102 protein-coding genes, 3 pseudogenes and 3 riboswitches (2 of these 108 running past the window's edge) are annotated in these 115,343 nt (G+C 72.0%); of the genes and pseudogenes, 72 read left to right on the top strand and 33 right to left on the bottom strand.

Annotation, left to right across the window (positions count from 1 at the left end; all coding sequences use genetic code 11):
• From HUO13_RS30395 to whiG, 24 genes are all read left to right on the top strand, one after another.
• Positions 1-94: the 3' end of a FadR/GntR family transcriptional regulator gene (locus tag HUO13_RS30395; protein ID WP_211898375.1), read on the top strand. The gene continues 629 nt to the left of window position 1, outside the view; only the last 94 of its 723 coding nucleotides appear in the window; its start codon lies beyond the left edge, outside the window; its stop codon occupies positions 92-94.
• Complete coding sequence (locus HUO13_RS30390; RefSeq protein ID WP_211898374.1) at positions 91-1,308, top strand: CynX/NimT family MFS transporter; 1,218 nt, start codon at positions 91-93, stop codon at positions 1,306-1,308. Before HUO13_RS30395 ends, HUO13_RS30390 begins: the two co-directional genes overlap by 4 nt.
• Positions 1,309-1,430: 122 nt before the next feature.
• Entirely contained in the window at positions 1,431-2,768 is a 1,338-nt protein-coding gene (locus tag HUO13_RS30385) for an ammonium transporter (protein ID WP_211898373.1), read from the top strand.
• On the top strand, positions 2,765-3,103 hold the full coding sequence (locus tag HUO13_RS30380) for a P-II family nitrogen regulator (RefSeq protein ID WP_211898372.1): 339 nt from the start codon (positions 2,765-2,767) through the stop codon (positions 3,101-3,103). Before HUO13_RS30385 ends, HUO13_RS30380 begins: the two co-directional genes overlap by 4 nt.
• Positions 3,104-3,458: 355 nt before the next feature.
• On the top strand, positions 3,459-4,409 hold the full coding sequence (locus tag HUO13_RS30375) for a glycoside hydrolase family 6 protein (RefSeq protein ID WP_249124184.1): 951 nt from the start codon (positions 3,459-3,461) through the stop codon (positions 4,407-4,409).
• Positions 4,410-4,734: 325 nt separating this feature from the next.
• A complete protein-coding gene (locus HUO13_RS30370) occupies positions 4,735-5,316 on the top strand; it encodes an AAA family ATPase (RefSeq protein WP_211898371.1) in 582 nt (193 codons plus the stop codon).
• Between the two features lie 294 nt (positions 5,317-5,610).
• A complete protein-coding gene (locus HUO13_RS30365; protein WP_211898370.1) occupies positions 5,611-7,347 on the top strand; it encodes a DEAD/DEAH box helicase in 1,737 nt (578 codons plus the stop codon).
• Positions 7,348-7,528: 181 nt separating this feature from the next.
• Positions 7,529-9,076, top strand: a complete 1,548-nt coding sequence (ffh, locus tag HUO13_RS30360; protein WP_211898369.1) for a signal recognition particle protein — start codon at positions 7,529-7,531, stop codon at positions 9,074-9,076.
• Positions 9,073-10,146 (top strand): metal-dependent hydrolase family protein, encoded by a 1,074-nt coding sequence (locus HUO13_RS30355; protein ID WP_211898368.1) that lies wholly within the window; start codon positions 9,073-9,075, stop codon positions 10,144-10,146. The genes ffh and HUO13_RS30355 overlap by 4 nt, the downstream gene beginning before the upstream one ends.
• A 168-nt stretch (positions 10,147-10,314) precedes the next feature.
• A complete protein-coding gene (locus tag HUO13_RS30350) occupies positions 10,315-11,262 on the top strand; it encodes a CPBP family intramembrane glutamic endopeptidase (RefSeq protein ID WP_211898367.1) in 948 nt (315 codons plus the stop codon).
• A 149-nt stretch (positions 11,263-11,411) separates the two neighbouring features.
• On the top strand, positions 11,412-12,179 hold the full coding sequence (locus HUO13_RS30345) for a CPBP family intramembrane glutamic endopeptidase (RefSeq protein ID WP_211898366.1): 768 nt from the start codon (positions 11,412-11,414) through the stop codon (positions 12,177-12,179).
• 177 nt (positions 12,180-12,356) lie between these two features.
• Entirely contained in the window at positions 12,357-12,803 is a 447-nt protein-coding gene (gene rpsP, locus HUO13_RS30340) for a 30S ribosomal protein S16 (protein ID WP_011874927.1), read from the top strand.
• Positions 12,800-13,039 (top strand): RNA-binding protein, encoded by a 240-nt coding sequence (locus tag HUO13_RS30335; protein WP_009943617.1) that lies wholly within the window; start codon positions 12,800-12,802, stop codon positions 13,037-13,039. The genes rpsP and HUO13_RS30335 overlap by 4 nt, the downstream gene beginning before the upstream one ends.
• Positions 13,040-13,046: 7 nt before the next feature.
• A complete protein-coding gene (gene rimM, locus HUO13_RS30330) occupies positions 13,047-13,589 on the top strand; it encodes a ribosome maturation factor RimM (protein ID WP_211898365.1) in 543 nt (180 codons plus the stop codon).
• A gap of 60 nt (positions 13,590-13,649) precedes the next feature.
• The gene (trmD, locus tag HUO13_RS30325) at positions 13,650-14,438 is read left to right on the top strand and encodes a tRNA (guanosine(37)-N1)-methyltransferase TrmD (RefSeq protein WP_211898364.1); all 789 of its coding nucleotides are present in this window, start codon (positions 13,650-13,652) and stop codon (positions 14,436-14,438) included.
• 192 nt (positions 14,439-14,630) lie between these two features.
• On the top strand, positions 14,631-14,990 hold the full coding sequence (gene rplS, locus HUO13_RS30320) for a 50S ribosomal protein L19 (RefSeq protein WP_009943621.1): 360 nt from the start codon (positions 14,631-14,633) through the stop codon (positions 14,988-14,990).
• Positions 14,991-15,174: 184 nt separating this feature from the next.
• Positions 15,175-16,095: a signal peptidase I gene (gene lepB, locus HUO13_RS30315; RefSeq protein ID WP_211898363.1), complete on the top strand. Its 921-nt coding sequence runs from the start codon at positions 15,175-15,177 to the stop codon at positions 16,093-16,095.
• 2 nt (positions 16,096-16,097) lie between these two features.
• On the top strand, positions 16,098-16,856 hold the full coding sequence (locus HUO13_RS30310) for a ribonuclease HII (RefSeq protein WP_249124183.1): 759 nt from the start codon (positions 16,098-16,100) through the stop codon (positions 16,854-16,856).
• A gap of 33 nt (positions 16,857-16,889) precedes the next feature.
• On the top strand, positions 16,890-17,213 hold the full coding sequence (locus HUO13_RS30305) for a DUF2469 domain-containing protein (protein ID WP_009943624.1): 324 nt from the start codon (positions 16,890-16,892) through the stop codon (positions 17,211-17,213).
• 588 nt (positions 17,214-17,801) lie between these two features.
• Positions 17,802-18,203, top strand: a complete 402-nt coding sequence (locus HUO13_RS30300) for a YraN family protein (RefSeq protein ID WP_211898362.1) — start codon at positions 17,802-17,804, stop codon at positions 18,201-18,203.
• A 1-nt stretch (position 18,204) separates the two neighbouring features.
• Entirely contained in the window at positions 18,205-19,722 is a 1,518-nt protein-coding gene (locus HUO13_RS30295; protein ID WP_211898361.1) for a YifB family Mg chelatase-like AAA ATPase, read from the top strand.
• On the top strand, positions 19,722-20,891 hold the full coding sequence (dprA, locus tag HUO13_RS30290) for a DNA-processing protein DprA (RefSeq protein WP_211898360.1): 1,170 nt from the start codon (positions 19,722-19,724) through the stop codon (positions 20,889-20,891). Before HUO13_RS30295 ends, dprA begins: the two co-directional genes overlap by 1 nt.
• A gap of 1,700 nt (positions 20,892-22,591) precedes the next feature.
• Positions 22,592-23,569: a tyrosine recombinase XerC gene (locus HUO13_RS30285; RefSeq protein ID WP_211903266.1), complete on the top strand. Its 978-nt coding sequence runs from the start codon at positions 22,592-22,594 to the stop codon at positions 23,567-23,569.
• Positions 23,544-24,530 (top strand): RNA polymerase sigma factor WhiG, encoded by a 987-nt coding sequence (gene whiG, locus HUO13_RS30280; protein ID WP_211898359.1) that lies wholly within the window; start codon positions 23,544-23,546, stop codon positions 24,528-24,530. The genes HUO13_RS30285 and whiG overlap by 26 nt, the downstream gene beginning before the upstream one ends.
• Before the next feature lie 807 nt (positions 24,531-25,337).
• On the opposite strand, the gene HUO13_RS30275 is transcribed toward whiG, so the two are convergent.
• On the bottom strand, positions 25,338-25,883 hold the full coding sequence (locus HUO13_RS30275) for a murein hydrolase activator EnvC family protein (protein ID WP_211898358.1): 546 nt from the start codon (positions 25,881-25,883) through the stop codon (positions 25,338-25,340).
• A 620-nt stretch (positions 25,884-26,503) separates the two neighbouring features.
• Between HUO13_RS30275 and rpsB the strand changes: the two genes are divergently transcribed.
• From rpsB to HUO13_RS30245, 6 genes are all read left to right on the top strand, one after another.
• Positions 26,504-27,328 carry a 30S ribosomal protein S2 gene (gene rpsB / locus HUO13_RS30270; RefSeq protein ID WP_211898357.1) on the top strand — a complete coding sequence of 275 codons (825 nt, stop codon included), beginning with the start codon at positions 26,504-26,506 and terminating at the stop codon, positions 27,326-27,328.
• A gap of 194 nt (positions 27,329-27,522) precedes the next feature.
• Complete coding sequence (gene tsf / locus HUO13_RS30265; protein WP_211898356.1) at positions 27,523-28,338, top strand: translation elongation factor Ts; 816 nt, start codon at positions 27,523-27,525, stop codon at positions 28,336-28,338.
• Between the two features lie 201 nt (positions 28,339-28,539).
• On the top strand, positions 28,540-29,289 hold the full coding sequence (pyrH, locus tag HUO13_RS30260) for a UMP kinase (protein ID WP_009943635.1): 750 nt from the start codon (positions 28,540-28,542) through the stop codon (positions 29,287-29,289).
• An 84-nt stretch (positions 29,290-29,373) separates the two neighbouring features.
• Positions 29,374-29,931, top strand: a complete 558-nt coding sequence (gene frr / locus HUO13_RS30255) for a ribosome recycling factor (RefSeq protein WP_211898355.1) — start codon at positions 29,374-29,376, stop codon at positions 29,929-29,931.
• A gap of 36 nt (positions 29,932-29,967) precedes the next feature.
• Entirely contained in the window at positions 29,968-30,813 is an 846-nt protein-coding gene (locus HUO13_RS30250; protein ID WP_211898354.1) for a phosphatidate cytidylyltransferase, read from the top strand.
• Positions 30,813-31,544, top strand: coding sequence for a class I SAM-dependent methyltransferase (locus tag HUO13_RS30245; protein ID WP_211903265.1), 732 nt, complete (start codon positions 30,813-30,815; stop codon positions 31,542-31,544). Before HUO13_RS30250 ends, HUO13_RS30245 begins: the two co-directional genes overlap by 1 nt.
• A gap of 18 nt (positions 31,545-31,562) precedes the next feature.
• On the opposite strand, the gene HUO13_RS30240 is transcribed toward HUO13_RS30245, so the two are convergent.
• A complete protein-coding gene (locus tag HUO13_RS30240; protein ID WP_211898353.1) occupies positions 31,563-32,327 on the bottom strand; it encodes a VOC family protein in 765 nt (254 codons plus the stop codon).
• A gap of 354 nt (positions 32,328-32,681) precedes the next feature.
• Between HUO13_RS30240 and HUO13_RS30235 the strand changes: the two genes are divergently transcribed.
• The gene (locus tag HUO13_RS30235) at positions 32,682-33,152 is read left to right on the top strand and encodes a hypothetical protein (RefSeq protein WP_211898352.1); all 471 of its coding nucleotides are present in this window, start codon (positions 32,682-32,684) and stop codon (positions 33,150-33,152) included.
• A 13-nt stretch (positions 33,153-33,165) separates the two neighbouring features.
• Here the strand turns inward: HUO13_RS30235 and HUO13_RS30230 are convergent, their stop codons facing one another.
• The 4 genes from HUO13_RS30230 to HUO13_RS30215 all read right to left on the bottom strand — a co-directional run bounded on the left by HUO13_RS30230 (position 33,166) and on the right by HUO13_RS30215 (position 36,621).
• A complete protein-coding gene (locus HUO13_RS30230; RefSeq protein ID WP_432757868.1) occupies positions 33,166-33,840 on the bottom strand; it encodes a metal-dependent transcriptional regulator in 675 nt (224 codons plus the stop codon).
• Between the two features lie 114 nt (positions 33,841-33,954).
• Complete coding sequence (locus HUO13_RS30225) at positions 33,955-34,833, bottom strand: metal ABC transporter permease (protein ID WP_282975072.1); 879 nt, start codon at positions 34,831-34,833, stop codon at positions 33,955-33,957.
• A 91-nt stretch (positions 34,834-34,924) separates the two neighbouring features.
• The gene (locus tag HUO13_RS30220) at positions 34,925-35,683 is read right to left on the bottom strand and encodes a metal ABC transporter ATP-binding protein (RefSeq protein ID WP_211898350.1); all 759 of its coding nucleotides are present in this window, start codon (positions 35,681-35,683) and stop codon (positions 34,925-34,927) included.
• Positions 35,680-36,621, bottom strand: coding sequence for a metal ABC transporter substrate-binding protein (locus tag HUO13_RS30215; protein WP_211898349.1), 942 nt, complete (start codon positions 36,619-36,621; stop codon positions 35,680-35,682). Before HUO13_RS30215 ends, HUO13_RS30220 begins: the two co-directional genes overlap by 4 nt.
• A 77-nt stretch (positions 36,622-36,698) precedes the next feature.
• On the opposite strand from HUO13_RS30215, the gene rlmN reads away from it, so the two are divergent.
• Positions 36,699-37,808 (top strand): 23S rRNA (adenine(2503)-C(2))-methyltransferase RlmN, encoded by a 1,110-nt coding sequence (rlmN, locus tag HUO13_RS30210; RefSeq protein WP_211898348.1) that lies wholly within the window; start codon positions 36,699-36,701, stop codon positions 37,806-37,808.
• Positions 37,809-37,833: 25 nt separating this feature from the next.
• Here the strand turns inward: rlmN and HUO13_RS30205 are convergent, their stop codons facing one another.
• Positions 37,834-38,469 (bottom strand): DNA-3-methyladenine glycosylase I, encoded by a 636-nt coding sequence (locus tag HUO13_RS30205; RefSeq protein ID WP_211898347.1) that lies wholly within the window; start codon positions 38,467-38,469, stop codon positions 37,834-37,836.
• Positions 38,469-38,969, bottom strand: coding sequence for a methylated-DNA--[protein]-cysteine S-methyltransferase (locus tag HUO13_RS30200; RefSeq protein ID WP_211898346.1), 501 nt, complete (start codon positions 38,967-38,969; stop codon positions 38,469-38,471). The genes HUO13_RS30205 and HUO13_RS30200 overlap by 1 nt, the downstream gene beginning before the upstream one ends.
• An 83-nt stretch (positions 38,970-39,052) precedes the next feature.
• On the opposite strand from HUO13_RS30200, the pseudogene HUO13_RS30195 reads away from it, so the two are divergent.
• Positions 39,053-39,355, top strand: a pseudogene (locus HUO13_RS30195) (transposase); the annotation flags it as partial.
• 151 nt (positions 39,356-39,506) lie between these two features.
• Positions 39,507-39,863: an ArsC/Spx/MgsR family protein gene (locus tag HUO13_RS30190; protein ID WP_211898345.1), complete on the top strand. Its 357-nt coding sequence runs from the start codon at positions 39,507-39,509 to the stop codon at positions 39,861-39,863.
• Between the two features lie 181 nt (positions 39,864-40,044).
• Here HUO13_RS30190 and gabT read toward each other — a convergent pair whose 3' ends face one another.
• The gene (gene gabT, locus HUO13_RS30185) at positions 40,045-41,367 is read right to left on the bottom strand and encodes a 4-aminobutyrate--2-oxoglutarate transaminase (RefSeq protein ID WP_211903263.1); all 1,323 of its coding nucleotides are present in this window, start codon (positions 41,365-41,367) and stop codon (positions 40,045-40,047) included.
• A gap of 128 nt (positions 41,368-41,495) precedes the next feature.
• On the opposite strand from gabT, the gene HUO13_RS30180 reads away from it, so the two are divergent.
• The 8 genes from HUO13_RS30180 to HUO13_RS30145 all read left to right on the top strand — a co-directional run bounded on the left by HUO13_RS30180 (position 41,496) and on the right by HUO13_RS30145 (position 52,717).
• A complete protein-coding gene (locus HUO13_RS30180) occupies positions 41,496-42,962 on the top strand; it encodes a PucR family transcriptional regulator (RefSeq protein ID WP_211898344.1) in 1,467 nt (488 codons plus the stop codon).
• Between the two features lie 16 nt (positions 42,963-42,978).
• Positions 42,979-44,382: a PucR family transcriptional regulator gene (locus HUO13_RS30175; RefSeq protein ID WP_211898343.1), complete on the top strand. Its 1,404-nt coding sequence runs from the start codon at positions 42,979-42,981 to the stop codon at positions 44,380-44,382.
• A 266-nt stretch (positions 44,383-44,648) separates the two neighbouring features.
• On the top strand, positions 44,649-46,133 hold the full coding sequence (locus tag HUO13_RS30170; RefSeq protein WP_211898342.1) for a purine-cytosine permease family protein: 1,485 nt from the start codon (positions 44,649-44,651) through the stop codon (positions 46,131-46,133).
• 39 nt (positions 46,134-46,172) lie between these two features.
• Positions 46,173-47,462 carry a flavin monoamine oxidase family protein gene (locus tag HUO13_RS30165; RefSeq protein WP_211898341.1) on the top strand — a complete coding sequence of 430 codons (1,290 nt, stop codon included), beginning with the start codon at positions 46,173-46,175 and terminating at the stop codon, positions 47,460-47,462.
• 93 nt (positions 47,463-47,555) lie between these two features.
• Positions 47,556-48,497, top strand: coding sequence for an agmatinase (gene speB / locus HUO13_RS30160; protein ID WP_211898340.1), 942 nt, complete (start codon positions 47,556-47,558; stop codon positions 48,495-48,497).
• Positions 48,497-49,921, top strand: a complete 1,425-nt coding sequence (locus HUO13_RS30155) for a gamma-aminobutyraldehyde dehydrogenase (protein WP_211898339.1) — start codon at positions 48,497-48,499, stop codon at positions 49,919-49,921. The genes speB (HUO13_RS30160) and HUO13_RS30155 overlap by 1 nt, the downstream gene beginning before the upstream one ends.
• A gap of 217 nt (positions 49,922-50,138) precedes the next feature.
• Entirely contained in the window at positions 50,139-51,140 is a 1,002-nt protein-coding gene (gene speB / locus HUO13_RS30150) for an agmatinase (protein WP_211898338.1), read from the top strand.
• 149 nt (positions 51,141-51,289) lie between these two features.
• Positions 51,290-52,717 carry an aldehyde dehydrogenase family protein gene (locus HUO13_RS30145; protein ID WP_211898337.1) on the top strand — a complete coding sequence of 476 codons (1,428 nt, stop codon included), beginning with the start codon at positions 51,290-51,292 and terminating at the stop codon, positions 52,715-52,717.
• Positions 52,718-52,774: 57 nt separating this feature from the next.
• On the opposite strand, the gene HUO13_RS30140 is transcribed toward HUO13_RS30145, so the two are convergent.
• The 3 genes from HUO13_RS30140 to HUO13_RS30130 all read right to left on the bottom strand — a co-directional run bounded on the left by HUO13_RS30140 (position 52,775) and on the right by HUO13_RS30130 (position 54,558).
• The gene (locus HUO13_RS30140; protein WP_211898336.1) at positions 52,775-53,653 is read right to left on the bottom strand and encodes an aminoglycoside phosphotransferase family protein; all 879 of its coding nucleotides are present in this window, start codon (positions 53,651-53,653) and stop codon (positions 52,775-52,777) included.
• Positions 53,654-53,805: 152 nt separating this feature from the next.
• Positions 53,806-54,117 carry a DUF2631 domain-containing protein gene (locus HUO13_RS30135; RefSeq protein ID WP_432757781.1) on the bottom strand — a complete coding sequence of 104 codons (312 nt, stop codon included), beginning with the start codon at positions 54,115-54,117 and terminating at the stop codon, positions 53,806-53,808.
• Positions 54,118-54,285: 168 nt separating this feature from the next.
• Complete coding sequence (locus tag HUO13_RS30130) at positions 54,286-54,558, bottom strand: GlsB/YeaQ/YmgE family stress response membrane protein (protein WP_009943687.1); 273 nt, start codon at positions 54,556-54,558, stop codon at positions 54,286-54,288.
• A 112-nt stretch (positions 54,559-54,670) separates the two neighbouring features.
• On the opposite strand from HUO13_RS30130, the gene dxr reads away from it, so the two are divergent.
• The 7 genes from dxr to HUO13_RS30095 all read left to right on the top strand — a co-directional run bounded on the left by dxr (position 54,671) and on the right by HUO13_RS30095 (position 63,324).
• On the top strand, positions 54,671-55,945 hold the full coding sequence (dxr, locus tag HUO13_RS30125) for a 1-deoxy-D-xylulose-5-phosphate reductoisomerase (RefSeq protein WP_249124182.1): 1,275 nt from the start codon (positions 54,671-54,673) through the stop codon (positions 55,943-55,945).
• A complete protein-coding gene (locus HUO13_RS30120; protein WP_211898335.1) occupies positions 55,946-57,217 on the top strand; it encodes a M50 family metallopeptidase in 1,272 nt (423 codons plus the stop codon).
• Between the two features lie 287 nt (positions 57,218-57,504).
• Entirely contained in the window at positions 57,505-58,662 is a 1,158-nt protein-coding gene (gene ispG, locus HUO13_RS30115) for a flavodoxin-dependent (E)-4-hydroxy-3-methylbut-2-enyl-diphosphate synthase (RefSeq protein WP_211898334.1), read from the top strand.
• 302 nt (positions 58,663-58,964) lie between these two features.
• The gene (locus HUO13_RS30110) at positions 58,965-59,801 is read left to right on the top strand and encodes a GNAT family N-acetyltransferase (RefSeq protein ID WP_211898333.1); all 837 of its coding nucleotides are present in this window, start codon (positions 58,965-58,967) and stop codon (positions 59,799-59,801) included.
• Between the two features lie 240 nt (positions 59,802-60,041).
• Positions 60,042-61,814, top strand: coding sequence for a penicillin-binding transpeptidase domain-containing protein (locus tag HUO13_RS30105; RefSeq protein ID WP_211903260.1), 1,773 nt, complete (start codon positions 60,042-60,044; stop codon positions 61,812-61,814).
• A gap of 95 nt (positions 61,815-61,909) precedes the next feature.
• Positions 61,910-62,767 (top strand): type I methionyl aminopeptidase, encoded by an 858-nt coding sequence (gene map / locus HUO13_RS30100; RefSeq protein WP_211898332.1) that lies wholly within the window; start codon positions 61,910-61,912, stop codon positions 62,765-62,767.
• 5 nt (positions 62,768-62,772) lie between these two features.
• Positions 62,773-63,324, top strand: coding sequence for a hypothetical protein (locus tag HUO13_RS30095; protein WP_211898331.1), 552 nt, complete (start codon positions 62,773-62,775; stop codon positions 63,322-63,324).
• Between the two features lie 6 nt (positions 63,325-63,330).
• Here the strand turns inward: HUO13_RS30095 and HUO13_RS30090 are convergent, their stop codons facing one another.
• The 4 genes and pseudogenes from HUO13_RS30090 to HUO13_RS30075 form a co-directional block, all read right to left on the bottom strand.
• Positions 63,331-63,951, bottom strand: a complete 621-nt coding sequence (locus HUO13_RS30090) for a DUF6346 domain-containing protein (protein ID WP_211898330.1) — start codon at positions 63,949-63,951, stop codon at positions 63,331-63,333.
• 20 nt (positions 63,952-63,971) lie between these two features.
• Entirely contained in the window at positions 63,972-65,039 is a 1,068-nt protein-coding gene (locus HUO13_RS30085) for a WXG100 family type VII secretion target (RefSeq protein ID WP_211898329.1), read from the bottom strand.
• Positions 65,029-65,343, bottom strand: a complete 315-nt coding sequence (locus HUO13_RS30080; RefSeq protein ID WP_211898328.1) for a type VII secretion target — start codon at positions 65,341-65,343, stop codon at positions 65,029-65,031. Before HUO13_RS30080 ends, HUO13_RS30085 begins: the two co-directional genes overlap by 11 nt.
• Positions 65,340-65,732, bottom strand: a pseudogene (locus HUO13_RS30075) (YbaB/EbfC family nucleoid-associated protein); the annotation flags it as partial. The pseudogene HUO13_RS30075 and the gene HUO13_RS30080, both read right to left, overlap by 4 nt.
• Before the next feature lie 193 nt (positions 65,733-65,925).
• Between HUO13_RS30075 and HUO13_RS30070 the strand changes: the two are divergent.
• On the top strand, positions 65,926-67,485 hold the full coding sequence (locus HUO13_RS30070) for a cobyric acid synthase (RefSeq protein WP_211898327.1): 1,560 nt from the start codon (positions 65,926-65,928) through the stop codon (positions 67,483-67,485).
• A 10-nt stretch (positions 67,486-67,495) separates the two neighbouring features.
• The gene (locus HUO13_RS30065) at positions 67,496-67,756 is read left to right on the top strand and encodes a type II toxin-antitoxin system Phd/YefM family antitoxin (protein ID WP_211898326.1); all 261 of its coding nucleotides are present in this window, start codon (positions 67,496-67,498) and stop codon (positions 67,754-67,756) included.
• A gap of 325 nt (positions 67,757-68,081) precedes the next feature.
• Here HUO13_RS30065 and HUO13_RS30060 read toward each other — a convergent pair whose 3' ends face one another.
• On the bottom strand, positions 68,082-68,765 hold the full coding sequence (locus HUO13_RS30060) for a FadR/GntR family transcriptional regulator (RefSeq protein WP_249124181.1): 684 nt from the start codon (positions 68,763-68,765) through the stop codon (positions 68,082-68,084).
• Positions 68,766-68,853: 88 nt separating this feature from the next.
• Here HUO13_RS30060 and HUO13_RS30055 point away from each other — a divergent pair, with 88 nt between their 5' ends.
• Complete coding sequence (locus HUO13_RS30055; RefSeq protein ID WP_249124180.1) at positions 68,854-70,122, top strand: CynX/NimT family MFS transporter; 1,269 nt, start codon at positions 68,854-68,856, stop codon at positions 70,120-70,122.
• 294 nt (positions 70,123-70,416) lie between these two features.
• Here HUO13_RS30055 and gdhA read toward each other — a convergent pair whose 3' ends face one another.
• From gdhA to HUO13_RS30035, 4 genes and pseudogenes are all read right to left on the bottom strand, one after another.
• On the bottom strand, positions 70,417-71,757 hold the full coding sequence (gene gdhA / locus HUO13_RS30050) for an NADP-specific glutamate dehydrogenase (protein ID WP_432757780.1): 1,341 nt from the start codon (positions 71,755-71,757) through the stop codon (positions 70,417-70,419).
• 186 nt (positions 71,758-71,943) lie between these two features.
• Positions 71,944-73,341, bottom strand: coding sequence for a mycothione reductase (locus tag HUO13_RS30045; protein WP_211898323.1), 1,398 nt, complete (start codon positions 73,339-73,341; stop codon positions 71,944-71,946).
• A gap of 259 nt (positions 73,342-73,600) precedes the next feature.
• Positions 73,601-74,548, bottom strand: a pseudogene (locus tag HUO13_RS30040) (VanZ family protein); the annotation flags it as partial.
• A gap of 339 nt (positions 74,549-74,887) precedes the next feature.
• Complete coding sequence (locus HUO13_RS30035; RefSeq protein WP_211898322.1) at positions 74,888-75,433, bottom strand: YbhB/YbcL family Raf kinase inhibitor-like protein; 546 nt, start codon at positions 75,431-75,433, stop codon at positions 74,888-74,890.
• A 163-nt stretch (positions 75,434-75,596) separates the two neighbouring features.
• On the opposite strand from HUO13_RS30035, the gene HUO13_RS30030 reads away from it, so the two are divergent.
• The 4 genes from HUO13_RS30030 to HUO13_RS30015 all read left to right on the top strand — a co-directional run bounded on the left by HUO13_RS30030 (position 75,597) and on the right by HUO13_RS30015 (position 79,215).
• Positions 75,597-76,559 (top strand): sugar kinase, encoded by a 963-nt coding sequence (locus HUO13_RS30030; protein ID WP_249124179.1) that lies wholly within the window; start codon positions 75,597-75,599, stop codon positions 76,557-76,559.
• Positions 76,556-77,143 carry a bifunctional 4-hydroxy-2-oxoglutarate aldolase/2-dehydro-3-deoxy-phosphogluconate aldolase gene (locus HUO13_RS30025; RefSeq protein WP_211898321.1) on the top strand — a complete coding sequence of 196 codons (588 nt, stop codon included), beginning with the start codon at positions 76,556-76,558 and terminating at the stop codon, positions 77,141-77,143. Before HUO13_RS30030 ends, HUO13_RS30025 begins: the two co-directional genes overlap by 4 nt.
• Positions 77,144-77,206: 63 nt before the next feature.
• A complete protein-coding gene (locus tag HUO13_RS30020) occupies positions 77,207-78,118 on the top strand; it encodes a D-isomer specific 2-hydroxyacid dehydrogenase family protein (protein ID WP_211898320.1) in 912 nt (303 codons plus the stop codon).
• A gap of 287 nt (positions 78,119-78,405) precedes the next feature.
• The gene (locus tag HUO13_RS30015) at positions 78,406-79,215 is read left to right on the top strand and encodes a S1 family peptidase (RefSeq protein ID WP_211898319.1); all 810 of its coding nucleotides are present in this window, start codon (positions 78,406-78,408) and stop codon (positions 79,213-79,215) included.
• Between the two features lie 451 nt (positions 79,216-79,666).
• On the opposite strand, the gene HUO13_RS30010 is transcribed toward HUO13_RS30015, so the two are convergent.
• Positions 79,667-80,620, bottom strand: coding sequence for a LysR family transcriptional regulator (locus tag HUO13_RS30010; RefSeq protein WP_211898318.1), 954 nt, complete (start codon positions 80,618-80,620; stop codon positions 79,667-79,669).
• 810 nt (positions 80,621-81,430) lie between these two features.
• On the opposite strand from HUO13_RS30010, the gene HUO13_RS30005 reads away from it, so the two are divergent.
• Positions 81,431-82,666, top strand: a complete 1,236-nt coding sequence (locus HUO13_RS30005; protein ID WP_249124177.1) for an MFS transporter — start codon at positions 81,431-81,433, stop codon at positions 82,664-82,666.
• Here the strand turns inward: HUO13_RS30005 and HUO13_RS30000 are convergent.
• Entirely contained in the window at positions 82,580-83,215 is a 636-nt protein-coding gene (locus HUO13_RS30000) for a LysE family translocator (protein ID WP_211898317.1), read from the bottom strand. The two genes, HUO13_RS30005 and HUO13_RS30000, sit on opposite strands and share 87 nt — an antisense overlap.
• Positions 83,216-83,925: 710 nt before the next feature.
• Between HUO13_RS30000 and HUO13_RS29995 the strand changes: the two genes are divergently transcribed.
• From HUO13_RS29995 to HUO13_RS29960, 8 genes are all read left to right on the top strand, one after another.
• A complete protein-coding gene (locus HUO13_RS29995; RefSeq protein ID WP_249124176.1) occupies positions 83,926-85,020 on the top strand; it encodes a S1 family serine peptidase in 1,095 nt (364 codons plus the stop codon).
• 137 nt (positions 85,021-85,157) lie between these two features.
• Positions 85,158-85,655: a GNAT family N-acetyltransferase gene (locus HUO13_RS29990; protein ID WP_211898316.1), complete on the top strand. Its 498-nt coding sequence runs from the start codon at positions 85,158-85,160 to the stop codon at positions 85,653-85,655.
• Between the two features lie 309 nt (positions 85,656-85,964).
• Positions 85,965-86,146, top strand: a riboswitch (cobalamin riboswitch).
• Between the two features lie 37 nt (positions 86,147-86,183).
• The gene (locus HUO13_RS29985; RefSeq protein WP_211898315.1) at positions 86,184-88,271 is read left to right on the top strand and encodes a putative cobaltochelatase; all 2,088 of its coding nucleotides are present in this window, start codon (positions 86,184-86,186) and stop codon (positions 88,269-88,271) included.
• 282 nt (positions 88,272-88,553) lie between these two features.
• Complete coding sequence (gene cobO / locus HUO13_RS29980) at positions 88,554-89,168, top strand: cob(I)yrinic acid a,c-diamide adenosyltransferase (RefSeq protein ID WP_211898314.1); 615 nt, start codon at positions 88,554-88,556, stop codon at positions 89,166-89,168.
• On the top strand, positions 89,162-90,571 hold the full coding sequence (locus tag HUO13_RS29975) for a cobyrinate a,c-diamide synthase (RefSeq protein ID WP_211898313.1): 1,410 nt from the start codon (positions 89,162-89,164) through the stop codon (positions 90,569-90,571). Before cobO ends, HUO13_RS29975 begins: the two co-directional genes overlap by 7 nt.
• 154 nt (positions 90,572-90,725) lie before the next feature.
• Positions 90,726-92,309, top strand: coding sequence for a precorrin-4 C(11)-methyltransferase (gene cobM / locus HUO13_RS29970; RefSeq protein ID WP_211898312.1), 1,584 nt, complete (start codon positions 90,726-90,728; stop codon positions 92,307-92,309).
• 63 nt (positions 92,310-92,372) lie between these two features.
• The gene (cbiE, locus tag HUO13_RS29965; RefSeq protein ID WP_211898311.1) at positions 92,373-93,587 is read left to right on the top strand and encodes a precorrin-6y C5,15-methyltransferase (decarboxylating) subunit CbiE; all 1,215 of its coding nucleotides are present in this window, start codon (positions 92,373-92,375) and stop codon (positions 93,585-93,587) included.
• The gene (locus HUO13_RS29960; protein ID WP_211898310.1) at positions 93,584-94,873 is read left to right on the top strand and encodes a cobalamin biosynthesis protein; all 1,290 of its coding nucleotides are present in this window, start codon (positions 93,584-93,586) and stop codon (positions 94,871-94,873) included. The genes cbiE (HUO13_RS29965) and HUO13_RS29960 overlap by 4 nt, the downstream gene beginning before the upstream one ends.
• A gap of 138 nt (positions 94,874-95,011) precedes the next feature.
• Here the strand turns inward: HUO13_RS29960 and HUO13_RS29955 are convergent, their stop codons facing one another.
• A complete protein-coding gene (locus HUO13_RS29955; RefSeq protein WP_231849820.1) occupies positions 95,012-95,281 on the bottom strand; it encodes a DUF1876 domain-containing protein in 270 nt (89 codons plus the stop codon).
• 186 nt (positions 95,282-95,467) lie between these two features.
• A riboswitch (cobalamin riboswitch) is annotated at positions 95,468-95,657 on the top strand.
• Positions 95,658-95,712: 55 nt separating this feature from the next.
• Here HUO13_RS29955 and HUO13_RS29950 point away from each other — a divergent pair.
• From HUO13_RS29950 to HUO13_RS29940, 3 genes are all read left to right on the top strand, one after another.
• Positions 95,713-96,882, top strand: a complete 1,170-nt coding sequence (locus HUO13_RS29950) for a HoxN/HupN/NixA family nickel/cobalt transporter (protein WP_211898308.1) — start codon at positions 95,713-95,715, stop codon at positions 96,880-96,882.
• Positions 96,883-96,983: 101 nt separating this feature from the next.
• Positions 96,984-98,207, top strand: coding sequence for a uroporphyrinogen-III C-methyltransferase (cobA, locus tag HUO13_RS29945; protein ID WP_211898307.1), 1,224 nt, complete (start codon positions 96,984-96,986; stop codon positions 98,205-98,207).
• A gap of 101 nt (positions 98,208-98,308) precedes the next feature.
• Entirely contained in the window at positions 98,309-98,545 is a 237-nt protein-coding gene (locus HUO13_RS29940) for a cell division protein SepF (protein ID WP_009943734.1), read from the top strand.
• A 179-nt stretch (positions 98,546-98,724) separates the two neighbouring features.
• Here HUO13_RS29940 and cobN read toward each other — a convergent pair whose 3' ends face one another.
• A complete protein-coding gene (gene cobN / locus HUO13_RS29935) occupies positions 98,725-102,330 on the bottom strand; it encodes a cobaltochelatase subunit CobN (protein ID WP_211898306.1) in 3,606 nt (1,201 codons plus the stop codon).
• A 429-nt stretch (positions 102,331-102,759) separates the two neighbouring features.
• Positions 102,760-102,879, bottom strand: a riboswitch (cobalamin riboswitch).
• A gap of 147 nt (positions 102,880-103,026) precedes the next feature.
• Between cobN and HUO13_RS29930 the strand changes: the two genes are divergently transcribed.
• The 3 genes from HUO13_RS29930 to HUO13_RS29920 are packed head-to-tail and all read left to right on the top strand — an operon-like array spanning position 103,027 to position 106,471.
• A complete protein-coding gene (locus HUO13_RS29930) occupies positions 103,027-104,259 on the top strand; it encodes a precorrin-3B synthase (RefSeq protein ID WP_211898305.1) in 1,233 nt (410 codons plus the stop codon).
• Positions 104,260-104,318: 59 nt separating this feature from the next.
• Positions 104,319-104,945: a precorrin-8X methylmutase gene (locus tag HUO13_RS29925; RefSeq protein WP_211903255.1), complete on the top strand. Its 627-nt coding sequence runs from the start codon at positions 104,319-104,321 to the stop codon at positions 104,943-104,945.
• A complete protein-coding gene (locus HUO13_RS29920; protein WP_211898304.1) occupies positions 104,942-106,471 on the top strand; it encodes a precorrin-2 C(20)-methyltransferase in 1,530 nt (509 codons plus the stop codon). The genes HUO13_RS29925 and HUO13_RS29920 overlap by 4 nt, the downstream gene beginning before the upstream one ends.
• On the opposite strand, the gene HUO13_RS29915 is transcribed toward HUO13_RS29920, so the two are convergent.
• Positions 106,459-107,235, bottom strand: coding sequence for a cobalt-precorrin-6A reductase (locus HUO13_RS29915; protein WP_211898303.1), 777 nt, complete (start codon positions 107,233-107,235; stop codon positions 106,459-106,461). The two genes, HUO13_RS29920 and HUO13_RS29915, sit on opposite strands and share 13 nt — an antisense overlap.
• Before the next feature lie 50 nt (positions 107,236-107,285).
• Between HUO13_RS29915 and HUO13_RS29910 the strand changes: the two genes are divergently transcribed.
• The gene (locus tag HUO13_RS29910; protein ID WP_211898302.1) at positions 107,286-108,389 is read left to right on the top strand and encodes a cobalt-precorrin-5B (C(1))-methyltransferase; all 1,104 of its coding nucleotides are present in this window, start codon (positions 107,286-107,288) and stop codon (positions 108,387-108,389) included.
• A gap of 235 nt (positions 108,390-108,624) precedes the next feature.
• On the opposite strand, the gene HUO13_RS29905 is transcribed toward HUO13_RS29910, so the two are convergent.
• From HUO13_RS29905 to HUO13_RS29875, 7 genes are all read right to left on the bottom strand, one after another.
• Positions 108,625-109,062, bottom strand: a complete 438-nt coding sequence (locus HUO13_RS29905) for a DUF4440 domain-containing protein (RefSeq protein WP_211898301.1) — start codon at positions 109,060-109,062, stop codon at positions 108,625-108,627.
• Between the two features lie 77 nt (positions 109,063-109,139).
• Positions 109,140-109,805: a sulfotransferase family protein gene (locus tag HUO13_RS29900; RefSeq protein ID WP_211898300.1), complete on the bottom strand. Its 666-nt coding sequence runs from the start codon at positions 109,803-109,805 to the stop codon at positions 109,140-109,142.
• Between the two features lie 27 nt (positions 109,806-109,832).
• Entirely contained in the window at positions 109,833-110,981 is a 1,149-nt protein-coding gene (locus HUO13_RS29895; protein ID WP_211898299.1) for a beta-ketoacyl synthase N-terminal-like domain-containing protein, read from the bottom strand.
• A 124-nt stretch (positions 110,982-111,105) separates the two neighbouring features.
• A complete protein-coding gene (gene cobM / locus HUO13_RS29890; RefSeq protein ID WP_211898298.1) occupies positions 111,106-111,849 on the bottom strand; it encodes a precorrin-4 C(11)-methyltransferase in 744 nt (247 codons plus the stop codon).
• On the bottom strand, positions 111,846-113,126 hold the full coding sequence (cbiE, locus tag HUO13_RS29885; RefSeq protein ID WP_211903254.1) for a precorrin-6y C5,15-methyltransferase (decarboxylating) subunit CbiE: 1,281 nt from the start codon (positions 113,124-113,126) through the stop codon (positions 111,846-111,848). The genes cobM (HUO13_RS29890) and cbiE (HUO13_RS29885) overlap by 4 nt, the downstream gene beginning before the upstream one ends.
• A 29-nt stretch (positions 113,127-113,155) precedes the next feature.
• On the bottom strand, positions 113,156-113,569 hold the full coding sequence (locus tag HUO13_RS29880) for a TIGR03618 family F420-dependent PPOX class oxidoreductase (protein ID WP_211898297.1): 414 nt from the start codon (positions 113,567-113,569) through the stop codon (positions 113,156-113,158).
• Positions 113,570-113,773: 204 nt separating this feature from the next.
• A protein-coding gene (locus HUO13_RS29875) for a DEAD/DEAH box helicase (RefSeq protein ID WP_211898296.1) crosses the window boundary here: on the bottom strand, positions 113,774-115,343 show its 3' portion. It continues 5 nt past the right edge of the window; 1,570 of the gene's 1,575 nt are visible here — the last part of the coding sequence; the start codon falls outside the window, past its right edge; it ends in the stop codon at positions 113,774-113,776.

Genomic DNA, 115,343 nt, shown 5'->3' with positions numbered 1-115,343 from the left:
CATCCAGCCGAGCCTGACGTCGCTCGGCGGTGTGCTCGACGGAAGCCGGGCCACCAACCAACAGAGCAAACACGTCCCGGAAGGAGACCGGTGAGCACTGAGTCCGCGACGCGCGCGCCGAGGGGCGCGCAGACCGTGGCGACGCTGGCCCTGATCGTGCTGGTGGCGCTGGCGCTGCGGCCCCCGGTGACGGCGGTGGCGCCGCTGCTGGAGGCCATCCAGCGAGACCTGCAGGTCTCCGCCGCCTTCGGCGGCGTGCTGACCACGCTGCCGGTGGTGTGCCTGGGAGTGTTCGCGTTCGTCGCTCCGAAGCTGCGGCAGCGCTTCTCCGACGAGCGCGTCGTGGTGGGCTGCCTCGTCGTGCTGGTCTTCGGCAACGCGCTGCGCGCGGTCGGCTCGGCGGTGGCGCTGCTGGCGGGCACGGTGATCGCGGGCGCCGGGATCGCGGTCGCCAACGTCGCGCTGCCCGGGCTGATCAAGCGCGACTTCCCGCACAACGTCCCGGTCGTCACCGCCGCCTACACGGTGTGCCTGACGCTGGGCGGTGCGATGGCGGCCAGCATCGTGGTGCCGCTCGGGCAGGCGCTTGGTTCGCAATGGCGCCTGCCGCTGGGTTCGCTGGCCGTGCCCGCGGTGCTGACGCTGGTGGTCAGCCTGTTCGCGCTGCGCCACACCTCCGGTGCGCGCGCTGCGGCGATCCACCCGGCCGCGCTGCGGCGCAGCCCGCTTGCCTGGCAGGTCACCGCCTTCATGGGCCTGCAGTCGCTGATGGCCTACGTCGTCTTCGGCTGGCTGCCCACGGTCGCGCAGAGCCGCGGCCTGAGTCCGGAGACCGCGGGGCTGTTGCTGGGCGTGCAGGCCGGCATCCAGGCCGTCGGGTCGATGGCGGTTCCGGTGCTGTGCCACCGGCTGCGCGACCAGCGCCTGATCGCGGCCGGGGTCGCGGTGGTGACCGCCGTCGGCTTCACCGGAATCGTGCTGGCACCCGCGCCGGGCGGGGTCTGGGCCTCCACTGTCGTGCTGGGGCTCTCGCAGGGCGCGGCCTTCGGCCTCGCGCTGACGCTGTTCGGCTTCCGCTCGCCGGACAGCGACACCACCGCGGCGCTGTCGGGCATGGCGCAGGGTGCCGGATATCTCATCGCGGCGACCGGTCCGCTGGCCGTCGGGCTGCTGCACGAGTGGTCCGGGAACTGGATCGCGCCGCTGCTGTTCGTGCTCGCCGTCTGCGCTGCTCAGTTCGGTGCCGGAATGCTGGCCGGACGTCCGCTCCAGGTGGATTCGGTGATCCGCCGCGTAACACCCCGTTGACATGACAACGCACCCGTAACAGCCGGAGGCCGTCTTTTCACGCTCCGGAAACAACGGGACGGTTCGCCCGAAACAGGCGTTCCCCATGCTCGCCGCCAACTCGGTCCGCACGGGGAGGCATTGTGAATTCAGGCGACACCGCATGGGTGCTCGTGAGCGCGGCGCTGGTCCTGCTCATGACACCGGGACTGGCGTTCTTCTACGGGGGCATGGTCCGCTCGCGCGGCGTGCTCAACATGCTGATGATGAGCCTCGGCAGCATCGGCGTCGTGGGCGTGCTCTGGGTGCTGTTCGGCTACTCGGCCGCCTTCGGCACCGACATCGGCTCGCTCGGGCTGCTGGGCAACCCGGCGGAGTTCTTCGGGCTCAGCCAGGTCCTCGGTGAGGACGCGGTGTCCGGCACGATCCCGACGCTGGCGTTCGCCGGTTTCCAGGCGATGTTCGCGATCCTGACGGTCGCGCTGATCTCCGGTGCCATCGCCGACCGCGCCCGCTTCGGCCCGTGGCTGCTGTTCGCCGGGCTGTGGGCGACGCTGGTGTACTTCCCGGTCGCGCACTGGGTTTTCGCGTTCGACACCAAGGACGAGGCGGGCAACGTGACCGCGGTCGGCGGCTGGATCGCCAACCGGCTCGCCGCCATCGACTTCGCCGGCGGCACCGCCGTGCACATCAACGCCGGTGCCGCGGCGCTCGCCCTGGTACTGGTGCTCGGCAAGCGCAAGGGCTGGCCGAAGGAGCCCGGCAAGCCGCACAACCTGCCGTTCGTGGTGCTGGGCGCCGGGCTGCTGTGGTTCGGCTGGTTCGGCTTCAACTCCGGCTCCGCGCTGGCGGCCAACGCCACCGCCGCGGTGGTCCTGGTCAACACGCTGGTCGCGACCAGCGCGGCGATGCTCGGCTGGCTGCTGATCGAGCGGATCCGCGACGGGCACGCCACCACGCTGGGTGCCGCGTCGGGCATCGTCGCCGGTCTGGTGGCGATCACCCCGGCCTGCTCGTCGGTGACGCCGCTGGGCGCCATCGCGATCGGCGCGATCACCGGCGCGGTCTGCGCGCTGGCGGTCAGCCTGAAGTACCGCTTCGGCTACGACGACTCGCTCGACGTCGTCGGCGTGCACCTGGTCGGCGGCCTGATGGGCACCCTGCTGGTCGGCCTGTTCGCCTCCGCCGCCGCTCCGGCGGGCGTTGCCGGGCTGTTCTACGGCGGCGGTCTCGACCAGCTTTGGCGCCAGGCGGTCGGAGCGGCCGCGGTGCTGGTTTACTCGTTCGTGCTCAGCCTGGTCATCGCGCTGGTGGTCAAGCTGGTGGTCGGGTTCCGGCTGAGCGAGCAGGACGAGGTCGAGGGCATCGACGAGACCGAACACGCCGAGACCGCCTACCACTTCGGTGACGGGCGTCCGTCGTACCGCTCGCCGGTCCGGACCGACGAGGTGGAGCGCAGGCTGGAGGGCAGCAACGCATGAAGCTGGTGACCGCGATCGTCCAGCCTTCGAAGCTGGACGACCTGAAGGAGGCCCTCGGGCGGCTCGGCGTGCTGGGCATGACCGTCAGCGAGGCCCAGGGCTACGGCAGGCAGAAGGGCCACAAGGAGGTCTACCGGGGTGCGGAGTACTCGGTGGACTTCATCGAGAAGCTGCGGGTGGAGGTCCTCGTGGAGGACTCCACGGTGGACAAGGTGGTCGACGGCATCGTGACCGCCACCCGGACCGGCAAGGTCGGCGACGGCAAGGTCTGGGTGACGGCGGTGGAGTCGGTGGTGCGCGTGCGCACCGGCGATACCGGCGTCGAGGCTCTCTGAGCGGCTGTCGTCGGACTCGCCTTGCTTAGCGGTGCCGGTGGCGGAACCTCAGGCGCCCTCTGGCTCCGGGATCCTTTTCTCACGTATCACCCATACGCCGCGAAAAGGCTGTCCTCGCCAGAGAACGCCTGAGAACCCGCGGCGGTGCCGGTTGCGGGGGCGGGCAAAGCGGCTGCGCCGCTTCGAAGACAGGGACAGGCTCCGCGACGCTTCGAAAGACCGAAGAAGCTCTGAGCCGCGAGCGGGTGCGGACCGTCTGGTCCGCACCCGCTTTTGGCTCCTGTTGGACGATTCCGGGCGTTCGGCCGGGTGTGAAGATCGGTTGATCTTCGTCGACCCGCGTCAAGGGAGCGCCATGCGGACCATTGCTCGCCTGCTCGCCGTCCTCGTCCTGCTGTTCGGTCTGAGCACCACCGGTGCCGCCGCCCCGGCAGGCAACCCGCTGGAGATGACCGACGGCTTCTACGCCGATCCGGCGTCCAACCCCGCGAAATGGGTGCGCGCCAACGCGGGAGATCCCCGCGCCGACGCCATCCGCACCGAGATCGCCGAGAAGCCGGGCGCCCGCTGGTTCGGCGACTGGAACCCCGACGTCGCCGCCGATGTGGGCGGCTACGTCGGCGCCGCCGACGCCGCGGACGAGCTGCCGCTGCTGGTCGCCTACAACATCCCCGGGCGCGACTGCGGCGGCCACTCCGGCGGCGGCGCGGGCAGCCCTGAGGCCTACCGCGCGTGGATCTCGGACTTCGCGGCCGCGATCGGCGACCGGCCCGCGGTGGTCGTCATCGAGCCCGACGCGCTCGCGCAGCTCGACTGCATGCCGGAGGACGAGCGGCCGGTACGCCTGGACCTGCTCTCCTACGCCGCCGCCCAGTTCGCCGAGAAGGCGCCCAACACCTGGGCCTACATGGACGGGGGCAACGCGACGTGGGTCGAGCCGCCGGTGATGGCCGAGCGGCTCCGGGCGATCGGTGTCGAGCGGATCAGGGGTTTCGCGCTCAACGTGTCGAACTACTACACGACCGAGGAGTCGGTGGCCAAGGGCGACGCCATCCGGCAGGCGCTGGGCGGTTCGGCGCTGTTCCTGGTCGACACCAGCCGCAACGGCAACGGCGCCGCGCCCGGCGGGGAGTGGTGCAACCCGGCGGGGCGCGGGCTCGGCGTGCCCAGCCAGGTCGGTGGGGGAGCGGACCTGCTGGTGTGGGCCAAGGTCCCGGGCGACTCCGACGGCGACTGCGGCATCGGCCAGGGCGTTCCCGCGGGCACCTTCAGCCCGGATCTGGCCATGAGCCTGATCAACGGCTGAGGTCGCGGCGCGGACAACCCCTAGGGGCATCTGGGTAGCACTACGCAGACGCACTCAGGGAGGTTCACGGTGCCTGGGGGACCGCCGTCGAAGGCAGACTTCTGGCCAGACGCGACGAGGGGGAAAGAGCCGGAGGGGGCCCCGCCCGCACTGGGGGTCGGGCGGGGAGCAGCCGGCGAAGCCCCGGGGGGACGCGTCTAGGGGGAGGGGCGCCGAGGTGGCTCGTCGAGGGGGCGGGCCACCTCCGGCATTTCCGGCACCGGCACGTGGTGTGGAGCACTCGAGCTCCGAGCGAAGATCACCGAACGCGTAACCTGATGGTGTCGTGGACAAAACGGACGAGCCCTCAGCCTCCAGGCCACCGCCGACGCTGCGCATCGATCGCCGCTCGCTCGTGGTCCTCGCCGGTCTGCCCGGCGCGGGCAAGAGCACGCTGCTGGCCCGGCTGGGCGGCGATCCGAGGTTCTCGACGCTGGACTCCGAGCAGGTCCGCGCGAAGCTGCGCCGAGTCCTGCCCGGCTGGCTGCCCTACCGCTGGTACCGGCCGCTGGTGCACCTCGCACACCGCACCCGGATCGCATGGTGGTGCCTGACCGACCCGAAGCCGGTCATCGCCCACGAGCCCTCCACCCGCACCACCACCCGCGCGATGCTGCTGCTGTTCGGCCGGCTCACCGGGCGGCGCTGCGTCCTGGTCTGGCTGCACGTCGACCCGGCCACCGCGCTGTCCGGCCAGTACGCGCGCGGCAGGCTGATCCGGCGCCGCTCCTTCCAGCTGCACGTCCACCGGGCCGAGCGCTTCCACAGCAGGCTCCTGGCCGAGGGTCCGCCCAGTGGCTGGGACGAGGCCATGGTGTTCACCCGCGACGAGCTCACCGGAGGTGTGCGGGTGCTGGTCCGCGGGTGATGTTCGTCCCGTTGCGGCCACCGGGCTCGGACCCGGTCACGCCGGGTCGCTACCCTGGACAGCCGGTGCACGGGGAAGAGCCCCGTAGCACCAGGCTGAGATCATCGAGCTGCGAGTGACTGGCAACAGTGTGTGTGCGTGTCAGGTGTGCGCGGCTTGAATGCGCGAGCAGCGGTGCAACGTAGCCGCTGCAGGACCTGGCTGTTGCCGACGACGTGAGTGGGCGTTCGAGCAGGGCCGCCATCGCACAGATCAGCCCCCTGACGATCCCCACCTAGGAGACCCGCGTCCAGCATGCCCAGCTTCGATGAGCTCGACCTCGACCCCCGCGTCCTGCAGGTGCTGTCCGAGATCGGCTACGAAACCCCCTCCCCGATCCAGGCGCAGACCATCCCGCCGCTGCTCGAAGGCCATGACGTGATGGGCCTCGCGCAGACCGGCACCGGCAAGACCGCCGCCTTCGCGCTTCCGATCCTCAGCAAGCTCGACCTCGACGCCAAGACACCGCAGGCGCTCGTGCTCGCCCCGACCCGCGAGCTGGCGATCCAGGTCGCCGAGGCGTTCCAGCGCTACGCCGCGCACCTGCCCGGCTTCCACGTGCTGCCGATCTACGGCGGCCAGAGCTACGGCCCGCAGCTGGCCGGGCTCAAGCGCGGCGCGCACGTCGTGGTCGGCACCCCCGGCCGCGTCATCGACCACCTCAACAAGGGCTCGCTCGACCTCACCGGGCTGAAGAACCTGGTGCTCGACGAGGCCGACGAGATGCTGCGGATGGGCTTCATCGAGGACGTCGAGACCATCCTGCAGTCGGTGCCCGAGCAGCGGCAGGTCGCGCTGTTCTCGGCGACCATGCCGCCGGCGATCCGCAAGATCAGCCAGTCCTACCTGAACGAGCCGGTGGAGATCTCGGTCAAGACCAAGACCTCCACCGCCACCAACATCAACCAGCGCCACATCCCGGTGCGCGGCCCGGCCAAGCTCGACGCGCTGACCAGGATCCTCGAGGTCGAGACCTTCGACGCGATGATCGTGTTCGTGCGCACCAAGCAGCTCACCGAGGAGCTCGCCGAGAAGCTGCAGGCTCGCGGGTTCAGCGCGGCGGCGATCAACGGCGACATCCCGCAGGCCGCGCGTGAGCGCACCATCGGCCACCTGCGCGAGGGCCGCGTCGACATCCTGGTGGCCACCGACGTGGCCGCCCGCGGGCTCGACGTCGAGCGCATCTCGCACGTGCTCAACTACGACATCCCGCACGACAGCGAGTCCTACGTGCACCGCATCGGCCGCACCGGCCGGGCGGGCCGCAGCGGCGAGGCGATCCTGTTCGTCTCCCCGCGCGAGCGGCACATGCTGCGCTCCATCGAGAAGGCCACCCGCCAGTCCATCGGCCAGATGGAGCTGCCCAGCATCGAGGCGGTCAACGACCAGCGGCTGGCCAAGTTCGCCCAGGGCATCACCGAGACCCTGGCCAAGGGCGACCTGGAGCTGTTCAAGGGCCTGGTCGAGGAGTACGAGCGCACCCACGACGTGCCCGCCGCCGAGATCGCCGCGGCGCTGGCCAGCATGGTGCAGGGCGACCAGCCGCTGCTGATGGAGCGCGAACCCGAGCCCGAGCCCGCCCGCCGCGGGCGCGACGGCGGGGCCTCGAAGTTCCAGCCGGCGACCAGCGAGACCGAGACCTATCGGGTCGAGGTCGGGCGCCGCAACCGCGTCACCCCCAGCGCGCTGGTCGGCGCCCTGGCCAACGAGGGCGGCCTGCCCAGCAAGCACATCGGCCACATCGACATCCGCGACGGGCACACCCTGATCGAGCTGCCCGCCGACCTGCCGGACGACATGCTGCGCAAGCTGCGCAAGACCCAGGTCGCCGGCCGCGGACTGCGGATCAGCGTGGCCGACGGCGAGTTCGTCGCCCGCCGCCCGCACGGGCCGGGCCGCGACAAGCCGCGCCCGCACCGCAAGGGTCAGCGCTCGCCGGGCTCGTCCCGGGCCGTCGCGGGCAAGCGGCGCGGGGACTTCTCCCGCAGCTGAGCATTCGCCGGCGGTCCTGCCGAGGGCCGCCGGCGCCGTGCTGCTTCCAGCCGCCCGAGCCCCGCCCGGCCCGGGTGCGTGACGCCGCCTCGCGCGTCGAACGCCCGAGCACCGCCCGGGGGGTCTTGCGGGGCGGTTACCCTCGCATAGGAACATCCACGACTCTGGAGCCCGTGAACCCGTGTTCGACACTCTCTCCGACCGGCTCACATCGGTCCTGAAGAATCTGCGCGGCAAGGGGCGGCTGTCCGATGCCGACATCGACGCCACCGCGCGCGAGATCCGCATCGCCCTGCTCGAAGCCGACGTGGCGCTGCCGGTGGTCCGCAGCTTCATCGCGGGTGTCAAGGAGCGCGCGAAGAGCGCGGAGGTCTCGCAGGCCCTCAACCCGGCCCAGCAGGTCATCAAGATCGTCAACGAGGAGCTGGTCGGCATCCTCGGCGGCGAGACCCGCAGGCTGGAGTACGCCAAGACCCCGCCGAGCGTGATCATGCTCGCCGGTCTCCAGGGCTCCGGCAAGACCACCCTCGCCGGGAAGCTGGCCCGCTGGCTGCAGAGCCAGGGCCACACCCCGATGCTGGTCGCCGCCGACCTCCAGCGCCCGAACGCGGTCAACCAGCTGCAGGTCGTCGGGGAGCGCGCCGGGGTCGCGGTGTTCGCTCCCGAGCCGGGCAACGGCGTCGGCGACCCGGTCGACGTCTCGCGGCGCAGCATCGAGGAGGCGCGCCGCGCCCAGCACGACATCGTCATCGTCGACACCGCCGGCCGGCTGGGCGTCGACCAGGAGATGATGCAGCAGGCCGCCGACATCCGGGACGCGGTCAAGCCCGACGAGACCCTGTTCGTCGTCGACGCGATGATCGGTCAGGACGCGGTGTCCACCGCCGAGGCGTTCCGCGACGGTGTCGGCTTCTCCGGCGTGGTGCTGACCAAGCTCGACGGCGACGCCCGCGGTGGTGCCGCGCTGTCGGTCCGCCAGGTCACCGGCCAGCCGATCATGTTCGCCTCCAACGGCGAGAAGCTGGAGGACTTCGACGTCTTCCACCCGGACCGGATGGCCAGCCGGATCCTGGGCATGGGCGACATGCTCACCCTCATCGAGCAGGCCGAGCAGGCGTTCGACGCAGAGCAGGCCGAGGCCGCCGCGCAGAAGCTCGGCGCGGGCCAGCTCACCCTCGAGGACTTCCTGGAGCAGATGCAGGCGGTGCGGCGGATGGGTCCGCTGCAGAACCTGCTGGGCATGCTGCCGGGCGCGGGCCAGATGAAGGACCAGCTCGCCAACTTCGACGAGAAGCACCTGGACCGGGTGCAGGCGATCATCCGGGGCATGACGCCCGCCGAACGCGAGGACCCCAAGATCATCAACGCCTCGCGGCGGCAGCGCATCGCGCGCGGCTCGGGCGTGACGGTCAGCGACATCAACGACCTGGTCAACCGGTTCTTCGAAGCCCGCAAGATGATGCAGCAGATGGCCGGGCAGTTCGGCGGCTTCGGCGGTGGCGGCAACCGCAAGGGCAAGAAGGGGAAGAAGGGCAAGAAGGGCAAGGGCCGCGGCCCGACCCCGCCCAAGGGGATGCGCGGGATGCCCGCCGGCTTCCCGGGCCTGCCGCCCGGGGGCATGCCGGGCGCGGGCAGCGGCGGCCCCGACCTGTCCCAGCTCGGCGGCGGCATGAACGACCTGCCGCCCGGGTTCGACCCCTCGAAGCTCAACTTCGGCAAGAAGAAGTGACGGCGCTGCACCTGCGGGCGGTCGTGCTGCCCGACGGTGAGCACCGCGACGTCTGGATCAGTGACGGGCTCGTCAGCCTCGATCCGGTCCCGGACGCGACCACGGTGTTCGACGGCGGCTACGTGCTGCCCGGACTGGTGGACGCGCACTGCCACGTCGGCATCGGCCCGCAGGGGCCGGTCGAGCTCGCCGAGGCCGCCGTGCAGGCCGAGGCCGACCGCGACGCCGGGACCCTGCTCATCCGCGACTGCGGCGCGCCGATCGACACCCGGCCGCTCCAGGAGCGCGAGGACCTGCCGCGGATCATCCGCGCGGGCCGCCACATCGCCCGGCCCAAGCGCTACATCCCGTACCTGGCCGACCAGCTCGACCACGAGGAGCAGTTGCCCGCCGCGGTCGCCGAGCAGGCCGCCCGGGGCGACGGCTGGGTGAAGCTCGTCGGCGACTGGATCGACCGGTCGGTCGGCGACCTCGCGCCGCTGTGGAGCGCCGACGTGCTCGCCGAGGCGATCTCGGTCGCCCACCAGCACGGCGCTCGGGTCACCGCGCACGTCTTCGGCGAGGACGCCCTGCCGGGACTGCTGGCGGCGGGCATCGACTGCATCGAGCACGGCACCGGCCTCACCGACGAGACCATCGCGATGATGGCCGAGCGCGGCACCACGCTGGTGCCGACGCTGGTCAACATCGAGAACTTCCCGTCGTTCGCCGCCGCGGCCACCAGGTACCCCGACTACGCCGCCCACATGACCGAGCTCTACCGGCGCGGCGACCGCACGGTGGCCAAGGCGATCGAGGCCGGCGTGCCGGTCTACGCGGGCACCGACGCGGGCGGCGGCATCGAGCACGGCGTGCTGGTCGACGAGATCATCGCGCTGAACCGCGTCGGCATGTCGCCCGAACAGGCCATCGGCGCGGCGTCCTGGGCGGCGCGGGAGTGGCTCGGCTACTCCGGGCTGCGCCACGGCGCGGTGGCCGATCTGGTGTGCTACGACGACGACCCCCGCAAGGACCTGACCGCGTTGCGTCACCCGAAGCGCATCGTCTTGCGCGGACGGGTGGTCGGCTGACCTCTCCCGGGCTCCTCGGCCCCACCTCGCGTGTGAGTCTGGACAATGATCGGCCCGGATTCGCCCGGAACGGGTGAAACTCGGACATGATCACGGTGATGGACGCGCGTTCGCCCGGCCTGGCCCCGGCGCATAGTGTTGCTTCCAGGGGAGAGGGGGAGACCTGCCTTGGAGCATCCGCGCCGCGATGAGCCGGGAGGGGAGCAGCCGGGCTTCCCCGTCGCCAGGCTGCCCGGCGACCCGCGACCGGAGGGGCAGGGCACCCCGCCGCAGCAGCCCCCCGCCGGCTCTTCGCACACCCCGGCCGGACCCGACGCCGATGGTCCGTCCTGGACCACCTACAGCCGTCCGATGCGCGGCGCCGACGACTCCAGCGATCCCGCCCTGCACCCGCGGTACTGGGAGGCGCAGCTCGAAGCCGCCCGGCGCGGCAGCCTCGCCTGGGGGTTCGCCGCGTTCTTCGTCGGCTACGGCGCCTTCTACCTGGTCGGGCAGGTCGTCTCGGCCGTCATGCCGTCGCGGGAGAGCGGGTTCGACCCGGCCGACCCGCCCGCCCTCGGGCCGTTGCTGCTGCTGGCCTTCGTGCCCAACATCCTGCTCGGGCTCGTGCCCGCGATCTTCTCCTGGGTCCGGGGCAACGGCGTGCGCGCGGACTTCGGCATCGTGCCCAGGCTGCGCGACGTCAAGGTGGGGCTGGCCTGCGGCGGTGCCGCGCTGCTGCTGTCGTTCGTGCTCGGCCTGATCATGATCGCGGTCAACGGCCAGCCGCCCGAGACGGGCATAAGCCGCCTGATGCAGGGCGAGAAGAGCGTCTGGCTGTTCCTGTTCGCGCTCTTCGCCTTCCTGGGCGCGCCGCTGACCGAGGAGCTGCTGATGCGCGGCGCCCTGTGGGGCGCCCTGGAGCACTACCGGGTGCCCCGGTACGCGATCCTGCTCCTCACCACGCTGATCTTCGCCTTCATCCACCAGGAGGTGTGGCGGACGCCCGTGCTGTTCGTGGGCGGATTGGCGATCGGCGCCGCGCGCATGATCACCGGCCGCACCGGGGCGAGCGTGATCGCGCACGCGACCAACAACTTCCTGCCCGCGCTGCTGCTGTTCGTGGCCGCGGGATGAGGCTCGGCAGGCCCCGCCCCCGCGGGGCGCGGGTAACGTGGCGGCTCCGTCGGTGTCGTTGCGGCGAGTGACGAGTTCGGCGACCCCGCAAGGACCGACCGTCCCCGCCGCGCGGCGCCCGGCGGTCACCAGGCACCACGGAGGGGCAAGTGGACGCATCGCACGCACCAGAGCCGACGGGCGGCGGCACGCTCGCCGCACCGGCCCCCGAGGCCGCACGTCCGGTGCACCGCTGGGGCTTCGGCGCGTTCTTCCTGGCCCAGGCCGTCTTCGTGCTGGTCTCGGTGACGCTGGCCGCCTATTTCGGCAGCCTGCAGGACGAGGGCTCCCGCTTCGGCGTCGCACTGGTGCTGATGCTCATGGTGCCCACGCTGCTCGCGGGTGCGGTGGCCGTGGTGGTCACGATGGTGCGGGGCAACGGCCCGCGCGCCGACTTCGGCCTGGAGTGGCGCTGGAAGGACATCACCACCGGGCTGGGCATCGGCGCGGTCGGGCTGGTCTCCACGACCATCGCCTCCACGATCTGGCTGAGCTGGGTCGGCCCGGACGCCCAGTCCACCGTCAGCGGCCTGCTCGACGGGGTGCGGCTGCCGCCCGCGCTGGCGGTGGTGATCTTCCTGCACGTCTGGCTCATCGCGCCGATCTGCGAGGAGCTGCTCTACCGCGGCCTGCTGTGGGGGGCCATGGAGCGGTTGCGCTGGAGCAGGGTGACCGCGTTCGTGCTCAGCACGGCGGTGTTCGCCATCGGCCACCTGGAGCCCGAGCGCACTCTGCTGCTGCTGGTGATCGCGATCCCCATCGGGGTGGCCCGGATGGTGACGGGGCGGCTGACGGCCAGCATCGTCGCCCACCAGGTGAACAACTTCCTGCCCGCGGTGGGCCTGCTGCTGATCTCGCTCGGCGTGATGCCGGAGTAGACCCGGACTCCCGCGGCAGCGGCGCCGCACGCATCTGGCAGAATAGATGACTGCCCGCTGCGGGCGGTCCCTCTCACCGCCTGCGGCCGTTGACGAAAGAGCGTTCCATTCCGTTGCCCCACGCGGTGTGGCATGTTCACCCGAGCACGAACGAGAGTCTGAGGAGCACCACCACCCGTGGCTGTGAAGATCAAGCTGGCGCGGATCGGTAAGATCCGCGAGCCGCACTACCGCATTGTCGTCGCCGACGCCCGCACCCGCCGCAACGGCCGGGCGATCGAGACGATCGGCCAGTACCACCCGATGGAGGAGCCGAGCCGCATCGAGGTCGACTCCGAGCGGGCGCAGTACTGGCTGGGTGTCGGCGCGCAGCCGACCGAGCCGGTGCAGAACATCCTCGAGATCACCGGCGACTGGCAGAAGTTCAAGGGCCTGCCGGGCGCCGAGGGCACCCTGAAGACCGCCGCGCCCAAGCCCTCCAAGCAGGAGCTGTTCGAGGCGGCGCTGGCCGCCGCGGGCGAGGAGCCGGTCGCCGAGGCGACCACTCCGAAGAAGAAGGGCGGCAAGAAGGCCGAGGCCGAGGACAAGGCCGAAGAGCAGAAGTCCGAGGAAGGCCAGGCGTGACGGTCCTCGCGGACGCGCTCGAACACCTGGTGCGCGGCATCGTCGACAATCCCGACGACGTCCGCGTGCAGCTGCTCACGACCCGCCGCGGCCGCACCCTGGAGGTGCACGTCAACCCCGACGACCTGGGCAAGGTCATCGGGCGCGGCGGGCGTACCGCGACCGCGTTGCGCACCGTCATCTCGGGCATCGGCGGGCGCGGCATCCGCGTCGACGTGGTCGACACCGACCGCTGAGCACGACATGGACGACAAACAGCCCCTCACGCTCGCCGTCGGCAGGATCGTCCGGCCGCACGGCGTGCGGGGGGAGCTGGTCGTCGAGGTGCGCACCGACTCCCCGGAGCTGAGGTTCGCCCCGGGAGCGGTGCTGAGCATGCGCCGACGCGGCGCGCGCGGCTCGGAGGACTTCACCGTGGCAGCCGCCCGGCCCCACGCCGGGCGGCTGCTCGTGCGCGCGGAGGGCGTCGAGGGCCGCGAGGCCGCTGAGGAGCTGCGCGGCGCGCTGCTCCTCGTCACCGCCGACGAGCTCGAGTCCACCGACGACCCGGACGAGTTCCACGACCACCAGCTCGAAGGCCTGCGCGTGGTGTTCCCCGCGGGCGAGGAGGCCGGGGTCGTGGCCGAGGTCGTGCACACGCCCGCAGGCGAGCTGCTGGCCGTGCGCACTCCCGACGACCGGGAGGTGCTCGTGCCGTTCGTCTCGGAGATGGTTCCCGAGATCGACCTCGAAGCCGGCCGCCTCGTCGTCGATCCGCCGGAAGGCCTGTTCGACGCCGAGGAGTGACCCGCGGGCGCGCCGCCCGGCGTTCCCGCTCCCATCCCGGCCATCCACCGCAAGGCTGCCATGCGAATCGACGTCATCACGATCTTCCCCGACTACCTGAACCCGCTGCGCGAGGCGTTGCTCGGCAAGGCCATCGAGCGGGAGCGGATCGCCGTCGGCGTGCACGACCTGCGGAACTGGACCCATGACGTGCACCGCGCCGTGGACGACAGCCCCTACGGCGGCGGTCCCGGCATGGTCATGAAGCCCGACGTGTGGGGCGAGGCGCTCGACGAGATCTGCGGTGACGGGACCGGCCAGGTACCCCGCCTGGTCGTGCCGACCCCGGCGGGCCGCCCATTCACCCAGCGCACGGCGGTGCGCTGGTCGCAGGAGCCGTGGCTGGTCTTCGCCTGCGGGCGCTACGAGGGCATCGACCAGCGGGTGATCTCCGACGCCGCCCGCCGGATGCCGGTCGAGGAGGTCTCGATCGGCGACTACGTGCTGGTCGGCGGCGAGGTCGCCGCGCTGACCATGATCGAGGCCGTGGTCCGGCTGCTGCCCGGCGTGCTGGGCAACCCGGCCTCGGCCGAGCAGGACTCCTTCTCCGACGGCCTGCTCGAAGGCCCCTGCTACACCCGTCCGGAGGTGTGGCGGGACCAGCCGGTGCCGGAGGTGCTGCGCTCCGGCAACCACGCCGCGATCGCCCGCTGGCGGCGCGACCAGTCGCTGGAGCGCACGTGGCGGCGGCGGCCCGAACTGATCGACGCGCTGCCGGAAGGGACCCTGGACGCCAGGGACCGCGAGGTGCTCGATAAGGTGCGGGAGTCGGATCACTCCGGCGATTCCCGGTCCCCCGGAAGCGACTAGCGGCGCTACCGCCTCTCGGGTGGGGCCGGTTTCAGCATGGAAGTGCCCGTCTGGCACACTGGACCGGTTGCTGCAGCCGGATTGAACAGTCGGCGCACTCAAAGCAAGCTCACCCGTGCCCGGGGCCCCACCGCGAGGTCGGGCCGCCGATGTGCCAGGGCGCGGGACGACACGGATGAGGACGGACCACCGATGAACACCCTGGACGCTCTGGACGCCCAGTCGCTGCGTTCCGACATCCCCGCCTTCCGGCCTGGCGACACGCTGAAGGTCCACGTCCGCGTCATCGAGGGTTCGCGCGAGCGGAACCAGGTTTTCCAGGGCGTCGTGATCCGCCGCCAGGGCGGCGGCGTCCGGGAGACCTTCACCGTCCGCAAGGTTTCCTTCGGTGTCGGCGTGGAGCGCACCTTCCCGGTGCACAGCCCCAACATCGCCAAGGTCGAGGTCGCCACCCGTGGTGACGTCCGGCGGGCCAAGCTCTACTACCTGCGCGAACTGCGCGGCAAGGCCGCCAAGATCAAGGAGAAGCGCGAGACCGCGCCTGCCTCCTGAGGCCTGCGCACCGCAGCCGTCGAACGACCCGGGCACCCCGCCCGGGTCGTTCTGCATTTCCCGGATGGGGTGCGCCGTTCACCGGTCCGGCTGATGGCGATGCGGTTTCGGTCGGCGGTGTGTGGAGGTTGACGGCCGCGGGGTAGCCCGATCGCGACTGGCCAGTCTCCAGTAGCCTGGCCGGGTGGCCGACGTGATGCGCTCCACCGGACCGGACGAAGATCCCCAGGGCGGGGAGGAGCCCCGTGCTACACCCGAAGAGCGCCCCGCGCGTCGGTGGAGGTCCTCGGGCAAGCAGCAGAAGAAGGGCTCGTTCTGGCGCGAGCTCCCCATCCTCATCGTCACCGCGCTGGCGCTGACGGTGCTGATCCAGGCGTTCCTGGCCCGGGTCTACGTCATCCCCTCGCAGTCGATGGAGCAGACCCTGCACGGGTGCACGGGCTGCAACAACGACCGGGTGCTGGTGGACAAGGTCAGCTACCGGTTCGGCAACCCCGAGCCCGGTGACGTCGTGGTGTTCCGCGGCCCGCAGGCGTGGGTGCAGAACGAGTTCCACGTCCCGGAGGACACCAACCCCGTGGTGCGGTTCTTCCAGGGCGCGGCGTCGCTGATCGGGTTCGGCTCGCCGGACGAGAAGGACTTCGTCAAGCGCGTGATCGCCACCCAGGGCCAGACCGTGGAGTGCTGCGACCCGCAGAACCGCGTCCTGGTCGACGGCCGCCCGCTCAACGAGCCCTACATCTACTGGGAGCCCGGCAGGGGCAACGAGCAGCAGGAGTTCCAGCCGGTCACGGTGCCGCCGGGGCACCTGTGGGTGATGGGTGACAACCGCAACGACTCCTCCGACTCCCGCTTCCAGGGCGGCGGTGGCGTCAGCGGGGCGGTGCCGGTCGACAACGTCATCGGCAAGGCGCAGGTCATCGTGCTGCCGCCGACCCGCTGGCAGGCCATCCCGGAGCCCAACCCGCAGGCCGACGCCCTCGGCGCGCCCGCGTGGCAGGCGGGGCTGCCGGTCGGCGCCGGTTTCGCGGCGGCGTTCCCCGTCGTCTGGGCGGGTCGTAGGCTCGTGCGTGTGGTGAACCTACGTTCGCGGGAGCGGCACTGACCGTGGCTGTCAGGCTGGCGGCGGGCTTGCGGCCGCCGAGGACGGTGGTCCGGCGCAGCACGGGCAACTGGGCGTTGCAGAGCGCCCTGGACCGGCGGGGCCTGGGGCCCGTCGCGGGCGTGGACGAGGCCGGCCGTGGGGCCTGCGCTGGACCGCTGGTGGTGGCCGCGTGCGCGCTCAAGCCCGGTGACGGGCGCCGTTTCGAAGGGCTGACTGACTCGAAGGTGCTCAGCCCGGCGGAACGGGAACGCCTGTACGACGTGATCCACGCCAAGGCGCTCAGCTCGTCGGTCATCGTCATTCCGGCCGACGAGGTCGACGCCCTCGGCATCCACGTCGCCAACCTGGAGGGGATGCGCCGAGCGGTGGCGCAGCTCTCGGTGCCCCCCGGTTACGTGCTCACCGACGGTTTCCGGGTGCCCGGCCTGGGGACGCCGAGCGTGGCGGTGGTCAAGGGCGACCTGGTCGCCGCGTGCGTGGCGGCGGCGTCGGTGCTCGCGAAGGTGACCAGGGACCGGATCATGACGGGTCTGCACGAGCAGTTCCCGATGTACGGCTTCGACGAGCACAAGGGGTACTGCACGTCCGACCACACCGTCCGGCTCACCGAGCACGGCCCGTGCGAGGAGCACCGCTGGTGCTACGCCAACGTGGTGGCCGCCGCGCAGGTACACGGGATGCGTTCACCTCGAACGGTGAGCAGCAAGCCCGGTTTGTTCGATGCTTTCGAGGGGGATGTGGTGGACAATGAGCAGTTGTAGTCCGAACGGCAACGGGGAAGGGCTCGCACACCGATGAGCGCCGAGGATCTCGAGAAGTACGAGACCGAGATGGAGCTGCAGCTCTACAAGGAGTACCGCGACATCGTCGGCCAGTTCACCTACGTCGTGGAGACCGAGCGCCGGTTCTACCTGGCCAACGCGGTGGACGTGCAGGTGCGCAACTCCGATTCGGAGGTCTACTTCGAGGTGGCCATGTCGGATGCCTGGGTCTGGGACATGTACCGCCCTGCGCGTTTTGTGAAGAATGTCCGGGTCATCACCTTCAAGGACGTCAACGTCGAGGAACTGGACAAACCGGATCTGCGGCTGCCGGAAAGCGGCCCGTTCGGCAGCTGAGCCGGTAGCAAAGCGCGAGAGGACGCGGGGGACTGGCGGCCAGCACGCCCCGGGGCGACCGTGCACGCGAGCGTCCCGGGGCGTTCTTGCTCTCGCGCTCTTCTGGCTTGCTCTCGCACTCTGCCGACGCCGTGTGGCGACCGCTGATGGCATTGCCAGTTGCTTTCGTCTGATCAACTCCTTTGGCTTCGGCTCGGTCGCCGCTCGTTTTCGCGCGGCCACTGCTCGCCGCTTTCCTTCGTGTGAACACTGGCCGCATTCGTTTTGTGCTTCCGTTTGGTCAACCCACGCCGTCTCGGCCTGGTCAATTCCGCCGCTTCCGCCTCGTGGCCCCTGGGCCCCACCTGCTTCCACCCCCTGCGGCCCGTTTCCACCAGCTACGTGCTTCCGCCCCTATGAGGCGTTCCCGCCGTCGCTAGCGCAATTGATCACCCGTTGCGGTTGAATCCGTGGCTTCCACTACCTCCTTCGTGTGGCGAGTTATCCACACCCGCCCCATTTATCCACAAGTTCTGAAACTGAACCTGTCGGCGACCACCGCGCCCGGGCAACGTGGATCTCGAGCAACGCGACACCGCTGGAGGAACCATGAGCCGCACGGCGATTTTCGGAACCCTGTCCGATGACGACACCAAGGGCCGCAGGCATGCGCTGGGCGTGGAGGGAGAACGCCTCGCGGCCCGTTTCCTGGAGGAGCACGGCATAACCGTGCTGGAGCGAAACTGGCGATGCGACCAAGGCGAACTGGACATCGTTGCCACGGATGGGGAAACCGTCATCTTCTGCGAGGTCAAGGCGCGCTCCGGGGTGGACTACGGCGCCCCGCTTAACGCTGTCAGCCCGCACAAGGTCAGACATCTGCGCGCCTTGGCGAGAACCTGGCTGTCGGAAAGGAACCTGACCGGCTGCACAGCCCGCTTCGACGTCGTCTCCGTGCTGTGGCCACCAGGCCGTCCCGCCCGGATCGAGCACCTCGAGGGGGCGTTCTGACATGGCGTTGCACAGGACGTGGGCGGTCGCACTGTTCGGTGTGGACGGTGTGCTCGTCGAGATCGAGGCCGACGTGCGCAAGGGCGGTCTGCCGAGCCTCCAGCTCCTCGGACTGCCGGATTCGGCGTTGCAGGAGTCGAAGAACCGGGTCCGCTCGGCGATCGTGAACTGCCAGGAGAACTGGCCCGCGAGGTGCGTGACGCTGGCGCTGTCGCCCGCGGCGATCCCCAAAACGGGCACCTCCTACGACCTCGCGCTGGCGTGCGCGGTGCTTGCCGGGGCGGAGCAGGTACCGCCGCACCGACTGAATGGCACAGTTCTGTTCGGCGAACTCGCCCTGGACGGGCGGGTGCGTGCGGTGCGGGGTCTCCTACCGGCGGTGCTTGCGGCGAAGCGGGCCGGCATGCCCAGGGCGATCGTGCCCACGGCGGGGCTTGCCGAGGCCAAGCTCGTCGAGGGCATCGATGTCATGGGAGCGAACCACCTGCGTGATGTCGTCGCATGGCTGCGGGAAACCGGCGAGCTCGACCGGGAACCGCCCTCGGCCGCACGCGCTGCCGAGCCCTCCGAAACGCTCGATCTCGCCGATGTGATGGGGCAGCCGGAAGCGCGTTGGGCACTGGAGGTCGCTGCCGCGGGTGGCCACCACCTGCTGCTCGTCGGCCCGCCCGGGACCGGCAAGACCATGCTGGCCAGGAGGTTGGGCGGTCTGCTGCCGGACCTCACACCGCAGGAGGCGCTGGAGGTGACCGCGATCCATTCGGTCGCGGGGGAGTCGCCCTGCGCCGACCTGATGACCGCACCGCCCTTCGTCGCCCCGCACCACTCGTTGTCGATCACGGCCCTCGTCGGCGGCGGCGCGGGCCTGGCCAGGCCCGGTGCGGTCAGCCGTGCGCATCGCGGTGTTCTGCTACTGGACGAGGCGTGCGAACTCGGTCCGAAGCGGCTCGAGGCACTGCGCACTGCGTTGGAGGAGGGAGAGATACGTCTCGCCCGGCGAGACGGCACGGTCCGCTACCCGGCGAGGTTCCAGCTCGTGCTCGCCACGAACCCATGCCCGTGCGCACCCGCGAGGGACGTGGACTGCCAGTGCCCTCCGCAGGCCCGCCGTCGCTACTTCGGCAAGCTCTCCGGGCCGCTGATGGACCGCGTGGACCTGCGTGCCCGGACGAGGCCCATGCTCGCGATGGCTTCACAACTCGGGTGCGAGCCGGAGCCGACGGAAGTGGTCCGCAAGCGGGTCGGTGACGCGCGAGCGGCTGCGTTGCAACGCTGGTCCGCTCACGGCTGGCAGACCAACACCGAGGTGCCGGGCCCCGCGTTGCGCCGCGAGTTCGCCCTGCCACGCCAGGCGACCGCTCTGCTGGACCGCGGTCTGGAGACCGGTGCCATCACCGCTCGCGGTGCGGACCGCTGCCTGCGTGTCGCCTGGACGCTCGCCGACCTGGAAGGCAGTTCTCGGCCGGACGCGGATCACGTTGCGGCGGCGCTGGAATTCCGGGATCGGAGGTCGCCGTGATGTGGAGCATGGAGAAGGCGGGCCCGCCCGGAGCCGAAGTCGGCGACGAGGTCCTGGTCGCTCGCGCGTACCTCTCGGCCGTGGCCGAGCCACCGGCGCCGGCACTCGCCGGATTCATCGCTGCACATGGTGCCTGCCGCGCCGCGGAAGTGGTCCGCAGCGGTTCGGCACCACCGTCGGTGGCGGACGAGGTCGATGCGCGCAGGGAGCACGTCTCGGGCGAAGCAGCTCTGGATGCCGCCGCGATGGCGGGGTTGCGACTGGTGATGCCGGAGCATTCCGACTGGCCGCACGAAAGCTTCGAGAGCTTGGCGGACGCGTGTGCCATCGGCCTACCGGGCGTGGCGGCGCCGATAGCGCTGTGGGTGCGCGGGCGGATCCCCTTGGCGGAAGCCCTGGGCACATCCGTCGCGATCGTCGGTGCTCGCGCGGCCTCGGGATATGGCGAGCGCGTGGCGGCCGAGTTCGCGCACGGCCTCGCCGTCGAGGGCTACACCGTCGTATCCGGTGCCGCGTACGGGATCGACGGCGCGGCGCATCGCGGAGCGCTCGCCGCCGGGCGACCGACGATCGCCTTCCTGGCCTGCGGTGTCGACATCGACTATCCGTCGGGACACAGCATGCTGCTCCGCGCGATCGGCGAGCAGGGCGCCGTCGTGAGCGAGTACGCCCCAGGCACCGAACCGCGAAAGCATCGCTTCCTGGTGCGGAACAGGCTCATCGCCGCCTGCGGGCAGGGCACCGTCGTGGTGGAGGCAGGCGCGCGCAGCGGAGCGAGCAACACCGCCAACACCGCCGATGCGCTCGGTCGCCCGGTCATGGCGGTGCCGGGTCCGGTGACGTCGAAGAGTTCCGTCGGCTGTCACGAGATGGTCCGCAGCGGCAAGGCGTTGCTCGTGACGAACGTCGACCACGTCAGGGAAGTCCTGAGCCCGCTCGGTGTCGGCCCGGCAACCGACCTACCCGTTCCGGCCAAGGCCACCGACAACCTCGACCGCTTCGCCAAGCAACTGCACGACGCCCTAAGCGAGTCCGGTGCTACCAGCGCCGACGAACTCGCCCGCGACTCCGGCCTCCCACTGCGAAAAGTGCGCGCCCTGCTCCCCGCCCTTGAACTCGCGGGTCTCGCAGTGCGAGGAGAACGGGGGTGGTCCCGCAACCCCGCCTAACGCCACCAACCCGGCGGGACCGGCAACCCCACCGGCACCAAGTCCGGCCGGAGCCACCAAGTCCGGCGGGGGCCGCATGTCTGGCGGAAGCCACCATGCCCGCCGGGCCGCCAAGTCCGGCGGGTCCCGCCAAGTCCGGCGGGATCCGACATGCCCGGCGGGACCCGCAAGTCTGGCAGGAGCCGACATGCCCGACGGGACCCGCCAAACTCACCGGGCCTGACTGCGCCGGACCAAGCCTGACTGTGCCGGACCGGGTGCGACGGGCCCGATCTCGTCTGATCGGCTCCTGACCGCGCCTGACCGGGCTCAGCCGTGCCTGACCGCGTCTGAGGGCCTGACCTCGGTGGTCGAGCCCGGACCGCGCCTGAGCCGAGCCCGGCCGGGCCCGACTGGGCCAGACAAGGCTCATTCAAACGGCCAATTCGAGCCCGCCAGGGTCAGCCCCCGAGCCCGAGCGGGTCCCTCTCGAGCCCAACTGCCGGACCGGGCTCCGACCCGGCTGCAACGGAGGCGCGCACCGAGTGCGAGCGGCCGCGTCGGGCGCTCGTGCCCTGACCACGCAACCTACTTACCCGCTCGCGCTTACCGTTCACGCTTAACGGCCTGCGGCATCAACATTCAGCAGTGCGGGTCGAGCCGATTCGGTCGGGCCGTACCCGGACATCCGTGTTGGTCCTCGTACGGCATCAGCACCGACCAACCAGTTCTCTCCACCGTCGCGGCCCCTATCCACCACCCGCCCATAGCGGGGCGTGTACGGGTCGCCGCCGTGTGGGGTCGCGGTGACCAGCGTGCCCACGAACGGCGCGGCGTCCGGCGCCCCGTGCGCTCCAGCATCGCGGCGGTCACCGCGGTCGCCGCTGACCAGCAGCCGCCGCTGACCAGCAGCTGTCGCATCAGCGGATGGTGATCACGACCACCACGTGTTCGCTCTCGCATCGACGAAAGCGTTCACCTAATCGAAGCGTTCACCCAATCAAGCAAGCCAAGCAAGCTAATCCTTGCCCTTTTCGGCGCACGCCTTGTTCGGCATTCGAACCCCGCCCGCAGTGCGGCAGCGACGCGGCTTCCGATGGTCTCGTTGCGGGCTATCAATGCCGCTCGTACCGGTAGCCCGCCCGCACTCACTCGATGCGCTTCCCATGCTCGCGCCTTCGCGAGCGTTGCTGCCCGCCCCGTGCATGCGGTTGTGCGTACCGGTGCGGACATGTCCGGACCCGGGCTCACTTCTGGTCCTGACTGCGTCGGCTCCGCCTGCGCCTGTGCTCCTGCCCGCGTGCGGGTTCCGCACTCACCACTGTGTTCCTGCCTGCGTGCGGACTCGCGTTGCCGCATCCGAATTCGCACTTGTGTCCGTGTTTTCCCCTGCCCATGTGCTGGCTCTGTCAGAATTCCGCGTGTGCGCGTCCGAGATGGCGCTGGTGGGCGCCGCGTTCGGCGCTCGCTCCCTGGGTTCCGCGTTCATGCTGGTGCCGGTTGGTGCAGTGCGTTGCCGAAGCCTGGTCTCTCGTTGTCGCTGGTGCACACCTCTCGGTCGTGGCCGGTGCTCGCGGCCATCGTGGCCACCCGGTGGCCGCACCCGACGGAGGCGGTCTCCCCGGGTAGTTGCCACCACATGCATCCAAGAGGTCATGATCACTACCCGCTATGGCGTGGCGATGCTTGACCGCGGTGGCCACAAGGGCCAGCTTCGGGGTATGGCTCGCATCTCTTCCGACCCGACGAAGGGACCGGACTCGCGGAAGGCCCGTGATGGGCTGCCGGGACCGGTGGGCGCGGTGGTCGGCAGATTCGAGCGGCACCTCAGGTCCGAGCGCGGGCTTTCCGCGCACACCGTGCGCGCGTACATCGGCGATGTGGTTTCGCTGCTGGACCACTTCTGCGCCGGCGACCAGGAAAGCAAGGGGCTGAACGGGTTGGGGCTCACCGTGCTGAGGGAATGGCTGGCTGCCCAGCACGCCGATGGCGCGAGCCGCTCCACGCTCGCACGGCGTGCCGCCTCCGCCCGGACCTTCACGGCGTGGGCCCACCGCGCTGAGCTGCTCCCGCACGACCCGGGCCCGCGGCTGGCCGCTCCCACCCCGAAGCGGAAGCTGCCGGCCGTCCTTCGCGCCGAACAGGCCAAGGCGGCGATGTCGGCTTCGCAGGCGGGGGCGGAGCAGGGTGACCCCATCGCGTTGCGGGACCACGCGGTCGTGGAACTGCTCTACGCGACCGGTGTCCGGGTGTCCGAGCTGTGCGGGCTCGACCTCGACGACGTCGATCACGAACGGCACCTCGTCCGGGTCATCGGCAAGGGTGACAAGGAACGCGCTGTGCCGTTCGGTGTGCCGGCCGAAGATGCCGTCTCCCGCTGGATCACCGCTGGTCGGCCGAGCCTGGCCACCGAATCGTCCGGCCCGGCGCTGTTCCTGGGCGCGCGAGGCGGGCGCATTGATCCGCGCGCGGTGCGTCGTGTCGTGCACGATGCGGTGGGGGCCGTTTCCGGTGCTACCGACGTCGGGCCGCACGGACTGCGTCACTCCGCGGCGACCCACTTACTCGAAGGAGGAGCGGACCTCCGTAGCGTTCAGGAGTTGCTTGGTCACGCTACGCTCGCAACGACGCAGCTTTACACACACGTGACCGTCGAACGGCTGAAGGCGATCCATGACCGAACTCACCCCCGTTCCTGACGACGCCGGGGGCGGTGCCCACACCGTGGCAGCGAGATCGACATCGACCACGTCGGCTTCTCGCCAGGGCGCGGAACAGCGCACCTCGACCAACGGCCACCACGTCAACGGCCGGAGCCGCCCCACCGCTCGTGCCAGGCGTTCCACCCCGCCGTCGGGCTCGGACCCCTACCAGGCCGAGAACGGTGACCAGCGCAGCGCCGACGAGGTCGAGGCCGGCATCGTGGCTCTGTGGAAGGCGTTCGGCCAGCAGCGTGACCAGGAACTCCGCGATCGGTTGGTGTTGCACTACGCCCCGTTGGTGAAGTACGTCGCGGGGCGTGTCGGAACCGGGCTGCCCTCGCACGTCGAGGTTTCGGACCTGATCCAGTCCGGGATCTTCGGCCTGGTCGACGCCATCGAGAAGTTCGAGCCGGAGCGCGGCCTCAAGTTCGAGACCTACGCGATGCAGCGCATCCGCGGCGCGATCCTCGACGACCTGCGTGCACAGGACTGGGTGCCGCGTTCGGTGCGCAGCCGGGCGCGCGACGTCGAACGCGCCCTGGAACGCCTCGAAGCGAAACTGCAGCGCACGGCGTCGGACGCGGAACTCGCCGAGGAACTCGAACTCTCGCTGGACGAACTGCGCGAGCTGTTCGCGCAGCTGCAGATGACCAGCGTGGTCGCCCTCGACGACCTGATCGGCGCGGGTCAGACCACGTCGTCGCTGGCCGAGACCCTGCCGGACGATCGTGCCGAGGACCCGGTCGCCACGCTCGTCGACAGGGACAGCCGTCGCCAGCTCGCCGAGGCTGTAGAACGTCTCAGTGACCGCGACCGCATCGTGGTCACGCTGTACTACTTCGAGAACCTGACTCTCGCCGAGATCGGGAAGGTGCTCGGCGTGACGGAATCCCGCGTGTGTCAGCTTCACACCAGGGCTGTCCTGCGGTTGCGCACGAAGCTCACGGAGCAGAACTGATCGAGCAGCGGGTCTGCTCGGACTGTTCGTGCGCTAGGTGGGTACTGGCATCCGGCGCCGAGGTGAGAAACGTTCTACCGCGTGCAGTGGCGAGTGTGCGGGATTGGCGATGTGACCGATCAGAGATGTGGACTCGGCGATGTGCCCGACGGGTGCGGGAGTCCGCGGGGGCAATGGCGTGGGTCGGCCGAACCGGACCGTGCCGTTGGCAAGGGGTACGGGAGGGACCGTCCCGTCGGCAGGGGGCAGGATAAGGGCGCGTCCCGTCGGCAGGAGACACGACACGGGGACGTCCCGTCGGTTGTATAGCGAGTCCTGAGCGGTAGGCGTTTCTCGGACGTAGAAGAGGCGGGCTATACCGGGGGTGGATTGGCTCGGTCGCCAGGTGCTGTTCGTGCGCAGCAAGACTCCTCGTGGACGCCAGCAGCGAGCGTGAAGCCAGCTCTGTTGCACGCAAGATCGTTCGCCGTGCATTTGTATCGGGTCGCAACGATGGATGGCGTGTGCGCGGCGTTTCACCAAGCCGCCCCGCTGTTGGCTCCGTTCGTGGAAGAGCGTGCCCTGTATTTCTGCTGGTAGAGGTGCGGGGTGGTGGTTCCAGGGACGGGGCTGTCGCGGGCTCGGTTCATTTTCACCTGTGTCAATGGGGAGATGGGGTGATATTCGGCTTGGGGGAAAGCGGAGAACCGGCTGAGGCTGTTCACGCAACGCGATTGATTCCTTCGGAAGTGATCGATACGCGCTCTGAAAGGGAGCAAGTGCTGTGGGTCTCGGGTGGAGGCGTCGCTGCGGTGGGCCTCCTGGGCATTACTGAGGCGGGGCGTCCCAGGGCAGCAGTCGGACGTTGCCCAGGCCGAGGAGGCTGAGGGGGTCCAGGTAGACCGTGCGTCTTCGTGCTCCCCAGTGCAGGCAGGTCTTGGGTGGCGAGGCTGTGCACTCCAGGTGGCCCGCATCGAGAGTGCCGATCTGCTGACCCCGGACCACCTGTTGGCCCACGGCCACGTTGGGGGTGACCGGCTCGTACGTGGTGCGCAGGCCGCCGGGGTGTTCGATCGACACGAGGTTGCGGTCGGCCAGCGGCCCCGCGTAGAGGGCCAGCCCGGGGCCTGCGGCGAGGACGGCTTGGCCGACATCGCCGGTGAGGTCGACGCCCCGGTGACCTGGGCCGTACGCGTGGTCCGGGGCTTCGAACGGGCGCGTGACCTGCGGCGCGCCCGCTATCGGCCAGCCGAACCGCACCGGGGGTGGTAGGGGATCTGCGGAGCGATAGCTGAAGGTCAGGGGCGGGGCACTGAAGGCGGCGGTGCAGGTCAGCAGGGTTGCGGTGACGAGGAGCTTGATCGCGGGACGCATGGCTCCAAGTTGGTGTGGTGGGGGTCGGGCCGCCAGGGTGGATTTGGGAATCTGTGGATAAACCCGGTGGGTGTGGATAACTCGGCCCTGCGGCCCTGCGGCCCTGCGGCCCTGCGGCCCTGCGGCCCTGCGGCCCTGCGGCCCTGCGGCCCTGCGGCCCTGCGGCGCGCACTGGCGGGCCCAACCTCCGTGTCGTACTCGGTGGCGGGCTACGAATGACCGCCGCGCCGGGAAGGCCATGTCAAGCCGCGCAGACCCGCAGTGGTCCGAACCAAATCCTCCGAGTGGGCGGACGTGCCTGGGCAAAGCGGGCTCGGCCTCGGCTGGGCGTGACACGTCCAGTACACTCGTTGACGCGGTTTCGTGTCCGCACGAAGCCGACTTCGCGTGTCCGCACCACATCCGCAGAGATCACGGTCGATTCGCCGGAATCAGCCGGCGACCGCCGTGGGCAGCTCTCGACGGAAGTGCGGTGCCCCCGAGGTCCCGGGGCTCGGTCCGAGCCGCGGGTGGGGACCCCGCCGGACACCAGGGCGGAGGACCACCGGTCCCCCGCGTCAACCGAAACCGCGCGTCCGTTCTCGAACGGCGCGCCCGACACACGAGGTGCGAACCAGGCCATGGCCGTCGTCACCATGAAGCAGCTGCTCGACAGCGGCGTGCACTTCGGGCACCAGACCCGGCGCTGGAACCCGAAGATGAAGCGCTACATCCTGACCGAGCGCAACGGCATCTACATCATCGACCTGCAGCAGACCCTGTCCTACATCGACGGGGCCTACGACTTCGTCAAGCAGACGGTCGCCCACGGCGGGACGATCCTGTTCGTCGGCACCAAGAAGCAGGCGCAGGAGGCCATCGCCGAGCAGGCGCTGCGGGTCGGCATGCCCTACGTCAACCAGCGCTGGCTGGGCGGCATGCTCACCAACTTCCAGACCGTTCACAAGCGCCTGCAGCGTCTCAAGGAACTCGAGACGATGGAGCAGACCGGGGGCTTCGAGGGCCGCACCAAGAAGGAAATCTTGATGCTGACCCGCGAGAAGGACAAGCTCGAGAAGACCCTCGGCGGTATCCGCGACATGTCCAAGGTGCCCAGCGCCGTCTGGATCGTGGACACCAAGAAGGAGCACATCGCCGTCGGCGAGGCCCGCAAGCTGGGCATCCCGGTCGTGGCGATCCTCGACACCAACTGCGACCCGGACGAGGTCGACTACCCGATCCCGGGCAACGACGACGCGATCCGCTCCGCCGCGCTGCTGACCCGCGTGGTCGCCGACGGTGTCGCCGACGGCCTCATGGCCCGCAGCGGCCGCACCAACGGTGCCGCCGAGGGCGAGGAGAAGCCGGCCGGCGGCGAGCCGCTCGCCGAGTGGGAGAAGGAGCTGCTGGCAGGCTCCGGCGAGGCCGAGGCCGCCGCGCCGAGCGAGCAGCCCGCCCAGTCCTGATCCGCTCGCTTCGCGCCCACCGCGACCCGGTGGGCGCGAAGCGGGGTCAGCACCGGCGTTGCCACACTGCCGGTACGACGCCCGGGTGACCACGGCGCGGCCCGTGGCGACCGCGCCGCCGCCGAGCCCGTTCGCCCGGCGGAAACGATCTTTCCCACTGCGCACACATTCCGAAGAAGGACGGACAACGCACGATGGCGAACTACAGTGCGGCCGACGTCAAGCGGCTCCGCGACCTGACCGGCGCCGGCATGATGGACTGCAAGAAGGCCCTCGAGGCGACCGAGGGCGACTTCGACAAGGCCGTTGAGAACCTGCGCATCAAGGGCGCCAAGGACGTCGGCAAGCGCGCCGAGCGCGCCACCGCCGAGGGCCTGGTCGCCGCCGACAACGGCGTGCTGATCGAGCTGAACAGCGAGACCGACTTCGTCGCCAAGAACGACGAGTTCATCGAGCTGGCCGACAAGGTCGTCGCCGCGGTCAAGGCCGCGGGCGCCAAGGACCTCGAGGGCGCCCTGGCCGCCTCGCTGGACGGCAAGACCGTCGGCGAGGTCATCCAGGAACTGTCGGCCAAGATCGGCGAGAAGCTGGAGCTGCGCCGGGTCGCCACCTTCGACGGCAAGGTCGCCACCTACCTGCACCGCCGCTCCGCCGACCTGCCGCCGGCCGTCGGTGTGCTGATCGAGTACTCCGGTGACAGCGAGGAGGCCGCCCGCGGTGCCGCGATGCAGGTCGCCGCGCTCAAGCCGAAGTACCTGACCCGCGATGAGGTCCCGGCCGACATCGTCGCCGACGAGCGCCGCATCGCCGAGGAGACCGCCCGCGCCGAGGGCAAGCCGGAGAAGGCCCTGGAGAAGATCGTCGAGGGTCGCCTGAACGGGTTCTACAAGGACAACGTGCTGCTCGACCAGCCGTCGGTCCAGGACAGCAAGAAGACCGTCAAGGCGCTGCTCGACGAGGCCGGCGTGACCGTGACCGGCTTCGCCCGGTTCGAGGTCGGCCAGGCCTGAGTGAGGCTCCGGCGTCGCGAGCACGCCGGGTGCCGGCTGGGTAGGGTGCCGACCGAGCGGGTCGGCACCGCGCCCGGCGAGATTCGACATGTGCGCCCCGCCTTCGCCGCAAGCGAGGGCGGGGCGCTTTCTCAAGATGGTGCGCGGACGTCGCCGGCCGACCGCGCAGCGCAGGACCTGCCGCCGCTGGAGGAGGAACTAGTGACCGACGAGGGCCCGTCGAAGGGTGGCTACCGCCGGGTGCTGCTCAAGCTCGGTGGTGAGATGTTCGGTGGTGGCAGCGTCGGAATCGATCCCGACGTGGTCGGCACCGTCGCCCGCCAGATCGCGGAGGTGGTGGCCGACGGCGTCGAGGTCGCCATCGTCATCGGCGGGGGCAACTTCTTCCGCGGCGCCGAGCTGCAGCAGCGCGGCATGGAGCGGGCCCGCGGCGACTACATGGCCATGCTCGGCACCGTGATGAACTGCCTCGCGCTGCAGGACTTCCTGGAGCGCGAGCACGGCATCGACACCCGGGTGATGACCGCGATCACCATGGGCCAGGTCGCCGAGCCCTACATCCCGCGCCGGGCGGCGCGGCACATGGAGAAGGGCCGCGTGGTGATCTTCGGCGCCGGTACCGGCATGCCGTACTTCTCCACCGACACCACCGCCGCGCAGCGCGCCCTGGAGATCGGGTGCGAGGTCGTGCTGATGGCCAAGGGCGTCGACGGCGTCTACACGGCCGACCCCAAGACCACGCCGAGCGCGACGCTCTTCGAGACGATCACCCATCGCGAGGTGCTGGAACGCGGCCTGAAGGTCGCCGACGCGACCGCGTTCAGCCTCTGCATGGACAACCAGATGCCGATCCTGGTCTTCAACCTGCTGACCGAAGGCAACATCGCACGCGCGGTCGGTGGTGAGAAGATCGGGACCCTGGTCAGCACCCCGGCGTCGGGTGTGGCCTGATGGTGCTGGAATCCTGATCGGGGCCGCCGCGCACCGGCGACGTCGGCAATGTCAAGCGATCGGCACACTATCAAGGGAGCAGCCGTGATCGACGAGACTCTTCTCGAGGGCGAGGAGAAGATGCAGAAGGCCGTGGAGGTGGCCAAGGACGAGCTGGCCACGGTCCGCACCGGCCGCGCGAACCCGGCGATGTTCTCCGGCATCGTCGTCGACTACTACGGCTCTCCGACGCCGCTGAACCAGCTGGCCAGCATCAGCGTGCCGGAGGCCCGGCTGGTCGTCATCAAGCCCTACGACGCCAGCCAGCTCGGTGCCATGGAGAAGGCCATCCGCGACTCCGACCTCGGGGTGAACCCGTCAAATGACGGGCAGCTCATCCGGATCTCGATCCCGCAGATGACCGAGGAGCGCCGCAAGGAGATGGTCAAGCTCGCCAAGCACAAGGGCGAGGAGGGCCGGATCACCGTCCGCGGCATCCGCCGCAAGGTCAAGGAAGAGATCGACCGCATCGTCAAGGACGGCGAGGCAGGCGAGGACGAGGGCACCCGCGGTGAGAAGGAGCTCGAGAACCTCACGCACCGCTACGTCGGCCAGATCGACGACCTCGTCAAGCACAAGGAAGCGGAACTCCTGGAAGTCTGAGTGGTGACGGCCGGCCAGTGCGAAGGTGAGTCCGGGATGCCCGCTGAAGCTCCGGACCCGCCTTCGCGTCCCTCCAGGGCCGGACGTGATCTTCGTGCGGCGATCGCGGTCGGGCTCGTGCTCGGGGCTGCGATCATCTTCTCGCTGCTGATGCTGCGGTTCCTGTTCATCGGGGTCGTCGCGGCCGCGGTCGCGGTCTCGACGGTGGAGCTGGCGGGGGCGTTGCGGCGCGGTGCGGGCATCCGGGTCTCGCTGCCGCCGGTCCTGCTCGGCGGTCAGCTGATGGTGTGGTTGTCCTGGCCGTTCGGCCTACGGGGACTGCTGGTCGGGTTCGCCATCACGACGCTGGGCTGCCTGGCGTGGCGGTTCCGCGACGGAGTCGACGGCTACGTGCGCGACGCGACGGCCTCGGTGTTCACCGCCGCCTACGTGCCGATGTTCGCCGCGTTCGCGGCGATGCTGGTGCGTCCTGAGGACGGGGCCTTCCGCGCGTTGTGCTTCATGATCGGCGTGGTCGCCTCCGACACCGGTGGCTACGCGTTCGGCGTCCTGCTCGGCAAGCACCCGATGGCTCCGAAGGTGAGCCCGAAGAAGTCCTGGGAGGGCTTCGGCGGCTCGATGCTGGCCGGGGTGGTCGCCGGGGCGCTGTCGGTCTGGCTGCTGCTCGACGGGCAGTGGTGGCAGGGTGCGCTGTTCGGCGCTGCGCTGGTGTGCAGCGCGACGCTGGGCGACCTGATGGAGTCGCTGATCAAGCGCGACCTCGGTATCAAGGACATGGGCAACCTGCTGCCCGGCCACGGCGGGCTGATGGACCGGATGGACTCGCTGCTGCCGTCGGCGGTGGTGGCGTGGCTGATGCTGTTCTGGCTGCTCCCGGTGTGATGCGGACCTGGCGCTCGCGGCCTCGCGCGGAGGTCACGCCCAGCCCGAACATCTGGCACTGGCCGGAGGTCTACGAGGTCGAGAACCGCGCCCAGGACTCGACGGGGGCGCTGTGGAGCGCGCTGCGCGAGCGGTGCGACTGGACTGGCCGGGACGTGGTCGACGTCGGCTGCGGGGACGGCTTCCACCTGGCTCTGTTCGCCGGGTCCGCGCGCAGCGCGATCGGCGTTGAGCCGCATCCGCCGCTGGCGCGGCGGGCGCGGGAGCGGCTGGCGGGCGTGGCGGGCGCCGACGTGCGGATCGCGCCCGCTCAGCGGTTGCCGCTGGCCGACGCCAGCGCGGATCTGGTGCACGCGCGCACCGCTTACTTCTTCGGACCGGGTTGCGAGCCGGGGCTGGCGGAGGCCGAGCGCGTGCTGCGGCCTGGTGGGACGCTCGCGATCGTCGACCTGGACCTCGCCTGCTCGCCCTACGGCGACTGGATGCGCGCCGACACCCCGCACCTGGACGCGGGCGAGGTTGAGGCGTTCTTCGAGCGCCACGGCTTCACCAGCCGTTCGGTGGACACGGTGTGGCGCTTCGCCGGGCGCGCGCAGCTCGAAGCGGTGCTCGGCATCGAGTTCTCGGCGAAGGTGGCCCGGCGGGCGGTGCGGGAGACCCCGGGCACCACTGTCGAGGTCGGCTACCGGCTGCGGGTGCGCACCAAGCCCACCGGCCTCCTGCGGGTCTGAGCGGGCTCGCGGTCCCGCTCACTCGCCGGTGCGCAGCGCGGTGTCGATGACGAAGAACGGCGCCCCCACGACGTCCTGCAACTGGGCGAGCCTGCCGTGCGGGGAGTCCGACGGTTCGCGCAGCACCTTGCCGCCGAGGACCACGGCCCGCTCGACCGCGCTGTCGGTGTCCTGGTCCGGGTTCACCTGGAAGTAGAGCTGCCAGTGCGGCGGCAGGTCCGTGGGCAGGGCCGCCGAGGCGTCGAAGCGCCCCGCGGTCGGCATGTCGTCGACGTACCAGACGGTGTAGTCGAACTCGCCGCCCGGTTCGCCGATCTGCTCCTGGCGGTAGCCCAGCAGGTCGGCGTAGAAGGGGTCGGCCGAGGACGCGTCGCGGGTGTGCAGCTCGGCCCAGCACAGCATCCCCGCGTGGTCGCGTCCGAAGGTCGCGCCAGGCGGCGCCTGCCACAGCCCGACCACGGCGCCGGAGGGGTCCCGGGCGACCAGGAAGGTCTCGTCGGCCGGGGTCTCGGTCGGCGGGATGAGCACCTGCCCGCCCAGCGCGTGGACGTGGTCGGCGGCGCGCTGCACGGACCCGCACTCCAGGTACAGCGTCCAGACCGTGGGCATCTCCGCGACGGGCTCCAGGATGCCCGCCACAGGTGTCTTCGCCGCGAACGCGACGCTGTAGTCGGGCTGCCGGCGCCACGTCCAGCCGAACAGGCCGGTGTAGAAGTCCCGGGCGTTGCCGGGGTCGGTCGTGGCCAGGTCCACCCAGGCGGGTGAGCCAACTGCACTGGGCATTGCGCCTCCCGGTTCCGGACGGGATACGACGCCCCAATGGTGCTGGCAACCGGCGGTCGGCACCCGTCGAAACCACTCCAGGGGCCGGTAGCGCTGAGTGATCGGTGACACGTACCGTGATCGTCGGCAGGCCGGCGCCGCTGCTACCGCCCGAACGAGAACCGGGTGGCGTATCAAGGCGACCACAGGCGGCCTGCGAAGTTACTCTTCGGTGCTTTTTCCGCAACGTGAACGCCCCCGAATGACGCCTTGATACTCGGCGCGAGCCGTGATCGACTTATATCGGTCACTCAGGGTGTGCGCGTTACACCCGAGGACTTGCAAAGGCAACGCAGACGGGCAACAGGAGCAGCCATGGCCGACCGCGCCGCGAAGCCGGTGACCGCGGGCCTGAGCCAGGTTGCCCAGATGGACCGGCGGGAGCGCGCCCGCATCGTCCGCCAGCTCTGCCAGCAGTACCCGGCTTTCCGGTCGCTGCTCACCCAGGTGACGGTGGCCCGGGGAGTGGCGTTCACATCCGGGCTGGCGCTGGCCCTCGCGGTGATGTTCCTCGCGCAGGGCGTCTCGGTCTGGTGGGTCGCGACGCTGGTCCTGGGCGGGCTGGTCGGGTTCGGCTACGTCGCCGTCGTCCTCACCGACAGCCGTTTCGACCTGCTGCTGGCCGTGCTCGGCGCGCACCGCACCGACGAGTTGCACGGGCGGCTGGTGACCGACCAGATCTACGGCGAGGAGAAGCCGGAGTCGCAGCAGTCCACGCCGCCGGTGGTGAACTCCCGGCCGGCGATGGGCGCGGCCCGCCTGCTGCGCAGGCAGAACGCCTCCTGAAGCCGCACAGGCGTCACCTGACGGCGATCGACAGCGCCGCGGCGATCTCGTCCCCGAGGAAGTGCGTCTGGGCTTCCGGCGGCTCGCCGACCCGCACCACCAGCGGCCCGCCGAACGGCTTGCGCTCGACGATCTCGATGCGGGTGCCCAGCGTGATGTGGTGGTCGGTGAGGTAGCGCAGCAGCTCCGAGTCGGTGTCCCAGACTCGGGCGACGGTGCCGACGGTGCCGGGCTCGACCTGGTCGAGCAGCTTGGTCGCCGGCTTCTCGACCACGCCGTCGGCGGTGGGGATCGGATCGCCGTGCGGGTCATGGGTGGGGTGGCCGAGCTTGGCGGCGATGTGCTCGACGAGCTCGTCGGATACCGCGTGCTCCAGCGCGTCGGCCTCGCGGTGCACCTCGTCCCAGGTGTAGTCCAGCTCCTCCACCAGGAACAGCTCGATCAGGCGGTGCCTGCGCAGCACGTCGTAGGCCAGCCGCCGGCCCTCCGGGGTGAGTTCGACGCTGCGGTAGCGGACGTGGGTGACCAGGCCGAGCTGGGCGAGTTTGTTGATCATGCCCGAGACCGAGGACGGGCTGAGCCCGAGGCGCTGGGTCAGGGTCGCGTTCGTGACGGGCACGCCGCGCTCGCTGAGCCCGTAGATCGCCCGGACGTAGTCCTCGACGGAGGACGACGGACGCTCGGCCATGCTTGTCATGGTCTCAACGATAGAGCCGTGGACGCCGCAACCGATGCGTGCCCGTTGATGAACGGGTCGTGTCGGGGCGTCGTACCACCGGTCGGGCCGAACCTGGCGGGTGTCCTATACCGCGGCGGCCCGCGCGGCGCGCCTGCGACGCCGGCGCAGCGCCTCGGCCACGAGGCCTTGGCCGGGCGCGGCCAGGTAGACCACGGCGAACAGGCATGCCTGGCAGAGCACGATCATCCCGCCGGTCGAGGTGTCGATGTGGAAGCTGAGGTAGGTCCCCAGCACGCCGCTGAACACCGAGAGCGCGGCGGCCACGGCGAGCATCCGCGAGAACCGGCGGGTCAGCAGGAACGCGGTCGCCCCGGGCGTGATGAGCATCGCGGTCACCAGGATGACCCCGACCGCCTGCAACGCCACGACCACGGTCAGCGCGAGCATCGTCAGCAGCAGCGCGGCGATGCGCCGCGGGTTGAGGCCGATGGCGTGGGCGTGGGTGGGGTCGAAGGCGTAGAGGGTGAGGTCGCGCCGCTTGAGCAGCGCGACGGTGAGCACCAGGCCCGCGATGACCAGCACCTGGACGATGTCGTTGTCGGAGACGCCCAGGACGTTGCCGAACAGGATGTGGTTGAGGTCGACCTGGCTCGGGATCCGCGAGACCAGCACCAGCCCGAGCGCGAACAGGCCGGTGAACACCACGCCGATCGCCGCGTCGCCCTTGAGCCTGGTCGTGGACCGCACGGCGGCGATCAGGCCCACGGCCAGGCTGCCGAAGAGGAACGCGCCCGCCGAGAACGGCACCGAGAACACGTAGGCGAGCACGACCCCGGGCAGCACGGCGTGCGAGACCGCGTCGCCGAGCAGCGACCAGCCGATGAGCGTCACCCAGCACGACAGCACCGCGCACACGAGGCCGGCGACGACGCTGATCAGCAGGGCCCGTTGCATGAACCCGAACTGCAGGGGCTCGACGATCCACTGCACCACGTCGTTCACCGCGCTCCTCCCCGTTCGTCCATCGACCGCCTGCCGCGCGCCGGTGCGTCCATCGACCGCCACCTCGGCGGCCTACTGTGTGGCGGGGCGCTCACCGGCCGCCTCCCGCGTCGTCGCGGGGCCTGGCGGCGGCCACCTCGGCACCGAAGGTGCGGGCGAGGGTCTCCGGCGCGAGCACCTCGTCGAGCGGGCCGTGTGCGATCACCCGCTGCTGGATCAGGACGGCCTCATCGCACAGCGCGGGCACGCTGGCGAGGTCGTGGGTGGAGATCATGATCGTGCGCCCCTCGCCGCGCAGCGCCCGCAGCAGCTCGGCGATGGTCGCCTCCGACCTCTTGTCGACCCCGGCGAACGGCTCGTCGAGGAACAGCAGCCGGGCGTCCTGGGCGATCCCCCTGGCGACGAAGGCCCGCTTGCGCTGCCCGCCGGAGAGAGCGCCGATCGGGTTGCCGGCCAGGTCGGTGAGACCGACCCGTTCCAGAGCCGTCGCGACCGCGGCCCGGTCGGCCGCGCGGGGCCTGCGGGTGAGGCCGAGGTGGCCGTAGCGGCCCATCATCACGACGTCGGCGACGGTCACGGGGAACGTCCAGTCGACGGCCTCGGACTGCGGGACGTAGGCGATCAGTCCCTCCCGGCGGGCCTGCCGGGGCGAGCGCCCGAGCAGCCGGATCGTGCCGTGGTCCGGTCGCACCAGGCCCATCAGGGCCTTGAACAGCGTCGACTTGCCGGACCCGTTCATGCCCAGCAGCCCGCAGACCTGCCCGGCGGGCACGTCGACGGTGACGTCGTCCAGTGCCAGCGTCTCGCCGTAGTGGACGGTGACGCCGTGCGCGCTGATCCCGCCGCTCATCGCGAACCTCCGGTCAGCCCGGCCACGATGCTCTCGGCGTCGTGGCGCAGCAGGTCGAGGTAGGTGGGGACCGGGCCGCCGGGTTCGGACAGCGAGTCGACGTAGAGCTTCTCGCCCATCCGGGCACCGGTCTCGGCGGCCACCTGCCGCTGGGCCTTGTCGTTGACCGTCGACTCGCAGAACACAGCGGGCACGCGGTTGTCGCGGACGAAGCGGGTGGTGTCCTTGATCTGCTGCGGGGTGCCTTCCTCGTCGCTGTTGACCGGCCACAGGTAGGCCTCGCGCAGACCCGCGTCGCGCGCCAGGTAGGAGAACGCGCCCTCGCAGGTGACCAGCGCACGGTGGTGTCCGGGCAGCCGGGCCAGCTCCGCGCGCAGGTACTGGTCGATCTCGCCGATGCGGCGCAGGTAGGTGTCGGCGTTGGCGTGGAAGGTGGCGGCGTTGGCGGGGTCGAGCTGGGAGAGCGCGTCGCGGATGTTGGTGACGTAGACGGCGGCGTTGCGCGGAGACATCCACGCGTGCGGGTTGGCCTTGCCGCCGTACTGGCCGCTGCGGATCGGCATCGGCTCGACGCCGCTGGTGAGCGTGACGTGGCGGGCCTCGCTGCGCTGCACGAACCGGTCGAACCAGCGTTCCAGACCGAGCCCGTTGTCCAGGACCAGATCGGCCTTGGCCCCCTTGAGCAGGTCGCTGGGCGTGGGTTCGTACTCGTGGATCTCGGTGCCCGGCTTGGTGATCGACTCGACCACGACCTTGTCCCCGGCGATGTTGCGGGTCATGTCGGCGATCACGGTGAAGGTCGTGACGACGTGCTTGCGCCCGTCGTCGGCCGGCGCGCCCGCGACGGTGCCGCACGCCGTGGCCGTCACCGCGAGCGCCAGTGCGCACGTCAGGGCGACGAACGTGTTTCGGTGACCTGATGCCCGAGTTTTCGCCACGACGAAAACTGTACTAGGTGCGTTGCCGGCCACCAAGGGGTGTGATCGAAGCGGGACATGGGACACTGGACGGCGCTATGTCTGCATCCCTGCCGCTTGTCTTCGACGCGCCCCGCCGCGGCATGCCGCCCCGGCACCTCGCCGACCTCTCGGCCGACGAGCGGCGCGCGGCCGTCACCGAGCTGGGCGAGAAGCCGTTCCGGGCCCGCCAGCTCGCGCACCACTACTTCGGCCGCCTCAACGCCGACGTGGAGTCGATGACCGACATCCCGGCGGGCAGCCGCGCCAAGCTCGGCGCCGACCTGCTGCCGACGCTGCTCACACCGGTCCGCAACGTCGACACCGACGAGGGCACGACCCGCAAGACCCTGTGGCGCGCCCACGACGGCACGCTGCTGGAGAGCGTGCTGATGCGCTACCCGGACCGCGCCACGGTCTGCATCTCCAGCCAGGCGGGCTGCGGGATGGCGTGCCCGTTCTGCGCGACCGGCCAGGGCGGCCTGCAGCGCAACCTGTCCACCGCCGAGATCGTCGACCAGGTCCGCTCCGCGGCGGCGATGATGCGCGACGGCGAGGTGCCCGGCGGGCCGGGCAGGCTGTCCAACGTCGTGTTCATGGGGATGGGCGAGCCGCTGGCCAACTACAAGCGCGTGATCAACGCGGTGCACCGCATCTGCGATCCCGCGCCCGAGGGCCTGGGCCTGTCGCAGCGCTCGGTCACGGTCTCCACGGTCGGCCTGGTGCCCGCCATCAAGCGGATGACCGCGGAGGACCTGCACGTCACGCTCGCGGTGTCGCTGCACACCCCGGACGACGAGCTGCGGGACACCCTCGTGCCGGTCAACAACCGGTGGAAGGTCGAGGAGGTCCTGCAGGCGGCCAGGGGCTACGCCGACCACACCGGGCGGCGGGTGTCGATCGAGTACGCCCTGATCCGCGACATCAACGACCAGCCGTGGCGGGCCGACCTGCTCGGCAAGCTGCTGCACAAGCACCTCGGCCAGTTCGTGCACGTGAACCTGATCCCGCTGAACCCGACGCCGGGCAGCAAGTGGGACGCCAGCCCCAAGCCGGTCGAGCGCGAGTTCGTGCGCCGCGTGCGCGAGGCGGGTGTGCCGTGCACAGTGCGCGACACCCGCGGGCAGGAGATCGCTGCGGCCTGCGGCCAGCTCGCCGCCGAGGAGTAGGTCCCGGCTCGCCTGCGTGGGTGCCTCAGGTCCAGACGCCCGATGTGCCGCGCCGGTGGCTGCCGACCAGGTGGGTGTCGACCATCCCGATCGCCTCCATCAGGGCGAACATCGTCGTGGGTCCGACGAAAGCGAACCCCTTGCGGCGCAGCGCCTTGGCCAGCGCGGCCGACTCCGGGGAGCGCGTGGGCACCTCCGTCATCGTGCGCGGCGCAGGCGTCGTCTCCGGCCGGAACGACCAGACGAACGCGTCGAGGCCGCCCTCGGCGCGCAGCGCGAGCGTGGCCCGGGCGTTGGTGACGGCCGCGCGGACCTTCAGGCGGTTGCGCACGATCCCGGGGTCGGCCAGCAGCCGTTCGACGTCGGCCTCGGTGTAGGCGGCGACCGCCTCGGGGTCGAAGTCGTCGAAGGCCTTGCGGAACGCGGGCCGCTTGCGCAGGATCGTCGCCCACGACAGGCCGGCCTGGAACGCCTCCAGGCTGATGCGCTCGTATAGCGCCTGCTCGCCGCGCACCGGCATGCCCCACTCGGTGTCGTAGTAGTCGCGCAGCAGCGGATCGCTCGCCGCCCACGGCGGCCGGGCGAGGCCGTCGGCGCAGATCACCGCGCCGGTGGAGGGCGCGGCGCGCTCGTCGTCGGCGGGCACCTGATCGGCGGGCATCAGAACAGCCTGCCCTCCTTCGCCTCGGACGGTTCCTCCAGCGCCAGCAGGAACCGCTTGCGGTCGAGGCCGCCGGCGTAGCCGGTGAGCTTGCCGTCCGCGCCGACGACGCGGTGGCACGGCACGATCACCGACAGCGGGTTGCGGCCGTTGGCCGCGCCGACCGCCTGCGAGTAGCCGACGCCGCCCAGTTCGCGCGCGAGGTCGCCGTAGGTGCGCGTCTCGCCGTAGGGGATGCGGGTGAGCAGCTCCCAGACGCGCTGGTGGAACTCGTCGCCGCGCGGGGCCAGCGGCAGGTCGAAGGTGGTCCGCTCACCGGCGAAGTACTCGCCGAGCTGGCGCTCGGTCTCCTCGAAACCGGTGTCCACGCGCTGCCCCATGCTCTCGGCGCCGGGCTTTCGCCGATGGTCCTCGTAGTACAGGCCGACCAGGGCGCCGTCGGTGGCGACGGCGGTCAGTTCGCCGACCGGTGAGTCGATCACCGCGTGCACCGTGCTCATGTCGTCTCCATAAGATCGTTGGTGTTCAGGACGTGGTGTTCTGGATGCCCAGGGCGGCGGGGTGTGGCTGATGTTGTCTTGCCGTGGCCGCCTACGCAGGACTCGCACCCGTCCCCCGCGACTCCGGGCGCATCCGCGGCAACCTGCACCGCCCGAAGCGCTACCACCGCGGCCTGCGGCGGGTGTTCTACCTCGCCGCGCTGTCGAGCATCAAACGCCCCGACAGCCCCTCCCGTTCCTTCTACCAGCGCAAACGTGGCGAGGGGAAACGGCACACCCAGGCATTGATCGCGCTCGCCCGCCGCCTGGTCGACGTGATCTGGGCACTGCTGCGCGACGGCCGCACCTTCCAGATCACGCCACCGCCCCAGACCGACGCGACTTGACACGATCATTGAGACTCCTCGGGTCCTCGTGTCCTCCGTCCGGTAGACGTTCGGGCGGGGCCGAGCGTGAGACGGCGACGCGCTGACGCTAGCCGAGCGCACCGACGGTTAGGCTCGGCCGGTCGAGGTGCCAAGGGAGGAGTGGCGGCGCATGGAGATCTGGGTCAACCCGGCGTGTTCGAAGTGCCGGTCGGCGGTGTCGCTGCTGGACGAGGCCGGTGCGCACTACACGGTGCGCAAGTACCTGGAGGACCCGCCGAACGAGCGGGAGCTCGCCGAGGTGCTGGACCGGCTCGGGCTCGAGCCGTGGGACATCACCAGGACCGGTGAGGAGACGGCGAAGCGGCTGGAGATCGGCACCTGGGAGCGGACGCCCGCCGAGCGGCCACGGTGGATCCAGGCCCTCGTGGCGAACCCGGAGCTCATCCAGCGCCCGATCATCACCGCCGACGACGGCACCGCGGTCGTCGGCCGCACCCCGGACGCGGTGGCGTCGATGCTGCGTTGAGCCGGGGACCGCGGGACGTGCCGGAACGCCGGACGCCCCTCGCCCCCGGGCGTGGGAGGCGAGGGGCGCTTCCAGGTCCGGGCGGCCCCTGGTGAGGTGCTCGCACCAGGGACCGGCCCGGCGCGGGCCGCGAGGACTCCCGGCGAGTCCCCGGGCCCGGTCTCCGAGTCGGGCCCGGCGGTCAGCGCGTGTGCTCGACGATGGCTTCATGGAGGACGCGCAGACCTTCGTCGAGCAGGTCGTGGCCGATCACCAGCGGCGGCAGCAGCCGGATGACGTTGCCGTAGGTGCCGCAGGTGAGCACCACGACGCCCTTCTCGTGGCAGGTCTTCGCGATCCGCGAGGTCAGCTCGGGGTCGGGCTCGTCGCCGCCCGCCTTGACGAACTCGACGCCGATCATGGCGCCGCGGCCGCGGACGTCGAGGATCCGGTCGGTGTACTCGGCCGCGCTGCGCAGACGCGGCATGACCGCGTCCTGCACGCCTCGGGCCGCGGCGGCGAGGTCCTGCTCGCGCATGGCCCGGATCGAGCCCAGCGCGGCGGCGCAGGCCAGCGGGTTGCCGCCGTAGGTGCCGCCGAGGCTGCCCGGGGGCAGCGCGTCCATCAGCTCGGCGCGACCGGTGACCGCGGCCAGCGGCAGCCCGCCCGCGATGCCCTTGGCGGTGGTGATCAGGTCCGGCACCACGTTCTCGTGGTCGCAGGCGAACCAGGCGCCGGTGCGGCAGAAGCCGGTCTGGATCTCGTCGGCGACGAACAGCACGCCGTTGTCGGTGCACCACTTCGAGATCGCGGGCAGGAAACCGGGCGCGGGCTCGATGAAGCCGCCCTCGCCCTGCAACGGCTCGATCAGCACCGCGGCCACGGTGTCGGCGCCGAGCTGCTTCTCGATGCGGTCGACGGCCTCGCGGGCGCTCTCCGCGCCGCCGCGCTGGTCGCGCGCCGGGTAGGACATCGGCACCCGGTAGACCTCGGGCGCGAACGGCCCGAAGCCGTGCTTGTACGGCTTGGACTTGGCGGTCAGCGCCATCGTGAGGTTGGTGCGGCCGTGGTAGGCGTGGTCGAACACCACGACCGCCTGCCTGCCGGTGGCCCGGCGGGCGATCTTGACCGCGTTCTCCACCGCCTCGGCACCGGAGTTGAACAGCGCGCTGCGCTTGTCGTGGTGGCCGGGCGTGAGCTGGGCGAGCTCCTCGCAGACCTGCAGGTAGTTCTCGTAGGGCGTGACCATGAAGCAGGTGTGGGTGAACTCGCCCGCCTGCCTGCGCACCGGCTCCACGACCTCAGGGGCGGCGTTGCCGACGTTGGTCACCGCGATCCCGGAGCCGAGGTCGATCAGCGAGTTCCCGTCGACATCCCGCAGCACGCCCCCGGCCGCCTCGGTGACGAACACCGGCAGCACACTGGAGACGCCGGCGGCGACCGCGGCGGTGCGACGCTGTTGCAGCTCGCGCGACAGCGGGCCCGGGATCTCCGTGCGCAGCTCGCGGACCTGGGGCAGGGACATCGTTGTGGTCACTGGCGACCTCCTTCACGTCTTGGCAGCGACCACTTTCCGGGGTGCGGGTTGCGACCGGCAGTGGACAATTTGGTTAGATCCCGGCCGCCGTTTCAACGTTCTGTCAGGTGGTTGCGATGCCGTTGACCTTGCGAGAGCTCGCTGCCGACCGCGCTCTGGGACTGGTCGCGCACGCCGGCGCCGAGGCGCTGGAGCGCCCGATCTCGTGGGTGCACGGCAGCGAGCTGGACGACCCGACCCCGTTCCTGGAGGGCGGGGAGCTGCTGCTGACGACCGGTCTCTCGCTCCGGCCGGAGAACTGCGCGGAGTTCGTCGACCGGCTGACCGGCGTGGGCGTGGCCGGGCTCGGCTTCGGCGTCGGCCTGAGCCACGAGCGGGTCCCGCCCGCGCTCGAGGAAGCCGCCGCGCGGGCTGGGCTGCCGCTGCTGGAGGTGCCGAGGCGGACGCCGTTCATCGCGATCAGCAAGGCGGTGTCGCGGGCGATCGCGGCCGAGGAGTACGCCGGGCTGCGCCGCACCAGCCGGGCGCAGCACGAGCTGGCGCAGGCCGCGGGCACCGCGCACGGGCTGGCCGCGGTCGTGCGCAAGCTGTCGTCGCTGCTGGACGCCTGGGTGCTCCTGCTCGACGCGGCGGGCGCGCTGATGCACGTCGCTCCCGCCTCGGCCGCCTCGCGGCTGCCCGAGCTGGCCGCCGACGTCGACCGGCTGCGCGCCAAGAAGGGGCTCGCCGCGGCGGGGGTGTCGGTGGCCGGCCAGGAGGTCAGCATGCAGGCGCTGGGCGGCAGGGCCCGCGGGTTCCTGGTCGTCGGCCGCGACGAGCCGCTGGGCACCACCGACCACCACGTCATCAACTCCGCCGCCTCGCTGCTGACGCTGGCGCTGGAGCAGGTCGAGGCGCTGGGGGCGGCCCGGCGCAGGCTGCGCTCGGGGTTCCTGCGGCTGATGCTGCGCGGTGAGCCGGTGCGCGACGTGCTCGGCGACCTGCACGCCGAGCTGCCGCCGGAACCGATGCGGGTGCTCGTGCTGCGCGGCGGCCGCGACCCCGACGAGCTCCTGCAGTGGCTGGAGACCGAGAAGCCGAGCTCCCCGATGTTCCTCGCCGAGCACGACGGCGCGGTGGTCGCGCTCGCTGCGGAGTCGGGCGCGGACTGGCTGACGGAAGTGCAGGGGGTGCGGATCGGGGTGTCGGACCCCTGCGGGGTGGCGGGGCTCGGCGACGGGCTGCGCCAGGCGTGGCAGGCGGCCGACGCCGCCGGTCGCGGCGGGGCCGCGGCGGTGGTGCGCTTCGGCGAGCTGGCAGGGGGCGGCCTGTTGCGGCTGGTCGCCGATTCCGACGCGAGAGCCTTCGCGGAGGCGCTGTTGCAGCCCGTGCGCTCCAACGACGTGCTGGTGGAGTCGCTGCGGGAGTGGCTGGCCCAGCACGGCCAGTGGGACCCCGCCGCGGGACGGCTCGGGGTGCACCGGCATACCCTGCGCAATCGCATGCGCAAGGTCGAGGACCTGCTGGGTCGCAGCCTCGACCAGCCGGGAGTGCGCGCCGAGCTGTGGCTGGCGCTGCAGGTGCTCGACCGCCCCGGCAGATGACGGAAAGGACGCCGCGGTGCTGGTCGACGATCTCCTCGGCAAGCCGGAGCTGGCCCTCGAAACGCGGGTCCGCGGCAACACGCAGCGGCCGATCCGCTGGGTGCACACCATCGAGGTCCGCGCACCCGGACGGTTCCTGCGCGGCGGTGAGGTCGTGCTCACCGCGGGCGTGTGGCGGGCCGCCGGGGTCACCGCGCGGGACTTCGTCGCCGACCTGGTGGAGGCCGACGTAGCGGCGGTCGGCTTCGGCCCGGTGCCGCCCGAGCTCCAGGTGCCCGACGAGTTCGTCGACGCCGCCCGCGAGCACGGCCTGACCTGCTTCGTGGTGCCGGTCGACGTGGCGTTCCTGCAGGTCGTCGAGGCCTTCGTGAGCACGAAGCGGGCCGAGTGGGAGCGGCCGCTGCGGCGGCACCTCGGCCAGCACGACGCGATCGTGGCGGCACTGCGGGTGCAGCGGGGCGTCGACACCGTGCTGCGCACGCTGTCCGGTCAGCTCGGACTGCCGGTCGCGGTGCGCGTCGACGGCGGCTTGGTGGAGGGCGAGGAGCCGCGGCCGCAGTACCCGTTGCCGCTGGTCGGCGAGGGCCTGGCGGAGGCGGAGCTGCTGCTGCCGCGTCCGCTGGAGGAGCTCGACGTCGAGCAGCAGGCCGCGGTGGTGCAGGCGATGCCGTTCATCGCGCTGGAGATCGAACGCAACCGCGCGGTGCGGGCCACCGAGCTGCGCTACGCGTGGGAGCTCTTCGAGTGGGTGCACACCGGGGCCGTGGGACCCGAGACGGTCCGCACCCGGCTGCACTCGCTGGGCCTGCCGCCGGACGGACCGCTCGCGGCCGTCGTCGTGCGCAGCGCGAACCCCGACGTCGACGCCGTCCGGCTCGGGGAGCTGCTGGGCAGCGACGGCGTCGCGGTGCAGCGCGGGGGAGAGGCAGTGGCGTTCGCACGGGTCCGCGACACCACGGCGGCCCTGGCCCGGCGGGTCCACGAGGCGCTGGGCGCGCACATCGGCGCGGGCAAGCCGGGAACCGCGGGTGACCTGCGGGTGAGCCTGTTGCAGGCGTCGCACGCGGCCGAGGCGGTGTCGGGCCGCTCCGACGGAGGATGGATGACCCACGAGCAGCTCAGCAGCCCCTCGCTGCTGCTCTCGGCGCAGGACCCGGAGCTGCTGGTGTCGACCTCGCGGGCGCTGCTCGGCCCGGTGCTCGACCACGACGAGCGGCGCGGTGGCGACCTGCTGCCGTCGCTGTGGGTCTTCCTCGACGCCGGATGCCGCTGGCAGGAGTCCGCGCAGCGGCTGCACGTGCACATCAACACGCTGCGGCACCGGATGAGCCGCGTCGAGGAGCTGACCGGCCGCTCGCTGTCGAGCACCGCGGACCGCGTGGACCTCTTCCTGGCGCTGCGCGCCCTCCGCCAGTCGTAACACCGCGCGCGCGTCTTCTCGATCGCCACAACGCCCCAGAAGACTCACGCGTGAGTGCTGACCTGCGACGGGACTTCATTGGCTCGAACGAGTGATGAACGATCCGTGGGTCCCGTTGTGGGATCGTCCAACGCCGCCCGAGGACTTCGGAGGATCGGCCCCTACCCGTTCGAAGTGACCGCCCCCACTCTTGCTGGAGCCGCGCGGAGCGAACGCAAGCCCGACCTGGTGCAGGCGCACCGGCCAGTCCCTCGAGGAGGTCACCGATGACCCCGGAGTCCCAGACGCCGACAGGCGTCGATTCCGCGCCGCGCGGATCCGGCATCGAGAAGCACGGCGTCGACACCATCCCGGACTCCGACCGGACCGGACGCCCGCGCGACATCGTCGGCATCCTGCTGGGCTCCAACATGTGCCTGGGCGTGGTCATCTTCGGCTGGCTGCCCGCCTCGTTCGGCCTGGAGTTCTGGCCGAGCGTGACCTCGATGATCGCGGGCACGCTGCTGGGCACCCTGCTCGTCGCGCCGCTGTCGCTGGTCTCGTTCCGCACCGGGACCAACCTCTCGACCAGCAGCGGCGGCACCTTCGGGGTGCGCGGCAGGCTCATCGGCTCGGTCATCGGCCTGCTGCTCTCGCTCGGCTACGCCGCCCTGACGGTGTGGACCGGCGGCGCGGCCGTCGTCGGCCCGCTGCACCGGCTGCTCGGCCTGCCCGACGGCGGGGTCAGCTACACCGTCACCTACGGGGTCCTCTCGGTGCTGTCGGTGCTGATCGCGATCTACGGCTACCGGCTGCTGACCAGCATGAGCAAGTGGGTCGCGGCGGGCACGCTGGTGCTGATGGCGGCAGGTGTGCTGGCCTACTCCGGGCAGTTCAGCACCAGCCCGGTCGTCGAGAGCGGCTACCTGCTGGGCGACTTCTGGACGACGTGGGCGCTTTCCACCGTCGCCGCCGGTCTCAGCGGGCCGATGGCCTTCATCACCCTGCTCGGCGACTACAGCCGCTACATCTCCCCGAAGCGCTACTCGTCGGGGAAGATCTTCGCCGCCACCGTCGCAGGGATGGTCATGGGGCTGCTGGTCCCGCAGCTCTTCGGCACCTTCACCGCGTTCGCCTCGCGGGCCGCCGACGACTACGTCGGCCCGCTGGTGGCCGCCGCGCCGGTGTGGTTCCTGCTCCCGCTGCTGCTCAACGGCGTGTTCGGCACCATCGGCAACGCCGGCATCCTGGTCTACAGCATGGGTCTGGACCTGGACGCGATCGTGCCGCCGCTGTCGCGGGTGAAGGCCACGGTGCTGACCTCGGCGCTGTCGACGGTCCTGGTCTTCCTCGGCTACTTCGTCTGGGACGCCCAGGACGCGGTCACCGCGTTCGTGCTGCTGCTGACGGCCATCGGCACGCCGTGGGCGGTGATCACCCTGATCGGCTTCGTGCGCTGCCGCGGCCACTACGACCCCGACGCGCTGCAGGTCTACAACCGCCGTTCGCGGGGCGGCATCTACTGGTACACCGCCGGCTGGAACGTGCGGGCCGCCGTCGCCTGGGCGATCGGCTCCGCGGTCGGCCTGCTCTCGGTCGACACCGCCCTGTTCAAGGGCCCGCTGATCGAGTGGACCCGCGGCATCGACCTGAGCTTCCTGCTCGCCGCGGCGACCACCGCGGTCGCCTACCTGCTGCTGTCGCTGGGCAGCCCGCAGCCGGTGCCCACCCGAACCGAACCCGAAACCCAGGCCCAGGCCGTGCGCGCCTGAAGCCGCAACCGACCCCGGAACAAGGAAGTGCAGAGCAAGATGGATCGCTACGACGTCGTCGTCATCGGAGCGGGCTTCGCGGGCCTGACCGCGGCGCGTGACCTGCGGGAAGCTGGCAAGAGCGTGCTGGTGCTGGAGGCCAGGGACCGCATCGGCGGCTCCACCTGGTACCGCCCCGGCGCCCTCGGCGGATTCGGCCTGGAGATGGGCGGTACCTGGATCGTCCCGGAGCAGACCCACGTCTGGGCCGAGGTGCAGCGCTACGACGTGCCGATCAAGGACAGCGAGCTGCCCGAGCGGATGACCTGGTCCGACCACGGCAGGGTGCTCGACTCGCTGCTGCCGGTGCCGCCGGAGGAGTACGGCGCGCTCGAGCACGCCGTGCGGTCGCTGATCGAGGCGGGCGAGCGCCTGGACCCGATGCGCCCGCTGTCCGAGCAGGGCCTGGAGGACCTCGACGTCCCGATCCGGCAGTGGGCCGACGACGTCGGCCTGACCGGAAACGCCCGCGAGCTGCTGATGTCGTGGTTCTGCGGCTGCGCCAACGCCAGCGAGGAAACCGGTTCGGCGCTGGACGTCATCCGCTGGCTGGCCTCGATGGACAACTCGCTGTGGGGCATGGTGCAGGCCAGCGTGCTGGGCTACACCTTCGTCAACGGCACCGTCTCGCTGGCCGAGGCGATCCGCCAGGACGGCGGGGCGGACCTGGAGCTGTCCAGCCCGGTGCGGTCGGTGGAGGCCGACGACGACGGCGTCACCGTCACCTACGACGGCGGCGAGGTGCGTGCCGACCGGGTGCTGATGACCACCGCGGTCGGCGTGTGGCAGGACATCCGGTTCACCCCGGAGCTGTCGCCCGCCAAGCAGGCCATGTCCAAGGAGAACCACGCCGGGCAGGGCCAGAAGGTCTGGGCGCTGGCCCGCAACGTGCCCGAGGACATCAGCGGGTTCGGCTGGGGCACCAGCTTCGACTACGTCGGCGCGATGGAGACCACCGAGGAGGGCGTGGTGCTGGTCTGCTTCGCCCCCGAGCACGACCGGGTGGACGCCACCGACCTGGCCGACGTGCAGCGCGCGGTGCGCGAGTTCGCCCCGGAGGCCGAGGTCGTGGGGGCGGAGTCGCACGACTGGGTCAACGACGAGTACAACAAGGGCCTCTGGTCGACCTTCCGCGCCGGCCAGTTCGCCAAGTACGAGGTCGCCGTGGGCGAGCCGGAGGGCCGCGTGCACTTCGCCGGTTCCCACACCGCCCGACGCTGGCGGACCTTCATCGATGGTGCGATCGAGTCCGGCAAGCGCGGCGCGGCCGAGATCCTGGCCGTGCGGTAACGCGAAGTTCGTCGAGCACAACGTGGCCCGCGGCCGCACCCGGCGAGTCCCCGCGCGGGACACCGCGGCCGCAGCCACCTAGGAGGAAACGCAGTGAACGACCCGATCGGCCCGGTGGACGCCACCCGCGTCCCCCGCTACGGCGGCGACACCACCTTCGCCCGCCTGCCCAGGCTGGCCGACGTGACCGAAGCCGACGCGCTGGTGTGGGGCGTGCCGTTCGACACCGGCGTCAGCTACCGGCCGGGCGCGCGGTTCGGCCCCAACCACGTGCGGCAGAGCTCGCGCCTGCTGCGCCCGTACAACCCGGCGCTGGACGCCATGCCCTTCGGACGCAGGCAGGTCGCCGACGCCGGTGACCTGGGCGTCAACCCGTTCGACATCGGCGAGGCCATCGCCACCGTGGAGAACGGGGCACGCGAGCTGTCCGGGACGAGCCGGACGCTGATCACGGTGGGCGGCGACCACACCATCGCGCTGCCGCTGCTGCGTGTGCAGCACGAGCGGCACGGGCCGGTCGCGGTGCTGCACTTCGACGCGCACCTCGACACCTGGGACACCTACTTCGGCGCTCCTCACACGCACGGCACGCCGTTCCGCCGCGCGGCCGAGGAAGGGCTCATCGACTTCGACCACTCGATGCACGTCGGCATCCGGGGGCCGCTGTACTCCAAGCTCGACCTCGACGAGAGCGAGAAGATGGGCTTCGCCGCGGTGCACTGCCGCGACTTCGCCCGCTCGCCGCTGGACGACATCATCAACCGGATCCGCACCCGGCTCGGTTCCCGGCCGGTGTACGTGTCGGTGGACATCGACGTCCTCGACCCCGGTTTCGCGCCGGGCACCGGCACGCCCGAGGCGGGCGGCCTGTCCAGCCGCGAGCTGCTGGAGGTCCTGCGGGGGCTCGACGGTCTCGACATCGTCGGCGCCGACCTCGTCGAGGTCGCGCCCGCCTACGACCACGCCGAGATCACCGGGATCGCCGCGGCGCACGTCGTGTACGAAATGCTGAGCATCCTGCCTGGAGGCCGCTGATGCGCACCGTTGCCAACATCATCGACGGCAGGGCCGTGGGCGCCGCCGACGGCCGCACCACCGAGCTCGTCGACCCCTGCACCGGCGAGGTCTTCGGCACCGCGCCGCTGTCGTCCGATGTGGACGTCGACGCGGCCTACCAGGCGGCGCAGCGGGCTTTCGAGTCGTGGCGGATCACGACTCCGGCCGAGCGGCAGCGGCTGCTGCTGCGCCTGGCCGACGAGCTCGAGCGCCGCGCCGAGGACTTCGTCGCCGCGGAGGTGCAGAACACCGGCAAGCCGGTGGAGGCCACCCGGGTCGAGGAGGTCGGCATGTGCGTCGACCAGATCCGGTTCTTCGCCGGGGCCGCCCGTGTCCTGGAGGGCACGGCGGCCGGTGAGTACGCCGACGGCCACACCTCCTACGTGCGCCGCGAGCCGGTCGGCGTCGTCGGCCAGGTCGCCCCGTGGAACTACCCGCTGATGATGGGCGTCTGGAAGGTCGCCCCGGCCATCGCCGCGGGCTGCACCGTCGTGCTCAAGCCCGCCGACACCACGCCGGTCACGGCGTCGCTGCTCGGCGAGCTGGCCGCCGAGGTGCTGCCGCCCGGCGTGCTCAACGTCGTCTGCGGCGACCGTGACACCGGACGCGCCGTGGTGGGGCACCCGGTGTCGGCGATGGTGTCGATCACCGGCTCCACCCGGGCCGGACAGCAGGTCGCCGCCGCGGCGGCCGAGGGCGTCAAGCGCGTGCACCTGGAGCTCGGCGGCAAGGCTCCGGCGCTGGTGTTCGCCGACGCCGACCTGGACGCCGCGGCCGAGGGCATCGCGGGCGCGGGCCTGTTCAACGGCGGGCAGGACTGCACCGCCGCGACCCGCGTCCTGGTCGCCGAGGAGGTGGCCGAGGAGTTCACCCGCAAGCTCGTCGCGCAGGCCGAGGCGCTGCGCTGCGGGCCGCCGTCGGACGCCGACGCCGCGTTCGGGCCGCTGAACAACGCCGGCCAGTTCGCCCGGGTGCAGGGCGTCGTGGAACGGCTGCCCGAGCACGCGCGCGTGCTCACCGGCGGCAAGCGGGTCGGGGACCGGGGCTACTTCTTCGCCCCGACCGTGGTGGCCGGGCTGGACCAGGGCGACGAGGCGGTCCAGGAGGAGATCTTCGGACCGGTCCTGACCGTGCAGACCTTCCGGGACGACCAGGAGGCGCTGCGGCTGGCCAACGGCGTCGACTACGCGCTGGCCTCCAGCGTGTGGACCCGCGACCACGGCCGCGCCGGGCGCTTCGCCGCCGGGCTCGACTTCGGCTGCGTGTGGGTCAACACCCACATGGTCCTGGCCGCCGAGATGCCGCACGGGGGCTTCAAGCACTCCGGGTACGGCAAGGACCTGTCCAAGTACGGCTTCGAGGACTACACCCGCATCAAGCACGTGATGCACAAACTGGACTGACGCGCCGACCCCGCGCGTCCCCACCGGGTGCCTTCCGCCCGAGCCCCCCGCGGGTGGAAGGCACCTGGGCCCCGGCAACGGGGCGAACGACGGAGTGCGTAGGCACGTCCGGCTCCGTCGGCTCTCTTCGACGACCACTCCCGACAGGGCAGTGATCGGGCTCGCACTGCCCTCGAGCGCAGCGGACCCGATCCGCGATGTCCGAACAGGAGTGACCATGACCAGGATCGGCAACATGCACGGCCCCGACTTCACCTACCTCGGGGTGCCCAAGGCCGACCTCGACGACGAATCCACCTACGCCGACGCCGACGTCGTCATCATCGGCGCGCCCTTCGACGGCGGCACCGGGCACCGGTCCGGCTGCCGGATGGGGCCGATGGCGATCCGCGGCTGCGACTACCTGCCGCACGACGGCTCCCGGCCGCACCTGTCGCTGCGGGTCGACCCGTTGCAGGAGCTGAAGATCGTCGACGTGGGCGACGTCCTGATGCCCGCAGGCGACACCGAGAAGTCCCTGGAGCGCATCGGCGAGGCGGTGCGCAAGGTGTGCGCGGCGGGCGCGATCCCGGTGTGCATCGGCGGCGACCACACCATCGCGCTGGCCGACATCACCGGCGTCGCCCGCCATCACGGCTGGGGGCGGGTGTCGGTGGTGCACTTCGACGCCCACGCCGACACCGGCGACATCATCCACGGCGAGCTGGTCGGCCACGGCACGCCGATGCGGCGGCTGCTGGAGTCCGGCGCGTGCCGGGGCGACCGGTTCCTCCAGCTCGGCCTGCGCGGGTACTGGCCGGAGCCGGAGACCCTGGAGTGGATGGCCCGGCAGGGCATGCGGTGCTTCGAGATGGCCGAGATCGTCGACCGGGGCCTGGACGACGTGCTGACCGAGGCGTCGCGCATCGCCCTCGACGACTGCGACGGCGTGTTCATCTCCGTCGACATCGACGTCGTCGACCCGGGCATGGCACCGGGTACCGGCACCCCCGAGCCCGGCGGCTTCACCTCGCGCCAGCTGCTCGACTCGGTGCGCAGGCTGTGCCTGGAGCTGCCGGTGGTCGGCGTCGAGGTGGTGGAGGTGTCCCCGCCGTACGACCACGCCGACATCACCGTCGCGCTCGGCAACCGGGTGGTGCTCGAGGCGCTGTCGGCCATCGCCGCCCGCCGCCGGGGCGTGCCGGTGAACCCGGCGCGTCCGCTGCTCGAAGGTCGCTGACGGCTGTCGGGGCGCGGGCGGGGACCGCCCGCGCCCCTGGCCAATGCGTACAACCGCCCCGCCCCGGGATGGACGGATTGGCACTGCTGGTGCGCGTGCCGCGCTCGTAGCGTCGCAGGCGCAGGAACGGACCGAGGAAGGAAACGCCCATGGTCACCGGGTACTGGATCGCCGGCCATGCCGCGACGAGCGACGCGACGTTCGAGGTGCGCCACCCCTACGACGGCTCCGCCGTCGCGACGGCGTGCTACGCCACCGACGCCGACGTCGAGCGCGCCGTGGCCGCCGCGCACGCGTGCCGCGGCGAGTTCGCCGCGCTGCCCGCGCACGCCCGCGCCGCGGCGCTGGACCACGTCGTGCGGAGGCTGGGCGAGCGGGCCGCCGAGATCGCCGACCTCATCACCGCCGAGAACGGCAAGCCGGTGTTCTGGGCCCGCGCCGAGGTCAACCGCGCGATCTCGACCTTCCGCTGGGCAGCCGAGGAGGCCCGCCGGTTTTCCGGCGAGCTCCAGCGCCTGGACACCGACCCCGGCGGCACCGGCCGGATGGCCCTGGTCCGCCGGGTGCCGCGCGGACCGGTGCTCGGCATCGCGCCGTTCAACTTCCCGCTGAACCTGGTCGTGCACAAGATCGCCCCGGCGCTGGCGGCGGGCGTGCCGATCGTGCTCAAGCCCGCGCCGAAAACCCCGCTGTCGGCTCTGGTGCTCGGTGAGATCCTGGCCGAGACCGACCTGCCCGCCGGTTCCTGGTCCATCGTCACCACCACCAACGAGAAGGCGGCCGAGCTGGTCGCCGACCCTCGGCTCCCCGTGGTGTCCTTCACCGGGTCCGGCCCGGTCGGCTTCGGCATCCAGGCCGCAGCCCCGCACAAGCACGTCACCCTCGAACTCGGCGGCAACGCCGCGGCGGTGGTCTGCCCGGACTGGACCGACCTGGACTTCGCCGCCGAGCGCATCGCCACCTTCGCGATGTACCAGGCCGGGCAGTCGTGCATCTCGGTGCAGCGCGTCTTCGCCCACCGCGACGTCTACGACGAACTGGTCGCCCGCATCGTCAAGGCCGTCGAGGCGCAGGGCACCGGCGACCCGCGCGGCGAGGCCACCAGGGTCGGCCCGCTGATCGACACCGCCGCCGCGGAGCGCGTCGAGCAGTGGGTGGACGAGGCCGTCGAGGCGGGTGCCCGCCTGCTCACCGGCGGCGTCCGCGAGGGCAGCACCTATGCGCCGACGGTGCTGGCCGACGTGCCCGCGGACACGAAGGTCTCCTGCGAGGAGGTCTTCGGGCCGGTGCTGACCATCGCGCCGGTCGACTCGGTGGACGAGGCGTTCGCCGAGGTCAACGCATCCCGGTTCGGCCTGCAGACCGGAGTGTTCACCAAGGACCTCCAGACGGCGTTCCGCGCGTCGGCCGAGCTGGAGGTCGGCGGCGTGATCGTCGGCGACGTGCCGAGCTTCCGAGCCGATCAGATGCCCTACGGCGGGGTGAAGGAGTCCGGCGTGGGCCGCGAAGGGGTCCGTGCGGCGATGACCGACCTCACCGAGGAGCGCGTCACCGTGCTGACCGGCATCACCCTCTGAGCAAGCCGAACCCGGCCAGCGCCGCGCGTCGCTCCCGCGGCGCGCGGCGCTGGCGTATCAGCGGCTCAGCAGGGCCCGGGCGATGACGACGTCGGCGGGCGGCAGCGCGTGCTTGCCGTCCTCGACCTCCCACAGCGCGTTTTGCAGCACCCGGCCGAGCGTCCATGCCGCGGCGCGGCGGCGGTCGAGCCCGAGCACTCCGGTGAGCAGGTCGAAGCGCCGCAGCACCGCGCGCTTGGGTTCAGCGGTGGCCGTCACGGCGTCCCAGCGGCCGTCCAGCGCGGGCCACAGGTCGAAACCCGGGTCGCCGACCAGCGGTTCGGGGTCGATGGCCAACCACGGTTCGCGCTGACCGGCGAGAACGTTGTCGTGGTGCAGGTCCCAGTGCAGCAGCCGATCGCCCGGCTCGTCGAGCACTTCGGCCACGGCGGCCGCGCAAATGCGCAGTAGCCGGCGCTCGCCGGCGTCGGGCAGCGCGGGCAGGGCGCCCGGCACCTCGGCGAGCATCGCGGCCGCGACGTCGGACAGGTGCGGAAGCCCTGGCGGCGCGGGCACTGCGCCCAGGCGCGCCAGCAGCTCGGCGAGCACCTGCGTGGCGGCGGTGTCGTCGGGCAGCACTGACAGCGGCCGGGACGCGTCCAGGCGTTCCAGCAGCATCGCGCCGCGGTCGGGGGCGTGGTCGAGTAGTCGCACCGCGCCGCGCCCGTCCCACGCCCGCAGGCCGATAGCGGCGGCGGTGTGCTCGGGCTGGAGCTTCAGCACGGCGGGCTCGCCCGTCCTGGTCACCGGCAGGACCAGGCCGGCCATTCCGTGCCGGGCCGGACCGTCCGGCCGCAGGTCCCAGCGGTCCAGCAGGTCCGCGACCAAACCGGGCAGGGCTGCCGCCCAGTCGTGGCCGTGCGCGGCGAGCAGCGCGTCGGGTACGTCGATGAGCATGTTTTCGATCTCCTTCGGGAACGGCCGTTGCGAGGTCGTGGAAGGAGTCGGGGTGGTGCCCGGGCCGACGGCGTGCACGCGTCGGGCGGTCCGGACGCGACGAAGGGCCGCCCCGCGCGGGGACGGCCCTGGTCAGCTCCGTGCGGCCGGAGTCAGCGGCGCCAGGAGGTGCGCTTGCGGCGCAGGTCCATCAGCAGGCCGATTGCCAGCGCGGCGGCGATCGCGACCAGCCAGCCGTCCTCGGTCTTGAACTGTCCGCCACCGCTGAGGATGCCCTGGTGGTTGCCGATGAGCATCACCAGCACGGCGAAGACGGAGAACCAGCCGGCGATCTGGGTCCCCTTCGGGAAACCTCCGTGCCAACCCCACTCGACCGACGGCTCCTCGGCCGGGTCGATGGCCTGGCTGGGCTTCTTCTCCAGCTCGGTGCTCGCCACGATGCCCTCCTGTGCAACACCGGCCACCCGGCCGGGATCCTTGCTCGCGCGACGACGGGTCCGCGCGGGCTCATCCTCGCACACCGCGCGTCGCGTGCCGCAGGGCGATCTGCCGCCGGGGTCCGGAGCCCGCAGCGTCCCGCGCCGACCGCGGTGGCGCCTGGCGCTGAGCGGTCGGCTCCGGTGCGCCCGTCGTCAGCCCTTGCCGACGGCCTTGCGGCCGACCACGGCCCGGTAGATGCCCAGCACGATCACCGACCCCAGGATCGCCAGCAGCCAGGTGCTGAGCGACCAGAACCGGTCGATGCCGACGCCGAAGATGAAGTTGCCGATCAGACCGCCCAAGAACGCGCCGACGACCCCCAGCAGCATCGTGACGAGGATCCCACCCGGGTCCTTGCCGGGCATGATGGCCTTCGCGATGGCGCCCACGATGAGTCCGAGCACGATCCATCCGATGATGCCCATGGCTCAACCCCTTCCTGCCTGCGGTTAGGCCCGACACCGGCCTACCCCGATCGTGACTGCGGACCGTGCTTCGCGCACCAGGAGCGACGGCCCCTTACACCCTTCGGGGACAATGGCCGCGATGCCTCCCGTGAACCCGCACCCAGACCCCGCAGCCGCACCGGCTCCTCCGGCGCGCGGCGAGCCACGGACCGTGGTCGTGCTCGGCTCGACCGGGTCGATCGGAACCCAGGCGTTGGACGTGATCCGGCAGAACCCGGACTGGTTCCGCGTCGCCGGGATCGCGGCGGGAGGCAGCGACCCCGCCGCGCTGGCCGCGCAGGCCCTGGAGTTCGGCGTCGGCGCCGTCGCCGTGGCCAAGGGCACCGCGGTCGAGGACGTGCAGCTCGCGCTCTACGCCGAGGCGCAGCGCCTCGGCTACGCGGCGGGCGACTTCAAGCTGCCGCGCCTGCTGGCCGGCCCCGACGCCGCCACCGAGCTGGTCGAGACCACACCGGCCGACGTGGTGCTCAACGGCGTCGACGGCTCGCGCGGCCTGAAGCCGACGCTGGCCGCGCTGGCTTCCGGCGCCCAGCTCGCGCTGGCCAACAAGGAGTCGCTGATCGCGGGCGGCTCGCTGGTGCTGCGGGCCGCGAAGCCGGGCCAGATCGTCCCGGTCGACTCCGAGCACTCCGCGCTGGCCCAGTGCCTGCTCGGCGGCCGTGCCCACGAGGTCGACCGGCTGGTGCTGACCGCATCGGGCGGGCCGTTCCGCGGGCGCCGCGCCGAGGAGCTGCGCGAGGTGACCCTGGAGCAGGCGCTGGCCCATCCGACCTGGTCGATGGGCAGCGTGGTGACCATCAACTCGGCGACCCTGGTCAACAAGGGCCTGGAGCTGATCGAGGCGCACCTGCTGTTCGGCATCCCCTACGAGCGCATCGACGTGGTGGTGCACCCGCAGTCGATCGTGCACTCGATGGTGACCTTCACCGACGGCTCGACGCTGGCCCAGGCCAGCCCGCCGAACATGCGGCTGCCGATCGCGCTCGGCCTGGACTGGCCGAACCGGGTACCCGGCGCGGCACCGGCGCTGTCGTTCACCGAGGCGATGTCCTGGACCTTCGAGCCGGTCGACAACGAGGCGTTCCCGGCGGTGGAGCTGGCCAGGCACGCGGGCAGCACGGGAGGCGGCCTGCCCGCGATCTACAACGCCGCCAACGAGGAGGCGCTGGCCGCCTTCGTCGCGGGCAACCTCGGTTTCACATCGATCGTGCACACTGTCGGTGAGGTGCTCTCCGAGGCGGACCAGTGGCGGGCCGAGCCGGCGAGTGTGGAAGAGGTCTTCGCGGCCGAGGAGTGGGCGCGGGTGCGCGCCCGGGAGCTGGCCGCGGCAGGGAGGTCGAACTAGATGCTGGTCGTCCTGGGCATCCTGATCTTCTTCGTCGGGTTGCTGCTCTCGATCGCCTGGCACGAGCTCGGCCACCTGATGTGGGCCAAGCTCTTCGGCGTCAAGGTCACCCAGTACATGGTCGGCTTCGGCCGCACGATCTGGTCCCGCAAGAAGGGCGAGACCGAGTACGGGCTCAAGCTCATCCCGTTCGGCGGCTACATCCGCATGATCGGGATGTTCCCGCCGAAGAAGGACGAGGAGTACGGCCGCTCGGCCTCGTCCTCGCCGTGGCGCACGATGATCGAGGACGCCCGGCAGGCCGTCGCGGAGGAGGTCCGCCCCGAGGACGCGCACCGGCAGTTCTACCAGCGCAAGCCGTGGAAGCGCGTCATCGTGATGTTCGGCGGCCCGTTCATGAACCTGATCCTGGCCGTGGTGATCTTCTCCGGGATCCTGATGGGCTACGGCACCGCCGAGCCGACGACCACGGTCGGCAGGGTGAGCGAGTGCGTGCTGCCCGCGACCGCGCAGTGCCCGCCGGACGCCCCGCGAACCCCCGCCGCGGCGGCCGGCTTCCAGGCCGGTGACAAGATCGTCGAGTTCAACGGGCGCCCCTACGCCTCCTGGGACGAGCTCCAGCTCGCCATCAGGCAGTCCAGCGGCACGGTCCCCGTGGTCGTCGAACGCGACGGCCACCGGCTGACCCTGCACCCGAGCCTGGTGCAGAACGAGATGCCCAACCTCGAGGACACCGACGAGATGGTCAAGGTCGGCTTCCTCGGCCTGGCACCGACGACGGCGCTGGTCAAGCAGGACATCCCCGGTGTGGTCAACACCATGGGCGAGATGATCGGCATGACCGTGCAGAAGGTCGTCGAGCTGCCGCAGCGGGTGCCGGACCTGGTCTCGGCGATCTTCGGCGGCGAACGCCAGGACGACTCGCCGGTCGGCATCGTCGGCGCCAGCAGGCTCGGCGGCGAGGTGCTGTCCTACGACCAGTTCTCCGTGGGCGCGCGGATCGTGATGATGTTCAACCTGCTGGCCGGGGTGAACCTCTCGCTGTTCGTGCTGAACATGCTGCCGATCCTGCCGCTGGACGGCGGGCACATCGCCGGGGCGCTGTGGGAGTCGGTCCGGCGGAAGTTCGCCAAGCTGGTCCGCAGGCCCGATCCGGGGCCGTTCGACACCGCGCGGCTCATGCCGCTGGCCTACGGCGTCAGCCTGGTGTTCATCGCCTACTCGCTGCTGGTGCTGGTGGCCGACATCGTCAACCCGGTGACGATCTTCTAGCGCCCGTGCCCGGGTCGCCGGGGGCCGCGCAAGGGCCACCACACGCACGTGTGGCAACTGCGGCCATGCGGGTTGGTGCATCGAACGCGAAAGGTGTCCGCGTCAGCGCGGTGGTCATCGCTGCGTCACGCGCTCGTGTGGCGTCGGGGCTGCCGCGCGGTGTCCCGCCGGTGAATGATCACGGACCGTGATGCAGGTGAGGGGTTTCCGGCTCCAGGTGGGTGAGAGACCGCCGGTATCGTGGATCCCGACGTCCGAAATCGTCGCGCAGAGGTGGAGAGGAATCGATGACCGTCGACCTGGGCATGCCCGCCGCGCCGCTCCCGGTGCTGGCCGAACGGCGCAAGACCCGCCAACTCAAGGTTGGGCCGGTCGGCGTGGGCAGTGAGCACCCCATCTCGGTGCAGAGCATGACCACGACCAACACGGCGGACATCAACGGCACCCTGCAGCAGATCGCCGAGCTGACAGCCTCCGGCTGCGACATCGTCAGGGTCGCCTGCCCGAGCGCCGACGACGCCGAGGCGCTGCCCGCGATCGCCAAGAAGTCGCAGATCCCGGTCATCGCCGACATCCACTTCCAGCCCAAGTACGTCTTCGCCGCGATCGAGGCGGGCTGCGCGGGCGTGCGGGTCAACCCCGGCAACATCCGCAAGTTCGACGACCAGGTCAAGGAGATCGCGCAGGCCGCCAAGGACCACGGCACGCCGATCCGGATCGGCGTCAACGCCGGTTCGCTCGACCCGCGGCTGCTCAAGAAGCACGGCAAGGCCACCCCGGAGGCGCTGGCCGAGTCGGCGCTGTGGGAGGCGAGCCTGTTCGCCGAGCACGACTTCCACGACATCAAGATCTCGGTCAAGCACAACGACCCGGTCGTGATGGTGCGCGCCTACGAGCTCCTGGCCGAGCAGTGCGACTACCCGCTGCACCTGGGCGTCACCGAGGCCGGGCCGGCGTTCCAGGGCACGATCAAGTCGGCGGTGGCCTTCGGCGCGCTGCTGCGCCAGGGCATCGGCGACACCATCCGGGTGTCGCTGTCGGCCCCGCCGGTCGAGGAGATCAAGGTCGGCGCGCAGATCCTGCAGTCGCTGAACCTGCGCCCGCGCAAGCTGGAGATCGTCTCCTGCCCGTCCTGCGGCCGCGCCCAGGTCGACGTCTACAAGCTCGCCGACGAGGTCACCGCGGGCCTGGAGGGCATGGAGGTGCCGCTGCGCGTGGCGGTGATGGGCTGTGTGGTGAACGGTCCCGGTGAGGCCCGCGAGGCCGACCTCGGCGTGGCCTCCGGCAACGGCAAGGGCCAGATCTTCGTCAAGGGCGAGGTCATCAAGACCGTGCCCGAGCACCAGATCGTGGAGACCCTCATCGAGGAGGCCATGCGCATCGCCGAGGGCATGGAGTCCGCCGAGGAGGCCGACTCCGGCGCTCCGGTCGTCACCGTCGGCTGACCCGCGCTCGCGTGCCGGGGCGGCTTGCCCGGCCGCCCGGGGCGCTGTCCCTCGGAGACTCGAGCGGCTTGCCCGGCTGACCGGGCGGGCGTGGTCGCCAGGCGCGGTCACCGTCGGCTGACCGGTTCCCGATCGGGGTTCGCGTGCTTCGCCCGGAACTCGGCGCGTCGCGTCCGCGGGTCGCGATTTCCGGCCCGGCCGACGCGCCGCGCTACTCCTTTCGGGTGAGTGCGGCGGCGAGATGGGGATTGCTGTGCCGGGCGGTACAGCCTCGTGCGCACCATTTCTGGCAGTCTTGGCGCGTGCTCAAGCTCGCCGGTGCCCGGCTTCTGGAGGAACGGGACGCGGTCGGTGTCCGCTCGGTGCTGGACTCCGACCCCGTCGCGGCATGCATGGTCGCGTCGCGGGTCGAGGTGGCCGGTGTCCACCCGCTCCGGCTCGGTGGCGAACTGTGGGGCTACGGCAGCAAGCTCGACGGGCTGTGCTTCTCCGGCGTGAACCTGATCCCGCTGCGTGGGCGGCCGGACGCCATGCGGGCCTTCGCCGACCGGGCCCTGCGCCGCCGCCGCGTCTGCTCGTCGCTGGTCGGCCCGGCCGAGCAGGTCCTCAACCTGTGGGCGGAGCTGGAGCCGCAGTGGGGTCCGGCCCGCGAGGTACGGGCGGAGCAGCCGCTGATGGTGCTCTCGGGGCCGCCCAGCGTGGCCCCCGACCCGCTGGTCCGGCCGGTTCGCCCCGACGAGCTCGACATCTACCTGCCCGCCGCGGTGGCGATGTTCACCGAGGAGGTCGGCATCGACCCGTCCAGCGACGGGGGAGCGGCAGGCTACCGGGCGCGGGTCGCCGAGCTGATCGCCGGCGGCCGGGCCTTCGCCCGCATCGAGGGCGGCCAGGTGGTCTTCAAGGCCGAGATCGGGGCGATGTCGCGGTCGGTGGGGCAGATCCAGGGCGTCTGGGTGCATCCGGACCGCCGCAGCACCGGGATCGGCACGGCGGGCACCGCGGCGGTGGCCGACCGGCTGGTGCGCGGGCTCCGGCGCACCGCGAGCCTGTACGTCAACGACTTCAACATCGGTGCCCGGATCGCCTACCGCAAGGTCGGGTTCCAGGAGCTCGGCTCGTTCGCGACCGTCCTGTTCTGACCGACCCGTCGGCGCGCTTTCCGACCGGCGTGTCGGCGCGCTCTCTGACCGGCGTGTCGGCGCGTCGCGAACGGTCCTTTGCGGATCGGCCCCGTTCCAGACGCCATGTTCCAAGTCACCCCGTTCGGCATCGGCCCTGCTCCGGGCGTTGACGCACAGCCCGGTGGCCAATCACGGGTGACCCGGGCGGGGGATCTTGGGCATACTCGCGGCGTGTGTTCCTACCGGATCTTCGGGCTGATGGCCGGGCTGCTGCTGTTGCTGCCGACCGCGGGCTGCGGGGTCTTCGACTCCGGTCCTTCCGCCGGCGACGTGGCTTCGGCGTTCCTGCGGGCCTACACCGCGGGTGACGTGGCCGGGGCGGCTGCCCGCACCAACGCTCCCGACGCGGCGCGGCCGGTGCTGGAGGCCAACCGCGAGGCCCTGGCTCCGAAGGCGGCCACGGCCAAGCTTGGCAAGGTCGAGGAAGCCGACACCGCGACCGCGAACTACGACCTGACCTGGGATTTCGGTGACGGCCGCAGCTGGTCCTACCCGGCCTCGATGCAACTGGTCGAGGACGACCAGGGCTGGAAGGTCCGCTGGGCCCCGTCGGTGATCCACCCCGACCTCGGCGCCCAGCAGACGCTCGCCTTCCAGGAGCAGCGGCCCGACCCGGGGCCGGTGCTCGACCGCGACGGGGTGCAGCTCATGGGCCTCGAGCAGCTGGTGACGGTGAGCCTGAACCCGCAGGAGGCCGGGGACGTGCCCGGCGTCGCGGGCAGGCTCGCGGCGGCGCTGAGCAGCGTCGAGCCCGCGATCACCCAGCAGTCGATCATGGATGGCGTGGCCAGGACGCCCGCCGGCCAGCCCTACGCGGTGGTGACGCTGCGGCAGGCCGACTACGAGCGCGTCAGGTCCGGTGTCTACAACCTGCCGGGTGTCAGGTTCCCGGCGCAGGAGAAGCTGGTCACCGCCGAGCGCGGCTACGGCTCGCAGGTGCTCGCCGGACTGGCCAGGACGGTGGACGACCAGATCCAGGCCGGTACCGGCTGGCGCGTGGTCGCCCGCAACGACTTCAACGGAGCCGTGGTGCGGACGCTGCACGACGTTCCGGCGCGCCCGGTGCCCGCGGTGCACTCCACGCTCAGCGACCGGGCGCAGCGCGCCGCGGAAGGGGCAGTGGACCCGGTGCCGCAGGCGGCGATGATGGTCGCGCTGCGCCCCTCCAACGGTGAGGTGCTCGCGGTGGCGCAGAACGCCCCGGCCGACGCGCAGGGCGCGGTCGCGCTGACCGGCCAGTACCCGCCCGGCTCGACCTTCAAGATCGCGACGGCGGCGGCCGCGCTGGAGTCGGGCGGGATCGGCATCGACACCCCGGTGCAGTGCCCGCCCAAGAAGCCGTTCGACGGCCGGGTCATCCCCAACGACAAGGAGTTCGACCTCGGTACCGTCCCGCTGCGGACCGCCTTCGCGAAGTCCTGCAACACGACGTTCGCGCAGCTCTCGGTCGACCAGCGCACCGGCGCCCTGACCGACGCGGCCAAGCGCCTGGGCGTCGGGGTGGACTTCGAGATGACCGGTGCCACCACGATCACCGGTGCCGCCCCGGAGGCCGAGGCGACCGTGCAGCGCGCCGAGAACGGCATCGGGCAGGGCAAGGTGCTGGCGAGCCCGTTCGGGATGGCGCTGGCCGCGGCGACGGTGGCCAACGGCTCGATGCCGGTCCCGACGCTGGTGCAGGGCACCCAGACCAAGGTCGACGCGACGCCGCAGCCGCTCTCCCAGCGCACCCTCGACCAGCTCCGGCCGATGATGCGCGAGGTCGTCACCTCGGGCACCGCGACCGCTCTGGCCGGGTCCGGGGAGGTCGCGGGCAAGACCGGTACCGCGCAGTTCGGCGACGGCACGCACTCGCACGGCTGGTTCGTCGGCTATCGGGGCGACCTGGCGTTCGCGGTGCTGGTCACCGACGCCGGGACGTCCGGCCCGGCGATCGAGGCGGCCAAGCGGTTCCTCTCCGCCGCGCCGTGACGCCCACCACGCCGACGTGTGGGATTCGTCATGCGCGCACCGGGTTGCGGACCGGTGCGCGGCCGGGCGCGCACCGGACGTTTTAGAGTGAGGACATGCCGGTAAGAGCCCCCCTTGAGCCAGGTGTGCAGACGCCACACCGACAGGTCCCCAAGACCATCGAGCGTCCCGAGTACGTCGGCAAGGCGGCTCCGAAGCGCAACACCGAGCCCTACGTCCAGCCGCCCGAGGTCGTCGAGGCGATGCGGGTGGCGGGCAAGCTGGCCGCGCAGGCCCTGGTGGCCGCAGGCGAGGCGGTGCGCCCCGGCGTCACCACCGACCACATCGACGCGGTCGTGCACGAGTTCTTCCTCGACCACGGCGTGTACCCGTCGACGCTGGGCTACCGGGGGTTCCCGAAGTCCTGCTGCACATCGCTGAACGAGGTCATCTGCCACGGCATCCCGGACTCGACGGTGATCGAGGACGGCGACATCGTCAACGTCGACGTCACCGGTTACGTCGGGGGCGTGCACGGCGACACCAACGCGACCTTCCTCGCCGGTGACGTGTCGGAGGAGGTGCGGCTGCTGGTCGAGCGCACCCGCGAGGCGACGATGCGCGCGATCAAGGCCGCCAGGCCCGGGCGGCAGCTCAACGTGATCGGCCGGGTCATCGAGTCCTACGCCAAGCGCTTCGGCTACGGCGTGGTCCGCGACTTCACCGGGCACGGCATCGGCCGCGCGTTCCACAGCGGCCTGGTCGTCCTGCACTACGACGAGCCGTCGGTGCAGACCGTGCTGGAGCCCGGCATGACCTTCACCATCGAGCCGATGATCACCCTCGGCACCCACGAGTACGACATGTGGAGCGATGGCTGGACGGTGACCACCAAGGACAAGAGCTGGACGGCGCAGTTCGAGCACACCATCCTCATCACCGAGGACGGCAACGAGATCCTCACCCTGCCCTGACGCACATGTCGACGCACAGCGGCCTGGCGCCCGGCGAGAACGCGACGGTGGTCCGGTACCGGTACGGCTGGGGCATGCTCGCCGGGGCGCTCGGACTGTGCGCCTTCGCCGGGATCTTCGTCTTCTACCTGCTCACGCCGGACCAGGCGGCTCGCGAGTTCAACCCGTTCGTGCCGTGGGTGATGATCATCCTGGTCGGCCCGCTCGCACTGCTGTTCCTCGTGGGGTCGCTGTTCGTGCTCTCCCGCACGCACCGCGTGCACGTCGACGAGCGCGGCATGTGGTTCAGCAGCTGGAACGAGACCGACCTCGTCGCGTGGACGGAGCTGCGCGCGGTCCGCGGTGAGCCGCAGCCCAAGCCGAAGGACGACCCGAAGGCCAACAGCCTCCCTGCCGCGCTGGAGCTGTATCCGGGCGATGCGAACTTCGCGCAGCGCCACGGCAAGCTCGTCAAGGCCACCGACGCCGGGCCCTGCACCGTCGACCTCCCTGGGCGAGCCACCGCGCGGCGGCTCGCCCAGGCGATCTCGGCGCACCGGCCGGACCTGCTGCGCTGAGGCGGTTCAGCCCTTGCGCTGCTGCCGGGCCTGCTTGCGCTGCTCCCGGTTGCGGCGCATCTGGTCCCAGAACTCCTGGTCCTTTTTCTTCTTCGCGGCGCGCTCCTCCGGCGAGCCGTGGATCTTCTCCCAGAATTTCCGCTGCTCGGCCTGGCTGAACGACCAGACGACGGACTTGGAGAACATCCACAGCGCGGGGATGCCGAGAACTCCGGCGGCGACGATCGAAATCATCGTCACCGTGCCGCTGGAGAAGCCCTCGGCTTGCGTATAGGTGCGCTTGTCCGTGTTGATGTTCCCGCGTCCGCCACCGTATCCCCACGTCAGTCGCTGTGGTTCACCGATCTCGTCGGGGGTGAAGAAGTTCATGTCGATGGACGTGGTCCATGTCTGCCCGGTCTCGTCGTCCCGGATCGTCGCGACGCAGTTCCAGTTGTGGCCGAAGCCGCGTCGCGTGACGGGGCCGGTGTCCTCGCACGACTTCACGTCGGCGGTCGCGTTCGGTTTGTCCTTCATCGTCGGGAAGGAGAAGACGATGGTCGGCCAGAGCATCACAAGGACCGCGACGACGATGAAGCCGGCGATCATCTTGCCAAGCCGGACCGCGAGGTTGTCCGATTTGAGCACAGCAATTCCTGAATCTGTTGCTAGTGGTCTGCCACTTCGTCCTTGCCGTCGTCCAGCTTCGCCGTCTCTTTGACAGCTTCGTAGCCGAGTTTGCTCGCGCCCCCGTCCGTCCATCCCGCTTCGAAGATGTTGCCCCTGAAGGAGGGCATGAACTCACTGCCACCGGCCATGAATCCTCGACTCGCTGCACTGCCCGTGGTGGTGCTCGGAGCGATCTTGCGCGCAGCGTCGGTGAGGCTCTGCTCCGTGATGGCGCTCTGCTTCGGAGCGATTCCCGGCATGTTGCCCAGGTTGTGGAAGAAGCCGTCGATGCCCTTGCGGATCGACGCGGCGGCCGAACCGAGTTCGTCGAGCTTGTTCCAGAGGTTCTTGAGAACCGTGCCGAGCTTGTTCATCCATTCGGAGATCTTGTCGGCCCACTTGAGCGCGATGCGGATCGCATCGGCGATGGCCCCTCCCGCTGCGATACCGGCGGTGGCCGCCGCGGCGGCGGCCCATTTCAGCAGGGCGCTGACGATTTCAGCGACAGCCCCCGCGATGAGGTCGCGCACGATGCCGCGTACAGCCGCGACAACGACCTGCGCGCCCTCGACCGCTGATTTCATGGCGGTGCTGGCTTCAGCCATGGCATCGATCGCTTTGGCGCCGTCCTCTCCAAGCTTCCTGTAGGCGTCCGCCGATTTGCCTTCCCACTGGGTAGTGGCACTGACCGACTGGCCGTATTCCTTACCGGCCCCCTTGAGTTCGGTGCCGATCTTCTCCCAGCTTGCCGCCATGCCGGAAATGGCGTCCGGGTCGCCCATCAGGTCGTTGAAAGGTTCCTTGATGAAGGAAACGTTGTCGATGACCCACCCGAATCCCCAGCTCAACAGGGTTCCCAGCGGATCAGCGGCGAGGCCGACCGCGTCGACACCCGCTCCCATCGCGTTGAGGCCGACCGAGTCCCAGTCACCGTTCGAAATGGACTGGCCGATGCCGTAGACGTTCTCGAAGCCGCCCGCTCCGCTGAAGGGGTTTGCGGTGCCCTTCTCTTCCGATTCCTTGGCTGCCTCGTCTCCGGTGACGACGAGAGCGTCTTCAGAAGCCACCTTCAACCTCCTTCAGGATGGCACCGCTCTCCTGGTCGGTGGCCTCGTAGTCGGCGGCTGTGTCATCCAGGGCCTTTTTGATCGAGTCGAGCGACTTCCCGCCGCTTTCGATGGTCGACTTGACCTCGTTGCACTGGGTGATCACCGCTTGGGCGAGAAACTGACCGAATACGCCGAAGGCGTCGGAACTCATCGAGGTCTGCGCCGCGCCGTGCGCCGTCTTGACGCGTTCGGTGAAGCCCTGGACCTTGCCCGCGTGTTCCTTGATCGTCGGTACGTCCGCCCGGAACCCGTCGTCGCTCACCGCAGGTACCTCCCGCCGGAGTTGTCGTCGAAGTCGTCGTCGATCTCGTTGCCGCCGCGGCCGCCGGGAGCGGCGTCATCGTCGGTGCCGTCACCCGCGTAGCCGTGCGGCAGGTTGCTCTTGACGAACTCCAGCGCGTCGCCCTCGCCGACGAACCGCTGCATCACGTCCATCATCTGGCCGGCCGCCTCGCGCTGGGCCCTGCGGACGCATTCCATGATCGACTCGCGCACCTTCTCGGGCTGGGGGTGCTGGAAGTCACGGCCGAACTGGATGTCCTCCAGCACGCCGCTGCTGTTGACACGCACGGTGACCTGGCCGTCCTGTGACGTCGCCGACCCGCCTACCTCGCTGAGCTGGCCGCGGGCGCGGTCGGTGTCCTCCTTGACCTTCTGGAGCTTGGCGCTTTACTGGGACAGCCAGTCGTCGGGGTGCATGGGTCTCCTCGGGTCCGTGCGGTGCGCGTTCGTCGGAGCAGGCTAGTTGATTTCGGACATAGGGACGTAAGCGTCCGCGACTTGGTTCCGCAAGGTTCACGACCGACTGGTGGAGCGGGCGGCGCAGTGGGGTAGGAAGGCTGATGTGAACGCGCTGCTGATCGCCGGGACGACGTCGGATGCCGGCAAGAGCGTGGTCGCGGCCGGTGTCTGCCGGTGGCTGGCCCGCACCGGAGCCCGCGTGGCGCCGTTCAAGGCGCAGAACATGTCGAACAACTCGGTGGTGACGCCGGACGGCGGTGAGATCGGACGGGCGCAGGCGGTGCAGGCCGCGGCGTGCGGTCTGGAGCCGTCGGTGCGGTTCAACCCGGTGCTGCTCAAGCCGGGCAGCGACCGCAGGTCGCAGGTGGTGGTGCTCGGGCAGGTCAGCGGCGAGGTGACCGCGATGTCCTACCGGGAGCGCAAGGCGGCCCTCCTGGACACCGTGGTGTCCACTTTGGATGGTCTGCGCGCCGAGCACGACCACGTGATCTGCGAGGGCGCCGGTTCCCCGGCGGAGATCAACCTGCGCGCCACCGACATCGCCAACATGGGGCTGGCCAGGGCCGCGGGGCTGCCGGTGCTGGTGGTCGGCGACATCGACCGGGGCGGGGTGTTCGCCCAGCTCTTCGGCACGCTGGCGCTGCTCGACGCGGCCGACCAGGCGCTGGTCGGCGGTTTCGTGATCAACAAGTTCCGCGGCGACCCCGCCCTGCTGGACTCCGGGCTCGACCAGCTCCGCGCGCTGACCGGCCGGCCGGTACACGGCGTGCTGCCGTGGGCCGAGGACCTGTGGCTCGATGCCGAGGACTCGCTCTCCTACGTCGCCGACGGCGTGGTGGGCCGCCCGGCTCCGCCGCGCGGCTCGCAGTGGCTGCGGGTGGCGGTGCCGAGGCTGCCGCGGATCTCCAACGCCACCGACGTCGAGGCCCTGGCGGCCGAGCCGGGGGTCGCGGTCCGGTTCGTGACCGAGCCGTCGCGGCTGACCGACGCGGACCTCGTGGTGCTACCCGGGTCGAAGTCGACCGTCGCCGACCTCGGTTGGCTGCACGACACCGGACTCGCCGACGCGATCCGCGCGCACGCCGGGGCGGGGCTGCCGGTCGTCGGCATCTGCGGTGGCTTCCAGATGCTGACCCGCCGCATAACCGACCAGGTGGAGTCGGGGGCCGGGGTGGTCGACGGCCTCGGGATGCTCGACCTGGAGATCGAGTTCGCGGAGGCCAAGACGCTGCGCAGGCCGTCAGGAACGGCCTTCGGGGAGCCGGTGCACGGCTACGAGATCCACCACGGTGTGCCGGTGCGCCGAGGCGACGACCTCACTGGTCTGGTCCGGCTGCCCGACGGCGAGGACGAGGGCGCGCTCCGCGGGTCGGTGGCGGGCACGCACTGGCACGGCCTGTTCGAGAACGACGGTTTCCGCAGGAAGTTGCTGACCTGGGCGGCCGGGTGCGCGGGCCGCGACGGCTTCGTCGCGGCCGATGACACGTCGTTCGCCGCGATCCGCGCCGGTCAGCTCGACCTGCTCGGCGACCTGGTTGAGAAGCACCTCGACACCGACGCGATCCGGCGGCTGCTCGAAGGCGGCGCCCCGGCCGGGCTCCCGTTGCTCCCGCCGGGTGCAGGCAGTCACGCGGCGCTGCGCTCCGGCGGCGGTTCCGAGTAACGTCTGCCACATGGCCGCTGAGTTCACCATCGCTGAAGCCCAGGAACGGTTGGCGGAGCTGATCGACCGGGCGGAGTCGGGTGAGGACATCGTGATCACCCGGTTCGGCGCACCTTCCGTCCGCCTGCAGGCAACCGGTGGTCGGGGTGCGACGACCGCGCTGGCGGGCGGCGTCGTCGGGGCGGCGTGGCTCGCCCCGGTCGCCGGCGACGCCGGCGGTGCGTCTCTCGACTCCGGCGGCGCTTCCTTCGACGTGGGCACGGACTACTGACCGGGCTGCCCCACGTGACCTAGTCGCGTGGGACCGCAGGTCCGGACCACGTTCCCGGCGCCTGCGTGCGTGTCCGGGCGCTCGGGCAGGACGTCCGCCGTCGGGCGGGCGCTGCTGCCCGCCGCTCAGTAGCCCAGCGCTGCCCGACGGTCGGCCGTAGCCCAGCCGGCCAGCGCTCCGCTGCGCGACGGCCGGCCGCCGTTCCGTTGCCCGGCCAACTGGTGCTTCGCCGCTTCGCTGTCGGCCGCCACTTCGCGGCTCGGCCGTCCTACTGGCTGCCCCGCCAGCAGCTCCGCAGCCCGGCTGCCGCCGCTCCGCCGCCGCGCTAGTCGTCCGTGCTGGGCGTCTGGGCCAGCAGCTCGTCCAGGAAGCCGCCTGCCTCGGCGGCGGCCCGGTCGGGGGCGCGGTCGCGGACGGCGGCCACCAGCTCCGTGTGGGAGACGTGCTCCTCGGGCGGGATCTCCGGGTCGAACGCCGATGCGACGCTGGAGCGGACCGCCTCGCTCAGGCCCTCGTAGAGGCCGATCAGCACCGGGTTGTGCGAGGCCTGCACGAGCCGGAGGTGGAAGTCGGCGTCCTTGGTGATCACCGTCTCGCGGTCCATGCGCCGGACCGCCTCGTCCCGGTCGCGCAGGGCGACTCCGAGATCGCGGACGTCCTCGTCGGTCCGGGCGCTTGCCGCCAGCCGGGCGCCTTCGACCTCCAGCGCGCGGCGCACTTCGAGGACGTGGCGCAGCTCCGACCCGCACAGCTTGCGCACGGCACCGGAGATCTCACTGGTTGCCCGGACGAAGGTGCCGTCCCCCTGGCGCACCTCGAGCAGGCCGGAGTGGGAGAGCGCCCGGATCGCCTCGCGCACGGTGTTGCGGCCGACCCCGAGGCCCGTGACCAGCTCGCTTTCGGGCGGGATGCGGCTGCCCAGCGGCCACTCGCCGGAGGCCATGAGCTCCCGGAACTGGTCGATCACCTGATCGACCAGCCCGGTCCGCTTGGTGGTGACCAAGGGCACGTAGACGTCCTTTCGTCCAAACATCCTACGTTTGACATACTAGTACGCGATGTCCATAGAGTCGCGCAGCCAGCATGTCCCTGACCATGTGACCGACCAGGATGCCAGCTCTCCTCCGCACGCCCCGCACCCCGATGCGCTGCGGCTGGAGAACGACGGTGCCTCCGAGGCGGTGCTGCCCAACCGGCACACGGCGGTGGCCGGAGGTGGGCTGCTCCTCGCCGGTGTCGCGCTGGCGGCGGCCAACATGCGCCCGGCGGTCACCAGCCTCGCGTCGGTGCTGGGTGAGGTGCGCGACTCCCTCGGCAGCAGCAGCACGTGGGCCAGCATCGTCACCTCGGTGCCGACCCTGTGCTTCGGCGCGGCGGGCATCGCCGCCCCGCTGCTGGCGAGGCGCTGGGGCATGAGCCGGGTGATCGGCGTCTCGCTGGCGGTGCTGACCGCGGCGATGGTGCTGCGCGTGGTCGACGGACCGTGGACGGTCCTGGCCGGGACGGTGCTGGTCTGCGCCTCGATCGCGATGTGCAACGTGCTGATCCCGGTGGTGGTCAAGGAGGCCTTCCCCAACCGGGTCGGCATGGCCACCGGCCTCTACACCACCACGATGGCCGCGGGCGGTGCCGTGGGCTCGGCGCTGACGCCGATGTTGCAGCACTCGACGGGCAGCTGGCAGCTGGCCCTGGCCACCTGGGCGGTCGTGGCGCTCGCCGCGTTCTGCGTGTGGGTCCCAGCGACCCGGCGCCATGCCGCGTCCAGGCAGGTCACCGGCACGGCGGCGCAGGGCGGGCGCCGTTCGCTGATGCGCAGCCCGCTGGCGTGGGCGATCACCGCCTACTTCGCGATGCAGTCGCTGGTCGCGTATGTGGTGATGGGCTGGATGCCCGAGGTGTTCAAGAGCGCCGGCGTCGACGCCACCACGGCGGGCGCCCTGCTCGGCGTGCTGCTGCTGGTCGGCGTGCCGCTCAACATGATCCTGCCGCCGCTGGTCACCCGGACGCGGGGGCAGTCCGGCTGGGCCGTCGGGCTCGCGGTGCTGACGGCGAGCGGCGTCGTGGGACTGCTGGTCGCGCCGCAGAGCGCCCCGCTGCTATGGGCGCTGCTGCTCGGCGTGGGACTGAGCGCGTTCCCGCTGGCGCTGGTGTTCATCTCACTGCGGACCAGCAACGCCGCCGACACCGGCCAGCTCTCGGCGATGTCGCAGAGCTTCGGCTACCTGATCGCCTCGGTCGGCCCCTTCATGTTCGGCGTCATGCACGACGTGACGGGCGGCTGGACCGTTTCGCTGGCGATCGTGCTGGCGATCGTGCTGATCCAGGGCTGCATCGGCATCGTCGCGGGACGCCCCCGCACCATCTGAACGCGGTAGGGCGACGGCGGAACGCGGCGCGATCGCCCGCGGAAAGCGCTAGACATGCGGCCGGAAACGCCGGTGGGGCGCGGCCGGAGACGCGGCCCGGCTCGGCCGAATCGCCAGCCGGGCGCGACCGGGACGCCAGCCAGGCTTGGCCGGAGACGCCAGCCGGGCGCGACCGGGACGCCAGCCAGGCTTGCCGGAGGCGCGGAAGCGATCGGGCCGAACCCAGCCGCCGCCCGGTCTGGGTGGACCGCCCGGCCCGCGGCCGTGGCCGGAGCCGGGCGGCGCCTCGCCGGCTCAGACCAGCCCGAGTCGCAGCATCGTGTCGGCCACCGCGGTGAAACCCGCGATGTTGGCGCCCGCGACGTAGTCGCCGGGTGCGCCGTACTCCTCCGCCGTGGCGTAGCAGCGGTCGTGCAGGTCCTTCATGATCGTTTCGAGCCGCCGCTCGGTGCGCTCGAAGCTCCACGTGTCGCGGGACGCGTTCTGCTGCATCTCCAGCGCCGAGGTCGCCACGCCGCCCGCGTTGGCGGCCTTGCCCGGCCCGAACGCGATTCCGGCTTCCCGGAACACCCGGACCGCCTCCGGTGTGGCGGGCATGTTCGCGCCCTCGCCGACGGCCATGCAGCCGTTGGCGATGAGCGTTGCGGCGTCTTGCGCGGTCAGCTCGTTCTGCGTCGCCGAAGGCATCGCGACCTGGCAGGGCACCTCCCAGATCACACCGCCCTCCTCGAACTTCGAGCCCGGCCGGCGGTCGGTGTAGGCGCTGATGCGCCCCCGCTCGACCTCCTTGATCTGCTTGACCAGGCCGACGTCGATGCCGTTCTCGTCGTAGACGTAGCCGGTGGAGTCCGAGCAGGCGACCACGGTCCCGCCCAGCTGGTGGACCTTCTCCATGCCGTAGGTCGCGACGTTGCCGGAGCCCGACACCACGACCTGCTTGCCCTCGAACGACTCGCCGCGCGCGGCCAGCATCTCCCGGACGAAGTAGGCGCAGCCGTAGCCGGTGGCCTCGGTGCGCACCTTCGCCCCGCCGAAGGAATGGTGCTTGCCGGTGAGCACACCGGTCTCGTAGCGGTTGGTGATCCGCTTGTACTGTCCGAAGAGGTAGCCGATCTCCCGGCCGCCGACACCGATGTCACCGGCGGGCACGTCGGTGTGCTCGCCGATGTGCCGGTGCAGCTCGGTCATGAAGCTCTGGCAGAAGCGCATGATCTCGCGATCCGAGCGCCCCTTCGGGTCGAAGTCGGCGCCGCCCTTGCCGCCGCCGATCGGCAGCCCGGTGAGGGCGTTCTTGAAGATCTGCTCGAACCCGAGGAACTTCACGATGCCCTGGTAGACCGAGGGGTGGAAGCGCAGACCGCCCTTGTACGGGCCGAGGGCGCTGTTGAACTCCACTCGGAAACCGCGGTTGACGTGCACCTCGCCGTGGTCGTCCTCCCACGGCACGCGGAAGGTGACCATCCGCTCGGGTTCGCAGATCCGCTCGACGATCTTGTGCTCGGCGTACTCGGGGTGCTTGTCCAGCGCCGGTCCGATGCTCTCCAGGACTTCCTGGACAGCTTGGTGGAACTCGGTTTCTCCTCGGTTGCGCTGGACGATGTCGTTGTAGACCGCTTCGAGACGTGCGTGCGGCACCAGGTCGCCTTTCTCTCCGTTGGGAAGGGCCGGGTCAGATGATGGCGGACGCCGCGCGAGGTGTTGCCCGCGCAGGGGCCGGGTGGGACGGGCCGGGCGGTCGCCGCATACCGAAACCTGTTGCCAGTGCTCACTTTCCGCGTTGCTGTAACGATAAGGGCGCGACGATCGGCACCCGAGATCGTTTCACCGCAAGGGAAGGTTCAGCAACGCGTTCTCGATCAGCTCCGGCATCCCCGGGTGGATCCAGTACTGGCCACGGGCCATCGTGCGGGCGTCCAGGCCGAACTGCATCGCCTGGATCAGCGGTTGCAGCAGCGTCGGAGCCTGCGGGCCGATGATGTGCGCGCCGAGCAGCTTCCCGGTTTCCGGGTCCGCGAGCAGCTTCGCGAAGCCGGTGCTGTCCTCCATCGCCCAGCCGTAGGCGATCCCGCCGTAGTCCTGCACGCTGGTGACGTACTCCACACCCAGCCGCTGCGCTTCCTGCTCGGTGAGTCCCACCGACGCGATCTGCGGCGACGAGAACACCGCGGCCGGCACGTAGCGGTGGTCGGACGCGATGGGCGCGTCCGGGTGCAGCAGGTTGTGCTGCACGACCCGCATCTCGTGGTTGGCCACGTGTTTGAGCTCGTAGGGCGAGCTGATGTCGCCCAGCGCCCAGACCCCGTCGACGGAGGTGCGCTGCTCGGAGTCGACCTCGATCTTGCCGTTCCTGGACAGCGCGAGGCCGCCCTTCGCGGCGTCGAGGCGATCGGAGTTGGGCACCCGGCCGACGGCGATCAGCAGCGCCTCGGCCTCGACGACCTCCGAGCCGTCCGGGCCCTCGAGGTACAGGCGGGTCAGGTCCCCGTCCTGCTCGACGCCGATCTCCTTGCGGTTGAGCCGCAGGTCCCAGCGTCGGCCCGCCAGCTCGGTGAACCGCTCGGAGACATCGACGTCCTGGCTGCGCAGCGCCCGGCCGGACCGGCCGACCAGGGTCACCTCGACGCCCAGCGCGGAGAAGACGTGCGCGAACTCCGCACCGACGAAGCCGGTGCCCATGATGATCATGCGCCGGGGGAGCTCGTCGAGTCGCATCACCGAGTCGCTGGTGTGGTAGTCGACCTTCTCGATGCCGGGGATGTCCGGAATCGCCGGCCGGCCACCGGCGGCGACGACGAAGCGGTCGGCGGTGATCGTCTCGGTGCCGCCCGCGGTCTCGACCTCGACCTGCTTGACGTCGGTGAACCGCCCCACACCCTCGAACAGGGTGACGTTGGGGTTGTCCTCGGCCCGGTAGCGCCTGCCGCCGGACGAGATCTCGTCGATGCGCCCGAAGATGCGGTCGCGGATGTCGTGCCAGCGCACGTCCCGCAGCTCGAGGTCGACCCCGAGCCGGGTGCCCGCCGACGGCGCGCCTGCCACGTCGGCGGTGTGCACGAACATCTTGGTCGGGATGCAACCGACGTTCAGGCAGGTACCGCCGTAGTTGCCGGTGCTGCCGACGCCCTTCTCGACGATGGCCACGTTCCAGTCCGCGAACCGGTCGTCGAGGATCGAGTTGCCCGAGCCGGAACCGATGATGACGAGATCGAAGTGCCGCACGTGTCCATCCTGCATCAGGTGTCGGTGTCGGTGACGTGGAGCTCCCGCTCGGGGCGCTCCGGGCGTCGCTCACGTACAACCCGGCGAGCCGCATGCTGATTCCCCGCTCGGCGGGGGTTCCGGCCACACCACGTGCGTGGGCCGCGCACCAGGCTGCCGACAGTGGTCCCGCCGGCCCCGACCAGTCCGCGAGTCCCCACGCGTCCATCAGCGCCGCGAGGGCCTGTACCGCCGCGAGACCTCCGGTTCCCGCTGCCCACCTGCGCGCGGTCGCCGCCGCGCTCGGCGGGCTTCCGTCCCGCGCGAGCGTGCGCAGGAGCACGACGTGCTGGCCGGGGCTGGTACCCCGGTACGCGAGGGTGACGCCGAGCACGGCGAGCGCGGGCGCGCACCACAGCACCGCGGCTTCCAGCCACTTGCCGGTGACCGGCGACACCGCGTGGTCGGTGAGGTCGGCGCCGATCACGATCGCTCCGCGCAACGCTGTTCCGAGCCACCACAGCAGCAGGAGGTCGCAGCACATGCCCAGCAGCCGCCGGTAGGCGGTGACCGGGCGAGGCGCGCAGGTCGGCAGGCGGGGAGGGGATGGTGCATCCCTTTGCGCGGGCCCGGCCCGGCCCGCGCGTGGTGCACCGGTGACCGGTTGTGGTGCAAAGCAAGTATCGGGGCCGCAATCGAGCAGGGGCAAAGGAGTCGCTGCCCGCTCAGGCTTCGGCAACGTCACCGCGCGGCCGGCCACGGCTCCCGCGTACGCGACCCCGTTCAGTGCGGACAGTGCGTTCGGTAACTGCCAGGAGCGCTGCGCGGGAAGGGCGAGACCGCGACGTCCCGTCGGCATGGCCGCGCCACGGCGCCCACCGGCGGTCACCCGGGCGAGCAGACAGCCGGCCACGGCTCCACCCGTGTTCGCGAGCAGGTCGTCGACGTCGAACAGGCGGTACGGACAGGGGAGGAGGAACCACACCCCGGTGAGCTGCGTCAGCTCGACCGCCAGGGACACGGACGCGCCGGTGAGCGCGGCCACGGGCACGCGTCGCCGGATAAGCACGCCCAGCGGTACGAACAGCGCGACGTTGAGAGCGAACTGCGCCGCGCCGTCCGCGCCGCGCTCCGCGACCCCGGCCAGCGGCCGCAACTGCGGGTCCATGGCCACGCACGCGCCGTCTGCGGGCAGCGGGAGCAGCACGTACGCGGCCAGGCCCAACACGTACAGCAGCGTGCCGAACCGCAGTGCGAGGGTGCGGGGACGCAGCTCGCCGCGCAGCCGGTGCTCGCGAGCCGCGAAGGGCACCAGCAGCAGGGCCGCCACGGCCGCGGCGAGCACCGCGGCGGTGGCGGCGGGCACCACCTGGACGTTCACCCGTACCTCCCGGAGCCGACGGTGTTCCTGGACCGCGAACGCAGTTCGGTCGGCACCGATGCGGCTGCCGGGAAGTGCGTCGCCTCCTGGAAAGAGGCACGAGCACCCGGGCTGGATTCGGTCAGCGTCCGGAAAGCCGCTTCCAGCAGCCGGATTCAGCTCTTCCGGGTGAAATCCGGGGAGTCGTCAGTGGGCGTAGGTCGGCGTGATGATCGCCCGCGCGAGGCTGTGGAAGGCCAGGTTGAAGTTGACCACGGCCAGGCTCGCGGTGCCGTCCACGCCGAGCTTCTCGGTGTCCACCGCGTGCACCGCGAAGTAGTACCGGTGCGGGCGGTCACCGGGCGGCGGCGCGGCGCCGCCGTAGGCGTGCTCACCCATGTCGTTGGCCACGTGGAAGGCTCCCTCCGGCACGCTCCGGCCGTCGCGGCTGCCCGCGTCGGCAGGCAGCTCGGTCACCGAGGCCGGGATGTCGACCAGGCCCCAGTGCCAGAAACCGCCGGGGATGGGCGCGTCGGGGTCGAAGCAGGTGACCACGAAGCTCTTGGTGTTCTCCGGGAACCCCTCCCACCGCAGGTGCGGCGACCGGTTCTGCCCGCCCGCTCCCATGCCGTCGAAGGCGTGGTCCAGGGCCATCGGGCTGCCGTCGGTCACGTCGTCGGACGTCACGGTGAACGACGGGACCTCGGGCAGCAGCGAGTAGGGGTCCGGGTCGATCGGGCGCTCCAGGCTCATCGAGCTTCCTCCTCAGCGTCGGAGTAGGGGCTTTGATCACTCGCCGACCAGCCTAGTTGGGCGGCCGCGTGGATGTGTCGTGGCCGACGTTGTGCACATGCTGCAAGTCCAGTGTGTTTTTCGCAGTGGCTGGTCGTTAGTCTGCGTCCCGAGGAGGTCCGACTTGACCACGCGCGCTGGACATGAAGTGCTGTGCCTGGGCGAGACGATGTCGCTGATCGCCCCGGCCGAGCCGGTCGGGCTGGAGACCGCCACGTCGTTCACGCTGGCCACGGGTGGTGCGGAGTCCAATGTGGCCGTCCACCTGGCCGCGCTGGGGCACCGGGTGGCCTGGGCGAGCCGGGTCGGCGCCGACCCCCTGGGCCGCCGACTGGTCGCGACCATCGGTGCGGCCGGGGTCGACACCTCGCTCGTCGAGACCCATTCCACCGCACCGACCGGCGTGTACTTCAAGGACCCCGCGCCCGGCGGCACGACGGTGTACTACTACCGCACGGGTTCCGCCGCATCCACAATGGACGAGCGGTTCCTCGGCGGCGCCGCTGACGCGGAACTGCTGCACATCAGCGGGATCACGCCCGCTCTCTCGCCGGGATGCGACCGTCTGATCACGCATCTGCTGACCGGTCCGCGCAGGTCGAAGATCTCCTTCGACGTCAACTACCGCCCGGCGCTGTGGCCGGCCGAAGCCGCCGGGCCCCGGCTGCGGGAGCTCGCGCAGCTCGCCGACATCGTCTTCGTCGGCCTGGACGAGGCGGGCACGCTGTGGGGAGCGAAGACGGCCGACGACGTCCGCGCGGTCCTCGACGGTCCGGCGACGCTGGTGGTCAAGGACGCCGCCAACGACGCCACCGCGTTCGGCGCGCGGCCTGCCGTCGTCACCGCGCCGGAGGTGCGCGTCGTGGAGCCGGTCGGCGCGGGCGACGCCTTCGCCGCCGGCTACCTGTCCGGTGTGCTGCGAGGGGAGAGCGGGGTCCGCTGCCTGCGCCTGGGCCACCTGCTCGCCGCGCACAGCCTGCTCAGCACGGAGGACCACACCGCGCTGCCGACGGCCGACGTGCTGGCCGGATGGCTCGACTGCGACGAGAGCACGTGGAACGCACTGCGGTTCGGTGGGAGCTTATGACCTTCTTCGACGACCTGTTCTCCTGCGGGGTCATGGCGATCCTGCGCGGCATGGACCCCGAGCGCACCGCGATGCTCGCCGAGCGCGCCTGGGACCTGGGCATCGACGCCGTCGAGGTGCCCATCGAGACACCGGAGGCCGAGCCGTCGCTGCGCGCGGCGATCGAGGCGGGCGCGCGCCGCGGCAGACCGGTCGGCGCGGGCACCGTGGTCGGCGTCGAACAGCTGCGCACGGCGACCGACCTGGGCGCCGCGTTCACCGTGGCACCGGGGCTGGACCCCGAGCTGGTGCGCGCGAGCGAGCTGCCGCACCTGCCCGGCGTCGCCACGCCCAGCGAGGTGCAGCACGCCCGCAAACTCGGCCTGACCTGGGTGAAAGCATTTCCCGCCGCCGTGCTCGGCACCGGTTGGTTCGCCGCCATGGGCGGCCCGTTCCCCGGTATGCACTTCGCGGCCACGGGAGGGATGAACGCGCACAACGCGCCGGACTTCCTGGCTGCGGGGGCGTCGGTGGTCGCCGTCGGGTCGGCGTTGGAGGATCCCGAGCAGTTGCCCGCGCTGGCGGAGCTCATCAGAAGGTCGTGAATCCGCCTCGGAAACAGAGGCCCGCGACCCGCACGTGTTCGTAGCACTACGGCAGGAGTTCAGGTGAAGATCCACGTCGGACCGGTCGCGCAGCCGGAGCTGGAAGCGGCGGTGCGCGCCGGCGGAGCCGAACCGAGTTCGGCCGAGGAGGCGTCGGCGCTGGTCTGGTACGGCGCGGGGCCCGAGCGGTTCCACGAGCTCTTCCACGAGGGCATGGAGTGGGTGCAGCTCCCGGCAGCGGGCGTGGAGACCTGGTTCGCCGGCGGCGTGCTGCGCGAGGGCGTGCGGTTCACCTCCGCCGCGGGGGTCTACGCCGAGACGGTGGCCGAGCACACCCTGGCGATGATGCTCGCCGGGTTCCGGCAGCTGCACACCATGGCGCGGGCGGACCGCTGGGCGCCGCCGGATGGCATCCGGTCGCTGTTCGGGGCGACGGTGGGCATCCTGGGCGCGGGCGGGATCGGCCGCGCCCTGATCGGGTTGCTGAAGCCGTTCGGGGTGCGGATCCTGGCGGTGAACCGGTCCGGGCGACCGGTCGACGGCGCGGAGCGGACGTGGCCGTCCGAGGACGCCGACGGCGTGCGGGAGCTGCTGTCGGCGTCGGATTTCGTCGTGGTGGCCGCGCCCGCCACCGCGCAGACCGCCAAGCTGGTCGACGCCGAGGCGCTGGCCGTGATGAAGTCCGGCGCCTGGCTGGTCAACGTGGCCCGCGGCTCGCTGGTCGACACCGACGCGCTGGTGGCGGCGCTGGCGGAGGGGCGCATCGGCGGGGCCGCGCTCGACGTCACGGACCCGGAGCCGCTGCCCGACGGCCACCCGCTCCTCAGCGAGCCCCGCGCGCTCGTTTCCCCGCACACCGCCAACCCGAAGTCCTTGCTCGTTCCGGCTTTGGCGCGCAGGGTGGAGGAGAACGTGCGACGCCACCTCGCGGGCGAGCCGTTGCTGGGCGTCGTCGACGTCGCGGCGGGCTACTGAGCGTGTGGCGCGGTGCGGAGGGTTTCCTTGCGCTGTAACCGATTCCTTCGGTCGCGGGAGCACGGGAGTCGCCGCGCGGACCTCGCGCGTCCGGCACATGTCCAAAGTGGACCTGTCGCTCGCGTGGGTGATCTTGTTGCCTGACCTTCACCTGATCGGGTGCTAACTTCCGGTTGCGGTGAATCAGGATCAAGCTTCGTTCCTCTCTCTAATGGACACTTTGTCGAGCCGGAGACGGGCGGTCGTGCGGGCCGTGCCCAGCGCTCCGGAGGGAGGAGATCAGCGAGATGGCACGGATGTCGCGTCGAACGTGGCCTTTCCTGGGGGTGGCCGGTGCGGTGGCGCTCTCGTCGGCCCTGTTGACCCCGGCGGCGGGCGGGCTGGCGACCGGTCCGCCCGTACTGCAGGCGCCGCCGATCGTGGGCGGGCAGCCCGCGAGCATCGCCCAGCACCCGTGGATGGTCTACCTGACCGACGCGCAGGGCAACCAGCTCTGCGGCGGTGCCATCGGGGCACCGGACAAGGTCGTCACCGCGGGCCACTGCGTCCTGGGGGAGAAACCGGAGAATGTGCAGGTCGTGGCCGGCCGGGAGCGGCTGGACGGCAAGGACGGCACGGTCGCCAGGGTCACCGGCATCTGGGTGCACCCGAAGTACCAGGACGCGAACAGCGGTTCGGACGTGGCGGTGCTGACGCTGGACCAGCAGCTGCCGCAGCCACCGCTGCCGGTGGCCTCCGGGCAGGACACCGCGCTCTACCAACCTGGCACCCCGAGCATGGTGCTGGGCTGGGGGAAGACGGCCGAGAACGGGCAGAGCTCGAACGAGCTGCGCATGGGCGAACTGCAGGTCCTCGCCGACCAGGAGTGCACCAAGGCGTACAAGGAGCAGTACAAGGCCGACAGCATGGCCTGCGCGGGTGTGCCAGGGGGCGGGGTCGACGCCTGCCAGGGCGACTCCGGCGGACCGCTGGTGGCCGGTGACCGGCTCATCGGGCTCGTCTCGTGGGGGGACGGGTGCGCACGTCCGGAAAGTCCCGGCGTCTACACGCGCATCGCGGCTTTCCACGACGACATCCAGGCTCAACTGGGTACCTGAGGCCAGGTCGCGCCGGGGGCCGAGGCCGCCCGGCGGCGTTGACCGGCCCGGGCCGGGTGGGAGCGGCTGGGGCCGGAGGCCGACCGGTGGTCGGTGCGGTTGCTGGGGCGCCGCGCCGACTGGGGGATCGGTCGGCCGAGCCGGGAATTCCGCGTCCCGACGGACTTCTCGTCCTTCGGGGTGGTGGGTTCCCGGACTGAGCCTGTGACTCCGCGTCCGTGCGGGTTTGCCGGGAGTGGGTGGCTGGGGACGTGTTTCGGTCTCCGGTTCCGGTTTCCGGACCCGAGTCCTGGGTGGCTTGCGCACAGGGCGGAGAACGGGCTTGCCGGTCGGGCCGCGGTTCGCGCGAACCGCGGCCCGACCGTTCAGGGCTGTGCCCGCTGGGGGAACTACCTGAACCGCGGCTCAGTCGGAGCTGCGAGTCGGGTTGCCGGTCGACTGGCTGGCGGAGTCAGTGCGTGTCCGTGGGGACAGCGCCGTGTCGGGTGGATGCACCGGAGGGAGGTGAGAGCCGAAGACGTGGTCCGAGTTCGCGCGCGAGCTTCGTCGCGATGTTGCGCAGCAGGAGGACATCCGGACGGCGGTCATCCGCGCGAGTGGCGAGCACGCTCTGCTCCCACGGCGCGTCGGCCACCGGCACGAACGTCGTGCCCGGCCACGAGTAGTAGCGGGTGAACGAGAGCAGGGCCGACCCGGCACCGCGACCGAGCGCGGCGTTCATCAGCACGTCCTGCGGCGTCAGCGCGTGGTCGCTGCTCCGCCGCGGTTGCTCGCCACCACGTGAGGACGCGAAGTAGAGGTAGTCGGTGAACGACCGGGGAGTGCGGTCGGGGAGGCTGAAGTAGGGCAGCTCCAGCACGTCGCGCAGGCGGACTCCGGGGGCGTCGGCGACCTGCCAGGCGCTCGGGACGACGACGATGCGCTGCTCGGTGGTCAGGACGTCGACGGCGATGCGTTCGTCGACCGGTGCGGGCCGCACGAAAGCCACGTCGACCCGGCGCTCCAGCAGCGCCGAAACGCCCTCGGTGAAGTCCAGCGTCGACAACGCCAGCCGAACCTCCGGGCGTGCCCGCCGGAACGCCTGCAACGAGGCGGGAGTCAGCTCGGCCGAACCATGGCCCATGATCCCGACCCGCAGCGGCAGGTCGTCCACGGGAGCGTCGGCGAGCTCGGCCGACGCCGCGTTGGCGGTGTCGATCAGTACCCGCGCGTGCCTGAGCAGGCGCTCCCCCGCGGCCGTCGGTCGCACCGGCGTGCGATCGAGCAGGGTCACGCCGAGCTCGCGTTCGAGTTGCTTGACGTGCGCGGTGACGGCGGCCGGTGAGAGGAACAACCGTGCGGCGGCCCGCCCGAAGTGGCCTTCCTCGGCCACCGCGACGAAGGAGGTCAGCCGACGCAGGTCCACCTCGCGGAGCGTAACGCGCGAAACCCGCACGTGTACGCGGATGTGCGCGGCGGAACAGGGCGGCCGGATGAGGTTTTCAGCGGGGTGGCCAGGGGCGGCAGCGTCTGGCCACCGCGGCGACGCGGGAACTTCGGCTGGTGGGCTTAGGTGGGTGCGGCGTTCGGGCTTGGCGGGTGTGCGGCGGTCGGTGGTGGGGAGGTGAGCATGCGGCGCGGCCGGGCCGTCAGGTAGGCGGTCGGTCGTGGGTCGGCGTTCGGTTTGGAGGCTGGCTGGCGTTGGGTCGGAGGCCGATTTGCGGCCGGGGCCGTCGGTGTGGCTGTGGGCGGCCCGGGTAGGCGGTCGGTCGTGGATGGTGGGGTGGTTCAGCGCGGCGTTCCGCTGTTGATGGACCGATGGTTGGTCTGGTGGTGGACCGGGCGACTGGCGGCGGTCCTGACCGGGGCGACCAGTGGCGGTTCCGACCGGATGGAGTGGGTGGCCCAGTCGGCCGGCGGTCGGTCGTGGCCGCTCGCTCGGGTGGTGCGAGCTCGGGTGGTGGGAGCAAGGTGACGGATCTGTCGGCGGGCGCTCGGCCGTCGCTCGTTCGGCGGGCGTTCGGCGCTCGGTTATGTGCTCTGGTCGGCCCGGTCGCGGGAGGTCGGTCGCGTGGCGGTGGCCAGCCTGGGCGCCGCTGGTGTGGCGACCGGTGTGCCGGCTGTGACTGAGCGATGTGGTCCCGGCTAACACGTGATCAGCCGGTGGCGGTATCGGCGTTCACGCTTCCTGAAGGGGCGGTGTGCGCCCGACCCCTCACCGTCTAGAAGTGGATACGTGAGAAGTGCTTGGGTTCGGGCGGCGTTGCTTCTGACCGCCGCCGGGTGGGGAGCGAACCAGTTCTCGTCGCTGCTGGGTGCTTACGGGACTCATCTCGGTCTCTCCAGCACGACGGTGACCAGCCTGTTCGCCGTCTACGTCGTGGGGCTGCTGCCGGGGCTGCTGCTCGGCGGCCCGACCGCCGACCGGTTCGGTCGTAAGCCCGTCGTGCTGGGTGCGGTCGCCGCCGGCGTGGCCGGGACTGCGGCGCTGATGGCGGGGGCGGTCGCCACTCCGTGGCTCGCCGTCGGCAGGCTGCTGACCGGTGTCGGCACCGGCGCCGCACTGGCCGCGGGAAGCGCCTGGGTGAAGGAACTGTCCTATGCGGGCGATGTCGTCGATGAGGGAACCGGCGCACGGCGAGCGGGCCTGTTCCTGTCCGCCGGGTTCAGCGTGAGCGGACTGGTCGCCGCCCTGATCGCGCAGTGGGCACCGCACCCGATGGTCACCGCCTACGTGCCGCACCTTGTGCTTTGCGCCGGTGCGCTCACGGCCGCCGCGGCCGCTCCCGAAACCAGGCCGAAGTCGCTGTCGGTTGCCTCGTCCGGAAGTGGATTGCGAGATCCGCGCTTCTGGTGGCTGGTGGTACCGGTCGCGCCGTGGGTCTTCCTCGCGCCGTCGGTCGGGTTCGGTGTGCTCCCCGGTCTGGTCGACGGCCGCCTGACCGGTTTGGAGACCGTCTACGCCGGGGTCGCGACCCTGCTGACGCCGGGCAGCGGAGTCCTCACCCAGCCGCTTGCCAGGCGGCTGGCGGCCCGCAACCGCATCGTGCCCGCGTTGGCCGGGCTGTGGGCGGTGGCGGCGGGACTCGCGCTGGCGGTCCCGGCGATCGTCCTGGAGGAGCCGTGGACGGCCCTGTGCGCGGACGTCCTGCTGGGCGGCGGCTACGGGATGCTGGTGACCTACTGCCTGACCGAGGTCGGCCTCATCGCACCGCCGTCGCAGCTCGCCCGCCTGACGGCGGTGTTCTGGGCGCTGGCCTACCTCGGCTTCTGCGCGCCTTACGTGTTCGACCTGCTCACGGGTGTCGCCACCCCGCCGGTGATCTTCACCGCGAGCGCGGTGCTCGCGCTGCTCACCTGCCTGCTGGTCGCGGCGCGCGGCCGGTCAGCCCGCGACGAGCCCGACCGAGATCGTCAGGAACGCCGCGGCACTGACCATGTCGAGCGACTTGGCGACCCGCGGGTGCCGTAGCCGGTCGGCGATCCGGGCCGCCGCCAGCACAATGGTCAGCTCCCAGATGGCGGCCAGGACGAGGAAGATCACGCCCAGCGCGACGAGTTGCAGCGCGGGGTTGGCCGCGGCGCCGACGAACTGCGGCAGGAACGCCAGGCTGAACAGCAGCATCTTCGGATTGGTGATGTTGCTGAGCAGCCCGCGCAGGTACGGGTTCGCGGGGTCCGGCGCGGGGGTGGCGTCGAGCGCGCCGTTGGCGGACTCCTTCCTGGTCAGCCACAGACCGCGCAGGATCGTCGCGGCAAGGTAGATCAGGTACGCCGCGCCGATCCACTTGAGCGCGGCCAGCACCGCGGGCTGCCGCGTGATCAACGCGCCGAGGCCGGAGATCACCGCCGCGACCTGCACGATGCTCGCGGTGTGGATGCCGGCGAGGGTGAGGAGCCCGGGCCGGACGCCCGAGCGCAGCGACGTGCGCAGCAGCAGGAAGGCGTCGACGCCGGGGGTCAGGATGACCACCGCGCTCGCGAGCAGGAACGCGGGCACGGTGGTCAGGTCCAGCAACATTCGGTCCCTCCTTCTGGGGCGTGCGGCATCGCCCCGCACGACCGGGTGTCACTTGATCTGGTGGATCTGGTCCTGCATCGGCGCAGGCGGACGACCCCGGATCGCGCGGAGCGCCGGGATCGTGTTGGGGCGAGGCGGATGAGCAACGGGCCAGCAGGGCTTGTCCCGCAAGATTTCCCGCCGCAGACCATCTTAACGAAATATTTTCTTGTCGACGTGTGAGTTGTGCCTCGTGATGTTCGGGTAGTCGGCTCGCTACGGTGTGCCGTCATCGCTCGGCCAGGGAGAGGTGGAGGCTCGACGTGCGGCACGGCACACGGCACAGCGTCGGATCGGCTGGAACGTCCACCGGCTCGGGGGAGGTGTGGGCGGATCGCCGACGGAGTGGCGGAGCGGGGTCCCGTGTTGGGGCGCCTGGCCTTGTAGTCACGGAGCAGGGCGAGGCGGCGGTCCGCGCTGAGGCGGCCCACGGCGGAGCGCCTCGGGGCGGCGTGGCGGCAGCTGGGAGCGCCGGGGAACCAGGAAGCGGCGTGGCGGTCAACGGGCATAGCGGCGTGGCTCGAGTTGGCGCGGCCGCCGGGCGTGGGGGAGCGCTCGCGGCTGAGGTCGCTCCCGGTGAGGCCGTGGCGGCCGATGGCGAGGCTGTCCGGGGCGTGGTGGTGCCTGGTGGCGAGGTGGCTGTCCGGGGTGCGGTGGCGCCTGGTGGAGGGGTGAAGGCGCGGCGTGCGGTGGTGCCCGGTGGCGAGGCGAAGGCGCGGCGTGCGACCGCAGCTGCTCGTGAGGTGAAGGCCCGGCGTGAGGTGGCTGTCCGGGGTGTGGTGGTGCCCGGTGGCGAGGTGAAGGTGCGGCGTGCGGCCGACGCTGGTCGTGAGGTGAAGGCCCGGCGTGAGGTGGCTGCCTGGCGTGCGGTGGCGGCCCCGGATGAGGTGGGCGAGTGCGCTGGGGTGGCGGTGGGCCGCCGGGAGGTCGTCGGGCTGGTTGCGGTGGCGGGCCACGCTTCCGAGGGCGAGGCATCTCGTGCTGCCAGGCGGGTGCGGCGGCTGTTGGCGACGGGGGCTGTGACCGTGCTCGCGGGGGTCTACCCGGCCGCCGCCGCGGCTGCGGAGCCCGAAGCGCGTGTGCTCGGGGGTTCGGAGACCTCGGCCGCCGAGGCGCCGTGGATCGTGGCGCTCACCGACGAATCGGACCGCCAGTTCTGCGGCGGTGCGCTCCTCAGTCCGATCAAGGTGGTGACCGCCGCGCACTGCACCATCGATCTTTCGACCGGCAAGCCACGTCCGCTCGGCGGCCTTCGCGCGGTCGTCGGACGGTCCGACCTGCGGACGCAGGAGGGGGTCGTCAGTGCCGTCGACGCCGCGTGGGTCCACCCGCGGTACCAGGGTTTCGCCAGCGGGCACGACGTCGCGGTCCTGACGCTTCGGACCCCGGTGGACTACCGCGTCCTCCCGCTCGTCGGGCAGGGGGAGACCGCGCCGTACCAGACCGGGACGGTCGGCCGGGTCTACGGCTGGGGCCGCACGTCCGAGTCGGGGGCGCAGTCGTCGGTGCTGCGTTCCGTCGAGGTGCCTGTCACCCCGGACGCCGAGTGCGGCCGGGCTTACGCCGGCTTCGACCGGTCGTCGATGTTCTGCGCGGGCACGCCCGAGGGCGGGCGGGATGCGTGCGGGGGTGACTCGGGTGGCCCGTACGTGGTCAACGGGCGCCTGGTCGGGGTCGTGTCGTACGGCGTGGGCTGTGGACGGCCGGAGCAGCCGGGTGTCTACACGCGGCTGGCGACCTACGCCGGCGAGATCGCGGGAGCGTGAGGCGGCGGGCTTGGCGCTTCCGGTAGCCGGGGTGCGTGTGACCTGCGGCGGACTCATCCGCTGCGGAGGGTGTTGTTAGCAACTCCGAGTGCTCGTGGATGCGGTTGTCGGGGGTCGGTTGTGATATCCAGGTAAGGGTGACCCTTCAGCCTCTTGCGACCTCTGTGCACCGCGCCTACACGGCGGATCTCGATGCCGAAGACTTCTACCGGATGCTGCGGTTGCGCGTTGACGTCTTCGTGGTCGAGCAGGAGTGCCCTTACCCCGAGTTGGACGGTCGTGATCTGGAAACCACGACTCGCCACTTCTGGATCGATTCAGCAGATGGCTACGTGCTCGGCTACCTGCGGTTGCTGGAGGACCCCGACGGCACCTTCCGGATCGGCCGGGTCTGCACCGCCAAGAGCGCGCGCGGTCTCGGGCTCGCCCGCAAGCTGATGCGGGCCGCCGTCGCCGAGGTGCAGCGCGAGCCCGCGGTGCTCTCGGCGCAGACCTACGCGCTGGAGTTCTACCGCTCCTTCGGCTTCGTCGAGGATGGCGAGGAGTACCTGGAGGACGGGATTCCGCACATCGAGATGCGACGCGACCCGCGCACTCGCACCGCGAACCCGACGGTCGGCGGCGCGGCGAGGTAGCGGCGAGCGCGCCGGAGACGGTGCGTAGCTGCCGTGCCGGCGGATCGGGCTGCGACGAGCCCGACGCGGGCGGCCAGGTGGCGAGCGGCGGCAACCGGCGGAGCGGAGCCGAGCAGCCCTGGCGGGTTCGGGGAAGAGCGGTGTCCCGCGCGCGGGAGCGCCTTGGAACGGACTCCCTGATGCAGCCGTGTCCGATGCCCAGGACATGCACCGCCCCGGAAATGCCCTGCGCATCGCGCCGTTGACGGGCCGAGGCGATCCGCCGGAGTAGTGGTTCTCGTTACGCCGTGCCCTCGCCGGTGATCGCGGTCTGCGACGATGCACGGTGGTCAAAGCAAGGAGTGCGTCAGGAAGCCGGTTGGAGTCCGGCACGGCCGGCGCCACTGTGACCGGGGAGCGGACCTCCCCCGCGAGCCACCGGGGCGACCTGGGAAGGCCGGAGGGACGCGGCGAGCCGGGAGTCAGGACACTGCCACCCCTTGTTCCCACCACCCGGGGCGCCCGAGACCCGAGGAAGGAACTGCACGCATGACCGCTGTGCGCTACCCGTTCTCCGCCGTGGTCGGACACGACGACCTGCGGCTGGCCCTGCTGCTCAACGCGGTGCACCCGCGCATCGGCGGGGTCCTGGTCCGCGGCGAGAAGGGCACCGCCAAGTCGACCATCGTGCGCGCGCTGGCCGCGCTGCTGCCCGAGCTCGACGTGGTGCCGGACTGCCGCTTCGGCTGCGCACCGCTGGACGCCGACCCGCGGTGCCCCGACGGCCCGCACGACGGCACCGCCTCGTCGGTCCGCCCCGCGCGGCTGGTGGAGCTCCCGGTCGGCGCGACCGAGGACCGCCTGGTCGGCTCGTTGGACCTGGAGCGCGCCCTCACCGACGGCGTCCGCGCCTACCAGCCCGGTCTGCTCGCGGCCGCCCACCGCGGCGTTCTCTACGTCGACGAGGTGAACCTGCTGCACGACCACCTCGTCGACCTGCTGCTCGACGCCGCCGCGATGGGACGCGCGCATGTCGAACGCGAGGGTGTCTCGGTGGCCCACGCCGCCTCGTTCCTGCTCGTCGGCACGATGAATCCCGAGGAGGGCGAGCTGCGGCCGCAGCTGCTCGACCGGTTCGGCCTCACGGTCCACGTCACGGCCTCCCGCGACGTGCCGACGCGGACCGAGGTGGTGCGGCGGCGGCTGGCGTTCGAGGCCGACCCGGCTGGGTTCGCCCGCCGTTGGGAGGACGAGGACGCCGACCTGGCCAAGCGGATCGCCGCCGCCCGGGAACGGGTCGGCTCTGTGGTGCTGCCGGACTCCGAGCTGCGGCGGATCTCCGCGCTGTGCGCTGCCTTCGAGGTCGACGGCATGCGCGCCGACCTCGTGCTCGCCCGGACGGCGGTGGCGCACGCGGCCTGGCGCGGCGCTGAGTCGGTGGCCGAGGCCGACGTCGAGGCCGCCGCCCGTCTCGCGCTGCCGCACCGCAGGCGCCGCGACCCGTTCGACGAGCCCGGGGTGGAGGAGGAGCAGTTGCAGCAGGCGCTCTCCGATGCCGCCCAGCACGCGGACAACCCGCCGGAGGACGAGCGCGACGAGCAGTCCGGCGACGAGCGGGACGAGCAGTCCGGCGACGACGATCCGGATGAAGGCGGTCCGGGTGGCGCATCCGGCCCCGACGATGGCGGCCCGGACGACGACGGCCCGGACGGCGGTCCGGGTGGCGGTCAAGCCAGCCCGGAGGAGGGCGGTGAGCCGCGCCGCAAGGCCCCGTCGGAGCGTCCGCCCGCGCCGCCCGCGGCGGCGTTCCGGGCTCGGTTGCTGGAAGTGCCGGGTGTCGGTGAGGGAGCGCCCGGCAGGCGCTCGCGCTCGCGGTCGCGCACCGGCCGCGCCGTACGCGCTTCCACAGTGGACGGACATGGCATCCACCTGCCCGCGACGCTGAGCGCCGCGGCGCCGCATCAGTCCGCGCGCGGGCGCAGCGGTCCCGGGCTGGTGCTCCGCGGCCACGACGTGCGGCACGCCGTCCGCGAGGGCAGGGAAGGCAACCTGGTGCTGTTCGTGGTCGACGCGTCGGGGTCGATGGCGGCCCGCGAGCGGATGTCGGCAGTCAGCGGTGCCGTGCTCTCCCTGCTGCGCGACGCCTACCAGCGCCGGGACAAGGTCGGGGTGGTGACCTTCCGCGGCGACTCCGCTGAGGTGGCGCTGCCGCCCACGTCCTCTGTGGACACCGCTGCGGTCCGGATGCGGAGGTTGCGCACCGGCGGGCGCACGCCGCTGGCCGACGGACTGCTCAAGGCGCACAAGGTCATCGGTACCGAGCGCACGCGCGACCCGCGCCGCCGTCCGCTGCTGGTGCTGCTCACCGACGGCAAGGCGACGGTCCCACTGAGGTCCAATGTGGACGGACGTGCCCGCCGTGCGGTCGACGACGCGGTGCGCTCGGCGGGGCTGCTCGCCGACGCCGGTGTGGCCTCGGTCGTCGTCGACTGCGAGAACGGGATGGTGCGGCTGGGGCTCGCCGACCGGCTCGCCGGCGCGCTCTCGGCGCCGTGCCTGCGGCTGGAGGAACTGTCGGCCGACAACGTCGCCGGTGTCGTGCGCGCCGTGCGGGACGGCGGTTCGCGCGCGGCTTGATCTCGTTTTGATTACGAGATTGGAGATCTCGCGTACGGGTCTCGCAGGCCGGTTGGTACGGTGTTCGCGTCCACCTGACCCCCAGGGGTGGACCTGAAAAGTGCCCTCGCGCTCCCGGTAACCCCCAGGCTGGTTGAGCGCGAGGGCCTTTTCGTTCCCGGGGCAACCGCGGTCGCGCGGTCTGATCGTCCCGCTACCGCGTCCTGATGGCCTGGCTGCCGCGGACGGATGCCCCCCGACCGGGGCCGCTGAGATCGGCGCCACTTGGCTTAGGGTCGGAGCATGCCTCAGGGACAGCCATCGACAGTGCCAGCCGACGGACTGACGACTCGCCAGCGGCGCAACCGCCCGCTGGTCGTGGTGAACACCGGTGAGATGAAGGGCAAGTCGACCGCCGCGTTCGGCATGGCGCTGCGCGGCTGGAACCAGGGCTGGTCCATCGGGGTGTTCCAGTTCGTCAAGTCGGCCAAGTGGCGCGTCGGCGAGGAGTCGGCGTTCCGTGCGCTGGGCAAGCTGCATGACGAGACCGGCGAAGGCGGGCCGGTCGAGTGGCACAAGATGGGCGAGGGCTGGTCGTGGGCCCGGAAGAAGGGCAGCGAGGAGGACCACGCGGCCGCCGCGCTCGACGGCTGGCGCGAGATCGCCCGCCGGATCGGTGAGCAGCAGCACGGCCTCTACGTGCTCGACGAGTTCACCTATCCGCTGCACTGGGGCTGGGTGGACGTCGACGAGGTCGTCAGCACCCTGCGCGACCGCCCCGGGCACCAGCACGTCGTGATCACCGGCCGCTACGCCCCGGACGCGTTGATCGACGCCGCCGACCTGGTCATGGAGACCACGAAGGTCAAGCACCCCATGGACGAGGGGCAGAAGGGGCAGAAGGGCATCGAGTGGTGAGCGCCCCCGCGGGCCCGTCCGGGTTCGCCCGGATCGTCGTGGCGGCGCCCGGTTCCGGGCACGGCAAGACGACGGTGGCGACTGGGCTGCTGGCGGCGTTGCGGCGCAGGTCCGCCGCGGTCGCGCCGTTCAAGGTCGGGCCCGACTACATCGACCCCGGCTACCACCGGGTCGCGGCGGGCCGTGCGGCGCGCAACCTCGACCCGGTTCTCGTCGGCGAGCAGCGGATCGTGCCGTTGTTCAAGCACGGCGCCGCAGGGGCAGACCTCTCGGTCGTGGAAGGCGTGATGGGGCTGTTCGACGGCCGCATCGGAACCGGCGGTGACGGTCCGGCCTTCGGTTCGACCGCGCACGTGGCCGGGCTGCTCGACGCGCCGGTCGTGCTCGTCGTCGACGCCAGCGGGCAGAGCCAGAGCCTGGCCGCGCTGCTGCACGGTTTCCGGACGTTCCAGCCGGGGGTGCGGCTCGGTGGCGTGATCCTCAACCGGGTCGGTTCGGCGCGCCACGAGGAGGTCCTGCGGGAGGCGGCCGAAGTGGCGGGCCTGCCGGTGTTCGGCGCGCTGCCCCGCGCCGAGGGACTGCGCGTGCCGTCGCGGCACCTCGGGCTCGTCACCGCGGCCGAGCACGGCGGGGAGGCGACCCGCGTGGTGTCGGCCATGGCCGACGTCGTGGAGCAGTCGGTGGACCTCGATTCCGTTGCCGCGCTTGCTGATTCCGCTCCCGCGCTCGCCGGCGAGGTCTGGTGCGCGGATGCGGAGGTGCGCCGCGTCGACGGGAGTCCGGTGGTGGCGGTCGCCGGCGGCCCGGCGTTCACCTTCGGCTACGCCGAGCACGTGGAGCTGCTCGCCGCGGCCGGAGCGGAGGTCGTCGTGGTCGACCCGACGCGCGACGAACGGCTTCCGGCCGGTACCGCCGGACTGGTGCTGCCTGGCGGATTCCCGGAGCAGCACGTCGCGGAACTGTCGGCGAACTCCCTGCTGCGCAAGGACATCGCGGAGTTCGCGGCGTCCGGCGGCCCGGTGCACGCCGAGTGCGGCGGGCTGCTGTACCTGGTGGACGAGCTCGACGGGCATCCGATGTGCGGGGTGTTGCGGGCCCGTGCGGCGATGTCACCGAAGCTGACGCTCGGGTACCGGGACGCGGTCGCCGCGACCGACTCGGTGCTCTTCGCCGAGGGCGAGCGCACGAGCGGCCACGAGTTCCACCGCACCGTCCTGGAACCCGGTGCAGGAGAGCGGCCGGCGTGGCGCTGGCGGGCCGGTGGCGTGACCGCCGAGGGATTCGTCCACAGTGGAGTTCACGCTTCGTATCTGCACACGCATCCCGCGGGTGGCCCGGACGCGGTCTTCCGCTTCGCGGAAGCGATGCGGCCCCGGATCGGAGCAGCGGATCACCGACGGTGACCGCGAAACGGCGCGAGGTGCCCGCCCCGATTGAGCGACGGAGATCAAGAGGTACGGTCACACCCCGGCGAGGGCGACGACACGGCGCCTCGGCACGTCCGGCGTTTCCCGCCCGGCTCCGCACATCCTCCGGCACAGTTGCGATTGGTTGGACATGATTGGTGAAACACACCCGGGTCGCGTCTCTTTCGTCGGTGCCGGGCCGGGCGCGGCGGACCTGATCACCGTGCGCGGCGCGCGCCGGATCGCCGAAGCCGACGTGGTGGTGTGGACCGCGAGCCTGGTGGCGCCCGAGTGCATCCAGGAACACGCGCGCACCGACGCCGAGCTCGTCGACTCCTCGCGGCTGACCCACGAGGAGGCCGTCGAGATCTACCGGCGCGCCGAGCGCGACCGCCTCAAGGTGGCGCGGGTGCACTCCGGCGACCCGGCGCTGTGGGGCGCCGTCCAGGATCAGTACGACGCGTGCGCCCGGATGGACCTCGAGGTGGAGATCGTGCCGGGAGTGGCGACGTTCTCGGCGGCGGCTGCCGCGGCCGGGCGGGAGCTGACCGTGCCGGAGGTCGCGCAGTCGGTGGTGCTGACCAGGCTGGAGGGCGGGCAGCCGCCGATGCCGGAGCGGGAGCGGGTCCGCGAGTTCGCCAGGCACGGCACGACGATGGCGGTGCTGCTGTCGGCCGCCCGCGCCGGTCAGCTCGCCGACGAGCTGCTCGCCGGCGGCTACACCGACGACGTGCCGGTGCTCATCGCCTACAAGGTGAGCTGGCCGGACGAGGTGCTGCTGCGCACGACGGTCGGTGAGCTGGCCAAGACCGTCAAGCAGCACCGGCTGTGGCGCAACGCGCTGTTCATGGTCGGCAGGTCGCTGGAGGACCACGGGCGCCGCCGCAACTATCCGTCCGGGCACTTCCACGCCTACCGGCGTCCGGACGCGACGACCCGGCGGTTCACGCGCGGCGAGCACGGCGCGCGGGCCGCCGAGGTGCCCGAGACGCCGGTGAACGGCAACGGCAGCGCCGGGGGCAACGGCACCAGGCGGGAACAGCCGGGCTCGGACGTGGCCTGGTGGGCGGTGCGCAGCTGGCAGGAGACCGCGCGTGGCGCGGGCCGGCCGGGCAGCGGCCGCTCGTCCGCGAACAAGTCGGAATCCGTTGCGGCGCAACCACATCTGTTCCTCGATGAGGACGAGCCGGTCGGCGAGAGGGCCGCGGCGCCGGAGGTGCCGAGGCAGGCCCAGCCGTCGGCGTCCGAAGCGTCCGAGGCGGCATCGGGTGAGGGGGCGAAGCCGCGGGCGGGCGCTGATGAGCCGGTGGCCGCACGCGCGGACGCGGCCGCAGGCGAGAGCGCCGCCGGCGAGGCGAAGCCCGCCGCGAGGCAGGAGGAGTCCGCCACCGCGTCGCAACCCTGGTCCGCCAGCGCTGCCGAGTCCACCGGCACTGCTGAACCCGTCACCGCTGCGGAGCCCACCGGCGCCGCCGAGCCCGTCGCCGCTGCGGAGCCCGCCGGAAATGCCGCCGCCGCGCCGAAGCGCGCTTCGGCGGCGCGGCGCACCGGGACCGAGCAGGCCACCGCGTCGGTCCGATCCAAGTCCGGCAAGACCGCCGCGAGCAAGACCTCGGGCACCCGGGCCGCGAAGTCGGCGAAGTCGGCGAAGTCGGCCAAGACCACCAAGCCGGCGGGCGGAAAGACCGCCTCCGGCCGATCCGGTTCGGACTCCGGGAAGCGGAGCACGGCGTAGCCGCCGAACGCGTTCGTGGTGGACTGGTGTCCGCACGGTGGCTAGCGAGGCGAGGTGGGTGACGTGGGAGTCACGGTGATCGGGGTCGACGGCGCGGCGCTGCCCGACGGCAGCGCCGATGTCCTGGAAGAGGCCAGGCTCGTCGTGGGCGCGCGGCGGCACCTGGACGCGCACGCGCCCGACCACGCCCGCAAGCTGGAGCTCGGACCGTTCCAGCCTGCGCTCAACGCCCTGACGGCGCTGTCGGCCGATGAGCACGGCGTCGTCTTCGCCTCCGGCGACCCCGGCTTCTTCGGCGTCGTGCGCACGCTGCGCGAGCGGGGCATCCGCTGCCGGGTGCTGCCCGCGATCTCCAGCGTTCAGCAGCTCATGGCGAAGGCCGGCCGGTCGTGGGACGACGTTGCCGTCGTCTCGCCGCAGGGACGAGACATCACCCAAGCCCTCAACGTGTGCCGGGCGCGTCCCGCCGTCGCGGTGCTGACGGTGCGCGGCGCGGGACCGGCGCAGCTCGGCTCGGGCCTGGACGGCTGGCGGCGCACGCTGGTCGTGGCTGAGGACATCGGCGGCCCGAACGAGTCGCTGACCACCGTGGACCCGGCCGAGGCGGCGGCCAGGAGCTGGCGCGAGCCCAACATCGTGCTGTGCCTGGCCGATCCCGACACCGTGCCGCAGCGCAGCTGGCACGCCGGAGGTGATCCACTGCCGCCGGAGCCGGGCTGGGCGCTACCGGAGGACGAGTTCTCCCACCGTGACGGCATGGTCACCGCCTCCGAGGTCCGCGCCGTCGCGCTGGCCAGGCTCGCGCCGCGCCCCGGCACTCTGGTCTGGGACGTCGGCGCCGGTTCCGGCTCGGTAGCGGTGGAGTGCGCCCGGATGGGCGCGGCGACCATCGCCGTGGAGTCCGACGAGGCCCAGGTCGTGCGGCTGATCACCAACGCCGCCGGGCACGGCGTGGACGTGCGGGTCGTGGAGGCGGCGGCCCCGCAGGCGTTGCGGGGGCTGCCGAAACCGGACGCGATCTTCATCGGCGGCGGGGGTTCGGACGTCGTCGCCGCCTGCGCGCACGCCGGGGCCACCCGGGTGGTCGCGGCGCTGACGGCGCTGGACCGCGTCGCCGGCACCCGCGACGCGCTGCGCTACGCCGGCTACCAGGTCGAAGGCGTCCAGCTCTCGGCCAGCAGGCTGGTGGACCTGCCCGACGGCGCGCCGAGCCTGCAGCCGACCCAGCCGGTGGTGCTGATCTCGGGCCACCGCGAGACCTCGGGTGAGCAGTCGTGATCGGTCTGTTCGCACTCACCCCGGCGGCTCGCCGGGCCGCCGCCGAGCTCGCGTCGCGGCTCGGATCGGACGCGGTGCTGGCCGACGGGCCGCTCGCGCCGACCGTCCGGCGCATGTGGCCGCTGCTGGATGCTGCGGTGTTCTTCCTGTCCGCCGGTGAGGCGGTGCGGCTGGTCGCGCCGCTGCTGACCGACCGGCAGGTCGACCCCGGCGTGGTGTGCGTGGACGAGGAGCTGCGCTTCGCCGTCGCGCTGGACGGCGGGCAGGACGCGGGCGCGAACGCGCTGGCCCAGCAGGTCGCGGACGTGCTCGGCTGCACCCCGGTGATCACCACGACGCCGGGCGGTGGCAGCAGCTCGCCGTGGGACGAGGTCGTCGACCTGCTCGACGCCGCGGTGGACGGCGACATCGCCGCCTGCGGTGCCGCCGTGCTCGACGGCGCGCCGGTCCAGCTGCTCAACCCGCACGGGTTCCCGTTGCCGGCGCTGCCGGAGAACGTGTGCGCCGAGCCGAAGAATCCGCTGTGGACGGTCGTGATGGACGACCGCAGGCCCTACGGCGACGACCCCGAGCGCACCGTCCGGATCGTGCCCCGCACGGTCGTCGTGGGCGTCGGCTCGCGGCGCGGGGTGGCCCGGTCGGAGGTGACCGAGCTGGTGGCGACGCTGGAGCGCGGGCACGGCCTGGACCTGCGGTCGGTGCGCGCGTTCGCCACCGTCGAGGGCAAGGCCGACGAGGACGGCGTCGTCGAGGCCGTGCAGGACCTGGGCTTCTGGCACGCGGTGGAGGCCGGGGACGAGCTGCCGCTGCTGGTGTACCCGGCGGCGACGCTGGCCGAGGTCGAGGTACCCAACCCCAGCGAGGCCGTGGAGGCCGAGCTGGGCACACCGAGCGTGGCGGAGGCGGCGGCGCTGCACGCGGTCGCCGAGCACGGTGCGCCCGAACTCGTCGTGGCCAAGATCAGCAGCGCAGGCGCGACCATCGCGGCGGCCCGGCCCCGCCCGAGGGGCCGGCTCGCGGTGGTCGACCTCGGCCCGGCGCCCGACCTGCGCACGCCGCGCGCCGAGGCGGAGCTGCGCCGCGCCGCGGTCGTGGTCGACCCGGACGGGCGCGGCGAGGAGCTGCGGCACCTGCTCCGGCAGGGGACGGAGGTCCGCGCCGGCGGCGCGGCGGATGCCGTCGCGCTGGCGCGGTCGGGCCGGGCGGTGGCGCTGCTCTCCGCCGACGCCGACGTCGACGCCGCGGACATCGACGTCGTCCGCGTGCCGGGAGTGCCGTCGGTCTGAGGCTCGGGCGGGGCCGGGCCTCTGGGCGGTGGCCCCGGGCCGCGAGCGAGCCGGCCGGCGGCGGGCGCGGCCTGGCGAGCGGGCCATCCCGCCGCAAGCAAGCGCAGGCCACCTGGCGGACCGGGTGGCCGGGCTTTGTCAGGCAGGCAGGTGCACCCGCCGGTGGAGGCGGTCGCCGATGTCGTGCGCCGCGGTGTCCAGCAGCTTGTGCGCCAGCTCGAACAGGGCGCGGGCGACTGCGATCTCGTCGCCGATCTGCGGTACGTCGGGGTCGTCCGGGTGCCGCCGTGCGGTGCCGTGCCCGTGCAGCGCCTGCCCGTCGCCGGTGGTCATCCCGACGTCCGCGGTCGTCTTCGCCCCCGCCTCCACGACCTGAAGGTTCAACGTGATCGTCCGAGTCTCGTTCATGATCGCCTCCTCGGTCCTCACGTCGACCAGCATGCGCTGGTCGACGACCCAGCGGAAGGGTTGCCGACCTCACCAGGATGGGTGGCGCGGAGGCGGTCGGCGATGCGGATCACAACGTGCGGCCCAGCGCCCGGTCGGACGGCGTGCCGCGGTCCGGCGCCCGCCGCCGGAACCGCCGCGCGGATTGACCTCGGTCGGTCTGGCGGTCAGGATACGACGGCCTGCGGCGCAGGAACCCGGTGCGAATCCGGGACGGTCCCGCCACTGTGACCGGGGAGCGGACCCGACGTGCGGCCACGGCCCGTGAGGGCTGGAAGGCTCGGGTGACCCGCTGCGATCCGGGAGTCAGGAGACTCGCTGCCGGCCCCGCGTCGCGCCCGCGGCGCGCGGATCAGGAGCCCCAGGGCGGAGAACCCAGGAGATCCCGGCAGATGTCGATCGAGCAGCGATCCGTGCAGTCGCCCCACGCGTGGGGCGCCGTCGAGCGCAGGAAGGCCGCGTGGGTGCTCGCCGCGGTCGGCGCGCTGCACCTGGTGGGCTGGAGCGCCTACCTGCTGCACCAGCAGTCGTTCAGCGCGGCGGGCGGGCTGGCCGCCGCCGGGACGACTGCCTACCTCCTCGGCCTCCGGCACGGATTCGACGCCGACCACGTGGCCGTGATCGACGACGCGACGCGGCTGCTCATGCAGCGCGGGCGGCGCCCGGTGTCGACCGGCATGTGGTTCGCCCTCGGGCACGCCAGCGTGGTGCTGCTGCTGGCCTTCGCGGTCGCCTTCGTCGCGGGCCCGGCCGCGCAGGCGTGGGCGGAGGAGGCCGGTCTGCGGACCGGGCTGTTCGTCGACGTGGTCGTGGTCGTGGTGCTGGGCGCGCTGGCGGTCCTCAACGCCGTCGTGCTGCGCGACGCGCTCCGGCTGCTGCGCCGGGCCCGGCGGGGCGTCGTCGGCGAGGACGAGATCGAGCTGGTGCTCGGGCGGCGCGGGCTGATGGCCCGGCTGCTGCGCGGGCGGATGCGGGCCATGGTCGGCCGGTCCTGGCACCTGTTCGGCATCGGGCTGCTGTTCGGTCTCGGCATGCAGACCGCGACCGAGGTCACAGTGCTGGCCATGGTCGCGCCCGACCAGCACCTGCCGGGGATCGCGGTGCTGAGCCTGCCGCTGCTGTTCGCCGCCGGGATGTGCACAGTGGACAGCGTGGACGGCATGCTGATGTCGCGCGCCTACACCTGGTCCCTGGCCAGACCGCTGCGCAGGCTCTCGGTGAACGTGACGACCACGGCGCTGACGGTCGTGCTCGCCGCCTTGGTCGCGGTGGTCGTGCTGGCCGGGGCGCTGGCGGAGCTGGGGCTCTCGCCGCTGGAGCCGGTGGCGGGCCTCGGTGACCACTTCGAACTGCTCGGCTATCTGACGCTGGCGGCTTTCATGGCAGTATGGGGCGGCGCCGCGCTCTGGTGGCGGCTGTCCCGATCGGACGACCGCGCCGGCGGCGGACCGGCCCCCGCGACCGGCACGCCCGGGGCCTCCGGGACCGCCGGGGCGGCTGAGGCGACCGGCGCGCCGGGCGCGACCGGCGCCGGGCGGGCGCCCTCGGACGGCGCGCCGTGACCGGGCCGGTGCTCGTGGAGCCACGACGAGGTGGTGTTCGCGCTCCTTCCCAGCACTGATCCGGCGGTGGCGCCGGGCGAGACACGACACGGACAACGGACATGACCACGCACACTGAGCACCACTACTTCGCAGGACTCGACCTCACCGGCAAGCGGGTGGTCGTGGTCGGGGCCGGGACCGTCGCCCAGCGCCGGGTACCCAGGCTGATCAACGCGGGTGCTCTGGTCGATGTCATCGCGCCGGAGGCGACCCCGGCGGTGGAGGCGATGGCCGACGCGGGCGAGCTGCGCTGGCACCGCCGCCCCTACGCCGAGGGCGACCTCGACGGCGCCTGGTACGCGCTGGCCTGCGCGACCGGCGGCGAGGTCAACGCCGCGGTCGCCGACGAGGCCCTGCGTCGGCGGGTGTTCTGCGTGCGCGCCGACGACGCCTCGCAGGGCACGGCCGTGACCCCGGCGGTGGCCGAGCACGGCGGTCTGCTGCTCGGAGTGCTGGCGGGCGGCGACCACCGCCGCTCGGCGTCGGTGCGCGACGCCCTCGCCGAGGCGCTGCGCACCGGGGTGGTCGACGAGCGCGCCGAGGCGCCCGCGCCGGGCGTCGCGCTGGTCGGCGGCGGCCCCGGCGACCCGGACCTGATCACGGTGCGCGGCAGGCAGCTGCTGGGCCGCGCCGACGTGGTGATCACCGACCGGCTGGCGCCGCGGGAGCTGCTGGAGGAGCTGGGCCCGCACGTCGAGGTCGTCGACGCGTCCAAGATCCCCTACGGCCGGGCGGCGAACCAGGACGTCATCAACTCGCTGCTGATCGAGCACGCCAGGGCGGGCAGGTTCGTGGTGCGGCTCAAGGGCGGCGACCCCTACGTCTTCGGGCGCGGTTTCGAGGAGCTGCTGGCGTGCGTGGAAGCGGGGGTGGCCGTCACGGCCGTCCCGGGCATCACCAGCGCGTTCGCGGCACCGTCGGCGGCGGAAGTGCCGGTGACCCACCGCGGCGTGGCGCACGAGGTCGTGGTCGTGTCCGGGCACGTCGGCCCGCACGACGAGCAGTCGCTGGTGGACTGGCCCGCGCTGGCGAAGCTGCGCGGCACCCTGGTGCTGATGATGGCGGTCAAGCGCATCGGGGAGTTCGCGGAGGTGCTGATCGAGCACGGGCGCGACCCCAAGTCGCCGGTGGCGGTGGTGCAGGAGGCCACCACCCGCGGCCAGCGCGCCCTGCGCAGCACCCTCGACGAGGTGGCCGAGGCGATCCACGGCGAGGGCGTGAACCCACCGGCGGTGATCGTCATCGGCCCGGTCGCCGACCTGGCACCCGAGTCGCGTCGCTGAGACCGACCGCGAGCCCCCAACCCTGCCGGGGCGGGGGTTCCTCGCGAGTGATCCCGCTGGTCAGCGCTTGACTTCCGGATTTCCGCGGTAAGACTTGAGCCGTGGTCAAGACGCTGCATCCGCAGAGCTACCAGGACGTCTACTACGTCGGGGACTACTTCCGCCAGGGCAACGCGGTCGTGATGGACTTGACCGCCATGTCCAACGCCGAGGCGATCCAGCTCGTCGACTTCGCCGCCGGGCTCGTGGTCGGAAAGGGCGGCGACATGGACCGGATCGCACCAAAAGTGTTCCTGCTGCGGCCTCCAGGAGTGGAGGCCGCAGCAGCCGACCGCTGAGAAATCTTCCAGAAGTGGTTCGCGTAGTGGTGAGGGTGGCGGAACCTCAGAAGCCTGCCGGCTCCGGGATCGCCGACATCATGAATGCCCGATTCACCACGTCGGCGCTGTCCTCGCCAGAAGGCTTCTGAGAACCCGCGGCGGTGCGAGCCGACGCTCACACCGCTTGTGAAACTGCCCTAGCGGTCCTCGAGGTCGCCTTCGGCCTCGAGGTAGACCTCCTGCAGCGCCTGCAGGGTCTCCGGGTTCGGTTCCTCCCACATCTTGCGGTTCGCCGCTTCCAGCAGGCGCTCGGTGATGCCGTGCAGTGCCCACGGGTTGGACTCGGTGAGGAACTTGCGGTTCTCCGGGTCCAGCACGTAGGTCTCGGCCAGCTTCTCGTACATCCAGTCGCCGACGACGCCGGTGGTGGCGTCGTAGCCGAACAGGTAGTCCACCGTCGCCGCCAGCTCGAACGCGCCCTTGTAGCCGTGGCGGCGCATCGCCGCCAGCCACCGGGGGTTGACCACGCGGGCGCGGAACACCCGGGAGGTCTCCTCGGTCAGCGACCGGGTGCGGATCGAGTCGGGCCGGGTGCTGTCTCCGATGTAGGCCGCCGGGGCCTTGCCGGTCAGCGCCCGCACGGTGGCGATCATGCCGCCGTGGTACTGGAAGTAGTCGTCGGAGTCGGCGATGTCGTGCTCGCGGGTGTCGGTGTTCTTGGCCGCCACCGAGATCCGCTTGTAGGCGCTCTCCATGTCCGACCGCGCCGGCTCGCCGTCGAGGCCGCGGCCGTAGGCGAAGCCGCCCCACACCGCGTAGACCTCGGCCAGGTCGCGGTCGTCGCGCCAGTTGCGGCTGTCGATCAGCGGCAGCAGCCCCGCGCCGTAGGCACCCGGCTTGGAGCCGAAGATCCGCATGGTCGCGCGGCGCTGGTCGCCGTGCTCGGCGGTGTCGGCCCGGACGTGGGCGCGCACGAAGTTCTGCTCGTCGGGCTCGTCGAGGTCGGCGACCATCCGCACCGCGTCGTCGAGCAGCGCCACCACGTGCGGGAACGCGTCGCGGAAGAAGCCGCTGATGCGCACCGTGACGTCGACGCGCGGGCGGCCCAGCTCGTCGAGCGGGATCACCTCGAGCCCGTTGACCCGGCGCGAGGCCTCGTCCCAGGTCGGCCGGACGCCCAGCAGCGCCAGCACCTCGGCGATGTCGTCACCGGAGGTGCGCATCGCGCTGGTGCCCCACACCGACAGGCCGACCGAACGCGGCCAGTCGCCGGTGTCGGCGCGGTAGCGCTCGAGCAGCGAGTCGGCGATGGCCCAGCCGGTTTCCCAAGCCAGCCTGCTCGGCACCGCCTTCGGGTCGACCGAGTAGAAGTTGCGGCCAGTGGGCAGCACGTTGATCAGGCCGCGCAGCGGCGATCCGCTGGGCCCCGCCGGGACGTAGCCGCCGTCCAGGGCGTGCAGGGTGGCCGACATCTCGTCGGTCGTGGCGTCGAGCCGGGGCACGACCTCGGTCGCGGCGAACTCCAGGACCCGCACCACCGCGTCGGCAGGCTCCCCGAGGACCTCGGCGCACACCTCGGCCGCCGTGCCGGGCTCCCAGTCGCGGGCCTCCATCGCCTCGACCAGGGCGTGCGCGCGGGTCTCGACCTCGTCGACCCGCTCCCGCGCGACGCTGCCGTCCTCGGCCAGGCCCAGCGCCTCGCGAAGGCCGGGCAGCGCGGCGCTGCGCCCGCCCCACATCTGGCGGGCGCGCAGCATCGCCAGCACCAGGTTGACCCGGGCCTCACCGGTCGGTGCCTCGCCGAGCACGTGCAGGCCGTCGCGGATCTGGGCGTCCTTGACCTCGCAGAGCCAGCCGTCGACGTGCAGCAGCATGTCGTCGAACTCCGCGTCGTGCGGCCGCTCGTCCAGTCCGAGGTCGTGGTCGAGCTTGGCGGCCTGCATCAGCGTCCAGATCTGGCTGCGGATGGCGGGCAGCTTGGCCGGGTCCATCGCCGAGATGTTGGCGTGCTCGTCGAGAAGCTGCTCCAGCCGCGCGATGTCGCCGTAGCTCTCGGCCCGCGCCATCGGCGGCACCAGGTGGTCGACCAGGGTGGCGTGCACCCTGCGCTTGGCCTGGGTGCCCTCGCCGGGGTCGTTGACCAGGAACGGGTAGATCAGCGGCAGGTCGCCGAGCGCGGCGTCGGGCGAGCACGCGGCCGACATCCCCGCCGTCTTGCCCGGCAGCCACTCCAGGTTGCCGTGCTTGCCGAGGTGCACCATGGCGTGCGCGCCGAACTCGTCGATGAGCCAGCGGTAGGCGGCCAGGTAGTGGTGGCTCGGCGGCAGGTCGGGGTCGTGGTAGATCGCGATCGGGTTCTCGCCGAAGCCGCGCGGCGGCTGGACCATGAGCGCGACGTTGCCCGCGCGCAGCGCGGCGAGCACGATCTCGCCGTCGGGGTCCTGCGAGCGGTCGACGAACAGCTCACCGGGCGGCGGGCCCCAGTGCTCCTCGATCTCGCCGCGCAGCTCCTCGGGCAGCGTCGCGTACCAGGACTCGTAGCGCTTGGCGGGGATGCGGACCGGGTTTCCGGAGAGCTGCTCCTCGCTCAGCCAGTCCTGGTCCTGACCGCCCGCGGCGATCAGCGCGTGGATCAGCGCGTCGCCGTCCTGCGCCGCCACGCCCGGCAGCGCGTCGGGCCCGTCCTCGGGGCCGACGTCGTAGCCGTGCTCGCGCAGTCGGCGCAGCAGCTTGACCGCGCTGGCCGGGGTGTCGAGGCCGACGGCGTTGCCGATGCGGGAGTGCTTGGTCGGGTAGGCCGACAGCATCAGCGCTAGGCGCTTCTCGTGCTGCGGGACATGGCGCAACTTCGCGTGGCGCACGGCGATTCCCGCGACGCGCGCGGCCCGCTCCGGGTCGGCGACGTAGACCGGCAGGCCCTCGGAGTCGTTCTCCTTGAACGAGAACGGCACCGTGATCAGCCGCCCGTCGAACTCGGGCACCGCGACCTGGGTGGCCATGTCCAGCGGCGAAAGGCCCTCGTCGTTGTCCTCCCACGCGGCGCGGGTGCTGGTCAGGCAGAGTCCCTGCAGGATCGGGATGTCCAGTTCGGCCAGGGCCCCTACGTCCCACGCCTCGTCGTCACCACCGGCCTGGGCGGTGGCCGGCTTGCTGCCGCCGGCGGCGAGCACGGTGACCACCAGCGCGTCGGCGCGGCGCAGCTCGCGCAGCAGCTCGGGTTCGGGAGCGCGCAGCGAGGCGCAGAAGATCGGCAGGGCCTGACCGCCGGCGTCCTCGATCGCCTCGGAGAGGGCGTGCGCGAAGGCGGTGTTGCCCGCCATGTGGTGCGCCCGGTAGTAGAGCACCGCGACGGTGGGCCCGTCGGTCTCGCGCGGAGTGCGCTCCAGCACACCCCAGGTCGGGGTCTCGATCGGCGGGGCGAAGCCGTTGCCGGTCAGCAGGATCGTGTCGGACAGGAAGTTGTGCAGCTCGGTGAGGTTCTCCGGGCCGCCCTGGGCGAGGTAGCGGTGCGCTTCGGCGCAGACGCCGCCGGGCACCGTCGAGCACTCCATCAGCTCGGCGTCGGGGGCCTGCTCGCCGCCCAGCACGACCACCGGGCGCGGACCCGCCAGCAGCGCGTCGAGCCCTTCCTCCCACGCGCGGCGGCCACCGAGCAGCCGGACCACGACGAGGTCGACGTCGTCGGTCAGCAGCGGCAGGAGGTCGTCGACGCCCAGCCGCGCCGGGTTGCCCAGCCGGTAGTCCGCGCCGCTGGCCCGCGCGCTGAGCAGATCGGTGTCCGATGTGGACAGAAGCAGGATCATGCGGCTCGCTCCTCAACTGGGTGGGCTGTCGCCCGGGATGCGCTGGTGGAGGTGGGTACGTCTGCGCGGCGGGTGACGTCGAAGGGGATGTCTGCGGGGCGGACGCTCGCGCGTCCGGCCTCCGCGAAGCCGGCGGCGCCGGACAGGGGCCTCAGAGCGGCGAGCCGACCCGGTGCCGGTCCCCGCAGCGCTCCGCCGCTGAGCGTGCGCGGCGCTCGCGCGGTTCGGCCGGTCGCCGCGTTGCCGAACCCGCGACGCGTGGTTCGGCCGGGCGCCCCGCCGCCGAGTCCGCGACGTGCGGGACGCCCTCGGCCGGGATGGCGGCGGCACCGCGGGCCGGGCGGCCTGCGGAGGCCGGATGCGCGCGTTCGGCGCATGACGACACCCTCCTCGGGGTCCTCGCCCCGGGTCGTAGGTCGCGGCGACCGGAGTCTCCTGGCTCCCGGATCAGCGCTCGCTCCGCCTTCCCACCCCGCGGGGCAGTGACGTCGTTGGAGTCCGCTCCCCGGTGACAGTGGCGGGACCGCGCCGGACTCGCACCGGCTTCCTCCACCTGTCGCCGCTCGAATACTGCGAACACTCTCCGCAACGGGGCGATCTTCCGTCAAGTTCGCCGCGCATGACACGCGTCGCAACCGTCCGGACCCGGTCGCGTGGTTTGCGTCCGCAACAACCCGGGGCCGTAGGATCGGCCGGGTGTCCACAGCAGCCCGTCCCGAACGCGATGCCTGCCCCGGTGCCCTGCGGGTGCACGACGCCGCCGACGGCGGACTGGCCCGCGTCCGCGTGCCCGGCGGCGCGCTGACACCGCGGCAGTTCGCCGTGCTCGGGGCCGCGTCGGCCGGGCTCGGCGACGGCGGCCTCGAACTCACCTCGCGGGCGAACGTGCAGGTGCGGGGCCTCGCGGCGGGACAGCAGAGCGAGCTCGCCGACCGCCTTTCCGGCGCCGGGCTGCTGCCGTCGGCCACCCACGAACGGGTGCGCAACATCCTCGGCTCGCCATACGACGACGACCGGGCGCTGCTGGACACCCAGGCCGTGGCCCGCGCTCTGGACGAAGCGCTGTGCGCGACGCCCGCGCTGGCCGATCTGCCAGGCCGTTTCCTGTTCGCCGTCGACGACGGCAGGGGAGACGTGGTGTCGATGGGCGCCGACGTCGGCCTGCTCGCGCTCGACGCCGCGACCGTCGCCCTGGTGCTCGGCGGCGTGGACTCCGGCATCCGATCCACCCCGGAAGGCGCGCCCGCGCTCGCCCTCGCCGCGGCCGAGGCGTTCCTGGCAGAGAAGGACGGCCGGGAGTGGCGGGTGAACGAGCTGCGCGACGGCGTGCGCGGGATCACCGAGCGCGTCCGCGCGGCTACCGGTGCCGTCCCGGTCGAACCGGTGCCGGTCCCGTCCACCCCGCCCGGCACGCATGCGCAGGTCGGAGAGGTCTTCCGGCGCGGCGACGCGGTCACGATCGCGGCCGGAGCGCCACTGGGCCGACTCTCGCGGGAGCAGGTGGATATCATCACCGCCGCGTCCGAGGCCGCCTGCGGTCTCCGGCTGACGCCGTGGCGAACCGTCGTCGTGACCGGCCTGCCGGCCGGCGACGCGCCATCGTGGCTGTCGGCGCTGGACGCGCGCGGGCTGGTCGTGGACGCCCGCGCACCCGGGGCCGGGGTCACCTCCTGCGCCGGGCGACCGGGGTGCGCCAAGGCACTCGCCGACGTCCGCGGGGACGCCCGGCGCGCCCTGCCGCCGCCCGGCGGACTCCCGGTGCACTGGTCCGGATGCGGACGCCGGTGCGGCAGGCCGCAGGGCAGGGTGCTGGACGTGCTCGCCACCGAGGCGGGCTACGAGGTCGGTCTCGACGACGAGACCCGGACGACCGCCACCGATTTGGACGAGGTTGGGGCCGCGCTGGACGCGGTACGGAGGGCAGTGTGAACGAGCGAACCGGGGCCGACGAGCAGTCCGGGGCAGGCAGCCCCGCGCGCTATCGCGGGGTGCCCGACTACGTGCGGGAGGGCGCGGAGATCTACCGGCGGTCCTTCGCCACCATCCGCGCCGAGGCCGAGCTCGGCGGGCTGCCGCCGGAGGTCGCCGGGGTGGCGGTGCGGATGATCCACGCCTGCGGCATGGTCGACCTGGTCGACGACCTCGCCTGGTCGCCGAACGCGGTCACCGGTGCGCGGGCCGCGTTGCGGGCCGGTGCGCCGGTGTTCTGCGACGCCGCGATGGTCGCGGCCGGGGTGACGAGGCGCAGGCTGCCCGCCGACAACGCGATCATCTGCACGCTGGGCGACGAACGCGTGCCGGAGCTGGCCCGCGAGCTGGGCACCACCCGCAGCGCGGCGGCCATGGAGCTCTGGCGCGACGACCTGGAGGGCTCGGTCGTGGCGATCGGCAACGCCCCGACGGCGCTGTTCCGGCTGCTGGAGATGATCGAGGAAGGTGCGCCCAGGCCCGCCGCGGTGCTCGGGCTGCCGGTCGGGTTCGTCGGCGCGGTGGAGTCCAAGCAGGCGCTCGCCGACCACCCCAGCGGCCTGGAGCACCTGGTCGTGCACGGCCGCCGGGGCGGCAGCGCCATGGCGGTGGCCGCCATCAACGCGATCGCGAGCGAGGAAGAGTGAGCAGCGGGAACGTCGTGGAGCACAAGGGCACCCTCTACGGGGTCGGGCTCGGCCCCGGGGACCCGGAGCTGGTGACGGTCAAGGCCGCCCGGCTCATCGAGAGCGCCGAGGTGGTCGCCTACCACTGCGCCCGGCACGGCCGCAGCATCGCGCGGTCGGTCGCCGAGCCGTACCTGCGGCCCAGCCAGATCGAGGAGCGGCTGGTCTACCCGGTCACCACCGAGACCACCGACCACCCCGGCGGCTACCAGGGCGCGATCGACGAGTTCTACGAGCGCGCCGCCGCGCGGCTGGCCGAGCACCTCGACGCGGGCCGCGACGTCGTCCTGCTCGCCGAGGGCGACCCGCTGTTCTACGGCTCCTACATGCACATGCACAAGCGGCTCGCCGGGCGGTTCGAGGCCCACGTGGTGCCCGGGGTGACCTCGGTGAGCGCGGCGTCGGCGGTGCTGGGCAGCCCGCTGGCCGAGCGCGACGAGGTGCTCACGGTGCTGCCGGGCACGCTGGCGCCGGAGGTGCTGGCCGAGCGGCTGGTGAGCACCGACGCGGCCGCCGTGCTCAAGCTGGGCCGCACCTTCGACGGCGTCCGGCAGGCGCTGGAGGACGCCGGACGCCTGGACCAGGCGTGGTACGTCGAGCGGGCGACCACCGAGAAGCAGCGCGTCGAGCCGCTGGCCGAGGTCGACCCGGAGAGCGTGCCGTACTTCTCGCTGGCCCTGCTGCCGAGCCCGGTCAACGCAGGCGGACCGTTCCACGCGGCCGCCCAGGCAACCGACGCCCAAGAGCATGGCGAGGTCGTCGTGGTCGGTCTCGGTCCGGCGGGCCGGGAGTGGACCACGCCGGAGGCGCTGGCCGCCCTGGCCGAGGCCGACGACCTGGTCGGCTACGGCCCGTACCTGGCCCGGCTGCCCGACAACCCGCGCCAGCGCAAACACGCCTCGGACAACCGCGTCGAGTCCGAGCGCGCCGAGTTCGCCCTCGAACTCGCCCGCCGCGGCGCCCGGGTGGCGGTGGTGTCCTCCGGCGACCCGGGGGTGTTCGCGATGGCCAGCGCGGTGCTGGAGGTCGCGGCGGAGAAGGGCGACGTGCCGGTGCGGGTGCTGCCGGGGCTGACCGCCGCGCAGGCGGTGGCCAGCCGGGTCGGGGCGCCGCTCGGCCACGACTTCTGCGTGCTGTCGCTGTCGGACCGGCTCAAGCCGTGGGAGGTGATCGTCGACCGGCTGCGCGCGGTGGCCGCCGCCGACCTGGTGATCGCCGTCTACAACCCGGCCTCGCGCAGCCGCACCTGGCAGGTCGGCGCGGCGCGGGACGTGCTGCTGGAGCACCGCTCGCCCGACACGCCGGTGGTCATCGGCCGCGACGTGGGCGGCCCGGAGGAGAGCGTCCGGGTGGTGCGCCTGGCCGACCTGGACCAGTCCGATGTGGACATGCGTTGCCTGCTGCTGGTCGGTTCCTCGACGACGCGGATCGCGCCGGGTGCCGACGGCCGCGACGTGGTGTTCACCCCGCGCCGCTACCCGGTGTGAGGGTGCAGGCCCTCGGCGGGATCACGCGTCCCCAACACGGAGTCCAGCCAGCGCACGGCGTCGTCCACGGTGTCCGCCGAGGGCGCAGGGGGCGGTTCCGGGCGCCGCACCACGACCACCGGCAGCCCGAGCTCCCGGGCGGCGGTGAGCTTCGCGGCGGTCATGGTCCCGCCGCTGTCCTTGGTGACCACCACGTCGATGCGGTGCTCGCGCAGCACGGCGAGCTCGTCCTCCACCGCGAACGGACCGCGGGCGAGCAGCGTCGTCGTGTGCGCGGGCAGCGGCGGCTCGGGCGGGTCGACGGTGCGCACCAGGAACCACAGGTCGAGTGCGGCGAAGTGGGACAGGCCCTGGCGGCCGGTGGTGAGGAAGACCCGGCTGCCCAGGCCGGGCAGCAGCGCCGCGGCCTCGGGCAGCGACGCGACGTGGTGCCAGTCGTCGCCGGGACCGGGCTGCCAGCCGGGACGGCGCAGCAGCAGGACCGGCACCCCGGTGCGCCCGGCGGCTTCCACGGCGTTGGCGGTGATGCCGCCGGCGAACGGATGGGTGGCGTCGACGACGGCCTCGACGCGCTCCCGGCGGAGCCAGTCGGCCAGGCCGTCCGGGCCCCCGAAACCGCCGACGCGCACCTCGCCCACCGGCGTCCGCGGCTCGCGGACCCGTCCGGCGAGGGAGTAGGTCACGTGCAGGCGGCCGTCGGCCGAAAGGCGCTCGGCGAGCCCGCGCGCCTCACCGGTCCCGCCGAGGACGAGCACCCGCCTCATACGGCACCCTCCGTTTTCGCTCCGCAACGCACACGGGGCATTCTCCGGGTATGAGCGGGCGCACCGAGGGATCGGGGCTGCGGTACGGCTGGACCACCGGAGCCTGCGCGACGGCGTCCACCACCGCCGCCTACACCGCTCTGCTCACCGGCAGCTTCCCCGATCCGGTCGAGATCGTGCTGCCCAAGGGCCATCGGCCCGCCTTCGCCCTGGCCAGGGAGCTGCTCGGGGAGGACTTCGCCACCGCCGGGATCGTCAAGGACGCCGGCGACGACCCCGACGTGACACACGGTGCGCTGGTGTCGGTCACGGTCCGCCACGCCGATCCGGGCCAGGGCGTGGTGTTCCGCGCCGGGCCGGGCGTCGGCACGATCACCAAGCCCGGCCTGCCGCTGCCGGTCGGCGAACCCGCGATCAACCCGGTGCCGCGCAGGCTCATCGCCGATGCGGTGACGCGGGTCGCCGGCGAGCACGGCGGCACCGGGGACGTGGTGGTCGAGGTCTCGGTGGACGACGGCGAGGAGATCGCCCGGCACACCTGGAACCCGCGGCTGGGCATCCTCGGCGGCCTGTCGATCCTGGGCACGACGGGCGTGGTCGTGCCGTACTCGTGCTCGGCGTGGATCGACAGCATCCGCCGCGGTGTCGACGTCGCCCGCGCCGAAGGGCTCCGGCACGTGGCGGGCTGCACCGGCAGCACGTCGGAACGGGTCGTCACCGAGCTGCACGGGCTGCACGACGAAGCACTGCTGGACATGGGCGACTTCGCCGGCGCGGTGCTGAAGTACCTGCGCCGCCATCCGGTACCGCGGCTCACCGTGGCCGGGGGCATCGGCAAGATCTCCAAGCTGGCCAACGGCCACCTGGACCTGCACTCGAAGCGTTCGCAGGTCGACTTCGCGGTGCTGGAGCTGATCGTTCGCGACGCGGGCGCCGGGGACGAGCTGGCCGCCGGGGTGCGCTCGGCCAACACCGCGCTCGAGGCGCTCCAGCTCTGCCAGGCCGCGGACCTGCCGCTGGGCGACCTGGTCGCGGTGCGGGCGCGCGAGGTGTGCCTGGAGACTCTGCGCGGTGCCCCGGTCGAGGTCGACGTCGTCGTCATCGACCGGGGCGGCACCATCGTCGGTCGGACCGACCCCCTCGGGCCCGTCTGAGTGGCAGTTGTACTCACCTTGCGTGGCGGTGCAGGTGGCGGAAACCTCAGGCGTCCTCCGGCTCCGGGATCTTGTTCTGACGTATCGCCCATACGCTGCGAAAAAGCTGTCCTCGCCAGAGAACGCCTGGGAACCCGCGGCGGTGCCGGTTGCGGGGCGGGCCAAGCCGGCTACGCCGCTTCAAGGATCGAAAACCAAGCCGATCCCGCGCGGCGGCCTGAGCTGGCGAACCTGCTCAGGCCGCGCCGAAGGACCCCGAGACCATCGTCTGGAACGCCCACCGGCCGCCGGTGCGCACCAGGAGGTCGCCGTAGCGGACGGCGTAGGTCTGCCCGTCCACCGTGAACGTCGCGTCGGTGACGACGAAGACGAGGTTCTCGTTGACGAACACCGGCGTGCGGTGGGACCGCATCTCGACCCCGTCCTGCCCGGCGCCCTGCTCGCGCATGCGGCGGACGAACTCCTCGCGCGTCCAGGATTTCGCGGGTCCGCCGCCGTCGGCGCTGTCGGAGACGACGTTGACCGGGAACACCGCCATGTCCGCCATACGCTCGACCTCGCCCGCCGCGGCGTGCGCGTCGTACTCGGCGAACCACGCGAGGACGCCGTCGACCTGCTCCTCGGTCGGCACGAAGCCCGCCGCCGCGGACGGGGACTGCTGGGTGTTGGCCATGGGCATCCTCTCGTCGTGGACCTGCGCCCGTAGGTCGTACGGCGTACGGTATACGTTACGGGTCCACCTCGCCCGCCCTACAGCGGTGAGGGCACCTCGCCCTCGCTGCGGATGCGCCGCATCAGCTCCGGCATCGATGCGGTGTCGTTGACGTGCGGGAACTCGGCGTCCGGGACGTCGACGCCGAGGAAGTCGCACAGCGGCCGCCACCCCTGGCTGACGCGGAAGACCAGCAGCCGGTCGGCGGGCACGTACCGCTGCACCTCGGCGTTGTGCCGGTGGAAGACCTCGATCGCGTGGTCGCGGTCGGCGAAGCGGCCGTCGAACTCGCCGTCCCAGATCAGCTTGTGCAGCACGGGCCGGAACCGGGCCACCACCGCGTCGGCCTCGTCGCCCTGCGCCGGGGGTTCGCTGTTGGCGAGGCTGTAGATGGTGTTGTAGGTGCTCTCGTACCAGCGGTCGGCGTCCCGGTCGGTCAGGATGACCTTCGCCTCGGGGTGGGAGTCGACCAGCTCGCGCCAGAACGAGGTGCCCGGCCAGTCCACAGTGGAGGAATAGCCCGCGAAGACCTGGTCCCACGGCACGGTCTCGCCGCCCGCGAGGCGGGTCCAGTCGCCCATGAGCTCGGGCTTGGCCAGCAGTTCGTACATGTGGAAGCACGGTCCGAAACCGAGGTGCTCCAGGGCGACCTTCAGCGACGTGGTTCCGGTGCGGCCGAAGCCCGCGCCGATGACGTTGAGCATGCGAGTCCTTCCTGCGGTCGACGGGTTTCAGGCGGCGGACAGTGCGAGGACGGCGTTGTAGCCGCCCATGCCGAGTGCCGACTTCACGGTCACGCCGGGTTCCATGGCGGTGTGGCCGGTGAGCAGCTGGGGGTGCGCGGTGGCCACCGGCGCGGGTGCGGGGATCAGCGCGTGCTCCGCGCTCAGCGCGTGGATGGCGACCTCCAGCGCGGCGGAAGCGGCCTGGCAGTGGCCGGTGAGCTGCTTGGTCGAGTAGATCCCGGTGCCGCGCGGGAAGAAGCGCTCCAGCGCGGCTGCTTCGGCGTCGTCGCACTGCGGCGTGCCGGGGCCGTGCGCGTAGAGGTAGCCGACCTCGGCCGGGTCGACCCCGGCGTCTTCGAGCGCGTCGCGGAAGCAGCGCATGACCTGCTCGCGCCCGGGGTCGATGGAGATGACGTGGTGGGCGTCCTGGCTCATCGCGCCGCCGAGCACCCGCGTGTACGGGGTGCCGGTGCGCGAGAGCACGAGCCCCACCGCCGCCTCCCCCATGACGAAGCCGCGGGTGCCGGTCTGGAACGGGCGGCAGGCGTCCAGCGGTTCCAGGTCGGAGACCGCCGCGCCGATGTCGTTCCAGTGCGCCACGTGCGACGGCGTCGCCGACACGTCGGCGGCCACGACCACGACGTCGTCGGCGAGCCCGCCTTCGAGCCACATCCGGGCGGTGAGCAGCGCCGCCGCGCCGGAGGCGCACATCGCGCAGACGTGCATCGCCGGTCCGTGGAAGCCGTGGCGCTGGATGAAGTCCGACACCGGCGTGGAGGGCATCAGGCCGAGGTACTCGCGCTTGCGCCACGGCTGCTGCCTGCTCTCGAAGGCTTCCCGCTGGTCGACCTCGCCGAGCACCGCGGCGTGGATGACACCGACGCGCGGGCCGGGCCGCCAGCCGCGCCGCCTGGCGTCGACGACCGCCTCGTCGGCCGCGCTGTGCAGGGCCGCGGCGAAGCGGCTGCCCGCGTCCGGGCCCGGGCTCTCGGGCACCCGGACGACCCAGGCCGGCTGTTCCCCGTCGTGGCCGAACCCGGGGTGCAGGCCGGCCGCGGGCTTGCCGCTGAGCAGTCCTTCCCAGAGCCGTCGCGTGCCGTGGCCGTAGCCGGTGACGGCGCCGACACCGCAGATTCCGGGCGCAGTGGCAGACATCGTGGCTTCCTCCCTCGCCGGGGGCGGATCAGGCGGGAAGCCTAGAAGCAGTCGTCACCGGATTGGCGGTCGTGGCGACAAGTCGCCGCGACGGTGCCGGGCGGCCGGAATGTCCACTGAGGACTCAGTCGCGGCACCTCGCCGCCGAGTACAGGTGGCTGTCGGGGAACTCCGACGCGGTCAGCACCTTCCCGACCACGACGACGGCGGTGCGCACGATGCCGGCGGCGCGCACCCGCTCGGCGATGTCGGAAAGCGTGCCGCGCAGCACCACCTCGTCGGCGCGGCTGGCGGCGGCCACCACCGCGACCGGGCAGTCCGGGCCGTAGTTCGGCGCCAGCTCCTCGGCCAGCTCCTCGATCCGGTTCACCGCCAGGTGCAGCACCATCGTCGAGCGGCTGCGGCCGAGCGTGGCCAGGTCCTCGCCCTCGGGCATCGGCGTCGCCCGCGCCGACGTGCGGGTGAGCACCACGGTCTGGCCCACGCCCGGCACCGTGAACTCCCGCTTGAGCGCGGCCGCCGCGGCGGCGAAAGCCGGCACACCGGGCACGACGTCGTAGGGGACACCGGCGGCGTCGAGGCGCCGCATCTGCTCGGCGACCGCGCTGAAGACCGAGGGGTCTCCGGAGTGCAGCCGCGCCACGTCGAGCCCGGCCTCGTGTGCGGCCAGCATCTCGGTGAGGATCTCGTCCAGGGTCAGCTTCGCGGTGTCGACCAGCCTGGCGCCCGCGGGGCAGTGCTCCAGCAGCTCGGCGGGCACCAGGCTCCCCGCGTACAGGCAGACCGGCGAGGACGCGATGACGTCGCGGCCCCGCACGGTGATCAGGTCGGCCGCACCGGGGCCCGCTCCCACGAAACGCACCGTCATCGCTGTTCCTCCGTCGTCGGTTGCTGTCCGGAAGCCGGTTCCGTGCCCGGGTCCCGCGCCGGCTTGCGCACCGCCCACTGGGTTACCCGCATCGACGGGCGCCAGCCGGTGAACCCGCCGACCGGGGAGGCGTGGTCCACCGAGATCCGCACCAGCTCACCGCCCAGTGCGCCGTAGCGGTCGGCCACCAGCACCTCCGACTCCATCGTCACCGCGTTGACCACCAGCCTCCCGCCGGGCGCGAGCGCGTCCCAGCAGGTTTCCAGCACACCCGGTGCGGTGGCGCCGCCACCCACGAAGATCGCGTCGGGCGTCTCCAGCCCGGCCAGCGCGTGCGGCGCGGCCCCGGTGACGACCCGCAGGCCCGGTACGCCGAGCGCGGTCGCGTTCCTGGCGATCCGCGCCGCCCGGTCCTCGCGGTGCTCGACGGCGATGGCCCGGTTGGCCGGATCGCCGCGCATCCACTCGATCGCGATGCTACCGGCGCCGGCACCCACGTCCCACAGCAGCTGGCCGGGTGCGGGGGCGAGCCGCGCGAGCGTGCTCGCACGCACGTCGCGCTTGGTGAGCTGGCCGTCGTGCTCGAAGGCGTCGTCGGGCAGCCCGGCTACGCGCGGCAGGTGCGCGGCCGAAGGCTCGGCCCGGCACCGCACCGCGACGACGTTGAGCGCTCCGGTGTCGGGTCGGTCCCACGTCGCTGCGCTGCCGCTGATCCGCTCCTCGCGCTCGCCGCCGAGGTCGGTGAGCACCGTCAGCTCGCTCGCGCCGTAGCCGCGAGCCGTGAGCAGCGCGGCCACGGCGGACGGGGTGGCGCCGTCGGCGCTGAGCACCAGCACGCGGTTGCCCGGCTGCACGGCGGGGTGCAGCAGCTCGACGGGCCTGCCGACCAGGCTGACCACCGCCGTCTCCTGCACCGGCCAGCCCATCCGGGCGCAGGCCAGCGACAGCGACGAAGGCTGCGGGAGGACGCGCAGCCGGTCCGGGCCGAGCAGCCGCACCAGCGTGGCGCCGATGCCGTAGAACATCGGGTCACCGCTGGCCAGCACGCAGATCGAGCGCCCGGCGTGCTCGGCGAGCAGCCCCGGCAGCGCGGGCAGCAGCGGCGACGGCCACGCCACCCGCCTGCCTACCGGCTCCGGCACCAGGTCGAGCTGCCGCGAGCTGCCGAACAGGACCTCCGCCGAGGCCACCGCGCGCCGGGCCCGCGGCGCGAGCCCCTCCCACCCGTCGGCGCCGATGCCCACGACGTCGACGAAATCCGGCATGTCCAGGTCCACAGTCACCACACCACCTCAGCACGCCGCCGTCAGAGGTTGCCCAGGACCTTGGTCACCGAGATCTCGATCACGACCCGGCGCGGGTTCGGCCGCGGTGTCTTGTAGCGCTGCTCGTAGCGGCGTTCGGCGTCGGCGACCGACTCCGGGTCGTCGCGCACGACGGCGCGGCCCTCCAGCGTGGACCAGCGGCGGCCGTCGACCTGGCAGACGGCGACCCGGGCGCCTTCCGGCCCCGCGGCCCGCACCTGGCGGGCCTTGTGCGAGGTGCCGGAGGAGATGACCCGCGCGGTGGCCGTGCCCGCGTCGAGCGTCACGCCGACCGGAACGACGTGCGGTGTGCCGTCCTGGCGCACGGTCGTCAGCGTGCTCAGGTGCCGTTCCCGCCAGAACTCCAGGAACGCGTCGCTGACGTTGTCCAAAGTGGACTTCGCGGCCACCGGCATCCTCCTCTTCCCCGGCGTTTCGCGCCGATGTGATCCAGCCCATGCGCCGCCGAACCGGCCAGGGCGCGCTTGGTTCGACTGTGGAACCTACCTCCGGCGCGCGCGACCTCGAACGAGATGATCGCCACCTCGCTCACGGGCCTGAAGTGATGCGAAACGGGCCCCTTCCGGTGGAAGAGGCCCGCTGCGCGAAGGGTCCGGGAGTCAGTTCGCCGACTGGCGGGACCGTCCCGGACGCTGCTGGCGGGGGCCGCCGCGGCGCCCGCCGTTCGAGTCGCCGCGTCCGCGCTGGTCACCGCGCCCGGTGCGCTCACCGCCCCAGTCGCCGCGCCCACGCTCGCCCTGGGGCCTGCGCTCGCCGCGTCCGCGCTGCTCACCCCGGCCACCGGGGTTGCGAGCCCCACCGCGTTCGCCGCCGCGCTGCGCGCCCGGACGCGAGTCGCGGCCGCCGCGCGGCGACTCGCGCCGCTTCGGCTCGGTCACCGCGACCCCGCTGGGTTCGCGGGCGCCGGTCAGCCGCGCCAGCTCCTCGTCGGCCGGGCCCACCTTCGTCGCGGGCGCCTCGACGCCCGCCTTGGCCGTCATGGCGCGGAACGCCCGCTTCTGGTCGTCGGTGACCAGGGTCACCACGGTGCCGGTGGCGCCGGCGCGGGCGGTGCGGCCCGCGCGGTGCAGGTAGTCCTTCGGGTCGGCGGGCGGCTCGACGTGGACCACGAGGCTGACGTCGTCGACGTGGATGCCGCGGGCCGCGACGTTGGTGGCGACCAGCGTCGTGGTCTCGCCCTGGCGGAACTCCTCCAGGATGCGCGAGCGCGCGTTCTGCGCCTTGCCGCCGTGCAGAGCACCGGCGCGCACACCGGCGGCGCGCAGCTTGCGGGTCAGCCGGTCGGCGTGGTGCTTGGTGCGCACGAACATGATCGTGCGGCCCTCACGGGCGCCGATGCGGGCCAGCACGTCCTGCTTCTGCTCGGCCGAGACCAGCAGCTGGTGGTGGTCCATGCTGTCCACGCTGGCCGCCGGGGGCGCCAGCGAGTGCACCACCGGGTCGGTCATGTACTCGTGCACCAGCTTGTCGACGTCGCCGTCGAGGGTGGCCGAGAACAGCAGCCGCTGGCCGTCGGCGGGCACCAGGTCGAGCAGCTCCCGCACCTGCGGCAGGAAGCCCATGTCGGCCATCTGGTCGGCCTCGTCCAGCGCGGTGCGCTCGACCTCCGAGAGCACGCAGGTGCCCTGCCGCACGTGGTCGGAGAGGCGGCCGGGGGTCGCCACCAGCACGTCGACACCGCGGCGCAGGGTGTCGGCCTGCCTGCTGAACGACATGCCGCCGACGACCTCGCGCACGTACAGGCCGAGCGCCTTGGCCAGGGGCTTGAGCGAGTCGGTGACCTGGGTCGCCAGCTCGCGGGTCGGCACCAGGACCAGCCCGCGCGGGTGCAGCGGCCGCGCGCTGGAGTCCTGCATCGCCAGCAGCGGCAGGCCGAACGCCAGCGTCTTGCCGGACCCGGTCTGGCCGCGCCCGAGCACGTCGCGACCGCTGAGCGCGTCCGGGATGGTGGCGGCCTGGATCGGGAACGCCTCGGTCATCCCGAGGTCGGCCAGCGCCCGCACCAGCCGCGCGGGCAGGCCGAGCGAGTCGAACGGGGCCGGGTCGACGGCGGTGACGCCGACCTGGTCGAACAGGCTCATCGCCGGTGCGGCGGCCGGTGCGTTCGAGCGCGGCCTGCGGCGCTTGGGCCTGCGGTTGCCGCGCGCGGACGTGGACGGCGAGCTGGGT

This window comes from Saccharopolyspora erythraea (assembly GCF_018141105.1).
In the GTDB taxonomy this organism is placed as follows: domain Bacteria; phylum Actinomycetota; class Actinomycetes; order Mycobacteriales; family Pseudonocardiaceae; genus Saccharopolyspora_D; species Saccharopolyspora_D erythraea_A.
The sequence above is the reverse complement of the archived record's forward strand: the minus strand, read 5'-3'. Positions and strand labels throughout refer to the sequence as shown.

Coding starts and splice junctions, on each gene's coding strand:
- cobM (WP_211898312.1), top strand. CDS start 90,726: ATGATTGGTGAAACACACCCGGGTCGCGTCTCTTTCGTCGGTGCCGGG.
- HUO13_RS30300 (WP_211898362.1), top strand. CDS start 17,802: ATGAGCCGCACGGCGATTTTCGGAACCCTGTCCGATGACGACACCAAG.
- cobO (WP_211898314.1), top strand. CDS start 88,554: ATGCCTCAGGGACAGCCATCGACAGTGCCAGCCGACGGACTGACGACT.
- HUO13_RS30275 (WP_211898358.1), bottom strand. CDS start 25,883: ATGCGTCCCGCGATCAAGCTCCTCGTCACCGCAACCCTGCTGACCTGC.
- rimM (WP_211898365.1), top strand. CDS start 13,047: ATGGACGACAAACAGCCCCTCACGCTCGCCGTCGGCAGGATCGTCCGG.
- HUO13_RS30145 (WP_211898337.1), top strand. CDS start 51,290: ATGGTCACCGGGTACTGGATCGCCGGCCATGCCGCGACGAGCGACGCG.
- HUO13_RS30000 (WP_211898317.1), bottom strand. CDS start 83,215: ATGTTGCTGGACCTGACCACCGTGCCCGCGTTCCTGCTCGCGAGCGCG.
- HUO13_RS30250 (WP_211898354.1), top strand. CDS start 29,968: ATGCCCGCTGAAGCTCCGGACCCGCCTTCGCGTCCCTCCAGGGCCGGA.
- rplS (WP_009943621.1), top strand. CDS start 14,631: ATGAACACCCTGGACGCTCTGGACGCCCAGTCGCTGCGTTCCGACATC.
- cobM (WP_211898298.1), bottom strand. CDS start 111,849: ATGACGGTGCGTTTCGTGGGAGCGGGCCCCGGTGCGGCCGACCTGATC.
- HUO13_RS30190 (WP_211898345.1), top strand. CDS start 39,507: ATGGAGATCTGGGTCAACCCGGCGTGTTCGAAGTGCCGGTCGGCGGTG.
- HUO13_RS29880 (WP_211898297.1), bottom strand. CDS start 113,569: ATGCCGGTGGCCGCGAAGTCCACTTTGGACAACGTCAGCGACGCGTTC.
- dprA (WP_211898360.1), top strand. CDS start 19,722: ATGTGGAGCATGGAGAAGGCGGGCCCGCCCGGAGCCGAAGTCGGCGAC.
- HUO13_RS30240 (WP_211898353.1), bottom strand. CDS start 32,327: ATGCCCAGTGCAGTTGGCTCACCCGCCTGGGTGGACCTGGCCACGACC.
- HUO13_RS30305 (WP_009943624.1), top strand. CDS start 16,890: ATGAGCGCCGAGGATCTCGAGAAGTACGAGACCGAGATGGAGCTGCAG.
- HUO13_RS30015 (WP_211898319.1), top strand. CDS start 78,406: ATGGCACGGATGTCGCGTCGAACGTGGCCTTTCCTGGGGGTGGCCGGT.
- HUO13_RS29955 (WP_231849820.1), bottom strand. CDS start 95,281: ATGAACGAGACTCGGACGATCACGTTGAACCTTCAGGTCGTGGAGGCG.
- HUO13_RS29915 (WP_211898303.1), bottom strand. CDS start 107,235: ATGAGGCGGGTGCTCGTCCTCGGCGGGACCGGTGAGGCGCGCGGGCTC.
- HUO13_RS30295 (WP_211898361.1), top strand. CDS start 18,205: ATGGCGTTGCACAGGACGTGGGCGGTCGCACTGTTCGGTGTGGACGGT.
- rlmN (WP_211898348.1), top strand. CDS start 36,699: ATGTCTGCATCCCTGCCGCTTGTCTTCGACGCGCCCCGCCGCGGCATG.
- HUO13_RS29950 (WP_211898308.1), top strand. CDS start 95,713: ATGTCGATCGAGCAGCGATCCGTGCAGTCGCCCCACGCGTGGGGCGCC.
- whiG (WP_211898359.1), top strand. CDS start 23,544: ATGACCGAACTCACCCCCGTTCCTGACGACGCCGGGGGCGGTGCCCAC.
- dxr (WP_249124182.1), top strand. CDS start 54,671: ATGGCCGCGATGCCTCCCGTGAACCCGCACCCAGACCCCGCAGCCGCA.
- cobN (WP_211898306.1), bottom strand. CDS start 102,330: ATGATCCTGCTTCTGTCCACATCGGACACCGATCTGCTCAGCGCGCGG.
- tsf (WP_211898356.1), top strand. CDS start 27,523: ATGGCGAACTACAGTGCGGCCGACGTCAAGCGGCTCCGCGACCTGACC.
- ispG (WP_211898334.1), top strand. CDS start 57,505: ATGACCGTCGACCTGGGCATGCCCGCCGCGCCGCTCCCGGTGCTGGCC.
- speB (WP_211898338.1), top strand. CDS start 50,139: ATGACCAGGATCGGCAACATGCACGGCCCCGACTTCACCTACCTCGGG.
- HUO13_RS30285 (WP_211903266.1), top strand. CDS start 22,592: ATGGCTCGCATCTCTTCCGACCCGACGAAGGGACCGGACTCGCGGAAG.
- HUO13_RS29910 (WP_211898302.1), top strand. CDS start 107,286: ATGAGCGGGCGCACCGAGGGATCGGGGCTGCGGTACGGCTGGACCACC.
- HUO13_RS30220 (WP_211898350.1), bottom strand. CDS start 35,683: ATGAGCGGCGGGATCAGCGCGCACGGCGTCACCGTCCACTACGGCGAG.
- map (WP_211898332.1), top strand. CDS start 61,910: ATGCCGGTAAGAGCCCCCCTTGAGCCAGGTGTGCAGACGCCACACCGA.
- HUO13_RS29900 (WP_211898300.1), bottom strand. CDS start 109,805: ATGCTCAACGTCATCGGCGCGGGCTTCGGCCGCACCGGAACCACGTCG.
- HUO13_RS30025 (WP_211898321.1), top strand. CDS start 76,556: ATGACCTTCTTCGACGACCTGTTCTCCTGCGGGGTCATGGCGATCCTG.
- rpsB (WP_211898357.1), top strand. CDS start 26,504: ATGGCCGTCGTCACCATGAAGCAGCTGCTCGACAGCGGCGTGCACTTC.
- gabT (WP_211903263.1), bottom strand. CDS start 41,367: ATGTCCCTGCCCCAGGTCCGCGAGCTGCGCACGGAGATCCCGGGCCCG.
- HUO13_RS30375 (WP_249124184.1), top strand. CDS start 3,459: ATGCGGACCATTGCTCGCCTGCTCGCCGTCCTCGTCCTGCTGTTCGGT.
- HUO13_RS30200 (WP_211898346.1), bottom strand. CDS start 38,969: ATGAGCACGGTGCACGCGGTGATCGACTCACCGGTCGGCGAACTGACC.
- cobA (WP_211898307.1), top strand. CDS start 96,984: ATGACCACGCACACTGAGCACCACTACTTCGCAGGACTCGACCTCACC.
- HUO13_RS30165 (WP_211898341.1), top strand. CDS start 46,173: ATGGATCGCTACGACGTCGTCGTCATCGGAGCGGGCTTCGCGGGCCTG.
- HUO13_RS29985 (WP_211898315.1), top strand. CDS start 86,184: ATGACCGCTGTGCGCTACCCGTTCTCCGCCGTGGTCGGACACGACGAC.
- HUO13_RS30105 (WP_211903260.1), top strand. CDS start 60,042: ATGGCCGGGCTGCTGCTGTTGCTGCCGACCGCGGGCTGCGGGGTCTTC.
- HUO13_RS29895 (WP_211898299.1), bottom strand. CDS start 110,981: ATGTCTGCCACTGCGCCCGGAATCTGCGGTGTCGGCGCCGTCACCGGC.
- HUO13_RS30235 (WP_211898352.1), top strand. CDS start 32,682: ATGGCCGACCGCGCCGCGAAGCCGGTGACCGCGGGCCTGAGCCAGGTT.
- HUO13_RS30065 (WP_211898326.1), top strand. CDS start 67,496: ATGGCCGCTGAGTTCACCATCGCTGAAGCCCAGGAACGGTTGGCGGAG.
- HUO13_RS30245 (WP_211903265.1), top strand. CDS start 30,813: ATGCGGACCTGGCGCTCGCGGCCTCGCGCGGAGGTCACGCCCAGCCCG.
- HUO13_RS30205 (WP_211898347.1), bottom strand. CDS start 38,469: ATGCCCGCCGATCAGGTGCCCGCCGACGACGAGCGCGCCGCGCCCTCC.
- HUO13_RS30180 (WP_211898344.1), top strand. CDS start 41,496: ATGCCGTTGACCTTGCGAGAGCTCGCTGCCGACCGCGCTCTGGGACTG.
- HUO13_RS30155 (WP_211898339.1), top strand. CDS start 48,497: ATGCGCACCGTTGCCAACATCATCGACGGCAGGGCCGTGGGCGCCGCC.
- HUO13_RS30130 (WP_009943687.1), bottom strand. CDS start 54,558: ATGGGCATCATCGGATGGATCGTGCTCGGACTCATCGTGGGCGCCATC.
- HUO13_RS30140 (WP_211898336.1), bottom strand. CDS start 53,653: ATGCTCATCGACGTACCCGACGCGCTGCTCGCCGCGCACGGCCACGAC.
- HUO13_RS30120 (WP_211898335.1), top strand. CDS start 55,946: ATGCTGGTCGTCCTGGGCATCCTGATCTTCTTCGTCGGGTTGCTGCTC.
- HUO13_RS30095 (WP_211898331.1), top strand. CDS start 62,773: ATGTCGACGCACAGCGGCCTGGCGCCCGGCGAGAACGCGACGGTGGTC.
- HUO13_RS30230 (WP_432757868.1), bottom strand. CDS start 33,840: ATGGCCGAGCGTCCGTCGTCCTCCGTCGAGGACTACGTCCGGGCGATC.
- HUO13_RS30035 (WP_211898322.1), bottom strand. CDS start 75,433: ATGAGCCTGGAGCGCCCGATCGACCCGGACCCCTACTCGCTGCTGCCC.
- HUO13_RS30170 (WP_211898342.1), top strand. CDS start 44,649: ATGACCCCGGAGTCCCAGACGCCGACAGGCGTCGATTCCGCGCCGCGC.
- trmD (WP_211898364.1), top strand. CDS start 13,650: ATGCGAATCGACGTCATCACGATCTTCCCCGACTACCTGAACCCGCTG.
- HUO13_RS30380 (WP_211898372.1), top strand. CDS start 2,765: ATGAAGCTGGTGACCGCGATCGTCCAGCCTTCGAAGCTGGACGACCTG.
- HUO13_RS30365 (WP_211898370.1), top strand. CDS start 5,611: ATGCCCAGCTTCGATGAGCTCGACCTCGACCCCCGCGTCCTGCAGGTG.
- HUO13_RS29905 (WP_211898301.1), bottom strand. CDS start 109,062: ATGGCCAACACCCAGCAGTCCCCGTCCGCGGCGGCGGGCTTCGTGCCG.